Genomic DNA, 100,917 nt, shown 5'->3' with positions numbered 1-100,917 from the left:
TTATTAACAAAAAACTCTACTTTTGAGTGTGCCTAAGATGGGTGAGATTACAGATAAATATATTTAATTTAAGGAGTTATTTAAATTTATATCTTGGTTTATAAAAAATATTATACGATACTCTATTTTTGATTATAGATGATTTTCGATAGTTCTACAAGCTTATTCAAATCTTCTACAAAAGTGTTCGGAAAATGCACCGCTGAGGTCACAAATTGCCAAATGGCTCCAATTTAATACAAATTGAAGCCATTTTTTTGTTTTTTGATTCCAGAATAATCTGGATTAATCTTTTTTATTGTTTTAGTAAATTTAGGTTCGAAATAAAAAAACTAATAATTTTTTAATTATACTAATACATCTTACAAATTACTGTGATTCTCTTGTTCAATAAAATATATAGTTGTCTTAATTCCTATTATATGAATCTAATCAAATAAATTTTCGAACTTTGGTAGAAACTTCCAGGAATGTGTCATTAGAACTGATTATTAATGCAGTTAGATTATGACTTAACTATCTATTGTGGATGTTTGAATCTCTAAAAATCAAAGGCTTCATTTTTCTAAAAATCCAGAAAAACAATAAACCATTTAGAAAACCAAGAAATATCGGAACTATAACATCGGTAGGATAGTGTACGCCAAGGTAAATTCTGCTGTAGGAAACAAAAAATGCCCAAGGAAATAGAACGTATGGCAACCATCGGAGATTTTTAGAAGTCGTTTTGCTCAGGTAAGTGGCAAGTGAAAAAACATTTAATGTATGAGCAGATACAAAACCATATTGTCCACCCGTATAACCATTGACGTAATGCAAAATATTTTGCAATCCTTCAGTGTGGCTGGGTCTCAATCTTTCAAAAATTGGACGAATAATAGATGCTGCTAATTGGTCGCTCACAGTTATCAATGGAAGAATGAGGATAATCATCCACCAGCTTTGTTTTTTGTATTTTAAAATTAAAACGATTAAAATTGCAAGGTAAAATGGAACCCAGCTTAATTTTCCGCTTGCAAACCACATCACTTGATCCAAAAAATCTGTGTGATGGCCATTGATCCATAAAAGGATTTCTTTATCTATTTTTAGTAAATATTCTTTCATTTTTATTTTGTAGTGGAATGATAATTAAATTTATGATTATTAAAGAGGATTAAATGGGTTGCCCTTAAAAATTCCTCATTTTCATTTAAAAATGATTTTAATTTGTTGGATTCGTCAATCAACTCTAAGCAAGCAGTATTTTTAGATGAAGGAATCTCAGAAATATTGTACTGGATGAGGTCATTACTTAAATATCCGCTTTTTGCAGTGAAAATATTGGCTTGATGAATACCGCTTTTTTTTGCCATTTTCAAAAGATATTCTCCCAGATTATTATTCCAAAGTTTTTTCCAGAAGTTCTGATTTTTAACCGATTGCCCGTATCGGAAATATATTTTCAGGATGGCTAAATTTTCTGTTTGCATTGTCTTAATTTTAAAGTTCATTTAATCTTTTTCCAGTGTAACTGCCAAATCGGTTGTGTTTTGGTTCGCCAATCATCTGTCTTCCATAGATACTGCTATGTCCTGAGAATAAATAAGCTACAACACACGCAATAGCGACATAAACCCCACAATCGTTCCCAAAAAGTTCTATTGCCATAATACTACAAGCCAGAGGTGTATTGGTGGCTCCGGCAAAAACCGCTACAAAGCCCATTCCTGCCAAAAGTCCCATCGGTAAAGGAATAAAATAACCCAGTGCATTTCCTAGTGCGGCACCAATAAAAAATAAAGGAGTCACTTCACCACCTTTAAATCCTGCGGCTAATGTAACGATGGTAAAAATCATTTTTAATGCAAAATCGTAGGCAGGTAATTGCTGTTCAAAAGACGAAACGATGGTAGGAATGCCTAAGCCTATATATTTTGTCGTTCCTAAAGCCCAAACTGCGGTTGCAACTAAAATACCTCCAACCAAAGGACGTAAAGGTGGATAAGAAATTTTTGCTTTAAAAATTTTGCTTACCTGATGAATGGTTTTGCTGAAGATTGCAGCACAAAGTCCGAAGGCTATTCCTGCAAGGATGGCGTATAAACCATTTAAAAATGAAAAATCGGGAATGGTAGGGATGTGGTAATGGGTATGTCCTGTTTTCCAAAGTTTGGTGACTAGGTCTGCGATGATTGCCGATGCAAATGCCGGAAAAATCGAATCATATTTAAGTCTGCCAATCAGAAAAACTTCTAACCCGAAAATGGCGCCAGCTAATGGTGTTCCGAATACAGAAGCAAAACCTGCGGCAATGGCAGAGATGATCAGAACTTTTCTTTCATTTGGATCGAGTTTTAGTGGTTTTGTAAATTGGTCGGCAATAGATCCTGCCATTTGTATTGCAGTTCCTTCTCTTCCAGCAGATCCTCCAAAAAGATGTGTCGCGAGTGTACCGAGATAAACAAATGGTGCCATACGAAATGGTATAATCTCTTTAGGGTCGTGAATGGTATCGATCAATAGGTTATTGCCGGCTTCTACTTCTTTGCCGAATTGATGATAGATGTATCCAATCACGAAACCGGCTATGGGAAGAAGGGCAATTAACAAAAGGTGATTTTCCCGAAAATCAGTAACCCAGCCTAATGTTTCTAAAAATAATGCGGACGCAGTTCCGATACAAGATCCAAGAATAAGGCTAATCAATAACCATTTGATGACATAGGGAAGGGTTGGGTAAGCTCTAAAAAATACTTTTGTTCTAATAAGCGATCTCTGCCCTTTAGATTTTTGATAATGACGCATAATATATCCTGATTAAATGTTGAACATTCAATTTTAATCAGGCGCCATCAGCTTTTTAGGGCGGTTGGGTAAGGGAGACACCATTCCCTTTTTTTGAATAATCAAAGATAATAAAAATCAATGACCTAAGACATAGTCTTTAAGAATTTCTGCTATTCCAAGCTCACAATTGATTCTGTTTCTTTCACTCATTGCAGGGAATGGAACACTTTTGATAAATAAGACTTCTGATAATTTTGCTCTTTCTATAGCCATTAAAACAAATTTTTCAATATCTTTCATTATAATGATAATACATTTGGGACGGTGTGTTCTTAATCTTTTCGAAAGCGAGTCAACATTTTCAGAACGTTGTTTATTTCTGATTGTCATATCCTTTCTGTCAATTTCTTCAGTCACCAAATATTCAATTTTGCATTTTATTTCCTCAAAAAATGCTAAAAAATCAATATCAGTTTCAAAGTTACCAAATTGCATTTCAAAGGCTGACTTTACGCACCTGTACAAAGGTGTATTGCATTTGTAAAAAGATTTTGTATCAGAAGATTTTGCTTCAGTGATCAGTAAGATTTCTGTTGCCATTTCAAACATTAATATTTATTATCACCTGATCATTTCATTGACTGAACGATCTTATAGTTAGCCATACTGACCTTATCCACGCTTAGATCGTTGTTCAATACATAAAAGAACTTCCCGTTTTTTGAAAAAACTATGGCTTGTCTTGGTTCTTTAAAACCTTTGATAGTTTGGACATTCTTATTGGTTTTAACATCGACCACTGAAATAGTATTATCGATCTTGTTACCACTCAGCACAAGTTTTCCGTCCGGTGACAGACTTGCTCCATAATTGTCCTTACCAACCTGAATACGATGAATAATGTTTTTGCCGGCTATGTCCACCATAAGCAGCTCATTTGTTCCACTGTTCGCTGCATATAAGGTTTTACCGTCTTTACTGATCGAGATTGCCCGGATCTTTTTGAAGCCTTCCATTTCTCCATCTATTTTTAGCGTTTTAACATCAACAATCGTTATATGGTCGTTTCCAAAATTGGTCACATAGAGCTTTGTGTTATCAGGATTAAATTTTACTCCCTGTCTGGGCTGATGGAAGCCCGTAATGATATTCTTGACCTCAGATGTTCCTGGATTGACCAATGTTACCGTATTGGCTGCTTCATTGTTGATAAACAGCTGTTTTCCATCGTTTGAGATAGCAGTTCCAAAGGCACCATAGCCAACCGGGTATTTTTTAATCAGCTGATAATTGTCAGAATCATAAACCATCAGATATCCAAGACTACTATCGGTAATGTAAATTAGCTTTCCATCCGGAGAGAAAAGAATATTTCTGGGATTAACAAAGCCTTTGATGGTGGTTTTTAACTCGGCTTTGGATAGGTCATAAATTTTAATTTCTGTAGAATCGCTGTAAGATGCCACCGCTATTTTTTCATCAGGGCTAACTGCAAGTGAATTATTTTTAATATCCCCATCGAATGGAACTTGTGCGAATGCTTTTATCGTAAAGCTCAGAACTATCAGTGAGATTTTAAATCGTAATGATTTCATATTATTTGTTGTTTAGTAAAGTATAATATTAATTTGTTCAAATACATTAAGCAATAAATCTTTAACTGGCAAAAGAAGTGACCGCCCATAATGCAGCAGCAGAAATGATGCCCCAAAGTACGACGCCCTGAATTAAAGGTCTAAAACCAACGCTCATCAGTAATTTTCTGTTGAGACCGCAGCCAATTAAAAATAAAGTTAAGGTCAGCCCTGCTTTGGCAATCCCTGTAAGATAATGACTGAAATTCTGCACAAAGGGAATATAGGTGTTGGCGATCATAGCCAAAATAAATAAACCTATGAAGTAAGGGATCTTTACTTTACTGCCTTTGTTTTTGAAAAGAAATGTAGACAGAAATGCCACAGGAATGATCCATAAAGCGCGGGCTAACTTCACCGTAGTTGCCACTTCCAAAGCCTGAGCTCCATATTTGCTTGCCGCTCCCACTACTGAACTTGTGTCGTGAATGGCAATGGCACTCCATAAACCAAATTGGGTCTGAGACAAATTCAATGCGTGACCGATCATTGGGAAAATAAAGAGTGCAACTGAGTTAAGGATGAAAACCGTACCCAATGCTACTGAGATCTGCTTTTCTTCGGCTTTGATGACAGGAGAAATGGCTGCAATGGCGCTGCCTCCGCAAATAGCTGTTCCTGCAGAGATGAGATAGGAACTCTTTTTGTCGATCTTAAGAAATTTTCCCATCAAATATCCGATCACCAGTGTTCCTATGATGGAAACTATGGTAAATACTATCCCTTCCTTGCCCGCTTTCATTGCGCTGGTTACATTCATTCCAAAACCTAATCCTACGACTGAGACCTGCAACAGGATATGTGTTGCCTTGTGGTTAAGGTGCAGATAAGGATGACCAATGAACTGTGCAACGATGAGTCCCAAAAGCAAAGCAACAGGAGGGGATACAAAAGGAGAGAGGCATAATACAACGAGTACGAAAAAAATAACTTCTCTGGCTGTAATGCTTTTTTCTAAGAATCTTCGTAAAGACTTTTTTTCTGTGTTATTTTGATGATCTTGCATAATATGATTCTTTAATTTTATAGTACAAAATTCATCATATCATCAGTGAAAAAGAAATCAAAATAAATAATCTGTCATTACTTAAAGTTATAGCTAAGTGCGAATTTTATAAATAAATCGGAAAGACTTTCACCTTCACCCTGCGTTCGAATGAAATTGAATTCCCTCTCGACAGTAAGCCCTTTCACATCCACCACGGTACATTCGTTATTTTTAAGTTCTTTGAAAATGGAATATATGGAAAGAAAAGCCAAAGCTTCAGAATTGAGTAAATACATTTTGATGCTCTCCGAACTGTCCAACTGCATCTCCAAGTTGAGATCACTTATTTTTATACCAGCTTGTTTAAGGGCGTGTGCAATGACTTCCAAGGTTCCGGAACCCGGTTCACGTAAAAGAAAACTATACTTTATTATATCTTCTATTTTTACAGATAATTTTTTTGATAGAGGATGTCCTGATTTTCCAACAAGTACCAATTCATCTTTAACGAAAGGAGTATATTTAAATATTGTATTTCTTGATCTACCTTCAATAATTCCAAGGTCGATATTTTTATTTTGCAAAGCTTGCTCAATCTGTTCTGTGTTTCCGGTAACCAACTGCACTTTTATACTGCCGAACTTGTGATGAAATGCAGCCAATATAAGAGGCAGCAGATATTGTGCAACGGTAGTACTTGCACCAATACGTATCGCTCCTGCTTTATTTTGAGTAAAAGCATTCAGTTCAAATTCCATATTTTGGTAGATGGCAAACACTTGTTCCGCATACTGAAGCAAAGTTTCTCCGGCTGGCGTTAGTTTTATCTTTGTTCCGTTTCTGTCAAAAAGTTTAACCTTGAAATAGTTTTCAATCTCTTTGATATGCTTCGTAACGGCAGGCTGTGTAATGTAAAGTTCTTCCGAGGCCTTGGTGAAGTTGAGCCTTTTTGCTACGGCAAGAAATACTTTCAATCTGAAATCGAACATCTGCTATTTTATTTTCTTTGAAATGTACAAAATAAAAAATTCTGAACTGTATTAAAAGGAGTGGAATGGTCGATATATTGAAAACTAAATTGCTTAAAAGAATCCTTAAAAGCATCTTTCAGTGATTTGTCTGTATATTGCTTTATTTCAAATCCGCTACATTTGGTCGGACCTTTATCAGAGAATGTTCCCATTATCAAAAATCCATTCTGACTAATTGCTCTTTCAGCAATTGAAGTGTATTTTATTATATTCTCTTTGGCAGTTAAAAAATGAAAAACTGCTCTGTCGTGCCACAGGTCATATTTTTCAGTTGGGTTAAATTCAGTAATATCGGTTATAATCCATTTCACTAATTTGCTTTTTTCTCCCAATCTATTTTTGGACTTTTCGAGTGCCTTTTCAGAAATATCCAAAACCGTAATGTTAGTATATCCCAAATCCAGAAGAACATCTACCAAACGACTTTCTCCACCACCAATATCAATGATATGAGCTGAAAGAGGTAATTTTAATTCCTTTATTAACTCAATGGAAGCTTCTGGATAATCCTTATACCAGCTTACTTCATTCTCGTTTTTACTTTGGTAAATAGTATTCCAATGTTCTACCTTTTGATTTTCTGTTTTCATTTGATTATTGGTCATTCTTCAAAGATACTAAGCCTTTCAAAACTCTGAAAGGCTTAGATTTAAATATTATTAATAAACAATCGAAATTCCCGCTCCCCAACCCATATCACTATCGTAATGAGCTCGGATGCCGATGTTTTTGTTAATGATATATTTGAGTTCTCCCATATATTCTTTATCGGTATTCACCATAAATCCTCCTCTCAATCTTTTAGAAATCGGAATATCTTCACGCATCAAGGTTAATCTTACAATACCATCGTGATAAACTTCCGCTTGAAAGTTTACCAGCATCGGCAAAGTGTACATAACACCCAAACTAAATGCTTTTCGGGAATCTTTTTCGTTGGTTTGTCCAAACAGGTTTTTTTCCTGCTGGTCAATTCCCATTTTACGGTATCGCCAGTCGAAACCGATAAAAGGCATCAGCCACTGCATTTTTCCGATGTATCTGCCGAAATGAGTTTCCACTTCATAACCGTGCATACTGTTATAACCCAATCGCCATTCTGTACCTAAGCTCCATCTTGCATTTTGCAACATTGCCTGCCCGTCGTTTCCATTGGTGGCAAAATCATTTTCTGCCATAAAATGGGGCATATTGCTTTCTTTCTGCAGCATATTGTAGGCTTGTTTCTTGTCCGGCAAATTTGGATTTTGATAATCACCGACGGCAAAAACGCGGTTCATTCCCGACATCATATGATAAAGAATATGACAGTGGAAAAACCAGTCTCCTTCCTCATTTGCAAGGAATTCAATGGTATCGGTTTCCATTGGCATAATATCCAAAACGTTTTTTAGCGGGGATTTTTCTCCTTTTCCATTAATTACCCTGAAGTCAAATCCGTGAAGGTGCATCGGATGACGCATCATCGAATTGTTGTAAATGGTAATACGCAAGATTTCGCCTTTCTTTACAGGGATTTTATCCGTTTCAGAAAGAATCTTATTATCCATACTCCAAACATAGCGGTTCATATTTCCGGTTAGGGTAAATTTCAATTCTTTTACAGGCGCATCTTTAGGCAATGTCGTATTGTATGGTGACTGCAACATTGAATAATTAAGCGTAGTAATGTCACCCAAAGCATTGGCGTTGTATCGATTCTGGTCGTCGTCCATCTTCATTCCGGATTTCATATCCATATTATGTTGGCTATGATTCTCTTTATTTCCTGTCTTTCCAGTAATCTCGGGATACATTACGACGTTCATATCCATTTTGTTCAGACTCATTTTCATTCCCATATCATCAAGGTCGCCGTTCATTTTCATCATACCGTTCATCATTTTCATTCCTTCAAAATATTTAAGACGGGGAAGTGGAGAAATCAACTGTTTAACACCATTTCCAACAAAATAACTTGCAGACTGTGTTCTGTCTTCGGTTGTTGCTAAAAATTCATAAGCCACACCATCAGCAGGAATGGTAACCACTACATCATAGGTTTCTGAAACACCAATAATCAATCGGTCAACTTCTACGGGTTCTACATCATTGCCGTCATTGGCGACTACCGTAATTTTTCCTCCAGCGTAACGCAACCAGAAATAAGAAGAAGCTCCACCGTTGGATATTCTTAACCTGACTTTATCGCCTGCTTTCAAAGATTTGCCATCGATGTTTTTTAAATCAGTCGAATTACTGCCATTCATTAATACTTTGTCATAATAAACATCACTGACATCCATCGCCAACATACGTTTCCATTCGTTTTTAAGTTTGGTTTTAAAATAACCTTCACGAATCGCTTCTGCATAAGATTGTGTCGCATTTTTCTTAATCGGAGCCCAATCATTCGCATTATGAAGCATTCTGTCAACATTTTTTGGATTGAGATTGGTCCATTCGCTTAAAACAATGGGAACTTCGGGTAAATCATCTATTCCTTTTCTAAATGTTTTGTCATCCTTTCTTTTCTTCATTACAAAGTTTCCGTACATCCCAATCTGTTCCTGCAATCCCGAATGGGAATGATACCAGTGTGTTCCGCTCTGTATGATTGGAAAACGATAAGTATAAGTTGCACCCGGTGCTATTGGTTTTTGGGTAAGCCAGGGAACGCCGTCTTCTTTGTTTGGGAGAAAGACGCCGTGCCAATGAAGAGAAGTACTTTCTTTCAATTGATTATGAACAACAATTTCTGCTGTATCTCCTTCGGTAAAAGTCAATGTTGGCATCGGAATTTGTCCGTTCACGGCAATAGCTCTTTTTTCTTTACCTGCATAATTGACCAATGTATCTTTCACAAACAGCTCATAGCGTACGACTTTCTGCGCGAAAAGTGATTGTGTAAAAAGCAGAAGGAAAATTGGTAATAATAACCGTGAAATATTATTTTTGAATTTAATCATATTTCTGTTATTTGATGGTTTCAACCGTACTTCCACAAGTCAACATCTGTGAGCCGTAGTAAGGGTTTTTAACAGCTTCCTCTTTGCTTAACCAATTGGCGCCTTTACCATTGTTAAACATCGGACAATGTTGATAATAAACAGGAGTCTCTTGTTTTGTAACTTTCATTAATTTATACATATTCCCAGAAAGCGATGTAAAATGGTCTCTTTGATGAGAAGCATCTTTTGTATCTGAAATATGTTCTGAATCAAAAGAAAGGTCTTTCATTACGTTCATCCAAACGGTATGTTCTTCAGTCGATAACTTTGCCATATCAACACTTTGTATAGCTTTTGTCAAAGCTAAAGCTTTAGTAGATGCACTCGCTCCATCGGATTTTATCAACGCATCTTTCAGAGAGAAATAGTTTTCAAATACAGATTTTAATGTGGACTGATTTTGTTGTGTTGAATTAGTCATCTTCATTTCATTATGGTTATGATTAGCGTGTTCAGATTTCATATCCATACCAGCGTTATTAGCCATTGAAACAGGTTTGAGTTCACGTTTGTACTGGCAACATTCAGGAAGTTTGGCATATACATCATCAGGAGCCAGAAATTTTTCGCTATCATAACCGGCTAAGGCGATACGCTTCAAAATTTCATCCTGATTGGTTTTCTTTTCATCATAACTCAACGTTGCCATTTTTGTGTCTTTGTTCCAATTTACTTGGGCTACATTTTTTAGATTTCCTGCTTTCTCTATGTTAGATTTACACATATCACAGTTGCCATAGATTTTGATGGTTTCTGTTTTTGAGTTTTTAATTTGAGCGAATATGTTGATTGATGACAGCAATACAGTAACTGCTACCAATATTTTTGATATTGATTTCATAAGAATTACATTTTGAGAAATAGACAATTGTACATCCATTTCTGATTAAATTTAAAGTTATTTTTAAAGTCGATAAACCAAAAGCAGATTTACTTTTGATAAGACATAATTATGGCTGTTAGCCAATGTTTTTAACCTATTTTTGGCGGTTGCCAAATAGAGCAGTGACCTAAAGAATAATAGGATTGTGAGAATTCAAATTGATGCTTTTCAATGACATCAAAAGAAGTATTTACTTTCAAATCAATCGGTAGAAAAAGGCTGAATGATGAGTTGCCACATCTACAAGAGCTGTCTTTGCATTTGCCATTACAATCATTTTCATTGTGATGATCTTCGCAAGATTTGGTTTTGCAACAATCTTTTTTTTCTGCTTTCTCGTGATGACTTCTAGAAACTTTCTGAAGCTCCGTTTTAATTGGAGTTTTTGAACAGGCATAACTTAAGTTGGGAGTCAACAGAAATCCCAAGAATAACAGCAGAACTAAAGTGATATGTCTGTTCCAATTTTTCACTTCTACAAATTTATGAATTTATTTTTTTGTGATTATTAAATATAAACTGTAAAGTTTATACAAAGTTAAAATTGAATTTAGAAGAATTTCTTAATTTTTTCAGATGCTTATTTTAGAAAAAACATAGAACATTTCAGAAGCTATCTGCAAACTTCTGTCTCCATATACTTGAGACTGCTGTGGTGTGTTATCAGAAATTTTAGGGTCTTCATATGTGATAGGGATTCTTTTCTCTGCTCCAGCAATGAAAGGACAGCCTCCGTCAGCTTGAGAGCAGGTCATAATTGCAGCAAAACCGAATGTTGGATTGAATGCACTATCATATCTTTTTGAAAATCCAATTACAGGTAACGAATCATCATCGTATTTGATAGAATATACAGGGTTATTTCCATCCGCAATTTTGAAGATATTAAAGCCTTGATTAATTAGTGTCTCAGCCACTTTTGGAAATAATGCGGTTTCTTCCGTACCACCCGAATAACATCGTACATTTGGAATATTGAAATAGGAAGCTCCTGCTTGCGCCCAGATTTGTGATAGATGGCTTCTGCGTGAATTGTGGGTACAAATAAAATTGATATTAATATCTTTTCCTTCATCCATTTTTTGCTGTACAAAATCAATTAATGGCTGCAATATTATTTTTCTTTCCTCACTAATGCTTTGATGTTGCAATTGTTCTATAGTATTTGTTAATTCTGAATACATAGTGGTTGTTTAAGTTTATTGTTTATTAATTTATTCCGATATTTTTGCTTCTACGTTCAATAAGGACCTTATCTTTCCAAACCCCATTTTTCTTACTATCTTTTCTCGGTAGCCAACTAATCGGAATCCGCATTTCTCGTGTAACTTAATACTGCTTTCATTTTCGGCGAATATACCAGACTGCAATGTCCATATGCCGTTTTCTTCGCTCTGTTGAATTAATTCTGTCAAAAGGGTAACTCGCTCGTCTTGTGCAATATAAATGCTCACCTCTGCAACACCAGCATAAACGCATCTGCTTGAAACTGGTGTCAAGGACGCCCAGCCAATCATCTTGTCATTATAATAAATGCTGATTCTACAAAAATCGAGATGTCTTTATCCCATTCTTCCTATTGTGGCAAATCATTCTGAAAAGTGGCTACGTTGGTTGCCAATCCTTGCTTGTAAATTTCTATTACTTCCGAAAAGTTGTCTTTGATGATAGGTTTGATTTCCATAATGTAGTCTTTTTTTAGCAACAACCTGAGTTGGGAGTGCAGCAAGTATTATTCGAGTCAGATGATTTTCTGTTTTGATTTTCTTCTGGAATTCCGCAAGCCTCATTGGCCAGACAAGCAGTTTGTTTATTTTTCAGAACAAAATTATTTCCGTTAAAATCCAAATCATATTTACCAATGGTTTCGCTTTGATATTCAACTTCTATCTCTGAATCTTCAATTCCCAATTCTAAAGAGAAACGGTTTTGAGAATGTGAAAAATTATTCGGGTGGAGTGAAAGAGTGGTTGGAGAAAGGTAATCCTGTAAATAAATTATTTTAATATGAGAGTGTATAGGATTTATTTAAGGTAAATAAGTTTTAGAACTTACAAAATTGCTTTATAAAGATTATTATTTGCAATACTATTTGTTTTACGAATCTTTGGATAGATTGAAAAAGAATAATCTAGACTTGGATGTACTAATTTAGAGTCCAGTTATTACACTATTTCTTTGTTGGTGATGGGTTTGTTCTATTTTGTAATTTTTAGAGAACCTAAAACTTTGAATTTTGTATAGTGCATACACAATAATCTTTTTTATCCTAGAGTCTCATCTAGCTCGAAATCTTTTTTATTCCAGAATAACAATAATTAGATTTCCAGTTATCTATACAACCCTTTTTTTAACAATTATTTCCGATTTTTATTGAATGTTAAATCGGAAATTTTTTAAGTCGGTACATTCTTTTTAGGTGACAAAAAAAGATAATTCTCCTTCTAATTAATCTTTTCTATAGTGCCTACAAGTAAAAAAAAGAAAAATTCTAATATTGACAGTTCGTACCAATTTGAGCCAGGGTCGATGATGAATTTTCAAGAAATGAAACTAGATGTAGCAATAAAAATACTCAAAGATTCAGGTTTAAATGTTTCAGATGAAGAGGCTTCTGAAATTTTAGCACTAGCACATACGCTCGCTAAAATTACTATCAAAGAGTTTATTTTAAATCAAGATTAATTCATATCTTATTGCTTCAAATGTATTATATAAATTTATAAAATTGCTAATTAAAGTATTTGCCACCAAGTCTTATAATGAACTAAAACTTTCATCTAAATTCTCTATATTTCAATCTGAGATAATGAATGATGAGAGTTTAGCAAGTTTATCTAAATCTTCTATAAAAGTGTTCGGAAAATGCACCGCTGAGGTCACACTAAGGGAAAAATCATTGATAAGAATGATTTTTCCTTTTTTTATTTTGTATTATTTTTTTAATTAATAATATAAAAGCCATCTTACATTTGATCTGGAGTATTTTAAAAATATCCAATTTATCCACTAAACTTTATATCATTATCTTTTTTAAAACGACTGATTAAATATTGATCGTTATTTTTTTTGTATATTTGAAATGGATCAATTTTTTTGTGATAATCGCAACGCGATATCTATATAACCAATAAATTTAATTACTATGAAAAAACATTTTTTACAATTCGTCACCTTCTTTAATCTAAATAATCTCAAAGGAGCCGGCCTTGCCACATGTATTGCGCTATCTGCAGTAGCAGTAACATCGTGTAACTCTGTAAAGCCGGGCGATTCAACACTTAACGAAAATGTTCCTTACAAGGTGGCAAAAAATTACTTCGTTAAGAATACCGTAGCGGCCGCTTTTGGAAATACTAAAATTGAAACTCAGGCTGATTTTGACAAAGTTTTTGGAGCAGCAGCCAGTATGGGACAAAATGGAAAACCAACTCCAATTGATTTTTCAAAAGAATTTGTTGTAACGCAGATCGAGGACACTTCGGCACAGTTGGTAGATCTTAAGCCAGAGTCTGTAAAGAAAAATGCAAATATTTTGGAAGTTAAATACAAAAAATCTGTCGGTGAAAATAGATCATTCACTTCCAGGTCAGCATTAATTCTAATTATTGATAAAAAATACGATGGTGATGTTAATTTTGTAGAAGTACAATAATAATGTTAACATTGTTAGATGGAAAATTCCTGAAGTTCTACTTCAGGAATTTTTGTTTAGCCAGCTCAAAAACCCTGTTGTCCACAGGTAAAGGAAATCTATTTTCACCTTCTAGGGGAATCCATTCAGTTTTCTCTATACAAGGATCCAATATCAGAAGATCTTCTTCATTGAGTATTTCAACTAAATAATAAACTGTTAAAAGTTGTTCATTATCTCTAAATCTGGAAACCAAAAAATCATCCTGGGTGTAAAAATGATCTATAACACGGATTTCGACGTTCAGCTCCTCCTGAAATTCTCTTTTTAGGCAATCTATAGTACTTTCTCCAAATTCCAATCCACCACCGGGTAGTTTTAACAGGAAATCACCTGCATATTCCTCATGCAGAGCCAATATCTTGTTGTCTTTGATACAAAGTGCATAGACGCGGACGTTGATCTTGTCAATCATATTAATATGTGATTTGTTGAGCTAAATTTAGGAAATTTATTTTTTCCAGGCATTGATCATTTCTCTTTTTCCGGGAGGTCCTTGCACTTTTTCTACTTCGAAACCCAATTCCTTCAACGCACGCCTCACACTTCCTTTTGATGAATAAGTGGTTAATAATCCTCCGGATTTCATTGTAGAAGTTACAATTTCTAAAAGCTCCTTCTCCCAAAGGTCAGGCTGTACGCGTGCTCCAAAACAATCAAAATAGACAAGGTCAATAGGAGGTAGCTCAATATTTTTTATGTTGAAAAAATCGTCTTTAATTTTTGTTAATGAAAAACTAGGTGCTAATTGATATGGTTTTTCCCATTCTGATTGATGAATTTTAAACGAAGAATCCTTAACTTTTTGGTCGTCAAATAATTCAGAATAAGCCAATTCTAACGATTCTTCCTCCGAAACTGGATATTTTTCTATGCCAAAATAATTGACGATATGATTTTTATCATTTCTCAAATATTCATCAAATGTTACCAAAACGTTAAGACCTGTACCAAATCCTAACTCCAAAATATTGATGTCGCAATCATATTTTAAATTGAGTCCATTTTTGATAAATACATGTTGAGCCTCTTGTAAAGCACCATGCCTCGAATGGTATGTTTCGTCTAAATCCTTTATTAATAAGGATTTGCTGCCGTCACTGGTGGTAATTAACTCTCTTTTCAAATTTAATTTTTGACAAAATTAATCTAAATTTTTATTCTTAGAAAATTATTATATATTTGTAATACCTCAATAAAAATTTAAAAGATGATAATTCAAAAATCTTCAAACCCAAGAATTTCTTCATTTGATCCATCAAACTTCTCATTCGGGAACACATTTATAGATCATATGATCATTTGTGAATATGATAACGGAAAATGGGGGGAGCTTCAATTAGTTCCTTATGGCCCGATCGGTTTCACCCCTGCTATGATGGGGGTTAATTATGGTCAGGCATGTTTCGAGGGTATGAAGGCTTATAAGGACAAAGACGGTAAAGTCTTCCTTTTTCGCCCGGAAAAGAACGCAGAACGTATTAACAAATCCGCAAAAAGATTGGCAATTCCTGAGATTCCGAAAGAAATTTTTATGCAAGGACTCAAAACGCTTGTTGATATAGACAGAGCATGGATTCCTCAGGGAGAGGGAACTTCTCTGTATCTGAGACCATTATTGTTTGCAACAGAAGAAGGGTTGAAAGCTAGAATATCAGAAAAATATCTTTTTGCTATTGTAGCTACGCCGGCCAGAAGCTATTATACCGCTCCGGTTTCTGTGAAGATTTCTGATCATTATTCAAGATCTGCCAATGGTGGTGTTGGTTTTGCAAAGGCTGCCGGTAACTATGCCGCATCTTTTTATCCTACTCAATTGGCAATAGAAGAGGGCTATGACCAGATTATCTGGACAGATGACAGCACCCATGAGTACTTTGAAGAAAGTGGAACTATGAATGTCTTTGTTCGAATTAATGACACCATTTATACACCAAAAACTTCTGAAAAAATCTTGGATGGTGTTACCAGGGATAGTTTTCTTCAGTTAGCGAAAAGAAGAGGATTGGAAGTAGTTGTGGGAGATGTAAAAGTTTCGGATGTTATAGAAGCTCAAAAAAACGGTACACTTAAAGAAGTTTGGGGTGTAGGAACAGCTGTTGTAACAAGTATCTTTGAAGCTTTGGGTTATAATGGTGAGCGTTTGCCTTTACCAAAATTGGCTGAAGAAGAAAGTTTTGCAGCAATGCTCAAAAAAGACCTTACCAATATCCAGACCAATCAGGCAGAAGACCCGTTTGGATGGAGAGTACTTGTGGAAGAGCAGGTGTACGACCTTTAAAAAATTATATTAGTATATAGTATTATGAAACCGGAGATTTTTTCCGGTTTTTATTTTGATGATAATTAAGTCTGACAAAATCCTTATTTTCGCAAAAGATTTTTATAATCCTGCTCAATAATTTCTATTAAAAATGAAATACCTGCTATTCTCCATAACATTCATCACACTGGCATCCTGCTCCAAACAAACCCCTGTTTATCCTCAGAAAGATCAATTCTTGTCACAAGATGAGATGAATATCTCCAAAAACAGGTCGAAAGAACTTAATAATCTCGAGAGGACTCAGATAGAAGACTGGATCAAATCACAAAATGTGAAATATTACCCGATGGGTATGAACTATTGGGTAAACATTGAAAACCTGGAGAATAACCACAGGAAAAATAACGGGGAAAGGGTCTCTTATCAATATTATATTTATGATTTTGACAGAATCAAATTATATGATACCCCGGTGGAGAATATCAATGCAGAGCTAGGACATTTTCATGAGATGGATGCCGTGGAAGATGCTGTACGTTATCTGAAAAAAGGGCAGGAGGCCGAACTTTTGATACCATCTGTCTTAGCTTATGGCACGTATGGTGACAACAAAAAAATATCGAATGATATGCCACTTATTATCAAATTAAAAGCATTATAAAAAGGAGTTAACAATTTCTATGAAAAAAATCATTGCACTATCGGTAACATTATTAACATTATTAAATTGTAAAACATTGGAAATAGACAAAGAAATCTACAAAAGCTTGCCAGACGGGCTTTATAGTAATTTAGCAACCAGCAAAGGTGACATCCTTGTAAAATTGGAAGAAAAAAAGTCACCGGTTACAGTAGCCAATTTTGTTGGGCTTGCAGAAGGAAAAATAGAAAATAAGGCTAAGAAAAAAGGCGAACCATTCTATGATGGGACTATTTTTCACCGTGTGATCAAAGATTTCATGATTCAGGGTGGTGATCCTAAGGGTACCGGTATGGGGGATCCTGGTTATAAGTTTGATGACGAAAAAAACGATCTTCAGCATACAGGAAAAGGGATTTTATCCATGGCTAATTCTGGTCCTAACAGCAACGGTTCCCAGTTTTTCATCACCGAAGTGGCAACACCCTGGTTAGATGGCAGGCATACGATTTTTGGAAAAGTGGTAAAAGGTGAAGCGGTTATAGATTCTATCGCAAATGTAGAAAAGGGTCCTCAGGACAAACCAAAAACGGATGTTGTGCTAACTAAAGTAACAATCTTTAGCAAAGGTGACCAGTACAAGCATTATGATGCTGCAAAAATCTTTAACGAAGGCAAAACAAAAATCCAAGAGATTAATAAAGCTTACCTTGCCAAAGCCGAAGAAGAGAAACAAAGAAAACTAAAAGAATTCGCAGAAAATCAGGAGAAATTGGTTAATGATTTGAAAGCCGGTATGCAATCCACGCCATCAGGGCTTTTCTATAAAATTACCAAAACGACTGCTGGTGCTTCGCCTGTAGCTGGTGATCAGGTTTCTGTACATTATGCAGGTAAATTGGTTAGCGGAGAAGAGTTTGACAGTTCTTTCAAAAGAAACGAGCCTATTGATATCCCAATTGGTGTTGGCCAAGTAATTAAAGGTTGGGACGAAGGTATTATGCTACTGAAGGAAGGTGAAACTGCAACTTTGCTAATCCCGCCAAGTTTAGGTTACGGAGAAAGAGGCGCCGGTGGCGTAATTCCACCAAATGCATGGCTAATTTTTGACGTAGAGCTGGTTAAAATCAATAAATAACGAATCTTTTATCCATAAAAAAGGAGCGAAATTATTTTTCGTTCCTTTTTTTATTAAATATCAAAAAACCACTTAATATTTATCTGATAAAGCTTTAACAATCCTTTCTGCTGCTGTATCACAAAAATCAAGGCCCGAGTAATCAGGATTAAGACCTCCGATAAACGGAACAGCCATAATATATAAGTTGCTGATAATCTCTCCGTAATTATTGAGGGACTGGAAATAATCGTTAATCTCCAGCCCATGCACACGCAGCGCATAATGATCTGCGGATGTACGAAATATTTGATCATCAATTTCATCTTTTGATAAGGCCAAAGCAGCTTCATTTTGTTTAAAATTAAGGTAAGCCCTGCTGACAACTTTATCTTTTTTGAGGCCTTCAAACCGAAGATCTTCCAAATCTAATGGCTGTTGCCCAATAGCATCAATAAACAAGGGATAATAGGCTGATGTTCTTTTATTGTCAGTAGATATATAATGATAAACCACGCCGCTATCTTTGCCAGGTTCCACATAACTGTCTTTGTCCACTTGTATGAGATCGATAATGCCGGCATCATACAATGCCATCACTTCCCGATAAGAGGATTGTGGTAATGATGCGATTATAATAGAAATCAAAGGCAACAATGTTTTGCGAAGACGCAGCATGTCTTCGGCGGAGAAATGCTTGGCAGGATAGTTCATGGCATAGCTAAATGCTGCCAATGCTTCTTTCCAACTGACAGGTTTGTGCCTTGCAATTGATTTCTTCGCTTCTTTATACTCTGCTTCAAAAAGATCAAAACTGTCTACTTCTTTTCGGATTTCCATCATCATTTCTACGAATTCTTCGATGCTTAAATCCTTAATAAGATTATAGAAATCCCGATCTTTCTTTTTTAGAGATTGTTTAAAATTGATTTCAAAAACGTAATCCAAATCTACAAATCCATCGTGTTGACGCTTATAATCATAGATTTCTTGCAGTGTCATAATCCAATCATTACTGTATGCTTCACCTTCCGAATGGAATCTCAGTGCCGGTAAAAAACCTCCTGTAGAAAAAAGAGTGATTCGGAAATTTTTAGATTCTTCATTTAGATGGTATTTCAAATTGTCATCATCCAAAAATTCAAAATGCCCGTTCAGACGAGCTACTGTTTTTACAGCATCAATAGCTGTGAGCGATGTGCCCCGTATTGCTATTGGGAAATCAACAGATTCTTTGAATTTCGATGGCGGATAAGGTGAGTCGTACCAATTTTTTACTTTTCCTTCATGTTTTTTGGGCCAATAATGTCCTGTGCAGATGATAATATCTGTCGCAAAGAACGCCTTATTTTTTTCTGAAATGATACGATAAGACAGGCCATTTTTTTCCGGAATTATATCTTCAACAGTGCAATTTTTCTTACAAATAATGTCAACACCTTTTTCCCTCAGCTGTTGCATATACCAATTAAACTGAAACTCCAGATAATCACCTAAAAGCAATCTTGGGATCACCTGATAAGGATTAATCTCACCGTTAGAAAAAAAATTCGGATACTGATTGGTAGGGTGGTTTTTGATATATTCTTCAAATCCAATTGTGAAATGAGGGAGTTCATTGGCAGAAACATTGGCAACATGCTCTTTGCCCGATCCATATTTGCTGTAAGGCATTCCAACGCCAAGCCTGTTACTTTTTTCAAATACATAGATTTGATTAGGGAAAAAGCCCACATCCAGCATGTTTTTAAGTATCAAGAGCGCTGCCGGACCGGCGCCAATCAGCGCAATAGTGCGGATGTCGTTTTGTTGCATAAAGTTGTTGATTATTCTGTTTGTTGAAGTTCGAATACTGATTTTTTATTCAAAACATAAACCAAAATATACTTTGGTTTATGTTTTTCAAAAAATATTGGGAAAAATACCGGCAACAATGACTTATAAAATATGGTTAAAGCTGCAAATAGCAACCAGCAAAGTGTAAAAAATAATTATCTTTGAAGCCTTAAAATTAAGGCATGAAAAAATTCATCTATATATTTTCCATTATATTTTCGGTTACTGCAACGGCACAAAGTGCCAAAGAAATTATTGATAAAAATATAGAAAATTCTGGTGGCCTTACCAGCTGGAAACTCCTCAACACCGTTCAGATTCAGGGTCGCGTAACCTTGGGTGTTAATGACCAATACCCTATAAAAATTTATCAGCAACGTCCCAATCTTACAAAAACAGCAATCATAATGGCGGGTAAAGAGACGCCTGTAGAGGGTTACGATGGCAAAAATGGTTACGCGATGAACTATGCACAGAATAAGCTTCAGCAATATAATGATTATGTCCCCGAAAATTTTGATAATGATTTTATAGACTGGGATAACAAAGGGTTTGAAGCCAAATTCCTGGGTAAAGAAAAGATTGGTGAGCAGTATTTTTATAAAGTTGAGTTGACCAAAAATGTCAACAAAACCATTTATTTTTTTGATGTGAAAAATTACATGCTTTTTCGCGAAATCAAAAAAGATGAAGTCCTCACTTATTCCGATTATAAGCGTGTTGGCAACGTATTGATGCCTTACCGTATCGAATCATCATCGCCTAAAAAAGACAGCGATTATGTCATGATGATCAACAAAATCGAAATCAATAAAGAGTTGCCGAAGAATACCTTCAAATTCTAATCTACTCATCTATGGAAGTTGAAGAAATCAGGGATTATTGCCTCGCTAAAAATGGTGTCACAGAAAGTTTTCCTTTCAATTCTGAAACTCTCGTATTTAAGGTAGCAGGCAAAATATTTTTGTTAATTCGCCTTGAGAAACAACCTACCAGCTTTTCCGCAAAAGCTAACCCCGAGTGGAGCGAAACTTTACGCGAAGAATTTCCCCAGATTTCCGGCGCCTACCACATGAATAAAACCCATTGGAATTCGGTGGTTTGTGATGGACTAAAGAAAGATTTAATTATCCAGCTTATTGACCATTCTTATGATTTGGTTTTCCAATCATTGCCAAAAAAGCTCCAGTCAGAGATTGTTAGCTAACTATTTTTATTAACATTCAGTTTACTTTATAACGCAATGAATTCTGATAATTCATTGATGATCTTGTAAATTTTTATTTTCTCATTTTGAGATAATACAGGAATTTGTATATTTAGCATTCTTAAATTGTATAGAAAATTAAATATTATGATCAAAAAAATAGTGGTTTTGTCAATGCTTGGTTGCATCATGCAATTTGGCTTTGCTCAGAAGAAGTTACCTATTTATCAGGATGATTCCAAGCCTGTGGAGCAGCGTATAGAGGATGCGATGTCCAAGATGACATTGGAAGAAAAAATCAATCTTATCCATGCACAGTCCAAATTCAGTTCGCATGGCGTTCCCAGGCTGGGGATTCCCGAGCTTTGGACGGCTGATGGACCGCATGGCGTCCGCTCAGAGGTACTTTGGGACGAGTGGGACCAGGCAGGCTGGACCAATGATTCGATTATTGCTTATCCTGCATTGACAGCGTTAGCCGCAACGTGGAACCGTAATATGTCTTCCGTCTATGGAAAATCATTGGGCGAAGAAGCTCGTTACAGAAAAAAGGATGTCATTCTTGGGCCGGGTGTAAATATTTACCGTACACCGCTCAATGGGCGCAATTTCGAGTATATGGGGGAAGATCCTTTTTTAACTTCCCAGATGGTTATACCCTATATTAAAGGTGTTCAGGCAAATGGTGTGGCCACAAGTGTAAAGCATTTTGCACTAAACAATCAGGAGACTTTCCGCCATACAAGTAACGTGATTTTAGATGACAGGGCATTGTATGAGATCTATTTACCACCATTCAAAGCAGCAGTTCAGGAAGGTGATTCATGGACTATTATGGGAGCCTATGATTTGTATAAAGGTCAGCATGCCAGCCATAATCAATATTTACTCAATGATATCCTGAAAGGTGAATGGGGCTACAAAGGTGTAGTTATATCAGATTGGGGTGCTGTTTTAGATACCAATCAGGCTATCCATAATGGTTTAGATTTAGAATTCGGATCATGGACCAATGGTTTATCAAAGGGAACCAGTAATGCTTATGATAATTATTACATGGCAAAACCGTACCTCGATTTGATTAAAGCTGGGAAAGTCGGTACCAAGGAACTGGATGATAAAGTCCGCCGTGTTCTTGGTTTAGCTTATAAAACATCCATGAACAGGAATAAGCCATTAGGTTCAATTGCTTCGGAGGATCATATTGCTGCAGCTAAACAGATTGGGATGGAAGGCATTGTCCTACTTCAGAATCAAAGAGCGACTTTGCCAATCAATTTATCAAAAACTAAAAAAATTGCGGTCATAGGTGAGAATGCGATTAAAATGATGACAGTGGGGGGCGGAAGTTCTTCCCTAAAAGTTAAATACGAAACCCTGCCACTGGACGGAATTAAGGAGAGATTTGGCAAACAAGCAGAAGTGGTGTATGCCAGAGGTTATGTGGGAGATGTAGGTGGTGATTACAATGGCGTGAAATCGGGCCAGAATCTTAAAGAAACCCGTTCTTCATCAGAACTGATTGCAGAAGCTGTAAAAGTGGCGAAAGAATCAGACTTTGTTGTTTTTGTGGGAGGTCTTAACAAAAGTGATCATCAGGATGCAGAAGGCATGGACAGGGAAAGTTACGGCTTGCCTTATAATCAGGATGCAGTGATTTCCGCTTTGGCCAAAGCTAATAAAAACCTAGCTGTTGTGTTGATTTCCGGCAATGCCGTGGCAATGCCTTGGGTAAAAGACGTTCCGTCTATTCTCCAATCTTGGTATCTTGGTTCCGAAGCTGGACACGCCATTGCAGCAGTTTTGGCTGGAGATGCTAATCCTTCAGGGAAATTGCCTTTCACTTTCCCTGTTAAGTTAGAAGATAATTCTGCGCACGCTTTGGGAGAATATCCCGGAAACAAAGCAGAATTGGCTGCTGGAAAAGGCAAAGATTTAAAAGATCCTATTAATATTACTTATAATGAAGGCATCCTAGTTGGCTACCGCTGGCATGATACCAAACATATCAAACCACTATTCAGTTTTGGGCATGGCCTCAGTTATACAACTTTCGAATATGGAAAAGTGAAAGCCGATAAATCTGAACTAACTGCCGATGACAAAATTACGTTTACTGTAAATATTAAAAATACGGGTAAAGTAAACGGTGCAGAAGTGGTACAGCTCTACATCAGCGACCTAAAATCATCGTTACCAAGGCCTTTGAAAGAATTGAAAGGCTTTGACAAAGTTTATTTAAAAGCGGGAGAATCCAAGGATGTCTCCATCACAATTGATAAATCAGCATTGAGTTATTTTGATCCCGCAAAACATGATTGGGTAGCAGAACCAGGTGATTTCGAAGCACTTGTAGGAAGCTCCTCTGATGATATCAGAACGAAAATTAAGTTCACCTTGAAATAGAAATTGAGCTTATTTATAAAATTAAAGGATGGTTTTTGCCATCCTTTATTGCTTTTTAAAACCGAAACTCTTCCGTCAGTTTTTTATCAAGATCCAGTTTTTCAATCAGCTTTTCCATACCATCGAATTTGATTTCGTCATGAAGGAAATCCCTGAATTTGACTGTGATCTCTTTGCCATATAGGTCTTTATCAAAATCAAGAATATAGACTTCGGTGTGCAAAGAATGATTTTTATCGTCCACCGTAGGATTGGTTCCAATGCTCAGCATGCCTTTATAAAACTCCCCGTCAACATCAACTTCTACTATATAAGCACCGTTTTTAGGAAGCAATTTGTTGACAGGCACTTCAATATTGGCGGTAGGGTAGCCAATTGTTCTGCCCAGTTTTTTGCCATGGATCACTTTTCCAGTTAAAGGGTAATAGTAACCTAACATTTGGTTGGCTTCTATAATTTTTCCTTCGGAGAGGGCATGTCTTATTTTTGTAGAACTGATATTGAGGTCATTGTTCGTCACCGCCTGCAATTGATCTACCTTAAAACCCAATTCACCCGACAGTGAGTTCAAAAGATTAAAATCCCCGCTTTTGTTCTTGCCAAAAGTGTGGTCGTGACCTATTATAATATGTTTAACATTCAGTTTATCAACCAATATTTTTTCACAGAATTCTGTTCCGGTTAGATTTCGGAATTCTTCATCAAAGGTTTTGAGAAAAATATTTTGGATGCCGCTTTTTTCAAGAAGTTCAAGTTTTTCCTCAAGTGTATTCAGCATCTTGACATTATCGTTAGGATTTAAAAATTTTCTAGGATGAGGCCAAAAGCTGAGAATAGCAGACTCCAGATGCTCTCTTTCCGCAATCTGGTTTAGCTGGCGGATGATGGATAAATGCCCAAGGTGGACACCGTCAAACATACCTAAAGATAGTGCTAGCGGTGTTTGCAGCTGATAATCTGTAAAGTCTCTGATGATTTTCAAACTCTGAATTTTAGGGCAAATATATTTGAATTTTGCCGAGGGAAAAAATGCACTTAAAATTGGTGCTACATATTGTTCAACAAATATGATAAAAATCTTTTTTTCATACAATGCTGATTTGCGAAGTTTTATTATCTTTGCGCACAAGTAAAAATTTAGTAATGGCAAACCTAATTAAAGGAAAAATTTCACAAATTATTGGACCGGTTATCGACGTGGTTTTTAATGAAGTTGAAGAATTACCAAAAATATATGATGCTCTTGAAATCACCAAAAACAATGGACAAAAAGTTGTTTTGGAAGTAGAGCAACACATTGGAGAAGATGTTGTAAGATGTATCGCAATGGATGCTACAGACGGTCTTCAACGTGGCCAGGATGTTGTGGTAACCGGAAAACAGATTACAATGCCGGTAGGTGAAGGTATCAACGGACGTCTTTTTAACGTTGTGGGTGATGCAATCGACGGAATCCAGGATTTGTCTAAAGAAAACGGTTTGCCCATCCACAGAGAAGCACCAAAATTTGACCAGTTATCTACTTCCGCAGAAGTTCTTTTTACAGGGATCAAAGTAATTGACCTTGTAGAACCTTACGCAAAAGGAGGTAAAATCGGATTGTTTGGTGGTGCTGGTGTAGGAAAAACAGTATTGATCCAGGAATTGATCAACAATATCGCAAAAGGTCACGGTGGTCTTTCCGTATTCGCAGGGGTAGGAGAAAGAACCAGAGAAGGAAATGACCTTTTGAGAGAAATGTTGGAATCTGGTATTATCAAATATGGTGATGACTTTATGCATTCTATGGAAAACGGTGGATGGGATATTTCCAAAGTTGACCTAGAGGTAATGAAAGACTCAAAAGCAGCGTTTGTATTTGGACAGATGAACGAGCCGCCAGGAGCAAGAGCAAGGGTAGCATTATCTGGTTTGACTTTGGCAGAATATTACAGAGACGGTGGAGAATCAGGACAGGGTAGAGATGTATTGTTCTTTGTAGATAACATTTTCCGTTTTACACAGGCCGGTTCCGAGGTGTCCGCACTTTTGGGACGTATGCCTTCAGCGGTAGGTTACCAACCAACATTGGCATCTGAGATGGGTGCGATGCAGGAACGAATTACTTCAACTAAAAATGGTTCTATTACATCTGTTCAGGCAGTTTATGTACCTGCAGATGACTTAACAGACCCGGCGCCGGCAACAACTTTTGCCCACTTGGATGCCACTACAGTATTGGATAGAAAAATTGCTTCATTAGGTATTTACCCAGCTGTAGATCCATTGGCTTCTACGTCAAGAATCTTGGCTCCGGAAATCATTGGTGACGAGCATTATAACTGTGCACAGAGAGTAAAAGAAATTTTACAGAGATACAAAGCGTTGCAGGATATTATCGCCATCTTGGGTATGGAAGAATTGTCCGAAGAAGATAAATTGGTTGTTTACAGAGCTAGAAAAGTACAGAGATTCTTGTCTCAACCGTTCCACGTTGCTGAGCAGTTTACAGGTCTTAAAGGATCTTTAGTTGATATCAAAGATACCATCAAAGGATTTAATATGATTATTGACGGAGAGTTAGATCAATATCCGGAAGCCGCATTTAACCTGAAAGGTACCATTGAGGAAGCCATTGCTGCCGGACAGAAAATGTTAGCAGAAAACGTTTAATTTGCTGATTGCTTTTAGCTGATAGCGATTGCTATTTGCCAAAAGCCAAAAGCCAAAAGCCAATTAAAATGAATATAAAAATTTTAACTCCGGAGCATGTTGTTTTTGATGGTGAAGTAGATTCAGTTTTACTGCCTGGCAAAAGTGGCGAGTTCCAGATTTTCAAAAATCACGCAGCGATAGTTTCTGCTTTGGTCGGAGGAAAGGTAAAAGTGTATACAGATCATGTTAACGCACCTTACAATAAGTTTTTCACCAAGGAGCATGAAGCTAAATCAGCTTTCTCGTATGAAATCAAAAGCGGGGTTTTAGAATTTAATAATGATAAAGGCATTATTCTTTGCGAATAAACCTTTAATAAATAGAATGAAAAGGCGGATCAACAGCAGTTGCATCCGCTTTTTTGTGAATTAAATTTAGCTCATTTAGACCAAATTTGGTTATAATTTTACAATAGCGTTTTCTTAAATCATGCGTAACAGTCACATTATCTGAATGTAATATATTTTCCGGCGACGGAATTCAAAATTAATTTTAAGAATAGAGTATTTATCGGGAAAAGAATTATCTTTAGGTTCTTTTATTTTCAAAAAAGACTGATTATGACGAACGATGTACAATCGAAAAGGAATTACACTGTTCCTTTGATGACGATTACGCTTTTATTCTTTATGTGGGGTTTCATCACCTGTATGAATGACATCCTAATCCCTTACCTCAAACAACTTTTCAGCCTCACTTTCTTCGAATCAATGCTGGTTCAGTTTTGTTTCTTTGGTGCTTATTTTATAGGCTCGCTGATCTATTTTATCATTTCCACGACTAAGGGTGACCCTATTGACAAAGTTGGTTATAAAAAGGGAATTCTTTTCGGGATTTTCCTGGCCGCGTTTGGGTGTGTATTGTTTTATCCGGCAGCCAGTATGGCTTCGTATCCATTATTTTTAGGTGCGCTTTTTATCTTAGGATTAGGTTTCACCGTTTTACAAATTACAGCAAACGCTTATGTATCTTTGTTAGGTCCCGAGGATTCTGCCTCCAGCAGATTGAATATGACACAGGCTTTCAACGCTTTTGGAACAACCATTGCGCCGGTTTTAGGAGGTCATTTGATCTTCGAATTATTTTCTGAAGCAGACGGTTCTTTCTCTGCATCAGCGACAAAAATACCTTACCTCATTTTTGCAGCCATCTTACTTTTGGTAGCGGTTATGATTTCCCGTGTAAAGCTACCGGATTTTAAGGTAGAGGGTGATGAGATCGTAAAAGGTTTTGGCGCATTGCAGCACAATCACCTGAAATTTGGTGTTTTGGCCATGTTCTGTTACGTGGGTGGTGAAGTAGCGGTGGGAAGTTTTATTATCAGCTTTCTGGAGCAGCCTCAGGTGATGAATCTTACAGAAGTTGTTAGTAAAAACTACCTTTCCCTGTATTGGGGCGGCGCCATGATAGGGCGTTTCCTTGGTGCTATTTCATTGAACCATTCTATCAGCCAGGGTAAGAAGGCATTGTATATGCTGGGAGCTGCGGCTGCTGTTTTCCTTGTGATTTTCAGTATTGTTGATTTATCATTTTCGCAGATTAGTTTCTTCCTCGTGTTTATTGCATTGAACTTTGTTGCATTTTTTATCGGGAAATCTGCTCCGGCAAGAACTTTATCCATTTTTGCTGCTGTCAATGTTTTATTATTGATTTCAGCCATGTTAAACCAAGGCCCTTTGGCGATGTACAGCATCTTGGGTATCGGTATTTTTAACTCGATTATGTTCTCTAATATTTATACATTGGCGATCTCAGGTTTAGGAAAATACACCAGTCAGGGCTCTTCATTAGTGGTGATGGCCATTTTGGGCGGTGCTATTGTCCCAATTATCCAAGGATATCTGGCAGATCAGTTTGGGGTTCAGCATTCGTTTATTATTCCCGTATTTTGCTACATCGTTATATTGATTTTTGGCGCTTACTGTACCAAATATCTTGGCCACGTAAAACAGGATGCGGACGCGAAGTCTGGGCATTAATGGTTTCATTTTGTTAATAATAGAATTTTAAAAACAATATTATGGGAGTTGCAGATTTATTATTAAAAAAGAAAAAAGCTTTGGCCGAGAAAAACCTAAACGATGGCAAAGCCTATATGGAAACCAATGCCGCTAAAGATGGCGTAGTGACTTTGCCAAGTGGCCTGCAATATGAGATTATTACAGAAGGCGACGGCGCCAAGCCGAAAGCTAAAGATACCGTGAAATGCCATTATCATGGGACAACCATCACTGGCGAAGTGTTTGACAGTTCTGTTAAACGCGGCAAACCGGCGTCTTTCCCACTCAATAGGGTTATCTCTGGCTGGACAGAAGCTTTGCAATTAATGACTGTGGGAAGCAAATGGCGGTTAACTTTGCCACCCAATCTGGCGTATGGCGAGGAGCAAATCAGTAAAGAGATAGGCCCGAACAGTACCCTTATTTTTGAAGTGGAATTGTTGGGGATCCAATAATAATACAGACAAAAATCCCGAACCTGAGTCCGGGATTTTTTTTTTGTTTTAAAGGCTGAGTATCACGCCGTTTTCTTTAAGCTGCTGTATTGGTTTTGAAAACCAAAAAATTTCGAAATCATCAAAATGATTTTCAAAATCGTTTTTAAGTTGCTGAAGAGTGATTTTTTTAGTATTTCCGATAGAAAATTCTTTTAATATTCTCAGCAGCCAGTTGCCTTGGTCTCTTTCCAGTTCCAGTTTTAGAACATTAGTCTTAAGATGGAAGGTCATTTGTTTTAGATCACGTGATATTCCTTTTTTTGTTTTGGTAATATCCATCGCAATGGCATTTTGATCTGTAAAGATAATTTTGGCATTGGTTTTAAAAGAAAACTGGTCATCTTCCAACAGGCAATCGTGGATATAATCTGGATGAATCGTTGTTTTTGGAATCTTAAAATCAAACCAATCCTGCAAAGGCATTTCAAAATTGATCCCGTGCATATAATTGAACAGCGATTTTTTGAGTCCAAAACTGAACCTGCTGTGATCTATGCCCGTTTTATCGCTAAAATCAATATCATTATTGGCAAATGTAATCTCGTGAATAGTTGGGATCACTCCATATTCTTCCGGGTTGATACCGACCGGGGAATGAGCCGTCATAGCAAACTGGTGCCAAAAACCGCTTTGTAAAATCCCCATTTCAAACAGTTGGCGAACCATTTCCAAAGCATCTACCGTCTCCTGAACGGTTTGCGTAGGGTAGCCATACATCAGATACGCATGCACCATAATGCCAGCTTCGGTAAAATTGCGGGTTACCCTGGCTACCTGATCTACGGAAACGCCTTTGTCGATCAGCTTTAGTAATCGATCGCTTGCCACTTCTAATCCGCCAGAAACTGCAATACAGCCAGACAATTTCAGAAGAAAACACAAATCTTGCGTAAAGCTTTTCTCAAAACGGATATTCGTCCACCAAGTTACTACCAGGTTTCGCTTCAGGATTTCCAAGGCTACTTCCCGCATCAGTGCTGGTGGCGCAGCCTCATCCACAAAATGGAATCCCGTTTCACCTGTTGAAGCAATCAATTCTTCCATCCTATCCACTAAAATTTTGGCAGAAATCGGTTCATAAATCTTGATATAATCCAGCGAAATATCGCAAAAAGTACACTTGCCCCAGTAGCAACCGTGCGCCATGGTTAGCTTGTTCCACCGCCCGTCACTCCAAAGGCTGTGCATAGGATTGGCTACTTCTATCACAGAAATATAACGGCTGAGTTGTAAGTCAGAATAATCTGGAGAGCCAATTTGGGACTGTGTATAGTCATGTTGATACGAATTATTTTTATAAACAACGTGACCATCTTCCAACAAAAAAGTCCTTTTATATATGCCTTGACTTAAATCAGGTAGGGAAATATTTTCAAAAAGGAGTTCCAAAGGCAGTTCGCCATCGTCTAAAGTAATGAAATCAAAAAACTCAAAAACCCTTTGATCTTTGACTTCCCTCAGTTCTGTATTAGGAAAACCACCGCCCATAGCTGTCTTTATGTTGGGGTAGTTTTCTTTAATCATTTGGGCACAACGAAATGCGGAATATAAATTCCCGGGAAACGGCACCGAAAAACAAACCAATTTTGGCTGCACAAGCTCCATATTTTCCTGAAGTATTTTGAGCGTGATGGTATCAATATAACTCTCAGAACCAGTTATTTTATCGTAAAGTTCATCAAAAGAGTTGGCACTTTTCCCAAGGCGTTCTGCGTATCGGCTGAATCCAAAATCGGGATCAATGTTTTCGACGATATAATCGGAAAGATCCTCTAGGTAGAGCGTTGCCAAATGTTTGGCTTTATCCTGCAATCCCATATTACCAAAAGCAAACTCCATATCATCCAACTGGTTGAAACGTGATGCTTCGGGCAAGAAGTTCATGGTGCAAATTTGCCTTGCCAAAGTTGGGTTTTGATTTTGGAGAAAGAGTATGACCTGATCTATTGTTTTGATATAGTCTTCACGAAGTGCGAAAATGCGTTGTGAATTAGCTGACACACTGGCAACATCAATCTCGGTATCAAAAATATCTCTCAAGCCTTGTTTTGAAAAAAGTTGCAAAATGACCTCGATACCAAGATCAATCTGATAGCTGGAAATATGTTTTGTATTAAGAAAACCCTTGATGTAAGCAGTAGCCGGGTATGGCGTGTTTAGTTGCGTAAAAGGTGGTGTGATAAGAAGCAGATCTTTCAAAAATAACTTTTTGCAAAGATAAGTAATTACTACTGTTTTTGTAGCCTCACCAGGAATCGAACCTGGATCTAAAGTTTAGGAAACTTCTATTCTATCCGTTGAACTATGAGGCCCTGAAATTGGAGTGACAAAATTAGTTAATTTTCGTAAGTCTCGAAAGTCCCATCGTGATAAAAAAACACAATTCTTTTAATTTCTTTTCGTTGAGGCATTGTTATATCATCAATCTTGTCTAATCGCTGAGAATCGGATATTTTTTTTATTCCTTCATGTTCATCAGTTCTATTTGATTCTCGTGAATCGGATTGTGGCGATAAATCTTTTCCAAAATTGTCATCATCGATTAAAGAGAATAGATCCGGTATTGATTTCTTTTCCTTTACTTTTGGTTCATCGATTATTTGGATAGGTTCGGGAGTTTCTTCTTTTTCACTAACCAACATTTCTCCCTCACCAGTAATTAACCAATTCCATTCAAGGTCAGGGAATTTGTTCTTAATCTTGGTGATGAAGTCTAGGGAAGGTTTGTTTCTCCCGGATACAATGTGCGAAATACTGGATCGCTGCACGCCAATCTCTTCGGCAAATTCTGCAGGGCTAAGCTTAGAGTATTCGATTACTTTTGTGATTCTGTCATTGAATTCCATTTCACAAATGTAAAAAATAAAAATGAATTTAAAATTACAAATGTAATAAGAGGTTAATTACATTTGTAATCTGTTTTTACTGCTTGAATATCTAATGGTTGATAACTATGTAAACTACTATTAATAAAGGTTTTATAATTAGTTTTGTTATTAAGTATCAATCTTTAGCATATAGGTTTTACATACCTTTTGTGGAAAAGTTATATCAAGTAATAAACTTTGTGGAAAACCATAAATACAAAAAAAATCCACCTACATCTAATATCTGGAGGTGGATTGCTGTTGTAAATAAAACAAAAAATTACGTTTTAGAAGTCATTTGATGACTTAAAAATCTAGTAAAATTTACATTCTATTATCATTAAATATTAACAATTGAAACCTTGAACTACACATGGTGCTGCTCCTTTTTGATGGGGAAGAGTAGGGAAGCACCTATGCTTATGACAAGGATGGAGATAATAACTATAAGAGAATGAGAAGTGCTGAAACCTATATCATCCAGGTAATGATGGAAGATCATTTTCAGACCAATAAATGCAAGCAATGCTGCCAGACCAACTTTGAGAAAACGGAATTTATTAACAATACCCGCCAATAAAAAGAACATTGATCTGAGTCCGATAATTGCAAAAATATTAGAGAAAAAGACAATATAAGGATCCTTGGTTACTGAGAAAATCGCAGGGATGCTGTCAACTGCGAAGATAAGATCTGTTAATTCTATGATAATTAAAACCAGGAAAAGCGGTGTCATTTTCTTAACGCCATCTATCACAGTGAAGAAATGGTTACCTACAAACTGGTTATGAACCTTGAAATGCTTCTGGGCAAACTTTACCACAGGATGGTGTTGGGGATCAATCTTCTCATGTTTATTGCGCTCTATGAACATCTTGATACCGGTGTAAACCAAAAATGCCCCAAAGATATACATGATCCAGTCAAACTTCTGAATGAGTGCTGCTCCTATAAATATGAAGAGGAACCTCATTACAATAGCACCAAAAATCCCCCAAAACAACACGCGGTGATAATTGGATGGCGCAACACCAAATCCACTAAATATTAAAAGAATCACGAATATATTATCCACAGATAATGCATATTCTACCACATAACCTGTAAGGAACTCCAGACCTAAATTTTTATCATAAAGCATAATGCTATATTCTAAATTATCTGGAACAATTCTGACAGGGTGGTGGTGTTTGTGAACCACCTCCTGAAGCCGTTCCATACTATCTATCCCATGTATCAAATGACCGTAATAGGTAAGTAGTATATAGAAGCCTAATGCCATAAGTACCATAAAAACGCTCATTAATCCAGCTTGCTTAAGAGAGACAGATGCTTTCTTTTTGGTAAAAAGTCCCAAATCCAAAAACAAGATTAGAGCGATAAAGGTTAAAAACCCAATCAGGAATAGAAGTTCGTTGCTCATAACTATTATTTATTCCCACAAAAATAGGGAATTAATTAGAATTTAACCAGTTACACATTTGTAAAAATCAGCATTTAAAGGCTATTTACGCGTTTAGTGATTTGATGAACAGTTCAGCAAACACCTTTATTAATCAACTTAAAGTAGATTTTAAAATTAACTTTATTTAAAATTTATAAAAAACTGATTTTTAGTTGTTTATGTAACTTAAATATTAATTGTTCAATTAACAAAATAATCAACAGACAAACTGTCATTTTGTACTGTTTAATACATTTACAAATGTAATTTGGCTAAAGTCTGCATTATTACTAATTTTGTCATGTCAAAACAAAACAGCAATGAACCCAGATTTTCCTTATGTTAGAAATGTAAACTTCCCAGAACGTTATATTTCCCCGGAAAAATTATCTGAATACCTACAGCAGAATTACAGCGATTCTATAAAATTGATAGGACAGTCTAGTTTGGGTAAACCTATTTGTATGATGACCTTGGGAAAAGGTTCTTTGAAAGTGGCCGCGTGGTCACAGATGCACGGTAATGAATCTACCGCAACATTGGCGATGCTGGATCTGTTAACTATTTTTGAAAAACATCCTGAGCTACAGGATAAACTTTTTGAAAAGATACAACTCGATTTTATTTTTATGCTAAATCCGGACGGGTCTGAATTGTGGACAAGACGCAATGCTTTTGATATTGATATTAATCGGGATTTCCTGCGAACTTCCAGCACTGAGATGAAAATCCTTAAAAAGCAGATCCTAGAAAATAATTACGATTATCTGCTGAACCTGCATGACCAAAGAACTATTTTTACAACAGATGGTGTACATCCAGCAACACTGTCATTCTTGTCGCCATCTGAAAACAAGGAAAGGGACATTACAGAAAATCGTAAAAAAAGCATGGCGGTTATTGCCTCGGTCTTTTTACAGATGAAACAAGATTTGCCCAACCGAATTGCAAAATATACGGATGAGTTTTATCCAACTTCCAGTGGTGACAACTTTATGAAAGCCGGAATCCCAACTATTTTATTCGAAGGTGGTTATTTTGAAAATGACTTGGGCAGATCCAAAACCCGTGAATATTACACAGAAGCTATTTATTATTCACTAAAAGCAATGTCGGTTCTTAAGGGTGCTACATTGGGCTATGAAACATATTTTGATATTCCGCAAAACAAAGAGTCTCATTTTGATGTTATTTACAGAAATGTAAAATTGAATACAGAATTTGATTGTGTATTGGATATTGCCGTACAATATCGTGAAGTTTTGGATGAAAAAAATAATCTAACGTACAAACCATTTGTAGTTGAAGTCGGAGATTTGAGTTTAAAAAAAGCTTGGCAAGAATTAGACTGTGCCAACAAAAAATTTGTCTCTCTCAAAAAATTTCCAAAGTTGGATGCAGAAGTTGATTTTAAAATTGAAGACAAGTAGTTGCATTGTTGATCTCTTGTGTTAGAACTAACAAAATCATAGAGAACGCTGAATGTTTATAATCCTTAATAAACCCGAATTTAAATAGTACAATTTAACATAATATAAATTATAGGATATTTTGTTCATTGCTTTAAAGACTTTGTTTACAGTTTTTTTATAATCCCGACTTTGTACTTTCCTCCTTTAATTTGATTACGATTTATTCTTATCCTTACCATTCTAATTTCCTGTAATGGGTTGAAATATTTCTTTGGCTTAATTTTTATTATCCTATATTGTGGTTTTAATTAATAAACCCTTATACAGTGGAATGAAAATTACATACTTTCTCTTGTTCTTTAGTTTTTTTATGGCAAATCATATATCGGCGCAACAGACTATTATTGTGGGCACCTATACCAATAGTGAAAAATGCAGCAGTGACGGCATTTATATCTTTGATTTTGATCAAAACAGCTTCAAATCCAAGTTAAAAGCTAGCACACAAAGTATTATAAATCCCAGTTTTGTAAGCCTAAACCCCACTAAGAATCTATTATTCTCTGTAAACGAAAATGGCATTAACAGCACCATCAGCTCTTTTATCCTTGATGAGAGCAACGGGAAAATCACAAAAAAAGATGAGAAAAAAACATTGGGCGAAGATCCTTGTTTTTTGATTTCCGATGATCAACATATCATTGTAGCCAATTATTCGGGCGGCAGCATTAATGTTTTCAATTATTTGCAGGACGGACAACTGTCTGAAGTGGTACAAAATATCGCTTTTGAAGGAGCCGGCTACAATCCCAAAAGGCAGGAAAAATCACATATCCATCAGGTACAGTTTTCGCCAGACCATCAATATGTGATTGCTACAGACCTTGGTTTGGACAAACTATATGTTTACAGGTATCACAAGAATGGCAGCCCCATACTTGAAAAAATATCAGAACTCGATATCAAACCTGGATCTGGGCCGCGTCACCTTGCCTTCTCAAAAGATGGAAAAATGGTTTATCTGGTGCAGGAACTGAGTGGCGACCTTTCGGTTTTGAGTTTTGAACAGGGACAGTTAAAGTTGTTACAGGAAGAAACATTGCTCTCGAGGAAAGTCCGTTTTAATTTCCGTGCAGCAGATATTCATCTTTCTAATAATGAGAAGTTCCTCTATGTGACCAACCGCGATGCGGCGGATGATATCACAGCTTTTAAAATCCTGAAAGATGGTACTGTCAAGAAGGTGCAGCAAATCAAAACAACGGGCAGGAATCCACGGAATTTTGCCATCAGTCCTAATAACAAACTGTTGCTGATTGCTAATCAAGATACTAATAGAATCAATATATTCACCAGAGATACAAAAAGTGGCGTACTTACTGCTACAAGGCACTCTATCCCTGTTTGTAGTCCCGTTAATGTTGTTTTTTTTGAAAACGGAAAGTAAAATGATTAAGGTACGTAATATAATGTCAAAAATTAAGTTTAATAAGTTGTAATGTCTGTAGAATCAATGTGTGGTAAAAAAATTACGTTATCTTTTTTTTTGATTTTGTTGTCGGAACTTGCCTTTTCACAGGCCGTCCAGGAAAATGAAATTGAAAATGTGACTATCAAAGCAGTTAAGAAATACAAAAATAAAAGAGACAACCCTGCCTATGCTATTATGCAGCAGGTATGGAAAAAAAAGAAATCCAACGGACTTCTCCTGCACAAAGATTATCAATATAAAACTTATGAAAAAATCGATTTTCGATTATATAATATAGACAGTAGTTTTACGAAAAAGAGAATTTTTAAAGGTCTTGATTCCATCATTTTCAAATACAATGACTCTTCCCAAATCGCCGGAAGATCTGTTTTACCTCTTTTTATAACCGAAAGCATCTCCCAAACGTATGGAAAAAATGATCCCAAAAAAGAACGTAAAGACCTATTGGCGATACGCAATTCAGGACTTAAAAATAATCAGATCGTAGCGAAGACCCTCCAAAACATTTATAAGGACATCAACATCTACGACAATACCATCAATTACCTGAACATAGGTTTTACAAGTCCAGTGTCTACCGATGGTTTTGCAGTTTTTGATTATAACATTACCGATACGATTAAGATTAATACGATCCCTTGCTATCAAATCCGTTTTACGCCAAAAAATCCTGATGCACTGGCACTTAAAGGACAACTCTACATCTCCAAAGATCAATACAATGTGATGAAAGTGGAGATGCAGACCAATAAGAATATCAACATCAATTTTGTTAAGAACATCTCAACAGATTTGGAATTTGATAATCCTGATGATTCCACGTTTATCCCCATGCGCAATGAGACTACCCTCATGCTGACATTGAATGATAAAGAAGGCTCCAAGAATATCCAAGCCAAACGTATTGCCGATTATTCTGATTATAAATTTGATGTCGGAATCGATGACAGTTTCCTCAACAAAATTGTAATACCAGAAGATCAGGACATCAATAAAGATGAAACATTCTGGCAAACCAACAGAACTGAAGCTCTTACCCAAAGTGAACAAAATATCTACAAAATGTATGATGAACTGGAAGATAACCCCAAATATAAACGCATAGTAAAAGTTATTGAGATATTCAATTCGGGATATATCCCGGCTGGTAACAGTGGTATTGATATTGGTAATATTTTTCAGTCTATGGGCTACAATGATATAGAAGGTTTTAGATTGCGTGCCGGTGCCAGGACTTACTTTGACAAGAATGATATGTGGCGCATCCAAGTTTATACCGCCTATGGTTTTAAAGATCAACAGTGGAAATATGGTGCAGAGGCCAAATATATGTTTAATAAAACCAACCGTTTTACCATTGGCGCAGGAACACGAAAAGATGTGTTACAACTTGGCGTCCAGCTAACTACAGATGAAGGTATTATGACCAGGTCGTTTGCCTCTTCATCAGTTCTCAACAGCGGTGAGACGACTTCTATGAGCCATGTTAACCAGTTCAATCTCTTTACAAGTATAGAACCGTGGCAGAATTTCCAAATCAAGTTGGATGCGACACAGCAAAACATTAAGTCTGCAGATTTCACCCATTTTAACATCAATTATTACAGAAATGGCGTCTTGCGTACTGACCTAAACGATACCCGTATTACGGCGACCATCATAGCGAGACCAGGCGCCCGGTTTTCTACTTATGGGGTTGACCGTTACGAGATGACACAGCTGGCCAACAACCCTACTCTTATCCTCAAATATACCAAAGGGGTTGGCGGAGTTTTTAATTCTGATTTTAATTATAACAAACTGCAATTTTATTATTATCAACCCGTTATCCTTGGAAATTGGGGAAGATTATATGCTAATGTAGAAGCAGGTAAAAACTTTGATGCTCTCCCACTCGCTTTACAAAATGTTTTGCCTGCCAACCAGTCTTACGGCTTGCAGCGTGGCGTATTTTCTTTGATGAATTATTATGAATTTACGGCAGATTCTTATGCAGTTATGTTTCTAGAACACCACTTCAACGGTAAAATACTATCCCAAATCCCATTAATCAAAAAACTAAAACTGCGCGAGGTAGCTTTTCTCCGTTCCGGGATAGGAAGCCTAAAACAAGAGACTATTGATATGAATGCAGGCAATATCCCGTTAAGCGCACCAAATAAACCTTACTATGAATATGGTTTTGGGATAGAAAATATCGGCTGGGGGAACTTCCGTCTTTTGCGCATCGATTTTAACTGGCGTGGTAATTACCTTAATCATAAAACTACCGATACAAATGTTAGAAAATTTGGGGTTCAGTTTGGTTTTCAGATGAATTTTTAAAGTATCTAAATGAAAATAGAAAAAGCCGGAAGAATCAATCTTCCGGCTTTATAACTAAATTGACAAATGCTCTTAGTTCATTAGACTTTTGCTAAGTGTCAAAGCATCCTGATTAGAGCCATCATATTGCAACGATTTAGCAACATATTGTTTAGCCTTTTCTGGGTTTGAATCTTTATCCATAAAGGCAATAAAGAAGTAGGCGTAAGCTAAATTCTGCTTGTTAGCTTCTTCCTCGCCCGGTTTCACTTTTAATATATACTGCTCATAAGCACTTTTTGCTGCATCTGAATTTTTGGCCGATTGGTTAGCATAACCAATACTATAATAAGCAGGTGCCCAATCTGGGATTAATGTTGTAATCTTATTCCACGTAGTAATAGCTGATGACCAATCGCCCGCATTTTGATAAGCTGTTGCTAGTCCTACCAACGCCTGTGTATCATCAGGCTTTGCAGCTACTTGTTTTTTGAGTGCTTCTATTTCCGGAGATGCAGCCTGTTGTGTTTGTACTTGTTGGTTTGCAGCCTCAGTTGTGTTTTGTTGAGTTTGTGCACTTACGTATCCTACAGTAAGAAATGTTGCACCTAATAATAAACTTTTAATTCTTAAATCCGTTTTCATAACCTTTCTATTTTAGTTGTTAAGTTGACAACCATAAAACAAGTACAGTTCCAATAAATCATAAAATTATCAATATTTAGTTCTTTTAATATTTTTTTAAGACCTGTTGAGTGAATTTTAAGAAAATTTAAAACATTTGTTTAAAATTCGATTGGTCTCATATTTGATATGTTTATTTATATACTAATTAGTTATATTAATAGTATATTTATAAATTAAATATAATGAATTCTAATGTCATCAAAGATACAATTGACCTAGTGCAACAATTTGAGTATGACAATTCAGATGGTTTATACAGCAAAGATATCGAAGGTTTCAAAAACTGGATCTACAATCAGGAGCAGGTTAAGCGACAATTGGAAAACACAGAACCCTATTGGGAAGGCAAAGAAAACGGGCGGTCTGCAGAAAGTGTCATCAGTACCCTTCTTGTCCATATGAATCGTTATGCGAAAAATTATTCCAAATCTGCTATTGCCAATTCAGGATTCAGTACTCAGGAGGACTTTATTTATCTTATAAATCTGAAAGCCTTCGGCAAAATGACCAAAATGCAACTTATTAAAAAGAATGTTCAGGATAAGCCTGCAGGAATTCTTATTATTAACCGACTTATTAAAAATGGTTGGATTAGGCAGATCGATTCCAATGATGATAAACGTTCCAAAATCCTTGAAATAACTAATGAAGGCATTTCCGCACTTGACCAGCAAATGGATAAAATTCGTACTGCAACGCGAATTGTAACCGGGAACCTTAGTTACAGCGAAAAATTGACCTTAATCAGAATACTCGATAAACTCGATCATTTCCATCGCCCTATATTTTCAAAAAACATCAATTCCTCCGAACTTCTGGACACTGTAGTAAAGGATTTTCCCATTATCAATAATTAATTATGAAGAAAAAGATTGCCATTATTGGTTCAGGATTTTCAGGATTGTCAGCAGCAGCATATTGTGCCAAAGCAGGTCATGAGGTTCATATTTTTGAAAAAAACAGCAGCATTGGCGGCCGTGCAAGAAGTTTTCATGCCAGTGGTTATACCTTTGATATGGGGCCAAGCTGGTATTGGATGCCGGATATTATTGAAGATTTTTTCTCAGATTTTGGGCACAAAGCCTCAGATTATTATCAATTGGTTCCACTGAATCCACAATTTGAGATGGTTTTTTCCGACGGCAACCTTTCTGTTCCGGAAAATTATGATGATATGAAACAGCTCTTCGAAAGCCTGGAGCAAGGTGCCGGCGAAAAGCTGGATCATTTTATGAAAGATGCCCAATACAAGTATGAAGTTGGGATGAAAGAATTTGTCAACAAACCATGTCATTCTTGGCTGGAATTTGTGTCTCCTAAAATTGCCAAAAGCGCACTAAAGCTAGATCTGTTGTCGAATTTTCATCAGTTTGTAAGAAAGTATTTTTCCCACCCAAAACTGATTATGCTGATGGAGTTTCCGGTTATTTTCTTGGGTGCCGCGCCTAAAGATATCCCTGCCCTCTATAGTCTTATGAATTACGGTGGATATAAGTTGGGAACCTGGTATCCGATGGGCGGTTTTAGCAAAGTGATTGATGCAATGGCTGATATTGGAAAAACTTTAGGAACTAAAATTCACCTCAACTCTCCAGTAGAACAGATTATCACAGAAGGTAAAACGGTTAAAGGCATTATGGTAAATGGTCAAAAGTTGGCGTTTGATTACGTCATTGCTTCATCAGATTATCATCATACAGAGCAGGATCTGCTTCAAAAAAATGAAAGAAATTATAATGAGGACTATTGGAAAAAGAAAACCTTTGCTCCATCCTGCCTCATATTTTATCTTGGGATCAAGAGGAAAATCGATGGACTGAATCATCATACCCTGTTTTTCGAAAATGATTTGGATGTCCACACTTCAGAAATCTATGAAGATAAAAAATGGCCAACAAAACCATTGTTCTATGTTTGCTGCCCGTCTAAGACAGATGCTTCTACCGCGCCAGAAGGTTGCGAAAATCTTTTCTTGTTGATGCCTATCGCCACTGGAATACAAGATTCCGAAGAAATGCGCGAAAAATACTTTTTAGAAATGATTTCGCGGATAGAAAAACATACAAAAATACCCAATCTGCAAGATCAGATCGAGTATAAAAGGAGTTATTGCATTGATGATTTTATCAAAGATTATCATGCCTATGCAGGTAACGCTTACGGCTTGGCTAATACATTGTCCCAAACTGCGGTTTTAAAACCTTCGTTAAGAAATAAAAAGTTAAAAAACCTTTTTTACACAGGCCAACTGACCGTTCCCGGACCGGGCGTGCCGCCTTCTATCATATCGGGAAAAATTGCGGCAGCCGAAGTTGATAAAATATAAAACCAAATTATAAATGCCAATTAAAGGTCTCTTGTACCTCAAAAAAATATTAGGATATGAAACAATTATTTGATGAACTCTCATATAAAGTGAGCAAAGCCACCACCAAACAGTACAGCACCAGTTTCTCTTTGGGGATCTTGGCATTATCTCCCAAAATCAGAAATCCCATCTACTCCATCTATGGTTATGTAAGGCTTGCGGACGAGATTGTGGACAGCTTCCATGGTTTTGACAAACAAAAATTGCTGTCACGCTTTCGGGATGAGACTTTGGCCGCGCTGGAAGAGAAAATTTCACTTAACCCTATTTTGCAGTCCTTTCAGGAGACGGTTCACCGTTACAAAATCGATTACAGCCTCATCAACCAATTTCTCAAAAGTATGGAAATGGATTTGCATAAGGTGGATTACAATTCGGAGTTGTATAAAGAATACATTTTGGGCTCTGCGGAAGTGGTTGGATTAATGTGCCTTCAGGTTTTTGTAGATGGCAACAAAACCGAGTTTGAAAAACTGAAACCTTATGCCATGACATTGGGTTCTGCTTTTCAGAAAGTGAACTTCCTGCGGGATATGAAGGATGATTATTATACTTTGGGGCGCACGTATTTTCCCAATGTTGACATCAGCGACTTTGACCAAAAAGTAAAATGCGAGATCGAGCAGGAAATCCATTCTGAATTTCAAACAGCCTTGGAAGGTATAAAAATGCTACCCGGTACTTCACGTTTTGGTGTTTACCTGGCTTACAGATATTATGTTTCTTTGTTCAATAAAATCAGGAAAACATCGGCCTGTAAAATTGTTAACCAAAGGATCAGAATATCCAACGGCCGTAAAATTTCCCTCATGATGGGTTGCTATGTAGAATATAAAATGTCGATTATATGAAGTTTTGGGGTTTCCTCATATTTTTGTCCAATTTTTTAACTGCTCAACAAATGGATGTTAATCATCTAAGACAAAATTATAAATCCGCAACCGAGAATAAAGCTGTTTGTAATGAGCTGTTGCGGAAATTAGACTCACAATCAAACAGCGGTATAAATTTGGCTTACTATGGTGCATTGCAGTCGGTTTGGGCCAAGCATGTCAATAATCCTATCGAAAAATTAAGAACTTTTCGCAAAGGCAAAAAAAATATTGAAATGGCCATAAAACAGAAACCAGATAATTTGGAAATCAGGTTTTTAAGATATTCTGTACAGAAAGGCAGCCCAGGATTCTTAGGCTACAAAAGCAATATGGATGATGACCGGAATTTCTTACAAAAAAACCTTCATACAATCGATAACTTGGCACTAAAACAAATGATACAACAAGTCCTAAAAGCAGAATCATGATACATCAATTAAAAAGGGAACTGCAGCTGGACTGCAGCATTGCAGAGGCTTGGAAATTTTTCTCATCTGCCAACAATTTATCCAAAATAACACCCAAAGATATGAAGTTTGAGGTGTTGACTAAACTGGAAGATTACGAGATCTATAAAGGGATGTTGATTGATTATAACGTGTCGCCGATCTTTAATATTAAAATGAAATGGCAGACAGAAATAATAGACGTTGATTTTCAAAAAAGTTTTATTGACTTTCAGAAAAAAGGACCTTACAAACTGTGGCACCACCGTCATGAGTTTTTCCCAAACAAAGATGGCGTCTTGATGAAAGATACGGTGGATTACGAACTGCCAATGGGATTTTTAGGTGAAATAGCGCACCAGTTATTTGTTAAGCAAAAATTGAAACACATCTTTGATTACAGAACAGAAATTCTGGATGGGATGTTTAACCAAAAAAAGTAAGTTAGATGAATTTCCTAATCATACTCGTAACATTTTTTGTAATGGAAGGCCTTACCTGGCTCATTCACAAATATATTATGCATGGCCTATTGTGGTCTTTGCATAGGGACCATCACGATCACAGCAGCGATCCACCGCTGGAAAAAAACGATTATTTCTTTATCATTTTTGCCATTCCTGCCATTCTTCTCATGTATTTTGGGAGTACTAATGGCTTCGATATTTATTTCTATATTGGTGTAGGGATTACCATTTATGGGATGGCTTATTTTTTTGTGCATGACATCTTTATCCACCAACGCATAAAAATTCTTAAAAATACGCAAAATCCTTACCTATTGGCCATCAGAAGAGCTCACAAGCAACACCACAAACATACAGGGAAAGAAGAAGGTGAATGTTTTGGATTCCTTTGGGTTCCTGTGAAATATTTCAAGATGTATTTTAAAAAGTGAATGAATTGTTGAATCCATTACCGATTAAGAACTTACAATTTTTTTAATAAAAAAAGTCATCCTTAAGCTAAGGATGACTTTTTAAAAAAAATATTTTTTTTCGTCATCTTGTTTATTTTAATCACTGAACAGTGTTTGAATAATATCTTATTTTCTCAACGATCTCACCAAGATCAAATGGTTTTGGGATAAAGTCAACTGCCCCACTTTCTAAGGCAGAATCTCCCAGACCACGACTTGCAGACATTATAACTACCGGAATATTCTTAAAATCCTGATGTGATTTGATCATTTTGCAAATATCCCTACCATCCTCGCCTGAAAGCCACATATCCATCAAAATAACATCGGGCTTAGCGGTAAGTGTTAAGGAGTTAAACATTTCGGATCCTCTCTCATAATTAGTTACATCAAAACCCTCCATATCCAACATTAATTTTACGGAATCCAATATAGCGGGGCTGTCATCTACGACAATAACTTTCTTTGAATTTGACATTGTATTCTATTAATTAGTAGTAATATCGGTAATAGGAATTTCGAAACTAAATACAGAACCCTTACCTTCAACTGAGTTTACAAAAATCTTGCCACCGCTTCTCTTGATAATCTCAGATGAAATATAAAGTCCCAAACCTAAACCAGGAAATGTGTGTTCTTTACTTCCACTTACCCTGTAATACTGCTCAAAAACCTTATCTTTTTTATCATCTGGAATTCCAATTCCAAAATCTTTAACCGAAAATAAAATCTTATTATCACTGGTTTTATTGGTGGTGATCTGAATACGATCGCCTAAAGGTGAGTACTTGATTGCATTGCTAATTAAATTACTCATTACCTGAGAAATCCGGTGCCTATCCGCCTGAACCATACCAATCTGGTTAGCTTCTAACTCAATCTTATGATTGGTACTCATTTGCTGCTCATCAATAATTTCTTTCACCAATTCATCAAAATCAAAATCTGCTTTGCTGAGCAGGATTTGCCCATTTTGAATTTTGGTTACATCTAATAAATCATTAACGAGGCTGGTTAACTTATTGATTTGGTCATCCATCTTTCTAGCAACTTCGGCATTTTTGTAATCTTCTTGCTTCCGAAGGTTTTTTTCCAGAAACTGAGAGTACAACTTAAGGCTTGTAAGTGGTGTTTTCAGCTCGTGGCTTGCAATGCCAAGAAAGTTATCTTTCTGCTGCTGAAACTGCTTAAAATCATCTATATCTGTACAAGTGCCAATCCACTGCACTACATCACCTTGTTGATCCTTAATGGGAAGAGCCCGCCCAAGAAACCACTTGTAACTATTCTCTTTTGTACGATCCCGAAACTGATATTCGATCTCATAAGGCACTTTATTTTGGTTGCTGGCTCTCCACACCTCCAATGCCCTTTCATAATCGTTGGGGTGTAATAATTTTTTGGTTACATCCTCCCTAGATTCTACGCCTTCAAACCCTGTATAATCGTACCATTTTTGATTGTAGTAATCTGTTTTACCATCCTTATCCGCGGTCCAAACAATGATTGGTAGGCTATCTGCCAGGTTTCGGTATCTTTCTTCATTTTGCTTCAGTTGTTTTTTGGTTTCAACCATTTCTGTGACATCTGTCGCTACATTCAAGATCGCATAAATATCGCCCTTTTGATTAAATAGTGGTTTATAGGAAAAATTATAGTAAAGCTTTTTCAGCTGGCCATCCCTTTCCAGAAAAACTTCTCCTTCTTTGGAGGTGTAAGTTTGTCGGGTATCATAAATATTTCTGAGAATCTCCACAAATGGTTGACCTTGTAATTCGGGTAGCGCCTCCTCCAGAGTTTTGCCGATAACCGAACTATCTTTATTCCAACTCTTTAGCATGGCATTATTCGCCATGTCAATAAAAAGGTCTTTTCCCTTATACAGCGCAATTGAAAAATCGGACTGCTTGATTAAATTTTCAAATTTATATTCGGTTTCTTCGAGTTTTTTTTGTGCCAGCACTTGATCTGTCACCTCGGTCGCTACAACACTGATTCCAATGACTTCGGTCTCTTCGTCATTATAAATTGGTGCGTAAATAAAATCAAAATAACACTCTTCGTTCTTGCCATTCCTTATAAGATATGCGATCTGCTGATAACCTTTGTAGGGTTCTCCTGTGGCCATAACATTTCTCAAAAATCCCATAAAAGGTTGATCTTGTAGTTCTGGCAATGCCTGTAAAAGATCCAGCCCAATGATATCTTTTGTTTTGCCCCACAATTGTAGCATTTGAGGGTTAGCCACTTTGATAACAAAATCATTACCCATCAGCATGGCCAAAGCGACAGGAGACTGCACAAGCATTATAGCCAGTGAGTCTAACGAAATATTAGATTTTATAAAATTTTTCATGGGGGATAATCAAACTTAAAATTTCTGCTTTCCTATTAGTAATTCAAAAAATAAACGGAAATCTGAAAAGAGAGACCATAGCGGATACCTGAATGTTGAGGGATGATTACCTTCAAAAACCGCATGGCTAAACCAGGCAAAGCCATAACCAAAAATCGGACAATACCAGAGAAACCGCTCTTTACCACTTGTAATGACATAAAAAATCACCACAAATACCAGCAAGACACCTAGAAAATGAAATATTTTTGTCCATCGTTTGCTATGTTCAGACAGATAATATGGGTAAAATTCCTGGTAATTTTTAATTTTTTTCGGCGTTTCCATGACTTTGGTTATTGAGTTTACTGTGTCGGAATCCATATAAAAAGTAGATTACGAGACCAATAGCAAACCATAGTCCAAACCAAAACCAGTTCTCATGGCTCATCCCTGTTAAAAGATAAAGACAGGAGCTAAGCCCAATTAATGGGATCAGGGATAAATTTTTGACAAATGCCAATGCACATAATATAAAATTAGCAATGATGTAAATGATGATTGCCAAACGGAATTCGCCTTCCTTAGGATCATTAATATCAGAAAGCTGATGAAAAAAATCGGGTTGAAAGACATAAAAACCTAGCAATCCAACGATGAAGATTAATGGAAAAATGAATTTGCCATTAACATAGGGCAGGTGAAAACGTCCTTTGATCTTCTCCTTCGGAGGTAGCATCAAAACGCCACCACATACCAAGACGAATGCGAAAATGGTCCCGATACTCGTAAAATCTAGGATAAAGGTCTTATCTGTAAATAAAATCGGGATACCTACCACAATACCTGTAACCACCGTAGCAAATGAAGGAACTTTATTTTTGCTGTGTACCTGCTGGAATTTTTTGGGTAAAAGGCCATCTCTTGACATGGCCATCCAAATCCTCGGCTGCCCCATCTGGAAAACCAATAGCACTGTGGTAATGGCTACAATTGCAATAAGTGAAACTATAAATTCCATCCAGGGAAGGTTAAGATTCGATTTTTGAAATATAAATGCCAAGGGATCACCAATCCCATCAAACTTCCTGTAATCTACAACCCCTGTCAACGTGAGTGTTAAAATAATATAGATCACAGTACAAAGCCCAAGGGAAATCAGCATGCCTTTTGGTAAATCTTTTTGAGGATTTTTAGTTTCTTCCGACAAAACAGAAATAGCATCAAACCCAATATATGCGAAGAATACACCAGAAACTGCAGACATAACACCGGCAAAGCCATTAGGCATAAATGATGATGCTGTACCTTCCGCATTGGCAGGAAACCAATTCCCAGTATTGACGTAAGCCACGCCCACAGCAATCACCAGGAGGATAACAAACAACTTAAGCAGAACAAAAAAGTTGTTGAAATTTTTACTCTCCCTGATGCCCTGATAACACAACCAGGTAATTAAACCATTAATAACCAACGCTGGAATATCCAAAATGATTTTGAGATTCCCTATTACGGGTGCCGATTGCCACGCGTTGATAAGTTCGGTATTATTAGAATGGTTAAAAAAAGCTTTCTTGGCTTCTGTATAACTGCAGGTAAGGTAATCTGGAATGTGGACGCCAATGCGCTCCATAAAACTCGTAAAATAATCTGACCAAGAAAATGCGACATAGATATTCCCAAAAGAATATTCCATAATCAAAGCCCAGCCAATAATCCAGGCAATCAGCTCACCAAAACTTGCGTAGGCATAAGTGTAAGCACTGCCGGCGGTGGGAATCCGGCTGGCAAACTCTGCATAACAAAGTGCTGTAAAAGCACAGGCAAATCCACAGATCAGATAAAGGACAATAACGCCGGGACCGCCACGGAAAATGGCCTCGCCCAAACTGCTAAAACTCCCGGCTCCTATGATGGCAGCAATACCAAAAAATACAATATCCCATGTTCCCAACACGCGGTTGAGCTGCCCACTATCTGTATTCTCCGAGTAGTGTTTTCTTCTGAAAAGTGAATTCATATCAGATCAAAAATTTATAAAAGAAACAAATGTAGTAAAAAACGACGGGTAATGTTAAAAATTTGTTAAACAAAATTACAGTTTAAAGTAAATTATAATCATTTATCGTTAATATAATTATGACTAACTTGATAAAAGATTGCTAGCCACTTTTATCCCCTAAAAAATAAGTACCATGGCCAAAAAAAACCGTAAAAGAGAAGAACTCTACAATGTCATCACCCATGGTTTTGGTACTGTTCTGTCAATTGTAGCTCTTGCGGTGATGACGACATATTCTGTTTTAAATGGTAGTGCCATGGCATTGGCGGTTTCTCTGGTTTTTGGCATCAGTCTCGTTGTGCTGTATAGTGCTTCTACGGCTTATCATGCCGCCTATCGGCTCAAGTGGAAAAAAATTGGTCAGAAAATCGACCATCTCAGCATCTATCTTTTAATTGCAGGAACCTATACGCCTATTGCACTGCTTGGTTTGAAAGGCGTTTGGGGATGGACAATGTTTGGTGTGATTTGGGGATTGGTGTTGGTGGGGTTTATTTTCAAATTCTCGCCGCTGAGGAAAAATGAAAAAATATCGCTCACCCTTTATGCATTGATGGGCTGGCTCTGCATTATTGCCATCAAACCAATGATGGAGAATTTATCAACAGGTGCCCTAACTTTTATAATTTTGGGAGGTTTGTTCTACACTTTTGGGATTTATTTTTATGCCAAAGATAGAAAGCCATACTACCACCCTATTTGGCATCTATTCGTATTGGGTGGCAGCATTATGCATTTTTGTGCTATATTTTTCTTTATACTGCCGTAGAACCTATTCCTTATCCTTACGGAATGATTCTATGATGGCTTCTAACTCGGTAATTTTATCTTTTAGATTTTTGATGTCATTTTTATTATTGCTGACTTTACTTTTCAGCATTACCGTTCTGGCACGTTCGCTGTGGTCATCATCTTCTTCGTCTTCATTTATTTCCTCTATATCTTCCTGAATTTCATCAATATCCTCGCTGATATCTTCTATATCCTCCTGGATTTCATCAATATCTTCCTGAATTTCGTTAACATCATCTTTCAAATCCTCAATATGTTCAGAACTTTTGTTGACGGACATCTGGATGAAAATAGCAAGGTAAATAGCCTCCAGAGAAACAACGGTGGTAAGGACGAGCAACATTTTATCAAAATCTACCAAACCAAAAATTGGTAACGCAAAACTGACGATAAAAAATATGGTATGAAGAATCAGCGATGGAATCGACCCTACCCACCAAATGATCCCGTTTGCAATATTTTCTAATAAAGAGAGTCTTTGTTCACTTTTTCCTGTCACTTTCATAGGATTTTAAAATCTGATTGATATTATGCAAAATTATAAAACATCTGCTAAAGCAGCATCCAAAGTATTAAAGGAAAATTTAAATCCAGCTTTCTCTATTTTATCGCATGACAACCTACTGCCTTCCAATGCTAAAACTGACATTTCGCCCAAAACAGCCTTTATAATCCACTTTGGGATATTGGGAAGTAAAATTTTGTGATCAAGCTGTGCAGCCAGTTTTTGGGTAAAAACTTTGTTAGTGACATGTTCCGGTGCAGAGGCATTGTATGAACCTTCCATACTTGCATCTTCCACTGCTTTTAGATAAATATTGACTAAATCATCCTCGTGAATCCAAGGGAAATATTGTTTGCCTGTTCCTAAAGCAGCACCAAAACCATAATCAATAGGTTTTCGCAATGTCTCCAATGCGCCGCCTTTGCTGCTAAGAACTGTGGCAGTCCGTACGCAAACTACCCTGCTACCCAAATTTTTGAATTGGTAGGCTCTATTTTCCCAATCTTTGCAAACCTTCGCCAAAAAATCACTACCAGAGGGATCAGATTCCTTGAAAATATGTTCCGAAGTCACCTGACCATAATAGCCATTGGCAGACGCTGATATAAACGCTTCTGGGTGAATGTTACGTTTTTTCATCTCCTCGTAAATAAACTGAGCAGAATCTATCCTGCTATGGTAGATCTCCTCTTTATAAGAATCTGTCCAACGTTTGCTGATGGTGGCACCTGCAAGATGAATGAAAATATACGTATTGTCGAACGCGCCATCTTCTATAATATGATTTTTATAATCCCACAGGTACGAGTTGAAATTTGTTTTTTCTTTTTTGTTTCGAACCAGAATTTCTACCTGATAGCCTCGTTCGTACAACTTGCGGGAAAGCTTTTTGCCAACCAGTCCGGTTGCACCGCTTAATAAAATTTTTTTCATCATTTATTTTCTTCCTGATGAACAAAAACAGTTCCAAGCAAGCGTTAAGAATGTAGTATTTTCCAGAAAAAATAGCTTACGGCAAAGAAATTACAGGAGTTTGATCTTATCGTCCAGCAGATCAATGATTTTGTCTTTGTAAAGCCCGCCAATCGCTTTCTTAAAATTCTTTTTACTCATCTGCAACTCATCCCTGATCTCATCCGGAGTTGATTGGTCGGACAGGTAGAGCAAGCCGTAATTGTCGTTAAGTTTATCAATAATTTTCTGCTTAAATTCATCGATATTCTCATAACCTTCTGGTTGTAGGGTAATATCAATCTTACCGTCTTCGCGGATGGCTTTTATATAGCCTGTTTCCTCGGACAAAGGATACAGTTTTTTGTAAACATCTGAGGCGTATATCAGCCCAATGTACTTTTTATTAATAACCACGTTCCATCCTAATTCTGATTCATTCATCAGGATAAGATCTACCTTATCACCTTTTGCAAAAGGAAGATTCTCATATTGTGGATTACGCTTAAACTTGGTAGTTCCGGTGATTAATCCTGTAGCTTCATCAATGTAAACATAAATCAGGTATCGCTTCCCTTCAATAATTTTGGATTTTTGCTGCTTGTATGGCACAAAAAGATCTTTGATAATTCCCCAATCCATAAATGCGCCACTTGGCAAACTTTGTACGCTGGTCATCACCGCAAACTCATCTGCAATTGCGTTTGGGTGTTCCGTTGTCGCCTTTAGTCCGCCATCTTCCTGATAAACAAAAACCTCCACATCATTGCCCAATTCCCAGCTGTCATCTGCAAAAACTTTCTGAATAAATGCTTTTTCCCCATTTTCATCTTGCAATATATAGCCAGAGGATATTTTTTCAGAAATTTTAAGCGTATTGAATTTTCCGGGATTCATAATAATGGAATTTGTGGCAAAAGTAGCCAAAGTTTTTTAATATTGAGTTTGTTTTGTAGGATGAAGATAAGCTTGTAAAAAAAAATAAACAAGCAATATCTATCTTTTATACTAGATGTTAGTTATCCTAAAAAAATCTTCAATCTTTAGTGTTTTCTGTTCGCCAGATTGTAAATCCTTCACTGTGATCGTCTGATTATTAATCTCTTCTTGTCCCAGGAAAACGATATTTTCTATCCCTTTTTTTTCTGCGTAAGTAAATTGTTTTTTCAGTTTGGCGGCTTCTGGATAGAGTTCTGAGGAGATATTGTTATCCCTAAGTGTCGCAATCAGTTTCAGTGCTTGTACGGCTTCGGTTTCGCCATAGTTGGCAAACAGGTATTGTACTGTAGCTTCGGATTCTTCCGGGAAAATAGACAATTCCTCCATCACGAGATAAATCCTGTCTAGCCCAAAAGAAATACCAATCCCGGGAACATCTTTCACCCCAAAAACCTCCGTCAGGTTATCATAACGACCACCACCGCCAATGGATCCCATGGCCACCTCATCGGCCTTTACCTCAAAAATAGCACCTGTATAGTAATCCAATCCTCTAGCAAGGGTGATGTCGAAAACCAAACTTTGAGCGTCAATGCCCAGATTAAGTGCATTCGTAATCACAAACTCTAGTTCTTCAACACCTCTTAAACCAACTTCATTGGACACAAATTTTTCTTTCAGGTTAAGAAGGTTTTCCAAAGGATCATTGGTCTGACTGAAGAGGAAATCCAGTTTGGAGACCGCATCTTCCGATATTCCCTTTTCCAACATCTCTTTTACCACGCCGTCTTTACCAATCTTATCCAGCTTGTCCAAAGCCACTGTAAAATCAATCAATTGTTCTGCAATACCTGCATAATCTGCCAGCCCGGAAAGGATTTTCCTGTTATTAATATGAACAGAAACGGACAAACCAAGATCCCGGAATGACTTGAAATACAATTGCAAAAGCTCCACTTCCTGCCAAAGGCTCGTACTGCCAACTACATCTGCATCGCACTGGTAAAACTCACGGAAACGCCCTTTTTGAGGACGGTCTGCACGCCAAACCGGCTGAATTTGATACCGTTTGTATGGAAAAGCCAGCTGCCCCTGATTCATGGCGACAAAGCGCGCAAAGGGAACAGTAAGATCATAGCGCAATGCTTTTTCGGAGATTTGGGCAATCAGTCTCTGAGAATTTTTCCCCTGCCAATCTGCATCATTGGTTTTAGCCGCATAATCACCGGAGTTAAGGATTTTGAAAATCAAACGGTCTCCCTCTTCTCCATATTTACCGGTTAAAGTAGATAGGTTTTCGAAACTTGGTGTCTCCAATGGTTGAAAACCAAATAATTCAAAATTCTTTTGTAATGTATTGATGATATATTTTCTTCGGGAAACTTCTTTCGCGGTAAAATCCCTGGTTCCTTTGGCTAAACTTGGCTTCATCTTCTTAGACTGATTTTTTGCAAAAATAAGAATAATTAGACGGTTACATAAACGAACACAACATAAAATTGAATATGGCTTTAACTACAACAATTATTTGATATTTTTGAAACATGAATCTTTTTGGGAATACATCGTTAATTATCGATAACATTTTGCCTTACGATGGCATTACAACTTATTACGGCAAAGTATTTTCTCAGGGACAAGCCAATGCTTATTTCGAAAAATTGCTGGAAGAAGTAGAATGGAAAAGCGACGAGGCCGTTATCTTTGGTAAACTGATAGAAACTAAGCGGAAAGTAGCATGGTATGGCGATGAGGCTTTCCCATATACCTATTCCGGCAGGACAAAAACCGCACTTCCCTGGACCAAAGCCTTATTGGAAATAAAGACTGCGATTGAAAAAAGCTCTGGAGAAACTTTCAATTCCTGCCTGCTTAACCTCTACCATGATGGCTCCGAAGGTATGGCCTATCACAGCGATGGCGAAAAAGATCTTAAGGAAAATGGTGCCATCAGTTCGGTTAGTTTTGGGGCTGAGCGCAAATTCAGTTTTAAACATAAGACAAGCAAGGAACTTGTGTCAATCAACCTCGAACACGGCAGCTTACTCATTATGAAAGGCACAACACAAAAACACTGGCTGCACAGGCTGCCAACCACCAAAAAAGTGACTGCGCCAAGGATCAGCCTGACATTCCGTACAATAGAGCCTAAAAAATAGAAAGACCTTAATTACTTAACCGGATTATATTTTTTGATAAATGTAAGGCACATCACAAAACCCAAACCTGCCATTATTGCTCCCACAATGGACGGGTAATTATATGAAAAACCAAACTCCAAAGGCAGGCCACCGAAAAAAGCGCCTAACGAATTCCCAATATTGAAAGCCGCCTGCATAAAAGCCGCCGCCATCATTTCGGAATTTTTTGCAGAGCGCAACATCATAATATTGACTGGCGTTCCCACAGCCATAGAAAGCGCACCACAAAGGAAGGTCAGGATGAGAGAAACCGTTTTATATTCTGAGAAGAAAAAAACCAAGACAAGTGCTACCACCATTGCAAACAACAAAATAGCACCAGCCAGTGCAGGTCTCATTTTGTCTGCCATAATTCCTCCAATAAAATTACCTACCACCATACCGGCACCGGCCAGGATCATGATGTAGGCAATGGAACTGGTATCAAACCTGCTGACTTCGGTCATGAGTGGCGTGATATAACTGAACCACGCAAACAAACCTCCAAAACCGATTGCTGTAATAGCGATGATATGCCAGGCTTTAGCCGTTTTGAAAAATTCCAGTTCTTTTTTAAGTGTTGTGGTCCGCAGGCTGCCCATCTCCGGGAGAAAAAGCTGAATAAATACCATCGTAAGAATACCTATAAGTGACACCACACCAAAAGCGTAACGCCAAGACAACAAATGCCCCAGCCAGGTTACGAAAGGCACCATGGCGAGGTTAGCCAGGGTAAGCCCCGTGAACATCAACGCTATACTTTGTGCCTGCTTGCCGGGTCTTGCCATGCGGGTGGCCACCACTGTACCAACACCAAAAAATGCCCCGTGTGGCAGTCCAGAGAAGAACCTTGCCGCCATCATCGCATAATAATTATTAACCAATGCCGACAGTCCATTGAAAATGGTAAAAGCCAACATCAAAAAAAGAAGAATTTTTTTGGGTGGAAACTTAGCGGCGTAACCTACCAAAATTGGGGCACCTACCACAACACCCAAAGCATAGGAGGAAATCAAATGCCCTGCTTCAGGGATGGTGATTTCCAAAGATTTTGCAACATCAGGCAACAAGCCCATAATTACAAATTCTGTTGTACCGATGCCTAATCCACCCAAAGCCAGAGGAAATATTCTTTTATCCATTTTGCAAAAATCAAGATTTATAGTTGAAATGTCAAATCATAACAGGTATTTTTTACAATATGAGGTATTAATTTAAAATATAATTAAAACAAGGTAGATGAATATCATTAAGATGGCTTGCAAAATGTTATTGTTGGTTAATTTTAGCTTGTGTTGTAATTTTTCTTTTATTTTTGTAGCACTTAAATGATAATGCTGAATAAAGTCCTCATATTTCCTTTTGTAGTAATGATCCGTTTTTATCAGTACTGCATATCGCCTTGGCTGGGAAAAAACTGCAGGTACACACCCACGTGTTCTCATTATACGCTTCAGGCGCTTAAAACCCATGGCCTGATAAAAGGCGGCTGGCTCTCGCTGAAAAGAATACTCAGCTGTCATCCTTGGGGCGGACACGGCTATGATCCCGTGCCCCCAAAACATCATTAAACCCATTTATCTAATGAATCATATTTTTCTGAGATTTTATCTACTTATTTTTGCCGGGCTTTTTCAGCTTGTGTCATCACAAACAACAGTAAGTGATCTGTCCGACGGTACTTTGAAAATCAATGGCAAGGACAGTTTGCCTGTCAAAATATTTGCTACCCAAAACAGCAATGACCTCTACCGACAGGCTTTTGCCAATATCCCTAATGAACTCATCATCCTGAATGAGGATAATATAAAAGCAGAATCTGCAGAGCACCTTAGCAGTATCCAAAATATTTTGCTATCCTTTAAAAACAATAAGTTCCAGATTCTTGACAAAGACTTTAAACCGGTGGAGGGAAATTTGGATCAAAAGAATATCGAGAATTTCAAATATCTTTTGAAATGTGATAAAGTTTTAACTGCTGCGGACAACACCCAACTGGAAACCCCTTTTAAGATTTGGGATCCGGTAAAAGGTATACAACTGGGGCCTGTGATGTTGCATTTCTATAGTCTGATGTTTGTTTTGGCATTTGGGCTAGGCTATTTTCTGATGCTGAAAATATTCCGTATAGATGGCGTGGAGGAAAAATATCTGGAACCCCTTTTCACCTGGACTCTTGTAGGTACCATATTAGGAGCAAGGTTGGGGCATGTTATTTTTTACCAGCCAGAACTTTTTAAAGAAGATTTCCTCAGCGTTTTTCTGCCTATCAGTACCAAGGGCGGTTTGCATTTCACAGGCTTCTCCGGATTGGCGAGCCACGGTGCTACCATCGCACTAATTTGTACTACGCTGTATTACAGTTTTAAAATTATCAAAAAGAATCCTTTTTGGGTCTATGACCGTTTGGGTATCGTAGTATCGTTGGGTGGTGCATTTGTAAGGATGGGGAATTTTTTCAATTCAGAGATTATTGGAAAACCTGTAGATCCTTCATCCCCGTTTGCTGTTTTGTTTCCGCAGCAGAGTTCGGAATATGGCGTTACCATCCCACGCTATCCAAGCCAGTTGTTTGAAGCTGTTGGCTACGTTTGCCTCTTTGTCCTGCTTTGGGTATTGTACCGCAAAACCGACAAGAAGTACCAGCAAGGTTGGCTATTTGGGCTATTTTTTATTATCCTGTGGGCCATCCGTTTCTTTGTTGAGTTTTTAAAAGAACCGCAGGGCGACGAGTTTATTACCTTAGGTGGACTCAATACAGGACAGGTTCTCAGCATTCCATTTATGCTTGCCGGATTACTGATTATGCTCTACTCCAAAAAATTTAAACTTCCTAAACAAGCATAACGAAAAAAACGCCCTGACAAAGGGCGTTTTTTATATTTATTATTTTACGTTATCACATAATATTGGTACCATCCGGTATGACGGCGTTTTTCTTAACCACTACAATACCATCTTTGATAGAGTGTGTCTCGTAATCGCCATCGGGGTGATGTTTGCCACCAATAATCCTCACATTGTTGCCGATATAACAGTTTTTGTCTAAGATAGCTTTGTCTATATAGCAATATTTGCCAATTCCCATGCTGGTGACGCCATGTTCCTCATTGTCTGATACCTGCTGGGCAGTCTGGTAATAGTCAGCACCCATCACATAAGAATTAACAATTGTGGTTCCACGATCTATACGCGTCCTGTTCCCAATGATGCAATTCTCAATCTTATCTGCCAGGATAATGCATCCGTCACCAAAGATTGTTTTGCTTACGTATGAACCATTAATTTTGGTTGGCGGCAGCATCCTCGCCCTGGTATATATAGGATTGGAACTGAACAAATTGAATTGAGGAAGATCCTGTGCAAGATCCAAGTTGGCCTCGTAAAAAGACTCTATGGTACCAATGTCTGTCCAGTAGCCATCGTACTGATAGCTCAACACTTTATACTCACCAATGGAAGCCGGAATAAAGTCTTTCCCAAAGTCATCGCCTTCATATTCTTTGAAAAGCCTTCTCAAGACGTTCTTTGTAAATACATAGATACCCATTGATGCCAGGTATTCTTTACCTTTGGCTTTGCTGGCTTCGCTGGTTTCAGATTTCCAATCCTGCAGGACATCCATAGCTGGTTTTTCTGTAAAAGCGGTAATGTTGCCTGCCTCATCCGCCTTCATAATCCCAAAACCTGTGGCGTCCTTAGCATTTACCGGAATAGTAGCAATGGTAATATCGCCGCCATTTTTTTTGTGGAAGTCAATCATCTTCTTGAAATCCATCTGATAAAGCTGATCGCCAGAGAGAATCAGGATATATTCGTATTCATACTTATCCAAGTGTTTCATCGTCTGTCGCACTGCATCTGCAGTACCTTGATACCAGTTTTCATTCTCTACATTTTGCTCTGCCGCCAGGATATCTACAAACCCTTTGCTGAAAATATCAAAGTGGTAAGAGTTCTTGATGTGGGAATTAAGAGAGGCCGAATTAAACTGTGTTAAAACCAAAATCCTGTTGAGCCCCGAATTGAGACAGTTGGAAATAGGGATATCCACAAGGCGGTATTTACCGGCAATTGGCACGGCAGGTTTTGACCGTGTGTAGGTTAAGGGAAACAATCTGGTTCCCCGACCGCCTCCCAGTACAATGGAGATTACGCTTGCATTCATATAATTTGTTGAGTTGTTTTCATAGAGTTTTATCAGTTTCAATTATTAAGCCAAATAGCCTGCCGATTAATATTGATACAAGTCCAAATAACGCTGTGCAGACCTCTCCCAAGAGAAGTCATAGGACATGTTACTGTCAATTAGGCCATTCATCAGATCCTTTTGACTGTAAATATGCAATGCCCTTTTGATGGCATGTACGGCATCATCTGCACCGGCATGCGTAAAGTTGAGGCCACTGCCGCCTGTAGAAATATCTTCTACGGTATCCCTCAAACCACCAATGTACCGCACAATAGGTACTGTGCCATAGCGCATGGCATACATCTGGTTCAGGCCACATGGTTCTACCCTGCTTGGCATCAGTAGGAAATCTGACGATGCATAAATCTGATGAGACAAATATTCTTTGTAGCCCAAATCTAGGGCAAAATTGATATTAAACTCATATTGCAATGCTTTTAGCTGGTTTTCTATATCCTGATTGCCAGATCCAAGAATCATAATGTTCAGTTTGCCATTGGTCTCCTGTATACTTTTGCGGACAATCTCAGGAAGCAAGTCGGCACCTTTCTCGCCGGCAAAGCGGCCAATAAAACTGAATAGCGGCAGATTAGGATTAAGGCCATACTCTGCGCAGATCATCTTTTTGTTTTCCCATTTCCCTTCTGCAGCGTAATCCTGATTGTAGTTAAACTTCAGCATGTCATCTGTCTGCGGATCCCATACTTCGGTATCGATACCATTGATAATCCCGAAAGCTTTCTGGCGTTCCTGATTCATGAGTGGTTCCAAGCCTTGGAAGCTGTAGAACAGTTCCTGAAGATAGCCTTCGGATACGGCATTGAAGGCGTTGCAGCATTTGATCATAGCCGCCATCGGGTTGATGCGCCCATTCCAGTCCAGCAGCCCCCATTTCCAACCCTCGAAGTGAGGCATGTAATTGGACATTTGCCAATCCATACTGCCTTGGTACTCACCATTATGAATGGTACCGATGGTTTTAACACCTTTCAGGAAACTGAATTCATAACAGTATTCTATCATAAAAGGTACCAGCCCGGTATGGTAATCATGGCAGTGCAGAATGTCTGGCCGTATCTGCATAGCGCTCAGCCAGTGCAATACCCCATGCTGGAACGCCAAAAACTGCTGGCTCTCATCCCAATATCCATAAACATTTTCCCTATCCAAAAGCCCCGGAATCTTAACCAAATAAAGATCAAAACCTAAAGTCTGATGCTTCTCACGGAAAACCTGAACCCGGAACATGTTAAATGACTGATGGATAAAACCGTCAAATACCAATTCGAAATCATGGTTAAAGAAAAACGGCTTGTTATACCAGGGCATAATGACGCTGGCATCCTGCCCCATCCTATTTTGGTATTTGGGCAAAGCGCCAACCACATCCGCCAATCCACCGACTTTTGCCACAGGATAACACTCCATAGAGAGGTGAAATATTTTCATGAGTTTTTTTAATTTTTATTTACATTAAGCCCTTTAATGACCTGTTTAACTTTCAGTCTAAATCTTTAACTTACTTTTGAGAAACAGGCTATATGTTTTGACTTATTATTTTTTTCTTTTGAGATAATCTGCAATCTTTGATTTTTTAACCGGTTGTATTTGTTTCAGTACCAGACCTGCTAGCGGCGGAAGCCTAATAATGATAGAATTACTGCGGTTGTTCCAGCCTTCGTCCAGTTTTTGGGAAATCACGGCTTCTACCCCGCTCCCACTGTATTTACCATCATCAGAATTGAGGATAACTTGCCACTCCGTCCCTTTATCAATACCTATTCTATAATCAAAACTGCGGGGTGTTAGGTTAAGTACTGTCATCAGGACTTCTTTATAATTTTTGCTTTTCCTTAGATAGGTAAAAACAGAATTATCTCGGTCATCTCCATCTATCCATTCAAAACCCTGTGGATCAAACTGTAGCTCATACAAAGCAGGATGCGCCCGATACATATAGTTAAGATCCCTTACCATTTCTTGCATATTTTTATGCACAGGATACTGCAGAAGATGCCAGTCCAGCGAGCGGGTAAAATTCCATTCTGTTGTTTGGGCAAATTCATCCCCCATAAAGAGCAATTTGGCTCCTGGATTGGTAAACATATACACATACAAAGCACGGAGGTTGGCATACTTCTGCCACTCATCACCAGGCATCTTATAGATTAGGCAGCTCTTGCCATGCACCACCTCGTCATGAGACAATGGCATCATGTAGTTTTCATTAAACATGTAGGTGCTGGTGAAAGTAATCTTGTTCTGATAATCCCGCCGAACAATGGGGTCCTGCTTAAAGTAATCCAATGTATCGTGCATCCAGCCCATCATCCACTTCATCCCAAAACCTACACCATCATCATGCACAGGTTTTGTAAGCCTTGGGAAATCAGAGCTTTCTTCTGCAATGGTCTGCACATCCGGGAATTCTTTATAGACTGCCGTATTAAAATCCTGTAGAAACTGCTTGGCTTCTAGGTTGACATTGCCACCATAGATATTAGGTTCCCACTCGCCATCTTTACGGGAATAATCCAGGTGAAGCATAGAGGTGACAGCATCTACGCGCAAACCATCTGCATGGTAACGGTCCAGCCAAAAAATAGCATTGGAAATTAAAAAGGACTTGACCTCGGGCCTACCATAATTGAAGATATAGGATTTCCAATCCGGGTGAAAACCCTTCCGGGGATCCTCGTGCTCATAAAGGAATGAACCATCAAAACGGTGCAAGCCATTGGCATCCCCCGGGAAGTGGGACGGCACCCAATCCAGGAAAACACCGATATTATTTTTATGAAGTTCTGAAATGAGGTACATTAACCCCTGTGGCCCTCCAAAGCGCGACGTCGCCGCATAGAAACCTGTAATCTGGTAGCCCCAGCTGGGATCATATGGGTACTCCATCACAGGCATCAACTCTACATGGGTAAAATGCATAGCCTGTAGATAAGGCACCAGCTTATCGGCCACCTCGCCATAGCTTAGGAAACGATCTGGGTTAGCAGGATCGCGCATCCATGAGCCCAAATGCATTTCATAAACCGAAATGGGAGCTTGTAGACTATTATGTCTCCACCGCTTTTTCATCCAATCTTGGTCTTCCCATTCATAAAAAGTGGTACATACTGCAGAGCCTGCCTGCAGGGCATTCTCGAAACAAAGCCCATAAGGGTCTGCTTTTTCCAGCAGAATTCCTTCAGTGGTTCGGATACCATATTTGTAAACCTCGCCCAGATCAAGATCAGGAATAAAGCCTTCCCAAATCCCAGATTGGTCCCAACGGCCTGCCAATGTATGAGATGCAGGATCCCAATGATTGAAATTACCGATAACTGATACTTCTGTTGCATTGGGTGCCCAAACTGCAAAATATACGCCCGATACACCTTCTACCACTACCTTTTGCGAGCCAAACTTATCATAAAGCCTGGTATGTTTCCCTGAACGAAAAAGGTAAATGTCAAAATCTGAAAAGAGTGAATAAGGTTGAACCTGCATATTATAAAAATTGATCTTTGGCGGTGACAGATGACATTAGTTAGTACCTATTACACTTTACCAAGATAACGAATAAAATCATTACGCCTAACATAAGATTTTGTTAATTATTATTAATGTTTTTTGGGATTGTAAAACAGGCAAATTTCCATTTTTTATTAACAAAGTCTTATTTTTTTAAGTATTAATTTTCTTAAAATGTGAAAATCTGTAATCCTATATTAGTTTACATAATCATTAAATTCTTATCACCTCATGTATGGTAAGAACGAAAAACTCTACCTTTTGGCAGAGTTTTATTTTTTTAAATTTCGTTGATACTACAATGATTAGATTAGCATGTTCAGTACATCAGGATTGTCATTAAGATAAGATTCAAAATAACCGAGCTGCTGCATCCTGTTTCTCAAACCTTCAAAATCATTTGGATTGGAAAGCTCAATTCCGACAATTGCCAAAGCCGTTTCCCGCGAATTTTTCTTGGTATATTCAAAATGGGTAATATCGTCATTTTCGCCTAAAACATGCAGCACAAAATCTTTCAAAGCACCGGGACGTTGCGGAAATTTCACCATAAAATAATGCTTCAAACCATTATAGAGCAAAGCCCTCTCTTTAATCTCCTCCATCCTGGTAATATCATTATTACTTCCGCTAACAATGCAAACCACATTTTTACCTTTGATCTGGTTTCGATATTGCTCCAAAGCCGAAATGGACAAAGCCCCGGCAGGTTCAAGGACAATGGCTTCCCTATTGTAGAGTTGAAGAATGGTATCACAAACTTTGCCTTCGTCTACAGAAATGCAGTCCGAAAGCGCATTTTTACATATCTCAAACGTCAAATCACCGACTTTTTTTACCGCAGCACCGTCCACAAAACCATCAATTTCAGACAATTCCGTATTAATATTATTACCAATGGAAGTTTTCATCGAAGGTGCACCTTTGGGTTCAACACCAATTAATTGAGTCTCCTTAGACACCGATTTGAAAACCGTCGAAATGCCGGAAGCCAAACCACCGCCGCCAATGGGAATGAAAACAAAATCAATAGGATCGGTATTTTGCTCCAAAATTTCCAGTGCCAAAGTCGCCTGACCTTCGATAATCTGAGCATCATCGAAAGGATGGATAAAAGCCGCACCTGAAGTTTTTGCAAAATCAAAAGCCGCATTTTTTGATGCATCAAAAGTATCGCCTACCAGTTTGATTTCCACGAATTTACCACCAAACATTTCCACCTGCTCCAGTTTTTGCTTCGGCGTAGTCACAGGCATAAAAATGGTTCCTTTTATTTGGAGTTGTTTACAAGAAAAAGCTACGCCCTGAGCATGATTCCCGGCACTTGCACAGACAATCCCGTCTGATGTTTTGCCTTCGTTATAAAGGTTTTTGATCTTATTGTAAGCACCCCGCAATTTGTACGACCTCACCGGTTGCAAATCTTCCCTTTTAAGAAAAATATTGGCTCCAAATTTTTCTGACAACCTTGCGTTGTATTGCAAAGGCGTGTGATTCACGACATTTTCTATGCTTTTCCGGGCTGCTTTTACAGCTTCTAAAGTTGGAAATATCATCGTCTCATTCATCTTCATTTATATTACAGGTTCTTTGATTTTTGTTTTAATTATCATCATTCCGTTTTCCAGAACAAGTTTGTGGCTGAGTTTTTTGGGCAATTGGGATTCAAAATGGCCGACGTAAATCAACGACTGTCCCTGGCTTGCCAAATCATCAATCACCTGATTGAAATATTGTGTTTGCTCGTTGTCCATTCCCTGGCAAGGTTCATCCAAAATCAGAAGTTTTGGTTTTTTAATCAATGTTCTGGCGAGTAAAGCCAAACGTTGTTTTCCCAAAGCAAGCGTACTCAATTTTTTGTTTTTATCTTCTTTTAAATCGAAGAAATAAATCAATTGTTCCAACTGTTGCTGCTGGTCAAAACTCAGTTTCTGATACAAACTCATCGAGTCAAAAAAACCGGAAGCAATGGTTTGCCCAACATTCGCATTCATATCAAAATACCAATGTAATTCGGGCGAAATCATTCCGATTTTTTCTTTGATGTCCCAAATACTTTCGCCACTTCCCCGCTTTTGCCCAAACAAATAAATTTGATTGGCGTAAGCCTGCGGATGGTCACCATTCAGTAAACTTAACAAGGTAGATTTTCCCGAACCGTTGTGTCCTTGCAACAACCATTGTTCACCGGAACCGACTTGCCAATCGATGTTTTTCAGGACTTGCTTTTCACCGTAAGAAATATTGATATTTTCTAATTTGATGAGGCTTTCCTGTTCATTTTCCTGATTATTCTTAAGGAAAAAAGGAAGCGGTTTTGGAATCCTTTTTTCACCTTTAGAAAAGTCTTTCGGGGAATTTCGATGAACTAATTTTCCGTTTTCTATCTCTACAAAATATTGAACACTTTCAGGAAATTCGTCATCATTATTGATTAAAATCAACGTTACATTTTCTTTAATTAAATCATCAAAAGCCTGGTTCAAAAACTGTCTTGATTTTACATCCAGACCTGTGTAAGGCTGGTCTATAACCAAAACCTGAGGTTTTAGCCAAAGTGCTTTTAGTAATTGTAACTTCTTGTGTTCGCCACTTGATAATTCTATTAATTGCTGATTTTTAAAATTTTCAAATCCAAAAGGTTCCAAATACGATGCTAAAATTTCAAAATCGAGATGGTTTTCTTTCCCGAAATGATTCAGTTCTGTAAAAACAGTGGCCGTATCGTTTTTGGCCAATTGGTTGTACCGCTGTTGGTAATAAAAATTTTTGTCACCTTCCAGATTACTGAACTGAAACCAGTTGGAAACATACAAAACCTTCTTTGGCAATTCTGAATTTTCATCAAAATTAACATCAACCTGCCCTTCAAAATTTTTAATTTCTCCTGAAATGATTTTTGCTAAAGTTGTTTTTCCGCTTCCACTCAATCCACCTAACATCCAGCATTCCGCAGAGGATATTTCCCAGTTGAAATCTTTCAATATAACTTGGTTGCCATATTGAAAGTTGAGATTTGAAATTTGGATGATTGGAGTTGACATTTTTATATTTTAGAAAGCTTCAAGATTTTTAAAACCTTGAAGCTTTATTTTTAAACAGTTTTGATAGACTTCATCGCGGTCATAGCCTGACGCAGTTTTTTGCCGACAATCTCTACAGGATGATTTCTCAAAACATCGTTAACATAGACCAATTGGGCGTTGTCCACCGAAGCATTTATGCCTTCGTTAAAGTCGTTCCCCACCAAATCAGTATCAACAGACTTCATAAAACCCGCCAACAAAGGTTTGCAAGCTTGGTCGAAAAGATAACAGCCGTATTCTGCGGTGTCGGAAATCACACGATTCATCTCGAACAGTTTTTTTCTGGCGATAGTATTAGCAATCAAAGGTGTTTCGTGCAGTGACTCGTAATAAGCAGATTCCGGTTTGATCCCGGCTTCAACCATCGTTTCGAAAGCCAATTCAACACCAGCTCTGATGAACGCCGACATCAAAAGGTAATTGTCAAAATATTCCTGTTCATCGATTTTCACATCGCCCGCCGGTGTTTTCTCGAAAGCGGTTTCACCTGTTTCTGCTCGCCATTTCAATAAATTGGCGTCGCCGTTTGCCCAATCTTCCATCATTGTTTTTGAGAATTCACCAGAGATAATATCATCCTGATGTTTTTGGAAAAGCGGACGCATAATGTCTTTTAATTCTTCTGACAATTCGAAAGCTTTAAGTTTTGCAGGATTCGAAAGTCTGTCCAACATTCCGCTCACACCGCCATGTTTCAAAGCTTCAGTAATCACCTCAACACCATACTGAACCAATTTGGAAGCGTACCCAGGATCAATGCCTTTCTCTACCATTTTGTCAAAGGAAAGGATAGAACCCGTCTGCAACAATCCGCACAAAATGGTCTGCTCGCCCATCAAATCAGACTTAACTTCTGCCACGAATGAGGATTTTAAAACACCAGCTTTGTGACCGCCGGTACCTGCACAATAGGCCTTGGCTTCTGCCCAGCCTTTGCCCTGGGGATCATTTTCGGGATGAACGGCAATCAAAGTCGGAACACCGAAACCACGCAGATATTCGGCACGAACTTCGGAGCCAGGACATTTTGGAGCAACCATAATTACAGTAATATCAGGACGAATCTGCATCCCTTCTTCCACAATATTGAAACCATGAGAATAAGACAACGTCGCACCTTGTTTCATCAAAGGCTGAACCGCATTAATCACAGAAGTATGCTGCTTATCGGGCGTTAAATTGATAACCAAATCCGCTGTTGGAATTAGTTCTTCATAAGTTCCGACTTTGAAATTATTTTCGGTTGCGTTTTTCCACGAATCTCTCTTTTGGTCGATTGCTTCCTGACGCAATGCGTAAGAAACATCCAATCCGCTGTCGCGAAGATTAAGACCTTGATTAAGGCCCTGGGCGCCACAACCTACGATTACAATTTTCTTTCCCTTCAACGCAGAAACGCCATCAGAAAACTCTGAGCTGTCCATAAATTCTGCTTGTCCAAGCTGATGCAACTGGTCTCTGAGCGATAAGGTATTGAAATAATTTGCCATAATTTTTTGTAAAAAGTAAAAAGTATTGCGTATCAAGTAATGAGAATTACTGGAACTACTTTTTTTGATTAATATTTTTGATTTTTAAATTTTGATTTATAGGAAAATTACATGGTGAAAACGTCGTCGCGTTTGTCGAGATATTCGTTTTCTATAAGTTCTGGTGAAGGTTCCCTTTTTTCAAATTCGAGGACTTTGTCGTGGATGCCTCGGCTGTTTTTGATAATGGCTATTCTTGCACCTCTCACAAATTCGATAAGTCCATATTTTGTTAACTCTTCGGTCAGCCTGTCGATTTCTTCACGATGCCCTGCTGTTTCGAAAACGATATAATCTTCCCGAATAACAACCGTAGATGCACCATATTGACGAAGCAACCTTTCTACATAAACTTTTTCTGTCACTACTTTTGTCGGCACTTTGTAAAGCGCTTGTTCCTGCCATACAATCTCGTTATCTGTATTGAAGTAGGCTTTCATGATGTCGATTTGCTTTTCCAATTGGCGGCAAAGTTTTTTGACCACTTCTTCGATCTCGTTAATAACAATCGTGAATCTATGAATACCTTCAACCTCTGACGGCGATGTATTCATACTCTCGATATTGATTTTTCTCCGCGAAAAAATCCCTGAAATCCTGCCGATTAACCCAACCGAGTTTTCTGTATATAATGTGATGGTAAATTCTTGTTTTTCCATTGTTATGATTTTATTTAAGTCTGATCTCTGAAACCGATGTACCCTGTGCAACCATTGGAAAAACATTATTTTCTTTCCCAACCATTACTTCCAGAAGATAAGCACCATCGTGACTGATCATTGTTTCCAAGGCTGTTTTAAGATCTTTTCTTTCTGATATTTTTTGTCCATCGATATAATAAGCCTTTGCTAACGCCACAAAATCCGGACTTGTGATGTTTACAAAAGAATAACGTCTGTCGTGGAACAACTGTTGCCATTGTCTTACCATTCCAAGGAATTCATTATTGAGAATCAGAATTTTAACTTTAGCGCCGAACTGCATGATCGTTCCCAATTCCTGCAACGTCATTTGAAATCCGCCATCGCCGATAATGGCAACAACAGTTTTTTCAGGTGCGCCATACCAAGCTCCTATCGCCGCTGGCAAACCAAACCCCATTGTTCCTAAACCACCCGATGTGACGCTGGATTTAGAATGATTGAATTGGGCATATCTACAAGCCACCATCTGGTGCTGACCAACATCGGTTGTGATAATCGCATCACCATTGGTCAGTTCATTTAGGACTTTAATCACTTCCCCCATCGTCATAATGTCGGTTGTGGGATTCAGTTCATTATGGATGACTTCTTTAACTTCTTCTTTTTCCAACTCACGGAATTTCTCCAGCCAAGCTGAATGGTCATTCTCTTTCAATAAAGCGGTTAAAAGTGGAAGTGTTTTTTTGCAATTGCCCCAAACCGGAACGGTGGTTTTCACATTTTTATCAATTTCAGCCGGGTCAATATCAAGGTGGATAACTTTTGCCTGTTTCGCATATTTGTCCAAACGGCCAGTCACGCGGTCATCGAAACGCATTCCCACTGCAATCAAAACATCGCATTCATTAGTCATTACGTTCGGTGCATAATTGCCGTGCATTCCCAACATCCCGACGTGCAATTTGTGACTGGTAGGCAAAGCACTCAATCCCATCACAGTAGCTCCTGCAGGAAGGCTAGCTTTCTCAATAAAAGCTTTGAATTCTTCTTCCGCTTTGCCCAAAATTACGCCTTGCCCAAAAAGCACAAACGGTTTTTTGGCCTGATTAATGAGTTCTGCAGCCTGCTGGATATATTCATTTCTGATTTCCGGTTCGGGTCGGTAACTTCTGATATGATTACATTTTTTATAACCTGAATATTCAAATAATTGTAACTGCGCATTTTTTGTAATATCAATCAAAACCGGACCAGGACGACCAGTGCTTGCAATATGAAACGCCTTGGCAATTGCTTCCGGGATTTCTGTGGCGTCGGTTACCTGATAATTCCATTTGGTGACAGGTGTTGTAATATTAATCACATCCGTTTCCTGAAAAGCATCCGTTCCCAAAAGTGAGGCAAACACTTGACCTGTAATGCAGACAATCGGATTACTGTCTATCATCGCATCTGCCAAACCTGTCACCAAATTGGTGGCACCGGGACCGCTGGTTGCAAACACAACGCCTGTCTTCCCCGAAGTTCTTGCAAATCCCTGTGCAGCGTGAATAGCACCCTGCTCGTGACGAACCAAGATATGTTTCAACTTGTCCGAATAATCGTACAAAGCATCATAAATTGGCATAATCGCTCCTCCTGGATAGCCAAAAACCGTATGAACATCTTCCTGCAACAAAGCTTCTAAAACCGCTTTTGAACCCGAGATTTCAACAGCCTTCTGCTGTTCAGAATCTTTATTTTCTTTTATTTCAAGCGTACTCATAATATTCAAATTTGCTTTTTTCATTATAAATCGGTTACACACCCTTGTGATGCATCTGCCACACATTTGGCATATTTGTATAAAACACCGCTTTTCACTTTATATTCTGGTTGTTGGAACTCGGCTTTTCTTTTGGTAATTTCTTCGTCTGACAACAATGCATTGATGGTGTTTTTTTCAGCATCCAACTCTATCACATCGCCATCTTTTATTAAGCCAATTAATCCTCCTGCAAAAGCCTCCGGCGTGATATGACCAACGACAAAACCGTGCGTTCCTCCTGAAAATCTTCCGTCCGTAATCAATGCTACATTTTTTCCTAGACCAGAACCCATCAAAGCGGAAGTAGGCTTCAACATTTCCGGCATTCCGGGAGCGCCTTTTGGCCCTTCATTTTTGATGACAACCACATTTCCTTCCTTAATTTTTTTATCTTCAATGCCTTTGATGAATTCTTTTTCTCCATCAAAAACAATCGCCGTTCCTTTGAAATAACTGCCTTCTTTCCCCGTGATCTTAGCCACAGAACCTTTCTCCGCAAGGTTTCCGTACATAATTCTGATGTGACCCGTTTCTTTGATAGGGTTTTTGATATCGTGAATGATATTTTGTTGTCTGTCAATAATTGAGGTGACGTGTTCTAGATTTTCAGCAATCGTTTTTCCTGTAACTGTTAAACAATCGCCGTGGAGCAAGCCTAAATCCAACAAATACTTCATCACCGCCGGAACGCCGCCTACTTTGTGAAGGTCTTCCATCAGGTATTTTCCACTCGGTTTAAGGTCGGCTAAAAATGGAGTTTCATCACTAATTCGCTGGAAATCGTCCAATGTCAAATCGTATCCGATAGATTTTGCGATCGCAATAAAATGGAGAACTGCATTGGTACTTCCGCCTAAAATCATAATCAACCTTAAAGCATTTTCGAAAGCTTTTGGCGTCAATATATCGGATGGTTTGATGTCTTTCTCGAGAAGAATTTTCACATAATGACCTGCAAAACGGCATTCTTCTTTTTTCTCTTTGCTTAATGCCGGATAAGAAGAGGAATAAGGCAAACTCATTCCCAAAGCTTCGATTGCTGAAGCCATTGTATTGGCCGTGTACATTCCGCCACACGCCCCTGCGCTTGGACAAGAATTTTGAATTACGCCTTGGAAATCTTCCTCAGAAATTTTGCCTGCCAATTTATTTCCCAAAGCTTCGAATGCCGAAACGATGTTCAAATCTTCGCCTTTGTAATGTCCCGGTGCAATACTGCCACCATAAACCATTATCGAAGGGCGATCAAGACGAGCCATCGCAATCAAAGAACCCGGCATATTTTTGTCACAACCCGGCACGGTAATCAACCCGTCATAATATTGTCCTGCGCAAACGGCTTCGATAGAATCTGCAATAATATCACGACTTACAAGAGAATAACGCATCCCATCGGTGCCGTTGGTCATCCCATCGCTGATTCCGATAGTATGGAACATTAATCCAACCAAATTCTGTTCTTTTACTCCTTTTTTGACAATTTCAGCCAAACCGTTCAGGTGCATATTACAGGTATTTCCGTCGTAGCCCATACTTGCGATTCCAATCTGAGCTTTGTCAAAATCTTCCTTTTGAAAACCAATCCCGTAAAACATCGCCTGGGTCGCAGGCTGAGTCGGGTCTTTTGTAAGTGTCTTGGAATATTTGTTCAGTTCTACGTTACACATATTGCAGTTTGGATTTCAGGTATGAATAATCTTCTTCTAACACGAGATGGCGATAAGCAGTTTGAATTTTGGCTGATAAACTGTCTTCCCAATTCAATTTAAAAGGAATGTTATCAAGGGAATCCAAGGCTACAATTTCGGCCGCCGTTCCACAGAAAAATCCGGCATCTGTACCTTGCATATCTTCAGGTTTGAAGAATTTTTCTTGGTAAGGGATTCCAAGATTATCGCAAATTTCAAAAACGGTTGCTCTAGTAATCCCAGGCAGGATACTGCCTTTTGCCGGAGTAAACAGTTTGCCGTCTTTTTCATAAAAAATATTGGCACCGGAACTTTCTGCCACATTTCCTTCTGCATCTAAGACCAAAGCTTCATCAAAACCTTTGTCTTTCGCTTCCTGACAGGCTAAAATTGAGTTAACATAATGACCGCTCACTTTAGCTTCGACTTTGAAAGCTTTTGGATTTGGGCGCTCAAATGACGATGTCATAATCCTCATTTTATTGGCGAGGTAACCATTATCCCAATTCCAAACCTCGATGGCCAAATAACTTTTTTGCCCTTTTGACAGAGCCATATTAGGAGAACAAATGACAATCGGACGAATGTAAGCATTGGTTAAATTATTAATTTCCAACAATTTGTAAGTGGCATCAATCATCTCATCAGTGGAATAATCGAAAGGTATCATCATGGTTTCAGCTGATTTCCTTAATCTGTCATAATGCTCTTTTGCCTTGAAGATCTTTGTCCCCTTATCTGTCTGATAAGATTTTATGCCCTCAAACACAGCATAACCGTAGTGCAGAGACTGGCCGTATAAATCGGTTTTCGCATCTTTTGCTTTCACATATTCCCCTTCAAAAAAGAGAAAACTGTCGTCATTGTAATACATTTTGTATTGATTTTTTATTTGTTTCTGATATTTTTAAAATAAAAAAACCATTCTCGAGATGAGAATGGTCTGTATTATTTTGAATCAAATATTATCACAAGCCATTACTCACCACCGGAATCCGATAATGACAAGAATGACAAGAATAATAATTGATTGATTCATTTGCTTGATTGAATGGTACAAATGTAAAAACTTTATTATTATAAACAAGCCATTTTGTTATTTTTTTGACAAAAATACCTTTATTAATGTATGAAAAACACAGATAATACAGCTTACAATACGATATTCATCAAAACCAAAAACAATCATAAAGAACTGATTGTCAAAGTTTGAACGGTGTTATAATTACGATGTCTAAATTATATATGCTAGATGAGATTTTGTACCTTTAAATATGCAAATAAAAAATTCCATCAAATATTTGATGGAATTATCCTTTAATCCAATGAATTTTTAGTAAAAATTTCTTACGCTTAAAAATGAACCTGTTGGATTTCTTCCTCAATTTCCATAGGAGTTTCATCCTCTGATTTGATGAAAACCATTGTGACGACTGCGCCAATCAACATACAAATACCACCAACCACAACATAGTCAATCGCCATTTTTCCAAAAATATGAGATACAATTGGTCCACCAAAAATGCCATTGATAATTTGAGGAATTACAATGAAGAAATTGAAAATCCCCATATAAACACCCATTTTCCTCTGCGGAATGACTTCAATCAGCATCGCATAAGGCATTGCCAAGATACTTGCCCAGGCAAATCCCAATCCTATCATCGAAATCCACAGTAATGATGTATCTCTGATAAAATACATCGAAATCAGTCCTAAACCGCCAGCTAATAAAGCCAGTGCGTGCGTTTGTTTCTTGCCTAAAAATTTGGCAATGGGTGTTAATAAAAATGCAAACGGAATCGCCCAAAGATTATACATTCCAAATAATTTTCCCGTCAAATCCCCAGCGTTATTGAACGCTGCTGAATGGGTATCTTCTGGAGACAATCCAAAATGATGTGTCGCCAAGGCACTTGTGGTGAAAACCCACATCGTAAACAAAGCAAACCAGGAAAAGAACTGAACAATACCCAATCTTTTCATCTGAGTTGGGATGTTTTTGAAATCTTTAAAAATATCTGAGAATTTGGAAGGTTCTGCTATTTCTTTTCCATCTTCAAAAGCGGCAAATTCCTCTGGTGAATATTCTTTGGTGGTGAAAATCGTATAAAGAATGGTCAGAATCAAAAATCCTGCGCCCACATAAAAAGAAAAGATCACATTATCTGCTACAAAACCTTCCGGTGCAACATTTGAAATTCCTAATTTGGTTAACCAGTCTGGAAGGTAGGAACCTATAACGGCGCCGACTCCAATTAAAATCGTTTGTACAGAAAAACCAATTGTCCCCTGATGTTTCGGCAACATATCCCCCACCAAAGCGCGGAACGGTTCCATTGCAACGTTGATAGAAGCATCCATCATCGCTAGGAAAATCACCGCCAATAATAATACATTAGCAGCAATAAGATGAGTAACAGAAGCGGCATTTGGCAATAAAACTAATCCGATCGCACACAAAACAGCACCAATCAAAAAGTAGGGTTTCCTCCTTCCCAAGGGACTCCAGGTGTTGTCTCCCATATGCCCGATAATGGGCTGAACGATTAAGCCTGTAATTGGCGCCACGAGCCAAAACCAGGATAATTCGTGAACATCTGCACCCAGATTTGCCAAAATTCTGCTGGCATTACCGTTTTGTAAACCAAATGCCATCTGGATTCCCAAAAAGCCCATACTCATATTGATTATCTGAGCCATGGAAAGATTGGGTTTTATTTTTTTTGTCATAAAACTCTTACAATTAATTAATTACAAATATCTATTTTCAGTTTGAAAAGTTGTTTAAGATAGTAAACAAATTCAAAGAAAATCACAAAATAGCATCAATTAACCTAAAGACTATTTATTATTGACAAATTAATTGAATGATGTCGTTTTTTAAGTATAATTAATATTAATTGTAATGACAAAAATTATAGCCCCGATTGCAGTGAAAATCCTTTTTGCGAGAGGCCATGCCGAGCAAAAAGATTGCAACGGAAAGCGGGAATTAGCTCCTAAATAAACTATTCTACTATAATCTTTTTCTCCAAAAAGGTATCTTCCCCGGCGGAACCTTTGCCTGTAAAAAATTTGAAAGTAAAAGTTCCTTTCCGGGTTGGGGCAAAGTTGACACGGCTGCCATCCACATAAGTTCCACTGCCACAAGCGGCATTGCTTTTATAAGCAATATTGGCTAAAATACGCACGGAATCATTAGTTTGACGGTAGTCTTGTGAGTACAGCCCCTCGCAACCTTTGGTAAATGTAGAGTACATTTTGATTTCTTGAGTACTGCCCAAAACCATTTTGCCTTGACCAATTTCAACACTATCAATTTTGGTGGCAAAAACATTTTTAATCTCCTCATAATCATCATGATTATTACAAGAGATAGATAATAACGAGAATACTATCGCTGGTAAAATAATGACTGCTTTTTTCATCTTGATTTTATTTTTTTAATTACTAAAGTTACCTTTTGATAAATACACTACTTTTTTGGTATCAAAAAACTCACCATCAAAGTAGCTTTTCAGATTAAAAATTTCACATTTGAGTCCGGCAAGTTCCTCAGCCAAATCGCCGCCTTTGAGATAAAGCACTCCATTATGCTTCGGGTTGAATTGCTCTTTTTCAAATTTGCCCCTCAACCACGTGAGGAAAACCGGCATCTGGGTAACGGCGCGGCTGACCACAAAATGGAATTTCTCTTTCAGCTGCTCTGCCCGCATGTGATGCGCGGTAACATTTTTCAGGCCAAGGCTTTCTGCAACGCCTTTTACCACAGTGATTTTCTTACCGATACTGTCTACCAAGGTAAACTGAACATTGGGGAAAAGAATTGCCAGCGGAATACCGGGGAAACCACCACCTGTACCGATGTCCAGCACTTTTGTCCCATCTGCGAAATCCATCACTTTTGCAATTCCTAAAGAATGGAGAATATGTTTCTCATAAAGGCTGTCTGTATCTTTTCTCGAGATGACATTGATCTTCTCATTCCATTCTTTGTAAAGTGGTTCCAAAGCTGCAAACTGTTTTTGCTGCGTATCGGTAATATCAGGGAAATATTTTAAAATTAAATCTGATGCCATTTGGCGTAGTATACAAAGGTTTTTATAATTATTTGATGATGATTTTGACTAATCTAAATCTAAATCAATCTAAAACTGATCCAACACATTTTTAATTCTGGTCATGGCTTCCGTCAGTTCCTGCTCAGATGCTGCGTATGAAAAACGGATACACTCCGGACTCCCGAAACTTACGCCGCCTACGCAACCTACATGGGCATTTTCTAGCAAGAACATGGCAAAATCATCGGCATCTTTGATCTCGGTGCCATTAAGTGTTTTACCTATATAGTAAGAAATATCAGGGAAAATGTAGAACGCGCTTTTTGGCAAATTACATTTGAATCCTTTGATGTCTTTCATCAGCCCGTAAACCAGATCCCTTCTTTTATGGAATTCGGAAATCATGTACTGGAGTTCCTGCGGATCCATCTTCAGTGCCGTGATAGAAGCTCTCTGAGCCACCGTATTAGCGCCACTTGTCATCTGTCCCTGAACCTTGTCACAAGCTTTTGCCAGCCATTCGGGGCAAGCCGAGTAGCCAATCCTCCACCCTGTCATTGCAAAGGCTTTACTCATCCCGTTGATTACCGCAGTCTGCTCATATACCTGTGGGAAACTCGCTATTGAAACATGCTCGCCGCCATAGTTGATAAATTCATAGATTTCATCAGAAATGATGGTGATGTCTGGATATTTTGCAATCACATTAGCGATGGCCTCCAACTCTTCCCCTGTGTAATAACTGCCCGAAGGATTACATGGCGAACTGTAAAGCAACGCCTTGGTTTTAGGTGTAATAGCTTTTTCCAGTTGTTCTGCCGTAATCTTAAAATCATTGTCGATGGAAGTTTCTATAAACACCGAAGTCCCGCCTACCAACTTTACCATCTCATCATAGCTTACCCAATATGGCGCAGGAAGAATCACCTCGTCTCCATGATTAACAATGGCCGCCAATACATTGATGATAGATTGTTTTGCACCATTGGAAACGCAAATTTGAGTCGGTTTGTAATCCAGGTTATTATCTCTTTTGAGCTTGTCTGCGACGGCTTGTCTAAGTTCTAAAAAACCTGGAACCGGAGAGTAATGACTGTAATTTTCGTTGATTGCATCGAAGGCTGCCTGCTTTATTTTTTGCGGCACATCAAAGTCGGGCTCACCTAGAGTAAGGCTGATGACATCGATACCGGATGCTTTCATGTCACGAACTTTATTGCTCATTACGAAGGTTTGGGAATAACTCAGTCTGTTCAGTCGGTCAGAAATTTTGCTCATATTTTCTACAATTGGATTTAATTCACAAATATAGCCGTTTAAATTGTAAATGAAAAAATTAACGGCCATTCAGACGCGATTGTTGCACGTTTTTTTCTCAAATATGTAAATTATGGGTAATTACGATAGAACGTCTTGGACTCGCAGCATGACGGAGTAGATTTCATTTATTTTGAAGTTCAATCAAAAACAGCTACAAAAATTGCAGCTGTTCTAATCCATTATCTTTTTATTAAAAAGTCATCTCAGGCACTTCCCTATCAATGATGAGTTGAGCCTCTGTCGCTCTAATAATATCTTCAACTGTAACTCCTGGAGCTCTCTCTAGAAGCCTGATCCCGGAAGGTGTAACTTCCATAACGGCGAGCTCTGTCACGATTTTTTTGACACAATTAACACCAGTTAACGGCAATGTACAGTTCTTCAGGATTTTTGATTCACCAGCTTTGTTAACATGCATCATGGCGACAATAATGTTTTCAGCAGAGGCTACCAGATCCATCGCGCCACCCATGCCTTTCACCATCTTACCCGGGATTTTCCAGTTGGCAATATCTCCTTTTTCGGATACTTCCATAGCGCCCAAAATGGTGAGATCTACTTTCTGACTCCTGATCATCCCAAAACTAAACGCAGAATCAAAGAACGAACCACCCGGAAGAATGGTGATGGTCTGTTTGCCGGCGTTGATAAGATCGGTATCTTCTTCGCCTTCAAAAGGGAAAGGCCCCATGCCCAACACGCCGTTCTCACTCTGAAATTCTACCGAAATATCATCCGGGACATAATTGGCTACCAAAGTGGGAATCCCGATGCCCAAGTTGACGTACATGCCGTCTTTAACTTCCCGTGATATACGTTTTGCAATTTGTTCTTTAGTCAGCATGGTTTTGGTGTTTTCTGGTGGTACGTTGTTCTATTCTTTTCTCATAGTGGTTGCCCTGGAAAATCCGCTGAACCATAATCCCCGGTATGTGAATCTGATTGGGATCCAGTTCACCTGGCGCTACCAGCTCTTCCACTTCGGCAATCGTTATTTTGCCGGCTCCGGCCATTGGATGATTGAAGTTGCGTGCCGACGCTTTGAAAATTAAATTGCCAGCATAATCACCTTTCCATGCTTTAACAATAGAAAAATCCGCGTTAAAAGCATGCTCCAAAATATGAGGTTTATCATTAAAATACTGGACTTCTTTGCCTTCTGCAACTTCGGTTCCGTAACCTGCAGGTGTAAAAAATGCCGGAATTCCTGCCTGCGCTGCCCTGCATTTTTCGGCTAAGGTTCCTTGTGGCGTTAGTTCCACTTCCAACTCTCCGGAAAGCATTTGACGTTCGAATTCAGCATTCTCGCCAACATAGGAAGAGATCATTTTTTTGATTTGCTTTTTATGAAGTAGTAGGCCAAGCCCAAAATCATCCACACCTGCGTTGTTGGAAATGCAGGTGAGTTGATTAATATTTTTATTCACCAATTCCGCAATGCAGTTTTCCGGAATACCGCAAAGACCAAAGCCTCCTATCATTAATGTCATACCACTTTCTATGTCTTTTGCTGCTTCTGCTGCGTTTTTCACACGTTTATCAATCATAAAAGTTATCCCTTTTGTTTGTTTATAAATATAAAAAAATAGATGTATATTAAAATTGAATTTATCTTAATTTGTGACAAAAGCTTGTTACATAATATTATGGTGTCAAAAATTTCATTAGATAAAACAATAATTATTAATCACTTTAAAATCTCTAAATTTTTTATTGAAAAGTAAAATTTCACCAATTAACATGTTTTTTAGTGAAAATTATGCATAATAACGTAGAGTATTAAATGGAAAAGATAATAAATATTTCAAATAATATTTCATTTTTTAAAATTACCACCAAATATTCTATTTGTAAAAACTAGGCATAATAGTTAAAAAATTATGTAGTAAAGTAATACATCCATCAATTTGTTATGCTAAACGGCGTCATTAGTTCCAAAAGTTAAAATTTTATTCTTTTGATGATGTTATGAAGATAAATAAAAAAGGGTTTTCTATTTTTTGATGAAAAAGATTTGTATATCAAGTTTACATTAACTTAATTTGTAATCAATACACATATGAAAATGAAAAAAATATTTATTCTTACCGGGTTAGTCTCTGCACCCTTTCTTTTTTCGCAGGGTTACTCCGCTATTAATGATCTTCTAGAGCAGATTGAGGCCAAGCACAAAAAGATGGTTGACGCTTCATCTTATACGATTAATAATAAGAAATTTGTATTGATAGAAGATTTCCATGATCATAGTGAGCGGCATATTTTAGAATTTAACGCCGACAATACATTGACCATGATTGAACTGATTGATGATAAAGAGACCGGCAAATCTTATTCAAATATATTTACAGGAGACTTTGTACGTAAAAAAAATGCAGTATCCATAAGGGCTGACCTGCTCGAAGGTAAAAAAATTGTTCGCCCTATCGTCTATAATCTATATATTATGAAAGCCAAGGACATCTGGTACCTCATTGATATCAACAGTAAAAAGCGATGGATAGAAAACAATAATATCATTAAAAGAAAACCTTAAAAAAGGCTGCCCACAAAGGCAGCCTTTCTATTTTGTAAATCAAATGTAGGATGATTATTTCAAATGAGATCTTAGCATCCATGCTGTTTTCTCATGTTTTTCCATTAATGAGGTAAGAAAATCGCTGGTGCCGAAATCGTAATCTTCCTCGATTTTATCGATGTTTTCCCTCAAGAAAATAATAATCGCCTCGTGATCAGATAAAAGATCCTTGATAAAACTAATACTATCATTTTTATCCACACGTTCTTCTGTAAGATGTGTTAATTCCAGATAATCTTTAAGAGTTGCGGGCGCAAAATGACCAATTTGTCTGATTCTTTCTGCCACGTCATCAATGTAAGTTTCTAACTCGTGATATAGAGTTTCAAAATACAAGTGTACGGTGTGGAAATCCGGTCCCTGAACGTTCCAGTGCGCGTTTCTTGTTTTGGCATACAATACAAATTCATCTGCTAAAAGAGATGATAAAACTTCTGCTATAGATTCTGCTTTTTTAGGTTCTAACCCGATTTGTGCTTTCATAATTTATAATATTTGTTGAGTTGTTAATCACAAAAATTAAACCAAACCACCAATCAAATATTACTATATCTTAACACATTCATTTAATAAAACTATCAGGAATTTTTGTTTAAGAAATTTATCATTTTTTCTACGGCAGTTGTAAGGCAGAAGGGTAAAGAATGATCTTTCCAAGGTTCTTTTGCGCCAAATGTGTGATTGGCATTCTTGATAATTTGAATCTCAGAACCATGCGTCCAATGGTTAAGATTTTCAGAATGTTGTATTGGAACAGATTCGTCCGCATCGCCATGGATAAACAATGCAGGAATTGTAAGTTTACGGCAGGCTTGCTTTACATCAAACCTATTTTTATGGTTTTCAAAATCTTTGTAAAACTGAAAATAATGAGGCATTTGTTGTTTCGTTCGGGCATTTTCTACATAGTAAACGCCATTGTTTTTCCAGTTCTCAAAAGTTTCACCTTTTGGAAACCTATCCAATGTAGAAACACTAGCAAGCGTAATTAATTTTGAAATTGATTTATTTTCCGAAGCTTTGATAATAGAAATGCCACCACCTCTACTATGACCAAGCAGAATAATTTGGCTAGAATCCACTTCTTTTTGATTTTTGAAATGATTAATAACCACTTCCAAATCATCCAGTTCTTTGGAATAATTATTTTCTCCAAACGCTTCTAAATCTGCAAAATAATCTGGATTTTCCAAAGTAGTTCCGTTATGCGAAAAATTGAATTTAACAAAGTAAAAATCGGCTTTTGCCAACTTCTCGCCCATCATTTCCCAAGCGCCCCAATCTTTATAACCTTTGTAGCCATGAACAAAAATAATCAGCGGTAATTTCATGCCAGATTTAGGGAAAATAGCATCTGCTAAAAATTCTTTGGAACTTTTCAGAATGATATTGTTATGTTTAATCAAAGCCATAAATCCAGTTCATTATTAGTAATATTTACCTAAGTCTTCAAAAACTAAATTGTCATCGAGAAAATCCTTGTTTCCGGTTTGTTTCTCATCATTCTAAGATCAAAAACCATTGCCACATTTCTTGTAAAAGCCCTCCCTTTTTCAGTAATTTTTATTTGATTGTCTGATATTTCCACCAGACCATCAGATTCCATTTCCTTAAGTTTTTCAAGCGCATCTTCAATTCCTGGGAAAGAGTTTTGCAGGTCACAACTTGTTTCTAACTGGCACATCAGATTCAGTATATGCTTTCTTATGATGAGATCTTCTTCGTCCAAAATATGGCCTCGGAAAACAGGGATTTTGCCTTCTTCCACTATTTTCTGATACTCTTCCACTGTTTTTACATTTTGTGCAAAAGCATACCAACTGTCAGAAATAGCTGACATTCCCAAACCGACCATCAGCTGCGTTTTGCTGGATGTATAACCCATAAAATTACGGTGTAGTTTCTTCTGAATCAGCGATTGGTAGAGGTCATCATGCTCCAACGCAAAATGGTCCATCCCGATTTCTATATAACCAAGATGTTCCAGCAGTTTTTTACCGTCTTCATAAAGCCGTCTTTTTTCATCGCCACTTGGCAAATCATTTTCGTCAAAACCACGTTGGCCAACGCCTTTTACCCAAGGCACGTGCGCGTAAGAATAAAACGCCAAACGATCCGGTTTCAGTTCCAGAGTTTTGCGGATGGTAAACTCCATCGCGTCCCAGGTCTGGTGTGGCAATCCGAAAACCAAATCGTGGCTTACACCTTTATAACCAATTTCCCGCGCCCATTCCGTCACATTTTTGACATTTTCAAAAGGCTGAATCCTGTTAATAGCTTTCTGAACTTTTGGATCATAATCCTGAACACCAAAACTCACCCTTCTGAAACCCAAATCGTACAAAGTTTGCAAATGTTCCCGCGTTGTATTATTGGGATGACCTTCAAAACTAAACTCTTGATTCTCTGCAATTTCCACAGTATCAAAAATTCCTTTTAAGAGTGTTTTCAGATTTTCGGGAGAGAAAAAAGTCGGGGTTCCACCACCTAAGTGAAGTTCTTTTAATTTTGGTTTTTCATCAAATAAATCCAAATATAATTTCCATTCTTTCAAAACACTTTCAAGATAAGGGATTTCTACAGAATGTTGTTTTGTAATCCTTTTGTGGCAGGCACAAAACGTACACAGTGCCTCGCAAAATGGCAAGTGGATGTAGATGGAAATCCCTTCCTTGGCATTGCTTTCGGAAAAAGATTTTATAACCGATTTTTCCCAGTCGTGCGGCGTAAAATCGGCTTCATTCCAATAAGGAACGGTTGGATAAGACGTATAGCGCGGACCCGGAATATTGTATTTTGTAACTAATGAATTCATTGGGGCAAATTTACAAAAACTATGTTTGGAATTAATTTGAATTAGAAATGATTTAATCTATAATTTCTATAAAATAATATCCCTTTCAGATTACAAAGCTCTGAAAGGGATATTATTATGATTTCTGAAAAAAAATTACCTCAGCTCTGCTTTGAATTCTTTCTCAAAGGACTTGATCAACGAATTCATAACTTCTGAAATATCTTTGTCTTCCAAAGTTTTTTCCTCGTTTAAAAGTTCGAAACTCAAGGCATAGGATTTTTTACCTTCCGGAAGGTTTTTTCCTTCGTAAACGTCAAACAGGTTGATATTTTTCAGGAACGGTGATTTGTTGGATTTTGCCAGTTCATACAATTCTGCATAAGTAATGGTTTTGTCCACCAATAAAGCCAAATCCCTTCTAATCTTATTAAATTTCGGAATATCCACAAATTTAAGATTGCCTTTTGCTCTCAGCGTTTGGCAATTTTCCAGCTCTATTTCTGCGTAGAAAACATCCTGACTAATATCAAAATCTTTCAGCAATTGTGGAGCAACTTTGCCTAATCTCGCCAAAGTTTTACCGTCCGATTTGATTTCCAAAGCATCGGAAAAACGCTCATCTTCCAGCGCAGACTCGTGAAGTTCTACATTAAGTTTTTCAAGAAGGATTTTGACATACGCCTTCAGATGGTAGAAATCTGTTGCACTTTTTGGCTGAAGCCAGTTTTCTGCCACTTCCCTACCAGACGTTAGGATCGCCAGCTGTTTTCTCTCCTCGTATTGTTCTTTTTTATGATAGATTTTTCCTAATTCAAAAAACTTAATATCCGGTGATTTCCGGTTGATATTGTAAATCGTATTTTCCAAAAGCCCTTCCATAAGTGATTTTCTCATAAAAGCCAGATCATTACTCAATGGATTGAGCAGTTTTACAGCATTGGTTTCATCTTTTTCGGAACGAAGGGAGTTGTTCATCACCTCGTGAAAACCGTTGGACTGCAACGTTCTTGCCCAGGAATTTTCCAGAGCATCCTGATCGTCAAAACTTAATTTAACGGGTGTAAACGATATTTTTTTCGGGGCATCAATTTTATTGTAACCATAGATTCTCAACACTTCTTCTATGACATCAATCTCTCTGGTTACATCCGCTCTGTAAACAGGAACAGACAATTCCAAACCGTTTTGTATTTCATTAAGAATCTGAATATCAAGTGATTTAAGGATTTCTTTTACTTTTTCCCTGTGGATTTTAGTTCCCAAAATCTGGTCTAACTGAGAATACCTGAAAACAATATAATGATCCTTGATTTTTTCTGGGTAATATTCCAAAATTTCGCCTACCAATTTCCCACCTGCTAATTCCTGAATCATATGGATGGCATGCGTCAAAGCCGTTCTGGCATTGTTAGGATCTACACCCCGCTCAAAACGGAAAGATGCATCGGTATTAAGCCCGTGGAATTTTGAGGCTTTTCTAATAGCAACAGGATTAAAATAAGCACTCTCCAGAAAAATAGTTTTAGTTCCTGTAGAAACGCCACTTTCACTTCCACCAAAAACACCGGCAATACACAAAGGCTGGTTATCGGCATCTTTGATGATAATTTCCGAACCATTCAGGGTTCTTTCTACACCATCTAAGGTTTTGAATTTTGTACCTTCTTTTACAGTTCCAACTCTCACAGTTTTGCCTGCAATTTTGTCTGCATCAAAAGCGTGAAGCGGCTGCCCAAGACCGTGAAGGATATAATTGGTAATATCTACCACATTGTTGATGGGCGACAATCCAATTGCTTTCAGTCTGTTTTTTAGCCAATCCGGAGAATCTTTGACCTCAATATTTTCTATAACCGCACCCAAATATCTTGGTGTCAATTCAGAATCTTCCACTTCTAGTTTGAAATCGTGAGACCCTTCGATGTTCAACACCTTGGATTCTATTTTAGAAAATTCTGATTTTAAGTTATTGGAAGACACGAAAGCCTGCAAATCCCTTGCAACACCATAATGTGACATTGCATCGGTCCTATTTGGTGTTAAACCAATCTCGTAAACTTCATCGTTTGTCAATTCAAAATAATCAGCAAAAGGTTTTCCAACTTCATATTTTGTTTCGTCCAAAACCATAATCCCGGCGTGATCGTTGCTCAGTCCCAATTCATCTTCGGCACAAATCATCCCTTCGGAAACTTCGCCACGGATTTTAGCTTTTTTGATTTCGAAAGAACTGCCATCTTTGGCGTAGATTTTTGTACCCACAACCGCTACAGGAACTGTTTGCCCGGCAGCCACATTAGGAGCACCGCAAACAATGTCGAGAATTTTTCCGTTTCCAACATCCACTGTTGTTTTGCTGAGTTTATCGGCATTTGGGTGTTTTTCGCAAGTCAAAACTTTGCCTACAATAATCCCTTCCAGACTTCCTTTTACGCTCTCGAACTGGTCAATACCTTCCACTTCCAGGCCTATATCTGTAAGATAAGCACTGATTTTTTCTGAATTAAGGTCGGTTTTGATGTAATCTTTAAGCCAATTATTAGAAATTTTCATTTGATTGATTTGAAATTTTAGGTTTAAATCTGAAACCCAATTAAGTTTGCAAATATCGTGATTTTTTGAGAAACGAGAAAGTTGAAATATTTAAATTTAAATCAAAACATAATTGATTTTCATAATATTGATATAAATTCATACAAAATAAAAAATGAGATTTGAATTTTCAAATCTCATTTTTATATTTTAAAATTGATAATCAGCAAGTCTTATAACCCAATCACCGGCATAGACAACATCAGGATACTTTCGTTATCTTCCAGTCCGTCAACTGGTTCAACAATTCCTGGTCTGTTAGGTTGAGACATTTTCATGGTGATATCGTCTGACGCTAACACGGATAACATCTCGGTCAAAAACTTGGAACTGAAACCAATATTAATATCATCACCGTTATAATCGCAAGGGATCTGCATATCTGCTTTGTTAGCGTATTCTGTATCTTCTGCGTGCAGATGAAGCACATTACCAGACAATTTGAATCTCACCTGATTAGTCGATTTGTTGGACATAATAGAAGCCCTTCTGATAGAACTCAAAAGCAAACCTCTGTTAATTGTCAACACATTCGGGTTTTCTTTTGGGATTACAGCGTTGTAATTGGGGTATTTTCCATCAATCAAACGGCAGATCCATATATTATTACCAAACGTGAATTTCGCCATATTATCACTAAATTCAATCACAACATCATCGCTGGAATTGTTCAGGATATTTTTGAAAATTGACAATGGTTTCTTTGGCATAATGAATTCCAGCGTTTCCGGGTTCACGATGTCCGTTCTTTTGTAAACCACCAACCTGTGAGAATCTGTGGATACAAAATTAGTCTCATCTTCTTTGAACTGAAATAAAACACCCGTCATCACAGGTCGCAGAGAATCATTACTTGTAGCAAACAGCGTGTTAGTCAAGGCTTCTGCCAAAACGCCACCAGGAATGCTCACCTTTTGAGACGCATCAAACTCCGGCAATTCCGGATAATCATCAGCATTATCCAATGCTACTGCAAAATTGTCTTTCTCGTCCAAAATCTCCAAAACGCTTCCATTGCCATCTTCGGAATCTTTAACAGCCAAAGTCAAAGGCTGCTCACCGTAAGTTTTCAGGAAATCCTGAAAAATCTTCCCGGGAACGGCAATTTTTCCCTTGTCGTCAGACTTTACTTCCAGAGAAGTAATCAGCGTAGTTTCTCCGTCAGAAGCCGTCACTGTCAACAAGTTCTGGTCTAATTCGAAAAGAAAATTCTCCAAAATTGGTCTGGACTGTGAACCGGAAATAACGCCACTCACCGTCTGTAAAGCTTTTTGCAAATCGCCACTGGCAACAATAAATCTCATAAACTGTATTTATTTCAATTCTACAAATATAATGATTTCGATTCGATTGCAAAAGTTGATTTTACTTAGTTATTAACAATTATTGAAATGGAGTAAAATAGTTTGGATAACTTTGCAAAGTTCAAACCTACATTGACAATACAAGAGAATGAAAAAACCGCCATTTCACAAAAGTGTACAATACACTATTAACGGGCTGATGTGGATCCTGCGCAACGAACGTAACTTTCAATTGGAAATTTTGGGATTAATCATCAATCTTTTTCTGATTGTTTTTTTAGGTTTAGATCCATTTGAAACTGCCTTGATTTTGCTTTGCAGTTTTGGCGTCCTTATTACAGAAACGTTAAATACCTGCGTCGAAAAAATCTGCGATTACATTCAGCCGGATTTTGACCAACGAATTGGAATTATCAAGGATTTAGCCGGAGGAGCCGTTTTGCTTGCGGTGATTGCTTCGGTTTGTGTCGGCGTTTTGATTTACTGGCCTTATTTGAGGTTATATTTTTATTAATCATAATAATTCAACATAAGGGCACGATGAAAATCACATATTTTTTTAATATTTAGTAGTATAAAACTTTGTGCCTTAAATAATAATATTTGTTGTAATTATTCTGTGCTTTTGTGTTTTTTAGTTCTATATTCAAAAATTCGCCAGATTTAATCTTTATTTTTTCATAAAATATTTACATTTGTTTCCAAGAAAATTTATAATGAGCAAAAAAAATGTAGCCGTAGTAATGGGCGGTTATTCTGATGAATACAAAGTTTCTCTCAAAAGCGGACAACTCATTTTTGATTCGTTGGATCGGGAACTTTACAATGTTTATAAAGTAGTGATTCTAAAGGATGAATGGTATTTCTTAGACGAAAACAATCATAAAAAACCCATCAACAAAGCTGATTTTTCTGCAGATTTAGGAAACGGAGAAAGTTTGAGATTTGACGCTTGTTTCAATACAATACACGGCACACCAGGCGAAAATGGTATCATGCAGGCTTACTGGGACGCGGTGGGGCAAAAATACACTGGCTGCGATTTCTATCAGAGCGCATTGACGTTTAACAAAAAAGATACGTTAGCAGTTCTTTCAAAATACGGAATCCCATCTGCAAAAAGCATTTATTTAAGAAATGGCGAAGATATTTCTGATAACGAAATTGTAGATAAATTAGGACTTCCGCTTTTTGTGAAACCAAACCAAAGTGGTTCTTCTTTGGGAATTTCTAAAGTGAAAGATAAAAGCGAACTAAAAAACGCCATCGAATTTGCTTATAAAGAAGACGATGAAATCTTAATCGAAAGTGCTTTGGTCGGAATGGAGGTTTCCGTTGGAGTTTTGGATTATCAAGGCGAAGTGATTGTTTTAGGAATTACGGAAATTGTTCCCGATAAAGAATTTTTCGATTACGAAGCTAAATATGAAGGTGCTTCCCAGGAAATCACGCCTGCAAGAATTGATGAAGAAACCAGAAAAAAAGTAGAAGAAATTTCTATCAAAGCTTACAAATCGTTGGGAATGAGTGGCTTTTCGCGTTCGGAATTCATTATTGTTGACGGAATTCCACATCTTTTGGAAATGAATACCAATCCCGGTTTTTCACCTGCAAGCATTCTTCCGCAACAAGCCAAAATTTACGGCATCGCAATCAAAGACCTTTGCGGAAACGAAGTAGAAAAAGCACTTAACAAATAATTATAAATGATAAATTTTAGATTTTAAATTATTTGAGAAATCTAAAATTCATAATCTAAAATTTAAAATTTCTATGAAAATTGCTGTTTTCCCAGGGTCGTTTGACCCAATCACACTTGGCCATTACGATATTGTGGAGCGTGCGGTTCCGTTATTTGATAAGATCATCATCGCCATCGGAAAGAATTCTCAGAAAAAATATATGTTCTCCTTGGAGCAACGCAAAGATTTTATCAGAAAAACCTTTGAAAAATTCCCCAATGTAGAAGTGGATGATTTTGAAGGTTTGACGATTGATTACTGCAAAAGCAAAAATGTCAACTTCATTTTGAGAGGCCTCAGAAATCCTGCCGATTTTGAATTTGAAAAGTCAATTGCACAGACTAACCGCGCATTGACAAGGCAAAATACCATAGAAACCATTTTCTTACTCACCTCATCTGGCAAATCGTACATCAGCAGCAGCATCGTTCGGGAAATCATTTCATTTGGAGGTAATTATGAAATTATGGTACCTGATGCGGTGAGAGTTTAGCATTTATTTCTGATAAATCTGATGTAATGATGTTTGAAAAAATTCTCAGAAACCTGCAAAAAAGCCAAAGTGGAGAATCAGATTATCCTGAAACATTCCACAAGATAGAAATTGCTGCCAAAACAACGCTTTTGGAAGAAGGTCAAATTGCCAATAAGCTATATATTGTAGAAAAAGGCTGCATTCGTGCCTGGTACAACAACAACGGGAAAGATATCACGCTTCAGTTTTTCTTTGAAAACCATGCTGTTGCCTCTATAGAAAGTCTTAAAAACCACACTCCAAGTCTGTATTCTATAGAAGCTATTGAGGCCACAACACTTTGGTATATTGATAAAATGGACTTTTTGAAATTGCTGGAATCAATTAAAAATTCGCCTCAAGAAAGAGACATTTTTATCGATTCTATTTTTGAGCGTACGTTTGATTATATGAAATATTTTTTCTCTTTTATCAAAGATTCCCCAGAGCAGCGTTACCTCAATATACTAGAAAATACACCACAACTTGTACAGAGAATCCCCCAACATTACATCGCATCTTATCTTGGCATTTCATCGGTACATCTTAGCCGGATCAAGAGCAAAATCCTGAAAGGCCGATAAATACATTCGGTAACAAATGTTATCGCACAACCAAATTTCACACTCTAACTTTGTCCCATCAAAATAAATAAAAAATGAAACAAAGTTGGATCTATTGGCTTTCTACGGGATTCTTTTCTCTTTGGATGCTAAAAAATGCTTATGATTACTTGTTTTCCGAACAAGCGGCACAATATTGCCATCATTTTGGATTCCCCGATTACTTTCGTATTGAACTCGCAGTTGCTAAAATATTGGGTGTCATCATTCTTTTATCTTACAAAAAATTAACATTAATCAAGGAGTGGGCTTACGCCGGATTCGCCATCGTGCTTATATCAGGTTTCATCGCCCATTTGGCTAGCAATGACGGTGTAAAATCAGTTTTAAGTATTCCCATTGCATCGTTATTTTTAGGTTTATCCTACTTCACTTATCATCGACAAATTATAAAATCCAAATAAAAATTCAAATATTATGAAAGCATTAGTTTTATTTCAACGAGACGGACTTCCTCAGGTAGTTGATAATTATCCTGAGCCACAACCAAGCAACGATCAGCAAATGGTGATCAACATTACCGCTGCCGCCATCAAACATCTGGACAAATCACAGGCATCAGGAACACATTATTCTACCGAAAATGATTTATCAAAGGCAAAAATTCCTGGTGGCGATGGTGTAGGAACACTGGAAAATGGAGACCGTGTTTACGCATTAGGAAGCAGCATGATGGCCGAAAAAGCAGTTGTAGACAAGAACAAAATCATCAAGATCCCTCAACTGTTGGATGATGCCACTGCAGCAGCGTTGCCCAATGCAGTTGCTGGTTCTGCCATGGCAATGCTTTTCCGCGGAGGATTACAAAAAGGCGATACTGTTTTGATTAACGGTGCTACAAGTTTTACCGGAAAAATTGCGATACAGCTCGCAAAACATTATGGCGCCGGAACAATTATAGCAACAGGTAGAAACCCTGAATCTCTCAAAGCATTAGAGGAACTAGGAGCAAATATCGTGATATCTACCAATCAGGATGACAAAAGCTTTTGTGGGCAATTGAAGGAAATCCATCAACAGAAAAACATCAACATTGTTATAGATTATCTTTGGGGCCATACTGCAGAATTAATTTTATCATCTGTAAAAGGAGACGGAAATTTTTCTAACCCATTAAAATTTGTTTCTGTGGGATCAATAACCGGAGAAAACATTCAGTTGTCATCACAAATATTAAGAAGTACCGACGTCCAAATCTGCGGTTCAGGTCTTGGAAGCTGGACAAAGGATGAAATGAAACAACTGATTACCAAAATTATCCCCGAAGTGTTTGAACTGGCAGCGGCAAAAAAAATAATAGCGGATACAGAAATCATTCATTTCAATGAAGTTGAAAAACTCTGGAATAACAATTTCCCCAATGGTAAAAGACTGGTTTTAGCATTTTGATCTCATAATCAAATACAACTTAATTTGATCTGACAATCATAAAAAAGTCTGTATTTTTGCGCTTCAACATCGCTCATGACAAAGACAGATTACATTCATCAATCCTTAAATATTTCGTCAAAAAATATTGACATCACTATCCAACTTTTAGCCGAAGACTGCACCATTCCCTTTATTGCGCGTTATAGAAAAGATAGAACCGGAAACCTGCATGAAGTGCAGATTGAGCAAATCCAAAAACTGAGTAAACAGTTTGATGACATCCAAAAACGTAAGGAAAGCATCATCAAATCCATTGAGGAACAACAGGCTCTTTCTGATGAATTTCGGCAAAAAATAATGCAATCTTTTGATTTGCAGGAACTAGAAGATTTTTACCTCCCTTTCAAAAAACGCCGCAAGACAAAAGCCGACGCCGCCAGGGAGAAAGGTCTGGAACCGCTTGCTAAAATAATCATGAGCCAGCGAGGCGACGATATCGATTTTATTGCTGGCAAATACGTGAATAAAGATGTGGCTGATAAAACCGAAGCACTGCAGGGCGCACGTGACATTATTGCAGAATGGATAAATGAAAACCTTTTTGTAAGGAAAAACCTACGGCGGTTATTCCAGAAAACAGCAATGATTGTTTCCAAAGTAGTGAAAGCAAAAAAAGAAGATGAATCCGCTCAAAAATTTTCCCAATATTTTGACTGGGAAGAATCTTTAAGCCGAATACCTTCACACAGGCTCCTCGCCATGTTGCGTGCCGAGCAAGAAGGCTTCGTGAAAGTGGCTGTCATAACAGATAAAAATGAAGCGCTGGACATTATAGAAAGGGCTGTCATCAGAAATCGAAATTCTTCTTCAGAACAAATACAGCTGGCCGTGGCAGATGCTTACAAACGATTGCTGGAGCCCGCTATTTCCAATGAAGTCCTGCAGGAGGCAAAACAAAGGGCAGATTCCAAAGCTATTGAGGTTTTTTCGGATAACCTGCAACAGCTTTTGCTGGCTCCTCCTTTGGGCGCAAAACGAATATTGGCGATAGATCCCGGCTACAGGACAGGTTGCAAAATCGTTTGTCTGGATGAGAAAGGCGATCTATTGCATAACGAAACCATCTATCCGCATGCGCCACAACATGAAACAGCGATGGCAATGAAAAAAATCCGGTCTATGGTTAATGCCTACCACATAGAGGCCATCTCAATTGGTAATGGCACAGCCAGCCGCGAAACTGAATTTTTCATTAAAAAAATTGCTTTTGACAAACCAATTCAGGTCTTTGTAGTTTCGGAAGCGGGTGCCTCTGTTTATTCTGCGAGTAAAATTGCTAGGGATGAATTCCCCAATTTTGATGTGACGGTGCGCGGAGCCGTTTCCATTGGCAGGAGACTGGCAGATCCTTTGGCTGAACTGGTAAAAATAGATCCAAAATCCATTGGAGTAGGTCAATATCAGCATGATGTAGATCAAACAAAACTGAAAGAAGAATTGGATTTGACCGTTGTGCGCTCTGTTAATTCGGTAGGTATCAACCTCAACACTGCCAGCAAATCCATCCTGAGTTACGTTTCGGGGATTGGTGAAAAAATGGCAGAAAACATTGTTGCTTTTCGATCCGAGAATGGTGCGTTTTTACAAAGGAAAGATCTTAAAAAAGTACCTCGACTTGGTGAGAAAGCTTACCAGCAGGCAGCCGCATTTGTGAGAATCAAGAATGGTGAAAATCCGCTGGATAATTCTGCCGTTCATCCCGAAGCGTACAAAACCGTTGAGAAAATGGCTGCAGACCTCGGAATTAAAACAGATGAACTGATTGCCAACAAGGATAAAATCAACCAGATTAATCCTGAACTATATGTTTCTGATCACATCGGTATTATCGGTATCAAAGATATTCTAAAAGAGCTGGAAAAACCGGGTCTTGACCCGAGGAAAGCCGCCAAGGTTTTTGAATTTGATGCGAATGTAAAATCAATAAGAGATGTAAAACCAGGGATGATTTTACCTGGAATCATTAATAACATCACCGCTTTTGGATGTTTTGTAGATCTTGGAATCAAAGAAAGTGGATTGATTCACATCTCGCAACTCAAGGATGGTTTTGTATCCGATGTTAACGAGGTTGTCAAGCTGCACCAGCACATTATGGTGAAGGTGACCGAAGTGGACGAAGCACGTAAGAGAATCCAGTTAACAATGGTTTTTTAAACTTAATTTTAAACAAATATTTTTTTCAGGATTTCGGAGACCTGTTTGGCTTTGGTAGCCGGGAAAAGATGGGTCGCATTTTTTATGACATAATCTGGATGAGAATTTTTGATTGGAAACACAATATCCCGATCACCCATAATCTGGATAACATCATCGAGAGCATCAAAACGCCAAGCCGAAATTTTTTCCACAGACCATTTAAGATAGTAGGGATCGCGAACACGAAAATACTGCATCAAAGCTGGGTTTTTAGGATCAAACAACTTTCTAAACAAAGTATAAAAACTCGCATTTTTCTCATTGAAAAAACGCACAGGAATATAACTCGGCAGCTTGCTTATTTCGCCTATCTTTATCAGCCGCGATTTTTCTTTATCCGAACGGATACTTCCCAAAATCACCACTTTTTTAGCGGGTTTTATTTTATGAATTTCCTGCACAATAATTCCTCCGAAAGAATACCCCAGAAGATAAAAATCATCCGAACTATCAATCAAATCCGCCATTCTTGTAATGTAATGATGAAAATCTTCATTGTTTTCAGGGATTAGCCATGGGATATGAACAGGTTCTACCCCTGGATTGAAAGTCAGTTTCTCCAACACTTTTTGATCGGCACCCAAACCGCTTACGATGTATAATTTCAATGTGATTTTATGTTTTGTAATCCAAAGTTACAAACAAAAAAAGAGCAGAAAAAATCTGCTCTTAAAAATTGATATTCCGTTAAGAAATTATTTTGCTGACACTTTGATTTTCATATCAACATCATCTTTTACCATCACATCCTGCATTGTAGATTTGTAAGCCACATCAAATTTTTGTCTGTCAAAAGAAAACTTATCAGACTCCAAAGTGATCACACCTTTGTTAGACGTAATCTTCGCAGGGAAAGAAACCGCATTGGTTTTACCTTTTACAGTAAGATTACCATTCACTACAAAATTGTAGTTTTTATTGCTATTTTTCTTTACAGAAGTAATCTTATAAGTCGCAGTTGGATATTTTTCTACTTCGAAAAAGTCACCGTTTTTAAGGTGTCCGTTTAATTTTGTTTGATATTCTCCGGAAAGATCTGTAGCATTGATAGAAGTCATATCCAAAACAAAAGTTCCGCCAACAACTGCTCCATTTTTCAAAACAATATCACCGGATTTAACATTCACTTTACCGTCATGCGAAGAAGCTTCTGTCTTGGCAATTTTGTAACCCCACTAGTGAACATCAGAACTTGTTACTTTTTTTGTTTGTCCAAATGCCAATCCGCCCGTTAAAACGGCAAGTAATAATAATTTTTTCATTATTTTATTTATTTAATGTCGCAAATTTAATTAGAATCATTCAAAACTAAATTGATCTATGGTAAGTTTTTAAAAAAATTAACGCCTTCATTTAAAATGAGGGCGTTAATGTTATCATAGTTTAATTATTTGTTGTAGAAACAACGTCTTATTTTCCTAGTGGAATGTTGTAACCAAATCCTACACCGATAGCTCCGGCATTATATTTTTGGTCGGCAATCTGTCCTTTGTCTCCAGTAAACGTTTTGTTATACTGTACAAAGAAATTCCAATCACGGTTGTGGTAACCAATTTCTGGTTTGATGTAAAAACCTCCGTCTGGTCTGTCCACATTCACATTTTCGGCAACTTTATCATTACCTACGATAAAACCGTATCCCAAGTCAGCTCCAAAATAGAAGCCCATTTGTTTAGGATAAATTCTGAACAATGCAGCAACCGGAATTACTCCGAAATCGTTATTTTTTACATTAACACCGTTAATTGTTCTGTCTTTGGCAAAGTAATGATTATATCCTGTAGCGATACCTAGACCAAATCCCGGCGTAATCAAATTTTGGTAAGATAAATCAGCTCCTAAGTTAGCGGCTGTATTTCCTCCTGTAGAAACACCACCGTTAAGACCTACTTTTAACATATTAGTCATATCAGCACTTTGAGCCGATGCCAGTCCACCTGCCAATATTCCTAATCCTAATACCAACTGCTTTAAAGTTTTCATATTTTTAAATTTTAAATTTTACAATGGTCTTACTTGTAAATACCGTGCCAAACGTTAATTGACTAAGCTGGATAAAGTCATCAATAAAAATAACCACTTCATTTTCAAAATTTTATAACATGTACAAATATTAATTTTAGTTAACACAATCATAAATTTGAAATGACATATTTAACTATGATGTGACAAAATGCTCCAACTAAAACAATTACCGAACTATGGATAATTTGACAAAAAACAGACACTTGATTTCCCGGGCTGGATTTGGAATCCATCATAATGATATAGAGATATACAGAAATTCTAAGACCAAACTTCTTTACAAAAGTATCAGCAACCGCGAGCAATATCAACCGCTACAGCCTGATTTTCCAGGAATTACAATGGAAGAATATCAGCAAATGTCGCAACTGACAGACAAAAAGCAAGTGAATGTTTTTAACCAGAATTATAATAATGCTGTAAAAAAAGCATGGCATGAGGAGATGGTGAAGACCCCGAATCAACTTCAGGAAAAAATGGCACTCTTCTGGCACGGCCATTTTGCCACCAGGATTCAGCAGGCACTTTTTAATAAAGAAATTATAGAAATTTTTCGCCAACATGGGCTGGGCAACTTTCGGGAATTGCTATTTCAGGTCTCAAAATCGGCTGCCATGCTCAATTTTCTTAATAATCAACAGAACAAGAAAGCCAAGCCTAATGAAAATTTTGCCCGTGAACTGATGGAACTTTTCACATTGGGAAGGGGAAATTATACCGAAAAAGATATCCGCGAGTCTGCAAGAGCTTTTACAGGTTGGAGCTATAACAATCTGGGAATCTTTACAGATAATAAAAAACAGCATGACACAGGTCATAAAGAATTCTTGGGAAAAAGCGGCGATTTTGATGGAACCGATATCATCAATATCATACTGGAAAAACCGGCTTGCGCAGAATTTATCGCTAGAAAGATCTATATTTTTTTTGTGAATGAAAATCCTGATGACAACATCATCCGAGCCCTAAGTCAAAAGTTCTACAAATCCAACTATGATATCATGTCATTACTGGATGAGATTTTCCTATCGGACTGGTTTTACTCAGGAAATAATATAGGTGCCAAAATAAAATCTCCGGTAGAACTCATCGTGGGCATTCGCAGAATTTTACCAATGGATCTACAGAACCGCGACACAGTGTACAATTTTGAAAAACTGCTGGGTCAAGAATTATTACAGCCGCCCAATGTTGCCGGCTGGCCAAGCGGCGTTTCTTGGATTGATGCCTCTACCCTTTTACTCAGGATGAAAATTCCTGCCGTGATGGCCGGATACAAAACGCTGGATATAGAACCAAAGTCCAATGATGATGTCAATATGGGAAAATCTGAAAAGAATATTGTAGTCAATAATAAACAAAATACCATTACCATTCATTGGGAAAGTATTGCCAACATACTCAATCAGGACCTTTACAACCTGCTACTATCCAACCCTACCAATCAGTTGGAAACCCTGATTACGACCTTCAATACTGAAAAAAGTAAAAAACATCTTATGATCAGTATTATGTCCACTCCCGAATACCAACTTTGCTAAAAACAACCAGATGATTATCAACAGAAAAACCTTTCTCACCACCAGTGGCCTTGCCGCAGCCTCCTTCCTGTTCCCTAATTTTTTGAAAGCCCTAACGCTGCCAGAAGCCATCAAAATGAACGGAAAGACCCTTATCATCCTGCAGCTGTCTGGTGGCAATGACGGCCTTAATACCATCATCCCTGTAAAAAATGACATCTATTATAAAGTCCGGAACCAAATTTCTATTAAGGAAAACGATGCACTACTTTTAACCGACGAAGCCGGCATCAATCCCAATCTGAAATTCTTTAAAGAACTGTATGACAACGGAGAGCTGGCCGTGATGAACAACGTAGGCTATCCAGATCCCAACAAGTCCCACTTCCGTAGTATGGATATCTGGCAATCTGCCAGTGACAGCAATCAGTTCATCAATACAGGATGGCTTGGCCGCTATTTGGATGAAGCCTGCCATAACTGCCAAAAACCAACACAGGCCATAGAAGTGGATGATCTGCTGAGCCTTGCAATGAAGGGCGAAAACAACAAAGCCATCGCCTTCAAAGATCCTAAAAAACTTTTTGACAACAGTCAGGAATCTCTATACAAAAAATTGGCAGCAGAAAACCATGACCACGAGCACGATTTGGCATCCTACCTCTATAATACATTGGGTAATGCCATCAGCAACTCAGGTTATATTTTTGAAGAAAGCAAGGCCAAACCGACCGATAAAACTTATCCTAACACTCAAATCGGGAAGGATTTTAAAACCATCGCTTCGCTGATCAAATCGGATATTAACACGCAGGTCTATTACCTCTCAACTGGAAGTTTTGATACGCACACCAACCAAAATACGCGTCAAAACCAATTATTCAAAAATATTAATGACGCGGTAGAGGTTTTTACAAAAGATATGAAAGAAAGTGGAAAATTTGGGGATGTGATCATTATGACTTTCTCCGAATTTGGCCGCCGCGTAGCTCAAAATGCAAGCAACGGAACCGACCACGGAACCGCGAATCAAATGTTTTTCATCAGCGGTGGGCTAAAGAAAAAAGGATTATTGAATCCTCTACCGGATTTGGAAAACCTCAATTATGGAGATTTGATCTACACAGAGGATTTCAGGAAAATTTACGCAACAGTCCTTAAAAAATGGCTGAATTCTGACGACCAGAAAATCCTTGGAAAATCTAATGGCTATTATGATTTTATTTGATTAATTTCTGACAATGATAAAATAAAACCCGAAGCTAATCCTCGGGTTTTCTATGATTGATTTACAACATTAATACTCGAAAAGGACACTTCCCCAGGTGAATCCACTTCCAAAAGCAGACATACAAACGAGATCGCCACGCTTCATCCGCCCTTCCTGAATGGCTTCGCTCAAAGCAATTGGGATAGAAGCCGCTGTTGTATTCCCATATTTCTGAATGTTGATAAAGACTTTCTCATCTGGCAGATGCAACAATTGCTGCACATATTGCGCAATCCTGATATTGGCCTGATGCGGGATCAGCAAATCAAGATCATCTACTGTTTTACCTGCTTTGTTCAAAGCTTCCATAATGGTTTCTGGGAAACGGGTAACTGCGTGTTTAAAGACGAAATTACCATTCATCACCGGATAAATATCCTCTGGTTTTATAGAATCGGGGTTTGTAAGAAGTGTATCGCTCCAGCCTAACTTGGTCCCAGGGAATTTCACAGCCAGTTCCTCAGCATATTTCCCTTCCGAGTGCATATTGACGGATAAAATACCCTGCTTGGTGTCATCCTCCGTTGCGGACAAAACCACAGCACCGGCACCATCACCAAAAATAACCGAAACACCACGCCCACGATCCGAAAAATCCAAACCAAAAGAATGAATTTCTGCGCCTACAACCAACACATTTTTATACAAACCTGATTTTATGAATGCATCGGCAACACTCATGGCATACACAAAACCCGAACATTGGTTTCTCACATCCAGCGCTCCTATGGTATTGCAACCCAGCATATCCTGCAAAAGAACTCCCGATCCCGGGAAAAAGTAATCCGGGGACAATGTTGCAAAGACAATATAATCAATATCTTTAGCGGTAAGGTTAGCATTTTTCAGTGCTATTTCAGACGCTTTTAACGCATAGAATGAGGTGGTTTCCTCTGCATCTGTACGGTTTTTGCGGTGCCGCCTTTCTTTGATGCCGGTTCGCTCGGTAATCCACTCGTCATTGGTGGTCATCAGTTTAGAAAGATCGTCGTTGGTCACTATATTTTCTGGCACATAATGTCCTACACCAGCTATTACACTTTTAAACATTGTTCTGATTTAAAATTATCGGCAAAAATAATTATTTTATTTAATACATAAGTTTTTATACGGAATAAGATTAGCCTAAAAAAAACTTAAAAACTTAACTTATGTTGGATTAATGGCCAAACTGTGTTTACATTTGGCTGACAATTACTTATTTTTCTCTGAAAAAAAATAGGATTTAATTGGAAAATTTTAAGTGAAAAAAGTTGTCCAACTTCAATATTTGTCGGGATTTTAATTAGATTTGTTGTATGCCTATAGAACTGAAATACAAACATGCCGATTGGGAATGGCTAGACGTGGTAGCGCCTACGGATGAAGATCTGCGTTTTATGCACGAGCGCTATCATATCAATGAACTTTTGCTGGAAGATACCGTAGATCCCAATCACCTGCCTAAATATGAAGAAGTGGATCAGGTCAAATTTTTCCTGACCAGAGAATCTACCGATATGGAACGCAGAACACTCAATAATATGAGTGACATCAGTACCAAACTTGGTATTTTTTTGGTTCCTGGACTTATTATTACGACGCACAGATCAAAAAGTCAAAGCATTAATGAGGTTTTTGAAGAATTGGAACGTGATAATCCAGTTGATCTTTCCCGCGATGGATTGGCGTTGCGACTGGCGCTAAAGATTATCAAAACCTTTGATGATGAGAGCAGAACATTGCTGGAAGTGATGGACACTATAGAAAACGAAATATTTCTGAAAAACACCAACCAAACCTATCAGATTCGCAGGCTTTATAAATTAAAGAGAAAATCCGGTCTCAATACGAGAATCCTGAATATCTCTGCGGATTGGATTACCAAGTTCAAGACACTTGATTTGCAGGAAGTGGAAGTGATGGACCTCCTGGACAAACAAAAAGATGTGATTGCCGATTTTGACCATGTAAATGCACAAACGGTCAACCTCATCTCTATGTTTTTGGCGCTCTCTGATCAAAAAGCCAATCAGGTAATGAAACTGCTGGCCATCTATTCTGTTTATTTTTTGCCAATCACCTTTATTGCAGGGATCTACGGGATGAACTTTGACAATATGCCGGAGCTGCACCACAAAAACGGTTATTTCTTCACATTGGGGCTCATGGCACTTATTGTCATCATCACATTTATCTATATGAGGCGTAAAAGATGGTAGAAAAAAGAGGGTCAGAAATCTTCATGTTTTATAACACTGAAAATTTTTATCCACCGGACAATGACACTTTTGGAAGATCTTCCTTGCGCAACTGGGATCAATACAAATACCAGTTGAAACTTCGAAAAATAGCCCAAGTGTTCGATCTTATCAGTCAATATTATGGCTGTAAACCCAGCGTAATTGGACTTGCCGAGATTGGGGACATCTCTGTTTTGGAAGACTTGGTACGCCAGGATTCTGTTGTAAAAGGATATGGTATTATCTATGAAAAATCTGCCGATCCTAGAAACCTAAGTGTTGCAATGCTCTACGATCAATCTGTTTTTTCATTGGACAATTATCAGGTGTTACGTTTACAACATGCAGATTATCAAAATTTGGAAACCCGCGATATTCTTCATGTCAAGATGATGTACATGGGAAAACCACTTCATATTTTTATACTTCATTTGCCATCAAAACGGGAACGCGACATCAAACAAGGCCTTCGGCACCAAATTCTTGGACAATTGAAAGAAATAGTTCAGGCAATTATGGAAAAGCAAGAAGCTGTAATGGTCATGGGTGATTTTAATGAAGATCCCAACAGCGATATTCTTGAGAAATTTTTATCTTTTGAAGATGAGGAAAAAGCATTGTTTAATCCTTTTTTAAAACTATTTGAGCAGAGCAAGTATTCTACATTCCATGGGAAAAAAGGACTTGGATTCGATCAACTAATGATCAGCAATGACTTTTCCAATTTATTGGGATTTCAAAGTATAGAAGCAACAATCTACAGCCCTGAAAAACTCAGAAATAAGGACCGAAAAAACAAACAGTTTCCGCTAAGAACTTATTCGGGGTCACGCTATATGGGTGGATATAGTGACCATTTTCCTGTCATTCTACAACTATTATAAAACTTCCAAACGCTACAGGATTTAGATCATAACAAATTAAAAGGCACAGATTATGCTTAAAGCAATATAATCACACCAAAAAATTTATTATTATGAGAAATCTATTATGGCTTGTAGCCGTTATTTGCATTGTTGTATGGCTCTTAGGAATGCTCGGTATTGTACCCGGGATGAGTACAGGATATCTAGTTCACGTACTTCTGGTAATTGCTGTCATTGTTGTATTGTTTAACATTATTTCCGGAAGGAAACCTTTGGATTAGAAATTTATATAATTCAATTTAACAAGAGAAAAGACAGCCTATGAAACAAGCTGTCTTTTTTGATTTAAAATAGGGTGATTATTGTTCATCCAGTAATTCCCTTGCCTGATACTCCTGCACTATTTCTATAGCATTGTTGATGACATCGCTAAGTGCTGTTATAAATGTACCTTCCTCGGCAAGGCTCATGGCATGTTTCAGTGCATCAATTTCTTTAGGAATGATCTCATAGCTCACATCATTTCCAGAGCTGTTTATCCCCTCAATGATTAATCCATTGATCTCATCTTCTGTACGACCACGCAGATGTTTCTCATTTCGGATAATAATATGATCAAACATCCTTGCCGCGATTTTACCACACTCTCGGATGTCATTATCACGGCGGTCTCCCACCCCAGAAATAATTCCGATTTTTTTGTTCGACTCCACATTCTTAAGATAATCTTCGATAGCCTCATACCCGGCAGGATTATGCGCGAAGTCAATCATCACCTTAAAGTTCTTAAAATTGAAAACATTAAGTCTTCCCGGGGTCAGTTGCGCACTTGGGATAAAGGTGGTAAGTGCCAGTGCAATATTAGGAATCTCAAATCCATAAACGTAGGCCGCCAACGAAGCCGCCAACACATTAGCAATCATAAATTTGGCTTTACCTTCCATCGTAATCGGAATATTTTTAACACGCTCTATGCGTATTTTCCATTCGCCTTTTTTAATGGTCACAAAACCTTCTTCGCATACACAGGTTATTCTACCCTCTTTTGCAAATTTTTTGATATGTGGATTATTTTCATCCAGACTGAATAAAGCAATTTTGGACTGAAGATCACCAGCCAGCCTCATAGAATATTCGTCATCTGCATTCAGGATACACCAACCGTCCTTCTTTACACTGTCCAGCACCACACGTTTTACCCGGGTGAGATCTTTGAGATTATGGATATCACTAATCCCTAAATGATCTTCTTTGATATTGGTTAAAACTCCGATATCACAAGTTCCAAAACCCAATCCTGAACGCAAAATTCCACCGCGTGCCGTTTCCAACACAGCAAATTCCACCGTAGGATCTTTCAGAATAAATTCGGCAGACATTGGCCCTGTCGTATCTCCTTTCTCTAGCAATGTATTGTGGATGTATATCCCGTCTGAAGTGGTAAAACCTACTCTCTTACCATTGTTTTTAACAATATGTGCCAGAATTCTTGTCGTTGTCGTTTTCCCATTGGTTCCCGTTAAAGCAATAATTGGTATCCTGAATTCTTTCCCCGGTGGATAAAGCATATCCACCACCGGAGCCGCCACATTTCTTGGAAGACCTTCACTCGGCGCCAGATGCATCCTGAAACCTGGTGCAGCATTCACTTCCAGTATGGCACCACCACTTTCTTTGAGGGGTTGCGTGAGGTTTTCTGCCATAATGTCGATGCCGCAAACATCCAGACCTATAATCCTGGAAATCCTTTCAGCCATCTGAATATTCTCAGGGTGAATCATATCCGTCACATCAATAGAAGTACCACCTGTGGAGAGGTTGGCTGTAGATTTCAGATAAACAATTTCGCCTTTTTGCGGTACAGTTTCCAGCGTATAATCCAGCTTTTCCAACAGTTCATTGGTATCTTTGTCCACTTCTATTTCGGTGAGCACATTTTCATGGCCATAACCCCTTCTGGGATCTGTGTTTTCTTTATCAATAAGCTGTTGCAGGTTCAGCTCGCCGTCGCCAACCACATGGGCGGGAACCCTTCTTGCAGCAGCCACCATTTTATGATTGATTACCAATACCCTGAAGTCATACCCGGTAATATACTTCGCCGGTTCAGAAATCTAGTGCAACAAATGTTAAAGATTTTAACTTTACAAAA

The 100,917-nt window shown here is 37.8% G+C and carries 92 protein-coding genes, 1 tRNA gene, 3 pseudogenes and 1 riboswitch; of the genes and pseudogenes, 38 read left to right on the top strand and 58 right to left on the bottom strand.

Annotated features, from left to right (window positions below):
- Nucleotides 1-516: 516 nt before the first annotated feature.
- The 14 genes and pseudogenes from AC00Y6_RS10630 to AC00Y6_RS10565 all read right to left on the bottom strand — a co-directional run.
- Complete coding sequence (locus AC00Y6_RS10630) at nt 517-1,107, bottom strand: phosphatase PAP2 family protein (RefSeq protein WP_394660258.1); 591 nt, start codon at nt 1,105-1,107, stop codon at nt 517-519.
- Between the two features lie 2 nt (nt 1,108-1,109).
- Nucleotides 1,110-1,472: a DUF190 domain-containing protein gene (locus AC00Y6_RS10625; protein ID WP_474490590.1), complete on the bottom strand. Its 363-nt coding sequence runs from the start codon at nt 1,470-1,472 to the stop codon at nt 1,110-1,112.
- A 10-nt stretch (nt 1,473-1,482) separates the two neighbouring features.
- Nucleotides 1,483-2,787, bottom strand: coding sequence for a voltage-gated chloride channel family protein (locus tag AC00Y6_RS10620; RefSeq protein ID WP_394660256.1), 1,305 nt, complete (start codon nt 2,785-2,787; stop codon nt 1,483-1,485).
- Between the two features lie 31 nt (nt 2,788-2,818).
- A riboswitch (Fluoride riboswitch) is annotated at nt 2,819-2,884 on the bottom strand.
- Between the two features lie 20 nt (nt 2,885-2,904).
- Nucleotides 2,905-3,369: a hypothetical protein gene (locus AC00Y6_RS10615; protein WP_072997514.1), complete on the bottom strand. Its 465-nt coding sequence runs from the start codon at nt 3,367-3,369 to the stop codon at nt 2,905-2,907.
- A 29-nt stretch (nt 3,370-3,398) separates the two neighbouring features.
- Entirely contained in the window at nt 3,399-4,364 is a 966-nt protein-coding gene (locus AC00Y6_RS10610; protein WP_072997513.1) for a WD40 repeat domain-containing protein, read from the bottom strand.
- Nucleotides 4,365-4,425: 61 nt separating this feature from the next.
- Nucleotides 4,426-5,409: a YeiH family protein gene (locus tag AC00Y6_RS10605; RefSeq protein ID WP_072997512.1), complete on the bottom strand. Its 984-nt coding sequence runs from the start codon at nt 5,407-5,409 to the stop codon at nt 4,426-4,428.
- Nucleotides 5,410-5,486: 77 nt separating this feature from the next.
- Nucleotides 5,487-6,380: a LysR family transcriptional regulator gene (locus tag AC00Y6_RS10600; protein WP_072997511.1), complete on the bottom strand. Its 894-nt coding sequence runs from the start codon at nt 6,378-6,380 to the stop codon at nt 5,487-5,489.
- Nucleotides 6,381-6,388: 8 nt separating this feature from the next.
- Complete coding sequence (locus AC00Y6_RS10595; RefSeq protein ID WP_394660255.1) at nt 6,389-7,012, bottom strand: class I SAM-dependent methyltransferase; 624 nt, start codon at nt 7,010-7,012, stop codon at nt 6,389-6,391.
- Nucleotides 7,013-7,081: 69 nt separating this feature from the next.
- Nucleotides 7,082-9,370 (bottom strand): multicopper oxidase domain-containing protein, encoded by a 2,289-nt coding sequence (locus AC00Y6_RS10590; protein WP_474490589.1) that lies wholly within the window; start codon nt 9,368-9,370, stop codon nt 7,082-7,084.
- 7 nt (nt 9,371-9,377) lie between these two features.
- The gene (locus AC00Y6_RS10585) at nt 9,378-10,253 is read right to left on the bottom strand and encodes a DUF3347 domain-containing protein (protein ID WP_394660253.1); all 876 of its coding nucleotides are present in this window, start codon (nt 10,251-10,253) and stop codon (nt 9,378-9,380) included.
- A gap of 131 nt (nt 10,254-10,384) precedes the next feature.
- A complete protein-coding gene (locus tag AC00Y6_RS10580; protein ID WP_394660252.1) occupies nt 10,385-10,768 on the bottom strand; it encodes a hypothetical protein in 384 nt (127 codons plus the stop codon).
- Nucleotides 10,769-10,867: 99 nt separating this feature from the next.
- A complete protein-coding gene (locus AC00Y6_RS10575; RefSeq protein ID WP_394660251.1) occupies nt 10,868-11,479 on the bottom strand; it encodes an arsenate-mycothiol transferase ArsC in 612 nt (203 codons plus the stop codon).
- 30 nt (nt 11,480-11,509) lie between these two features.
- Entirely contained in the window at nt 11,510-11,812 is a 303-nt protein-coding gene (locus AC00Y6_RS10570) for an N-acetyltransferase family protein (protein ID WP_474490588.1), read from the bottom strand.
- 181 nt (nt 11,813-11,993) lie between these two features.
- A pseudogene (locus tag AC00Y6_RS10565) lies at nt 11,994-12,209 on the bottom strand (DUF6428 family protein); the annotation flags it as partial.
- A gap of 633 nt (nt 12,210-12,842) precedes the next feature.
- Here AC00Y6_RS10565 and AC00Y6_RS10560 point away from each other — a divergent pair.
- Entirely contained in the window at nt 12,843-12,980 is a 138-nt protein-coding gene (locus tag AC00Y6_RS10560) for a hypothetical protein (protein WP_394660249.1), read from the top strand.
- 460 nt (nt 12,981-13,440) lie between these two features.
- The gene (locus AC00Y6_RS10555; RefSeq protein ID WP_474490587.1) at nt 13,441-13,950 is read left to right on the top strand and encodes a hypothetical protein; all 510 of its coding nucleotides are present in this window, start codon (nt 13,441-13,443) and stop codon (nt 13,948-13,950) included.
- A 37-nt stretch (nt 13,951-13,987) separates the two neighbouring features.
- Here the strand turns inward: AC00Y6_RS10555 and AC00Y6_RS10550 are convergent, their stop codons facing one another.
- The gene (locus tag AC00Y6_RS10550) at nt 13,988-14,404 is read right to left on the bottom strand and encodes an NUDIX domain-containing protein (RefSeq protein WP_474490586.1); all 417 of its coding nucleotides are present in this window, start codon (nt 14,402-14,404) and stop codon (nt 13,988-13,990) included.
- A gap of 36 nt (nt 14,405-14,440) precedes the next feature.
- On the bottom strand, nt 14,441-15,115 hold the full coding sequence (gene mnmC2 / locus AC00Y6_RS10545) for a tRNA (5-methylaminomethyl-2-thiouridine)(34)-methyltransferase MnmC2 (protein ID WP_474490585.1): 675 nt from the start codon (nt 15,113-15,115) through the stop codon (nt 14,441-14,443).
- A gap of 84 nt (nt 15,116-15,199) precedes the next feature.
- Between mnmC2 and AC00Y6_RS10540 the strand changes: the two genes are divergently transcribed.
- The 3 genes from AC00Y6_RS10540 (at nt 15,200) to AC00Y6_RS10530 (ending at nt 18,033) form a co-directional block, all read left to right on the top strand.
- Nucleotides 15,200-16,270: a branched-chain amino acid aminotransferase gene (locus AC00Y6_RS10540; protein WP_474490584.1), complete on the top strand. Its 1,071-nt coding sequence runs from the start codon at nt 15,200-15,202 to the stop codon at nt 16,268-16,270.
- A gap of 133 nt (nt 16,271-16,403) precedes the next feature.
- Nucleotides 16,404-16,916 carry an FKBP-type peptidyl-prolyl cis-trans isomerase gene (locus tag AC00Y6_RS10535; RefSeq protein ID WP_474490583.1) on the top strand — a complete coding sequence of 171 codons (513 nt, stop codon included), beginning with the start codon at nt 16,404-16,406 and terminating at the stop codon, nt 16,914-16,916.
- A 19-nt stretch (nt 16,917-16,935) separates the two neighbouring features.
- Nucleotides 16,936-18,033, top strand: coding sequence for a peptidylprolyl isomerase (locus AC00Y6_RS10530; RefSeq protein WP_474490582.1), 1,098 nt, complete (start codon nt 16,936-16,938; stop codon nt 18,031-18,033).
- 72 nt (nt 18,034-18,105) lie between these two features.
- Here AC00Y6_RS10530 and AC00Y6_RS10525 read toward each other — a convergent pair whose 3' ends face one another.
- Nucleotides 18,106-19,827 (bottom strand): FAD/NAD(P)-binding protein, encoded by a 1,722-nt coding sequence (locus tag AC00Y6_RS10525; RefSeq protein ID WP_474490581.1) that lies wholly within the window; start codon nt 19,825-19,827, stop codon nt 18,106-18,108.
- 203 nt (nt 19,828-20,030) lie between these two features.
- Here AC00Y6_RS10525 and AC00Y6_RS10520 point away from each other — a divergent pair, with 203 nt between their 5' ends.
- From AC00Y6_RS10520 to AC00Y6_RS10510, 3 genes are all read left to right on the top strand, one after another.
- On the top strand, nt 20,031-20,693 hold the full coding sequence (locus AC00Y6_RS10520) for a histidine kinase (RefSeq protein ID WP_474490580.1): 663 nt from the start codon (nt 20,031-20,033) through the stop codon (nt 20,691-20,693).
- Between the two features lie 11 nt (nt 20,694-20,704).
- A complete protein-coding gene (locus AC00Y6_RS10515; protein ID WP_474490579.1) occupies nt 20,705-21,055 on the top strand; it encodes an MmcQ/YjbR family DNA-binding protein in 351 nt (116 codons plus the stop codon).
- A 147-nt stretch (nt 21,056-21,202) separates the two neighbouring features.
- Nucleotides 21,203-23,461: a glycoside hydrolase family 3 C-terminal domain-containing protein gene (locus tag AC00Y6_RS10510; RefSeq protein WP_474490578.1), complete on the top strand. Its 2,259-nt coding sequence runs from the start codon at nt 21,203-21,205 to the stop codon at nt 23,459-23,461.
- 55 nt (nt 23,462-23,516) lie between these two features.
- Here AC00Y6_RS10510 and AC00Y6_RS10505 read toward each other — a convergent pair whose 3' ends face one another.
- Complete coding sequence (locus AC00Y6_RS10505; RefSeq protein WP_474490577.1) at nt 23,517-24,443, bottom strand: bifunctional riboflavin kinase/FAD synthetase; 927 nt, start codon at nt 24,441-24,443, stop codon at nt 23,517-23,519.
- Nucleotides 24,444-24,604: 161 nt separating this feature from the next.
- Between AC00Y6_RS10505 and atpD the strand changes: the two genes are divergently transcribed.
- The 4 genes from atpD (at nt 24,605) to AC00Y6_RS10485 (ending at nt 28,610) form a co-directional block, all read left to right on the top strand.
- Nucleotides 24,605-26,113 carry a F0F1 ATP synthase subunit beta gene (atpD, locus tag AC00Y6_RS10500; protein ID WP_474490576.1) on the top strand — a complete coding sequence of 503 codons (1,509 nt, stop codon included), beginning with the start codon at nt 24,605-24,607 and terminating at the stop codon, nt 26,111-26,113.
- A 68-nt stretch (nt 26,114-26,181) separates the two neighbouring features.
- Complete coding sequence (locus AC00Y6_RS10495; protein WP_474490575.1) at nt 26,182-26,463, top strand: FoF1 ATP synthase subunit delta/epsilon; 282 nt, start codon at nt 26,182-26,184, stop codon at nt 26,461-26,463.
- A gap of 252 nt (nt 26,464-26,715) precedes the next feature.
- Nucleotides 26,716-28,134 carry a sugar MFS transporter gene (locus tag AC00Y6_RS10490; protein WP_474490574.1) on the top strand — a complete coding sequence of 473 codons (1,419 nt, stop codon included), beginning with the start codon at nt 26,716-26,718 and terminating at the stop codon, nt 28,132-28,134.
- 41 nt (nt 28,135-28,175) lie between these two features.
- On the top strand, nt 28,176-28,610 hold the full coding sequence (locus AC00Y6_RS10485; RefSeq protein ID WP_474490573.1) for an FKBP-type peptidyl-prolyl cis-trans isomerase: 435 nt from the start codon (nt 28,176-28,178) through the stop codon (nt 28,608-28,610).
- A gap of 48 nt (nt 28,611-28,658) precedes the next feature.
- On the opposite strand, the gene AC00Y6_RS10480 is transcribed toward AC00Y6_RS10485, so the two are convergent.
- The 4 genes from AC00Y6_RS10480 to AC00Y6_RS10465 all read right to left on the bottom strand — a co-directional run bounded on the left by AC00Y6_RS10480 (nt 28,659) and on the right by AC00Y6_RS10465 (nt 32,942).
- Nucleotides 28,659-30,851, bottom strand: a complete 2,193-nt coding sequence (locus tag AC00Y6_RS10480) for a B12-binding domain-containing radical SAM protein (RefSeq protein WP_474490572.1) — start codon at nt 30,849-30,851, stop codon at nt 28,659-28,661.
- A gap of 41 nt (nt 30,852-30,892) precedes the next feature.
- A tRNA-Arg gene (locus AC00Y6_RS10475) sits at nt 30,893-30,964 on the bottom strand.
- A gap of 24 nt (nt 30,965-30,988) precedes the next feature.
- On the bottom strand, nt 30,989-31,498 hold the full coding sequence (locus AC00Y6_RS10470; protein WP_474490571.1) for a helix-turn-helix domain-containing protein: 510 nt from the start codon (nt 31,496-31,498) through the stop codon (nt 30,989-30,991).
- Nucleotides 31,499-31,886: 388 nt separating this feature from the next.
- Nucleotides 31,887-32,942 carry a TerC/Alx family metal homeostasis membrane protein gene (locus tag AC00Y6_RS10465; RefSeq protein ID WP_474490570.1) on the bottom strand — a complete coding sequence of 352 codons (1,056 nt, stop codon included), beginning with the start codon at nt 32,940-32,942 and terminating at the stop codon, nt 31,887-31,889.
- Between the two features lie 341 nt (nt 32,943-33,283).
- Here AC00Y6_RS10465 and AC00Y6_RS10460 point away from each other — a divergent pair, with 341 nt between their 5' ends.
- The 3 genes from AC00Y6_RS10460 to AC00Y6_RS10450 all read left to right on the top strand — a co-directional run bounded on the left by AC00Y6_RS10460 (nt 33,284) and on the right by AC00Y6_RS10450 (nt 38,192).
- Nucleotides 33,284-34,393, top strand: a complete 1,110-nt coding sequence (locus AC00Y6_RS10460; protein ID WP_474490569.1) for a M14 family zinc carboxypeptidase — start codon at nt 33,284-33,286, stop codon at nt 34,391-34,393.
- 352 nt (nt 34,394-34,745) lie between these two features.
- Nucleotides 34,746-35,822, top strand: coding sequence for a lactonase family protein (locus tag AC00Y6_RS10455; RefSeq protein ID WP_474490568.1), 1,077 nt, complete (start codon nt 34,746-34,748; stop codon nt 35,820-35,822).
- 51 nt (nt 35,823-35,873) lie between these two features.
- Complete coding sequence (locus AC00Y6_RS10450; RefSeq protein WP_474490567.1) at nt 35,874-38,192, top strand: DUF5686 family protein; 2,319 nt, start codon at nt 35,874-35,876, stop codon at nt 38,190-38,192.
- A gap of 72 nt (nt 38,193-38,264) precedes the next feature.
- On the opposite strand, the gene AC00Y6_RS10445 is transcribed toward AC00Y6_RS10450, so the two are convergent.
- Complete coding sequence (locus AC00Y6_RS10445; RefSeq protein WP_474490566.1) at nt 38,265-38,816, bottom strand: tetratricopeptide repeat protein; 552 nt, start codon at nt 38,814-38,816, stop codon at nt 38,265-38,267.
- 224 nt (nt 38,817-39,040) lie between these two features.
- Here AC00Y6_RS10445 and AC00Y6_RS10440 point away from each other — a divergent pair, with 224 nt between their 5' ends.
- Genes AC00Y6_RS10440 through AC00Y6_RS10415 form a run of 6 tightly spaced genes read left to right on the top strand, consistent with a single transcriptional unit; the run spans nt 39,041 to nt 43,445 of the window.
- A complete protein-coding gene (locus AC00Y6_RS10440; protein ID WP_474490565.1) occupies nt 39,041-39,715 on the top strand; it encodes a MarR family winged helix-turn-helix transcriptional regulator in 675 nt (224 codons plus the stop codon).
- A 2-nt stretch (nt 39,716-39,717) separates the two neighbouring features.
- On the top strand, nt 39,718-41,184 hold the full coding sequence (locus AC00Y6_RS10435) for a phytoene desaturase family protein (RefSeq protein WP_474490564.1): 1,467 nt from the start codon (nt 39,718-39,720) through the stop codon (nt 41,182-41,184).
- Nucleotides 41,185-41,240: 56 nt separating this feature from the next.
- Nucleotides 41,241-42,077 carry a phytoene/squalene synthase family protein gene (locus tag AC00Y6_RS10430; RefSeq protein ID WP_474490563.1) on the top strand — a complete coding sequence of 279 codons (837 nt, stop codon included), beginning with the start codon at nt 41,241-41,243 and terminating at the stop codon, nt 42,075-42,077.
- Between the two features lie 50 nt (nt 42,078-42,127).
- A complete protein-coding gene (locus AC00Y6_RS10425; RefSeq protein WP_474490562.1) occupies nt 42,128-42,529 on the top strand; it encodes a hypothetical protein in 402 nt (133 codons plus the stop codon).
- The gene (locus tag AC00Y6_RS10420; RefSeq protein WP_474490561.1) at nt 42,526-42,990 is read left to right on the top strand and encodes an SRPBCC family protein; all 465 of its coding nucleotides are present in this window, start codon (nt 42,526-42,528) and stop codon (nt 42,988-42,990) included. The genes AC00Y6_RS10425 and AC00Y6_RS10420 overlap by 4 nt, the downstream gene beginning before the upstream one ends.
- A 5-nt stretch (nt 42,991-42,995) precedes the next feature.
- Entirely contained in the window at nt 42,996-43,445 is a 450-nt protein-coding gene (locus AC00Y6_RS10415; protein WP_474490560.1) for a sterol desaturase family protein, read from the top strand.
- A gap of 121 nt (nt 43,446-43,566) precedes the next feature.
- Here the strand turns inward: AC00Y6_RS10415 and AC00Y6_RS10410 are convergent, their stop codons facing one another.
- From AC00Y6_RS10410 to AC00Y6_RS10395, 4 genes are read right to left on the bottom strand one after another with little or no spacing between them, the layout of a single operon-like run.
- On the bottom strand, nt 43,567-43,944 hold the full coding sequence (locus AC00Y6_RS10410) for a response regulator transcription factor (RefSeq protein WP_474490559.1): 378 nt from the start codon (nt 43,942-43,944) through the stop codon (nt 43,567-43,569).
- 9 nt (nt 43,945-43,953) lie between these two features.
- Entirely contained in the window at nt 43,954-45,822 is a 1,869-nt protein-coding gene (locus tag AC00Y6_RS10405; protein ID WP_474490558.1) for a PAS domain-containing sensor histidine kinase, read from the bottom strand.
- A gap of 15 nt (nt 45,823-45,837) precedes the next feature.
- On the bottom strand, nt 45,838-46,149 hold the full coding sequence (locus AC00Y6_RS10400; RefSeq protein WP_474490557.1) for an Mpo1-like protein: 312 nt from the start codon (nt 46,147-46,149) through the stop codon (nt 45,838-45,840).
- On the bottom strand, nt 46,127-47,821 hold the full coding sequence (locus AC00Y6_RS10395; RefSeq protein WP_474490556.1) for an APC family permease: 1,695 nt from the start codon (nt 47,819-47,821) through the stop codon (nt 46,127-46,129). The genes AC00Y6_RS10400 and AC00Y6_RS10395 overlap by 23 nt, the downstream gene beginning before the upstream one ends.
- Before the next feature lie 175 nt (nt 47,822-47,996).
- Between AC00Y6_RS10395 and trhA the strand changes: the two genes are divergently transcribed.
- The gene (trhA, locus tag AC00Y6_RS10390) at nt 47,997-48,632 is read left to right on the top strand and encodes a PAQR family membrane homeostasis protein TrhA (RefSeq protein ID WP_474490555.1); all 636 of its coding nucleotides are present in this window, start codon (nt 47,997-47,999) and stop codon (nt 48,630-48,632) included.
- 3 nt (nt 48,633-48,635) lie between these two features.
- Here the strand turns inward: trhA and AC00Y6_RS10385 are convergent, their stop codons facing one another.
- The 4 genes from AC00Y6_RS10385 to hisS form a co-directional block, all read right to left on the bottom strand.
- Nucleotides 48,636-49,154, bottom strand: a complete 519-nt coding sequence (locus AC00Y6_RS10385) for a DUF1003 domain-containing protein (RefSeq protein ID WP_474490554.1) — start codon at nt 49,152-49,154, stop codon at nt 48,636-48,638.
- Nucleotides 49,155-49,193: 39 nt separating this feature from the next.
- Complete coding sequence (locus AC00Y6_RS10380) at nt 49,194-50,096, bottom strand: TIGR01777 family oxidoreductase (RefSeq protein WP_474490553.1); 903 nt, start codon at nt 50,094-50,096, stop codon at nt 49,194-49,196.
- An 87-nt stretch (nt 50,097-50,183) separates the two neighbouring features.
- Entirely contained in the window at nt 50,184-51,008 is an 825-nt protein-coding gene (locus AC00Y6_RS10375; protein ID WP_474490552.1) for a CvfB family protein, read from the bottom strand.
- Between the two features lie 111 nt (nt 51,009-51,119).
- Nucleotides 51,120-52,481: a histidine--tRNA ligase gene (hisS, locus tag AC00Y6_RS10370; protein ID WP_474490551.1), complete on the bottom strand. Its 1,362-nt coding sequence runs from the start codon at nt 52,479-52,481 to the stop codon at nt 51,120-51,122.
- Between the two features lie 113 nt (nt 52,482-52,594).
- On the opposite strand from hisS, the gene AC00Y6_RS10365 reads away from it, so the two are divergent.
- Nucleotides 52,595-53,209 (top strand): alpha-ketoglutarate-dependent dioxygenase AlkB family protein, encoded by a 615-nt coding sequence (locus tag AC00Y6_RS10365; RefSeq protein WP_474490550.1) that lies wholly within the window; start codon nt 52,595-52,597, stop codon nt 53,207-53,209.
- 11 nt (nt 53,210-53,220) lie between these two features.
- Here AC00Y6_RS10365 and AC00Y6_RS10360 read toward each other — a convergent pair whose 3' ends face one another.
- Entirely contained in the window at nt 53,221-54,372 is a 1,152-nt protein-coding gene (locus AC00Y6_RS10360) for an MFS transporter (RefSeq protein WP_474490549.1), read from the bottom strand.
- A gap of 192 nt (nt 54,373-54,564) precedes the next feature.
- Between AC00Y6_RS10360 and yidD the strand changes: the two genes are divergently transcribed.
- The gene (gene yidD, locus AC00Y6_RS10355) at nt 54,565-54,801 is read left to right on the top strand and encodes a membrane protein insertion efficiency factor YidD (RefSeq protein WP_474490548.1); all 237 of its coding nucleotides are present in this window, start codon (nt 54,565-54,567) and stop codon (nt 54,799-54,801) included.
- A gap of 424 nt (nt 54,802-55,225) precedes the next feature.
- Nucleotides 55,226-56,077: a prolipoprotein diacylglyceryl transferase gene (lgt, locus tag AC00Y6_RS10350; protein ID WP_474490591.1), complete on the top strand. Its 852-nt coding sequence runs from the start codon at nt 55,226-55,228 to the stop codon at nt 56,075-56,077.
- 52 nt (nt 56,078-56,129) lie between these two features.
- On the opposite strand, the gene AC00Y6_RS10345 is transcribed toward lgt, so the two are convergent.
- The 16 genes from AC00Y6_RS10345 to AC00Y6_RS10270 form a co-directional block, all read right to left on the bottom strand.
- Nucleotides 56,130-57,398: a glucose-1-phosphate adenylyltransferase gene (locus tag AC00Y6_RS10345; protein WP_474490547.1), complete on the bottom strand. Its 1,269-nt coding sequence runs from the start codon at nt 57,396-57,398 to the stop codon at nt 56,130-56,132.
- 66 nt (nt 57,399-57,464) lie between these two features.
- Complete coding sequence (locus AC00Y6_RS10340; protein WP_474490546.1) at nt 57,465-58,871, bottom strand: glycogen synthase; 1,407 nt, start codon at nt 58,869-58,871, stop codon at nt 57,465-57,467.
- A 105-nt stretch (nt 58,872-58,976) separates the two neighbouring features.
- The gene (glgB, locus tag AC00Y6_RS10335; RefSeq protein ID WP_474490545.1) at nt 58,977-60,923 is read right to left on the bottom strand and encodes a 1,4-alpha-glucan branching protein GlgB; all 1,947 of its coding nucleotides are present in this window, start codon (nt 60,921-60,923) and stop codon (nt 58,977-58,979) included.
- 329 nt (nt 60,924-61,252) lie between these two features.
- Nucleotides 61,253-62,521 carry a threonine ammonia-lyase IlvA gene (ilvA, locus tag AC00Y6_RS10330; RefSeq protein ID WP_474490544.1) on the bottom strand — a complete coding sequence of 423 codons (1,269 nt, stop codon included), beginning with the start codon at nt 62,519-62,521 and terminating at the stop codon, nt 61,253-61,255.
- Nucleotides 62,522-63,991, bottom strand: a complete 1,470-nt coding sequence (locus AC00Y6_RS10325) for an ATP-binding cassette domain-containing protein (RefSeq protein WP_474490543.1) — start codon at nt 63,989-63,991, stop codon at nt 62,522-62,524.
- Nucleotides 63,992-64,041: 50 nt separating this feature from the next.
- The gene (gene ilvC / locus AC00Y6_RS10320; RefSeq protein WP_474490542.1) at nt 64,042-65,523 is read right to left on the bottom strand and encodes a ketol-acid reductoisomerase; all 1,482 of its coding nucleotides are present in this window, start codon (nt 65,521-65,523) and stop codon (nt 64,042-64,044) included.
- Between the two features lie 107 nt (nt 65,524-65,630).
- Nucleotides 65,631-66,221, bottom strand: coding sequence for an acetolactate synthase small subunit (gene ilvN, locus AC00Y6_RS10315; RefSeq protein ID WP_474490541.1), 591 nt, complete (start codon nt 66,219-66,221; stop codon nt 65,631-65,633).
- A gap of 10 nt (nt 66,222-66,231) precedes the next feature.
- Nucleotides 66,232-67,971 (bottom strand): biosynthetic-type acetolactate synthase large subunit, encoded by a 1,740-nt coding sequence (ilvB, locus tag AC00Y6_RS10310; protein ID WP_474490540.1) that lies wholly within the window; start codon nt 67,969-67,971, stop codon nt 66,232-66,234.
- Between the two features lie 23 nt (nt 67,972-67,994).
- The gene (gene ilvD, locus AC00Y6_RS10305; RefSeq protein WP_474490539.1) at nt 67,995-69,680 is read right to left on the bottom strand and encodes a dihydroxy-acid dehydratase; all 1,686 of its coding nucleotides are present in this window, start codon (nt 69,678-69,680) and stop codon (nt 67,995-67,997) included.
- Complete coding sequence (gene ilvE / locus AC00Y6_RS10300) at nt 69,673-70,575, bottom strand: branched-chain-amino-acid transaminase (RefSeq protein ID WP_474490538.1); 903 nt, start codon at nt 70,573-70,575, stop codon at nt 69,673-69,675. The genes ilvD and ilvE overlap by 8 nt, the downstream gene beginning before the upstream one ends.
- A 479-nt stretch (nt 70,576-71,054) precedes the next feature.
- Nucleotides 71,055-72,434, bottom strand: coding sequence for an MFS transporter (locus AC00Y6_RS10295; protein ID WP_474490537.1), 1,380 nt, complete (start codon nt 72,432-72,434; stop codon nt 71,055-71,057).
- A gap of 278 nt (nt 72,435-72,712) precedes the next feature.
- Nucleotides 72,713-73,132 (bottom strand): hypothetical protein, encoded by a 420-nt coding sequence (locus AC00Y6_RS10290; protein WP_474490536.1) that lies wholly within the window; start codon nt 73,130-73,132, stop codon nt 72,713-72,715.
- Between the two features lie 15 nt (nt 73,133-73,147).
- Nucleotides 73,148-73,783 (bottom strand): 16S rRNA (guanine(527)-N(7))-methyltransferase RsmG, encoded by a 636-nt coding sequence (gene rsmG / locus AC00Y6_RS10285; protein ID WP_474490535.1) that lies wholly within the window; start codon nt 73,781-73,783, stop codon nt 73,148-73,150.
- A gap of 69 nt (nt 73,784-73,852) precedes the next feature.
- A complete protein-coding gene (locus AC00Y6_RS10280) occupies nt 73,853-75,043 on the bottom strand; it encodes a pyridoxal phosphate-dependent aminotransferase (RefSeq protein WP_474490534.1) in 1,191 nt (396 codons plus the stop codon).
- Between the two features lie 232 nt (nt 75,044-75,275).
- Nucleotides 75,276-75,929 carry a CoA transferase subunit B gene (locus tag AC00Y6_RS10275; protein WP_474490533.1) on the bottom strand — a complete coding sequence of 218 codons (654 nt, stop codon included), beginning with the start codon at nt 75,927-75,929 and terminating at the stop codon, nt 75,276-75,278.
- Complete coding sequence (locus tag AC00Y6_RS10270) at nt 75,919-76,632, bottom strand: CoA transferase subunit A (RefSeq protein WP_474490532.1); 714 nt, start codon at nt 76,630-76,632, stop codon at nt 75,919-75,921. The genes AC00Y6_RS10275 and AC00Y6_RS10270 overlap by 11 nt, the downstream gene beginning before the upstream one ends.
- Before the next feature lie 518 nt (nt 76,633-77,150).
- Between AC00Y6_RS10270 and AC00Y6_RS10265 the strand changes: the two genes are divergently transcribed.
- Nucleotides 77,151-77,618: a hypothetical protein gene (locus tag AC00Y6_RS10265; RefSeq protein ID WP_474490531.1), complete on the top strand. Its 468-nt coding sequence runs from the start codon at nt 77,151-77,153 to the stop codon at nt 77,616-77,618.
- Nucleotides 77,619-77,672: 54 nt separating this feature from the next.
- Here AC00Y6_RS10265 and AC00Y6_RS10260 read toward each other — a convergent pair whose 3' ends face one another.
- From AC00Y6_RS10260 to dnaN, 5 genes are all read right to left on the bottom strand, one after another.
- Nucleotides 77,673-78,143, bottom strand: a complete 471-nt coding sequence (locus AC00Y6_RS10260) for a Dps family protein (RefSeq protein ID WP_474490530.1) — start codon at nt 78,141-78,143, stop codon at nt 77,673-77,675.
- 95 nt (nt 78,144-78,238) lie between these two features.
- Entirely contained in the window at nt 78,239-79,072 is an 834-nt protein-coding gene (locus tag AC00Y6_RS10255) for an alpha/beta hydrolase family protein (protein ID WP_474490529.1), read from the bottom strand.
- A 44-nt stretch (nt 79,073-79,116) separates the two neighbouring features.
- Nucleotides 79,117-80,475 (bottom strand): oxygen-independent coproporphyrinogen III oxidase, encoded by a 1,359-nt coding sequence (hemN, locus tag AC00Y6_RS10250; RefSeq protein WP_474490528.1) that lies wholly within the window; start codon nt 80,473-80,475, stop codon nt 79,117-79,119.
- A 135-nt stretch (nt 80,476-80,610) separates the two neighbouring features.
- Nucleotides 80,611-83,010 (bottom strand): phenylalanine--tRNA ligase subunit beta, encoded by a 2,400-nt coding sequence (gene pheT, locus AC00Y6_RS10245; RefSeq protein WP_474490527.1) that lies wholly within the window; start codon nt 83,008-83,010, stop codon nt 80,611-80,613.
- Nucleotides 83,011-83,222: 212 nt separating this feature from the next.
- Nucleotides 83,223-84,353, bottom strand: coding sequence for a DNA polymerase III subunit beta (gene dnaN, locus AC00Y6_RS10240; RefSeq protein WP_474490526.1), 1,131 nt, complete (start codon nt 84,351-84,353; stop codon nt 83,223-83,225).
- A gap of 148 nt (nt 84,354-84,501) precedes the next feature.
- Between dnaN and AC00Y6_RS10235 the strand changes: the two genes are divergently transcribed.
- The 7 genes from AC00Y6_RS10235 to AC00Y6_RS10205 all read left to right on the top strand — a co-directional run bounded on the left by AC00Y6_RS10235 (nt 84,502) and on the right by AC00Y6_RS10205 (nt 90,820).
- On the top strand, nt 84,502-84,867 hold the full coding sequence (locus AC00Y6_RS10235; protein WP_474490525.1) for a diacylglycerol kinase: 366 nt from the start codon (nt 84,502-84,504) through the stop codon (nt 84,865-84,867).
- Nucleotides 84,868-85,069: 202 nt separating this feature from the next.
- The gene (locus AC00Y6_RS10230; RefSeq protein WP_474490524.1) at nt 85,070-86,053 is read left to right on the top strand and encodes a D-alanine--D-alanine ligase; all 984 of its coding nucleotides are present in this window, start codon (nt 85,070-85,072) and stop codon (nt 86,051-86,053) included.
- Nucleotides 86,054-86,126: 73 nt separating this feature from the next.
- Nucleotides 86,127-86,588 carry a pantetheine-phosphate adenylyltransferase gene (gene coaD / locus AC00Y6_RS10225; protein WP_474490523.1) on the top strand — a complete coding sequence of 154 codons (462 nt, stop codon included), beginning with the start codon at nt 86,127-86,129 and terminating at the stop codon, nt 86,586-86,588.
- A 26-nt stretch (nt 86,589-86,614) separates the two neighbouring features.
- The gene (locus AC00Y6_RS10220; RefSeq protein ID WP_474490522.1) at nt 86,615-87,193 is read left to right on the top strand and encodes a Crp/Fnr family transcriptional regulator; all 579 of its coding nucleotides are present in this window, start codon (nt 86,615-86,617) and stop codon (nt 87,191-87,193) included.
- Between the two features lie 74 nt (nt 87,194-87,267).
- Nucleotides 87,268-87,636: a DoxX family protein gene (locus AC00Y6_RS10215; protein WP_474490521.1), complete on the top strand. Its 369-nt coding sequence runs from the start codon at nt 87,268-87,270 to the stop codon at nt 87,634-87,636.
- 13 nt (nt 87,637-87,649) lie between these two features.
- On the top strand, nt 87,650-88,621 hold the full coding sequence (locus AC00Y6_RS10210) for a quinone oxidoreductase family protein (RefSeq protein ID WP_474490520.1): 972 nt from the start codon (nt 87,650-87,652) through the stop codon (nt 88,619-88,621).
- 75 nt (nt 88,622-88,696) lie between these two features.
- Nucleotides 88,697-90,820, top strand: coding sequence for a Tex family protein (locus AC00Y6_RS10205; protein ID WP_474490519.1), 2,124 nt, complete (start codon nt 88,697-88,699; stop codon nt 90,818-90,820).
- Nucleotides 90,821-90,828: 8 nt separating this feature from the next.
- Here the strand turns inward: AC00Y6_RS10205 and AC00Y6_RS10200 are convergent, their stop codons facing one another.
- From AC00Y6_RS10200 to AC00Y6_RS10190, 3 genes and pseudogenes are all read right to left on the bottom strand, one after another.
- Complete coding sequence (locus AC00Y6_RS10200; protein ID WP_474490518.1) at nt 90,829-91,470, bottom strand: alpha/beta hydrolase; 642 nt, start codon at nt 91,468-91,470, stop codon at nt 90,829-90,831.
- A gap of 87 nt (nt 91,471-91,557) precedes the next feature.
- A pseudogene (locus tag AC00Y6_RS10195) lies at nt 91,558-92,124 on the bottom strand (YceI family protein).
- Nucleotides 92,125-92,272: 148 nt separating this feature from the next.
- On the bottom strand, nt 92,273-92,845 hold the full coding sequence (locus AC00Y6_RS10190; protein ID WP_474490517.1) for a hypothetical protein: 573 nt from the start codon (nt 92,843-92,845) through the stop codon (nt 92,273-92,275).
- Nucleotides 92,846-93,063: 218 nt separating this feature from the next.
- Between AC00Y6_RS10190 and AC00Y6_RS10185 the strand changes: the two genes are divergently transcribed.
- Nucleotides 93,064-94,428 (top strand): DUF1800 domain-containing protein, encoded by a 1,365-nt coding sequence (locus tag AC00Y6_RS10185; RefSeq protein ID WP_474490516.1) that lies wholly within the window; start codon nt 93,064-93,066, stop codon nt 94,426-94,428.
- Between the two features lie 10 nt (nt 94,429-94,438).
- On the top strand, nt 94,439-95,635 hold the full coding sequence (locus AC00Y6_RS10180; protein WP_474490515.1) for a DUF1501 domain-containing protein: 1,197 nt from the start codon (nt 94,439-94,441) through the stop codon (nt 95,633-95,635).
- 69 nt (nt 95,636-95,704) lie between these two features.
- Here the strand turns inward: AC00Y6_RS10180 and AC00Y6_RS10175 are convergent, their stop codons facing one another.
- Entirely contained in the window at nt 95,705-96,727 is a 1,023-nt protein-coding gene (locus tag AC00Y6_RS10175; RefSeq protein WP_474490514.1) for a 3-oxoacyl-ACP synthase III family protein, read from the bottom strand.
- A 248-nt stretch (nt 96,728-96,975) separates the two neighbouring features.
- Here AC00Y6_RS10175 and AC00Y6_RS10170 point away from each other — a divergent pair, with 248 nt between their 5' ends.
- The 3 genes from AC00Y6_RS10170 (at nt 96,976) to AC00Y6_RS10160 (ending at nt 99,046) form a co-directional block, all read left to right on the top strand.
- Nucleotides 96,976-97,878, top strand: a complete 903-nt coding sequence (locus AC00Y6_RS10170) for a magnesium transporter CorA family protein (protein WP_474490513.1) — start codon at nt 96,976-96,978, stop codon at nt 97,876-97,878.
- Nucleotides 97,872-98,783 (top strand): endonuclease/exonuclease/phosphatase family protein, encoded by a 912-nt coding sequence (locus tag AC00Y6_RS10165; RefSeq protein ID WP_474490512.1) that lies wholly within the window; start codon nt 97,872-97,874, stop codon nt 98,781-98,783. Before AC00Y6_RS10170 ends, AC00Y6_RS10165 begins: the two co-directional genes overlap by 7 nt.
- Nucleotides 98,784-98,875: 92 nt before the next feature.
- On the top strand, nt 98,876-99,046 hold the full coding sequence (locus tag AC00Y6_RS10160; protein ID WP_027383282.1) for a lmo0937 family membrane protein: 171 nt from the start codon (nt 98,876-98,878) through the stop codon (nt 99,044-99,046).
- 78 nt (nt 99,047-99,124) lie between these two features.
- Here the strand turns inward: AC00Y6_RS10160 and AC00Y6_RS10155 are convergent.
- Nucleotides 99,125-100,864 (bottom strand): annotated as a pseudogene (locus AC00Y6_RS10155) (Mur ligase family protein); the annotation flags it as partial.
- Nucleotides 100,865-100,917: the final 53 nt, after the last annotated feature.

This window comes from Epilithonimonas sp. (assembly GCF_056329745.1).
The sequence above is the reverse complement of the archived record's forward strand: the minus strand, read 5'-3'. Positions and strand labels throughout refer to the sequence as shown.

Excerpts from the sequence above, each read along its gene's own strand:
- ilvB (WP_474490540.1), bottom strand. The coding sequence starts at position 67,971 with ATGAGTACGCTTGAAATAAAAGAAAATAAAGATTCTGAACAGCAGAAG.
- AC00Y6_RS10270 (WP_474490532.1), bottom strand. The coding sequence starts at position 76,632 with ATGATTGATAAACGTGTGAAAAACGCAGCAGAAGCAGCAAAAGACATA.
- AC00Y6_RS10510 (WP_474490578.1), top strand. The coding sequence starts at position 21,203 with ATGATCAAAAAAATAGTGGTTTTGTCAATGCTTGGTTGCATCATGCAA.
- AC00Y6_RS10425 (WP_474490562.1), top strand. The coding sequence starts at position 42,128 with ATGGATGTTAATCATCTAAGACAAAATTATAAATCCGCAACCGAGAAT.
- AC00Y6_RS10485 (WP_474490573.1), top strand. The coding sequence starts at position 28,176 with ATGGGAGTTGCAGATTTATTATTAAAAAAGAAAAAAGCTTTGGCCGAG.
- AC00Y6_RS10170 (WP_474490513.1), top strand. The coding sequence starts at position 96,976 with ATGCCTATAGAACTGAAATACAAACATGCCGATTGGGAATGGCTAGAC.
- AC00Y6_RS10585 (WP_394660253.1), bottom strand. The coding sequence starts at position 10,253 with ATGAAATCAATATCAAAAATATTGGTAGCAGTTACTGTATTGCTGTCA.
- AC00Y6_RS10280 (WP_474490534.1), bottom strand. The coding sequence starts at position 75,043 with ATGAGCAAAATTTCTGACCGACTGAACAGACTGAGTTATTCCCAAACC.
- AC00Y6_RS10375 (WP_474490552.1), bottom strand. The coding sequence starts at position 51,008 with ATGAATCCCGGAAAATTCAATACGCTTAAAATTTCTGAAAAAATATCC.
- ilvC (WP_474490542.1), bottom strand. The coding sequence starts at position 65,523 with ATGGCAAATTATTTCAATACCTTATCGCTCAGAGACCAGTTGCATCAG.
- hisS (WP_474490551.1), bottom strand. The coding sequence starts at position 52,481 with ATGAAGCCAAGTTTAGCCAAAGGAACCAGGGATTTTACCGCGAAAGAA.
- AC00Y6_RS10410 (WP_474490559.1), bottom strand. The coding sequence starts at position 43,944 with ATGTCAAATTCAAAGAAAGTTATTGTCGTAGATGACAGCCCCGCTATA.
- AC00Y6_RS10600 (WP_072997511.1), bottom strand. The coding sequence starts at position 6,380 with ATGTTCGATTTCAGATTGAAAGTATTTCTTGCCGTAGCAAAAAGGCTC.
- AC00Y6_RS10185 (WP_474490516.1), top strand. The coding sequence starts at position 93,064 with ATGGATAATTTGACAAAAAACAGACACTTGATTTCCCGGGCTGGATTT.
- AC00Y6_RS10295 (WP_474490537.1), bottom strand. The coding sequence starts at position 72,434 with ATGACAAAAAAAATAAAACCCAATCTTTCCATGGCTCAGATAATCAAT.
- AC00Y6_RS10460 (WP_474490569.1), top strand. The coding sequence starts at position 33,284 with ATGAACCCAGATTTTCCTTATGTTAGAAATGTAAACTTCCCAGAACGT.
- coaD (WP_474490523.1), top strand. The coding sequence starts at position 86,127 with ATGAAAATTGCTGTTTTCCCAGGGTCGTTTGACCCAATCACACTTGGC.
- AC00Y6_RS10445 (WP_474490566.1), bottom strand. The coding sequence starts at position 38,816 with ATGAAAACGGATTTAAGAATTAAAAGTTTATTATTAGGTGCAACATTT.
- AC00Y6_RS10220 (WP_474490522.1), top strand. The coding sequence starts at position 86,615 with ATGATGTTTGAAAAAATTCTCAGAAACCTGCAAAAAAGCCAAAGTGGA.
- AC00Y6_RS10205 (WP_474490519.1), top strand. The coding sequence starts at position 88,697 with ATGACAAAGACAGATTACATTCATCAATCCTTAAATATTTCGTCAAAA.
- AC00Y6_RS10325 (WP_474490543.1), bottom strand. The coding sequence starts at position 63,991 with ATGTCAACTCCAATCATCCAAATTTCAAATCTCAACTTTCAATATGGC.
- AC00Y6_RS10260 (WP_474490530.1), bottom strand. The coding sequence starts at position 78,143 with ATGAAAGCACAAATCGGGTTAGAACCTAAAAAAGCAGAATCTATAGCA.
- AC00Y6_RS10630 (WP_394660258.1), bottom strand. The coding sequence starts at position 1,107 with ATGAAAGAATATTTACTAAAAATAGATAAAGAAATCCTTTTATGGATC.
- AC00Y6_RS10345 (WP_474490547.1), bottom strand. The coding sequence starts at position 57,398 with ATGAATGCAAGCGTAATCTCCATTGTACTGGGAGGCGGTCGGGGAACC.
- AC00Y6_RS10230 (WP_474490524.1), top strand. The coding sequence starts at position 85,070 with ATGAGCAAAAAAAATGTAGCCGTAGTAATGGGCGGTTATTCTGATGAA.
- AC00Y6_RS10595 (WP_394660255.1), bottom strand. The coding sequence starts at position 7,012 with ATGAAAACAGAAAATCAAAAGGTAGAACATTGGAATACTATTTACCAA.
- AC00Y6_RS10275 (WP_474490533.1), bottom strand. The coding sequence starts at position 75,929 with ATGCTGACTAAAGAACAAATTGCAAAACGTATATCACGGGAAGTTAAA.
- AC00Y6_RS10430 (WP_474490563.1), top strand. The coding sequence starts at position 41,241 with ATGAAACAATTATTTGATGAACTCTCATATAAAGTGAGCAAAGCCACC.
- dnaN (WP_474490526.1), bottom strand. The coding sequence starts at position 84,353 with ATGAGATTTATTGTTGCCAGTGGCGATTTGCAAAAAGCTTTACAGACG.
- AC00Y6_RS10380 (WP_474490553.1), bottom strand. The coding sequence starts at position 50,096 with ATGATGAAAAAAATTTTATTAAGCGGTGCAACCGGACTGGTTGGCAAA.
- hemN (WP_474490528.1), bottom strand. The coding sequence starts at position 80,475 with ATGAATTCATTAGTTACAAAATACAATATTCCGGGTCCGCGCTATACG.
- AC00Y6_RS10470 (WP_474490571.1), bottom strand. The coding sequence starts at position 31,498 with ATGGAATTCAATGACAGAATCACAAAAGTAATCGAATACTCTAAGCTT.
- AC00Y6_RS10525 (WP_474490581.1), bottom strand. The coding sequence starts at position 19,827 with ATGCAACAAAACGACATCCGCACTATTGCGCTGATTGGCGCCGGTCCG.
- AC00Y6_RS10365 (WP_474490550.1), top strand. The coding sequence starts at position 52,595 with ATGAATCTTTTTGGGAATACATCGTTAATTATCGATAACATTTTGCCT.
- AC00Y6_RS10450 (WP_474490567.1), top strand. The coding sequence starts at position 35,874 with ATGTCTGTAGAATCAATGTGTGGTAAAAAAATTACGTTATCTTTTTTT.
- AC00Y6_RS10540 (WP_474490584.1), top strand. The coding sequence starts at position 15,200 with ATGATAATTCAAAAATCTTCAAACCCAAGAATTTCTTCATTTGATCCA.
- AC00Y6_RS10165 (WP_474490512.1), top strand. The coding sequence starts at position 97,872 with ATGGTAGAAAAAAGAGGGTCAGAAATCTTCATGTTTTATAACACTGAA.
- AC00Y6_RS10160 (WP_027383282.1), top strand. The coding sequence starts at position 98,876 with ATGAGAAATCTATTATGGCTTGTAGCCGTTATTTGCATTGTTGTATGG.
- AC00Y6_RS10575 (WP_394660251.1), bottom strand. The coding sequence starts at position 11,479 with ATGTATTCAGAATTAACAAATACTATAGAACAATTGCAACATCAAAGC.
- AC00Y6_RS10190 (WP_474490517.1), bottom strand. The coding sequence starts at position 92,845 with ATGAAAACTTTAAAGCAGTTGGTATTAGGATTAGGAATATTGGCAGGT.
- AC00Y6_RS10590 (WP_474490589.1), bottom strand. The coding sequence starts at position 9,370 with ATGATTAAATTCAAAAATAATATTTCACGGTTATTATTACCAATTTTC.
- ilvN (WP_474490541.1), bottom strand. The coding sequence starts at position 66,221 with ATGGAAAAACAAGAATTTACCATCACATTATATACAGAAAACTCGGTT.
- AC00Y6_RS10550 (WP_474490586.1), bottom strand. The coding sequence starts at position 14,404 with ATGATTGACAAGATCAACGTCCGCGTCTATGCACTTTGTATCAAAGAC.
- AC00Y6_RS10620 (WP_394660256.1), bottom strand. The coding sequence starts at position 2,787 with ATGCGTCATTATCAAAAATCTAAAGGGCAGAGATCGCTTATTAGAACA.
- AC00Y6_RS10455 (WP_474490568.1), top strand. The coding sequence starts at position 34,746 with ATGGCAAATCATATATCGGCGCAACAGACTATTATTGTGGGCACCTAT.
- AC00Y6_RS10435 (WP_474490564.1), top strand. The coding sequence starts at position 39,718 with ATGAAGAAAAAGATTGCCATTATTGGTTCAGGATTTTCAGGATTGTCA.
- trhA (WP_474490555.1), top strand. The coding sequence starts at position 47,997 with ATGGCCAAAAAAAACCGTAAAAGAGAAGAACTCTACAATGTCATCACC.
- AC00Y6_RS10420 (WP_474490561.1), top strand. The coding sequence starts at position 42,526 with ATGATACATCAATTAAAAAGGGAACTGCAGCTGGACTGCAGCATTGCA.
- AC00Y6_RS10400 (WP_474490557.1), bottom strand. The coding sequence starts at position 46,149 with ATGGAAACGCCGAAAAAAATTAAAAATTACCAGGAATTTTACCCATAT.
- AC00Y6_RS10215 (WP_474490521.1), top strand. The coding sequence starts at position 87,268 with ATGAAACAAAGTTGGATCTATTGGCTTTCTACGGGATTCTTTTCTCTT.
- AC00Y6_RS10610 (WP_072997513.1), bottom strand. The coding sequence starts at position 4,364 with ATGAAATCATTACGATTTAAAATCTCACTGATAGTTCTGAGCTTTACG.
- AC00Y6_RS10235 (WP_474490525.1), top strand. The coding sequence starts at position 84,502 with ATGAAAAAACCGCCATTTCACAAAAGTGTACAATACACTATTAACGGG.
- AC00Y6_RS10490 (WP_474490574.1), top strand. The coding sequence starts at position 26,716 with ATGACGAACGATGTACAATCGAAAAGGAATTACACTGTTCCTTTGATG.
- AC00Y6_RS10255 (WP_474490529.1), bottom strand. The coding sequence starts at position 79,072 with ATGGCTTTGATTAAACATAACAATATCATTCTGAAAAGTTCCAAAGAA.
- AC00Y6_RS10495 (WP_474490575.1), top strand. The coding sequence starts at position 26,182 with ATGAATATAAAAATTTTAACTCCGGAGCATGTTGTTTTTGATGGTGAA.
- glgB (WP_474490545.1), bottom strand. The coding sequence starts at position 60,923 with ATGCAGGTTCAACCTTATTCACTCTTTTCAGATTTTGACATTTACCTT.
- ilvE (WP_474490538.1), bottom strand. The coding sequence starts at position 70,575 with ATGTATTACAATGACGACAGTTTTCTCTTTTTTGAAGGGGAATATGTG.
- ilvD (WP_474490539.1), bottom strand. The coding sequence starts at position 69,680 with ATGTGTAACGTAGAACTGAACAAATATTCCAAGACACTTACAAAAGAC.
- AC00Y6_RS10560 (WP_394660249.1), top strand. The coding sequence starts at position 12,843 with ATGAAACTAGATGTAGCAATAAAAATACTCAAAGATTCAGGTTTAAAT.
- AC00Y6_RS10515 (WP_474490579.1), top strand. The coding sequence starts at position 20,705 with ATGGAAGTTGAAGAAATCAGGGATTATTGCCTCGCTAAAAATGGTGTC.
- atpD (WP_474490576.1), top strand. The coding sequence starts at position 24,605 with ATGGCAAACCTAATTAAAGGAAAAATTTCACAAATTATTGGACCGGTT.
- AC00Y6_RS10395 (WP_474490556.1), bottom strand. The coding sequence starts at position 47,821 with ATGAATTCACTTTTCAGAAGAAAACACTACTCGGAGAATACAGATAGT.
- AC00Y6_RS10465 (WP_474490570.1), bottom strand. The coding sequence starts at position 32,942 with ATGAGCAACGAACTTCTATTCCTGATTGGGTTTTTAACCTTTATCGCT.
- rsmG (WP_474490535.1), bottom strand. The coding sequence starts at position 73,783 with ATGGCATCAGATTTAATTTTAAAATATTTCCCTGATATTACCGATACG.
- AC00Y6_RS10210 (WP_474490520.1), top strand. The coding sequence starts at position 87,650 with ATGAAAGCATTAGTTTTATTTCAACGAGACGGACTTCCTCAGGTAGTT.
- AC00Y6_RS10175 (WP_474490514.1), bottom strand. The coding sequence starts at position 96,727 with ATGTTTAAAAGTGTAATAGCTGGTGTAGGACATTATGTGCCAGAAAAT.
- AC00Y6_RS10555 (WP_474490587.1), top strand. The coding sequence starts at position 13,441 with ATGAAAAAACATTTTTTACAATTCGTCACCTTCTTTAATCTAAATAAT.
- pheT (WP_474490527.1), bottom strand. The coding sequence starts at position 83,010 with ATGAAAATTTCTAATAATTGGCTTAAAGATTACATCAAAACCGACCTT.
- AC00Y6_RS10290 (WP_474490536.1), bottom strand. The coding sequence starts at position 73,132 with ATGAAAAAAGCAGTCATTATTTTACCAGCGATAGTATTCTCGTTATTA.
- AC00Y6_RS10360 (WP_474490549.1), bottom strand. The coding sequence starts at position 54,372 with ATGGATAAAAGAATATTTCCTCTGGCTTTGGGTGGATTAGGCATCGGT.
- AC00Y6_RS10530 (WP_474490582.1), top strand. The coding sequence starts at position 16,936 with ATGAAAAAAATCATTGCACTATCGGTAACATTATTAACATTATTAAAT.
- AC00Y6_RS10415 (WP_474490560.1), top strand. The coding sequence starts at position 42,996 with ATGAATTTCCTAATCATACTCGTAACATTTTTTGTAATGGAAGGCCTT.
- ilvA (WP_474490544.1), bottom strand. The coding sequence starts at position 62,521 with ATGAAGATGAATGAGACGATGATATTTCCAACTTTAGAAGCTGTAAAA.
- AC00Y6_RS10440 (WP_474490565.1), top strand. The coding sequence starts at position 39,041 with ATGAATTCTAATGTCATCAAAGATACAATTGACCTAGTGCAACAATTT.
- AC00Y6_RS10405 (WP_474490558.1), bottom strand. The coding sequence starts at position 45,822 with ATGAAAAATTTTATAAAATCTAATATTTCGTTAGACTCACTGGCTATA.
- AC00Y6_RS10340 (WP_474490546.1), bottom strand. The coding sequence starts at position 58,871 with ATGAAAATATTTCACCTCTCTATGGAGTGTTATCCTGTGGCAAAAGTC.
- AC00Y6_RS10605 (WP_072997512.1), bottom strand. The coding sequence starts at position 5,409 with ATGCAAGATCATCAAAATAACACAGAAAAAAAGTCTTTACGAAGATTC.
- yidD (WP_474490548.1), top strand. The coding sequence starts at position 54,565 with ATGCTGAATAAAGTCCTCATATTTCCTTTTGTAGTAATGATCCGTTTT.
- AC00Y6_RS10520 (WP_474490580.1), top strand. The coding sequence starts at position 20,031 with ATGAAAAAATTCATCTATATATTTTCCATTATATTTTCGGTTACTGCA.
- AC00Y6_RS10180 (WP_474490515.1), top strand. The coding sequence starts at position 94,439 with ATGATTATCAACAGAAAAACCTTTCTCACCACCAGTGGCCTTGCCGCA.
- AC00Y6_RS10625 (WP_474490590.1), bottom strand. The coding sequence starts at position 1,472 with ATGCAAACAGAAAATTTAGCCATCCTGAAAATATATTTCCGATACGGG.
- AC00Y6_RS10570 (WP_474490588.1), bottom strand. The coding sequence starts at position 11,812 with ATGATTGGCTGGGCGTCCTTGACACCAGTTTCAAGCAGATGCGTTTAT.
- AC00Y6_RS10265 (WP_474490531.1), top strand. The coding sequence starts at position 77,151 with ATGAAAAAAATATTTATTCTTACCGGGTTAGTCTCTGCACCCTTTCTT.
- AC00Y6_RS10615 (WP_072997514.1), bottom strand. The coding sequence starts at position 3,369 with ATGGCAACAGAAATCTTACTGATCACTGAAGCAAAATCTTCTGATACA.
- AC00Y6_RS10535 (WP_474490583.1), top strand. The coding sequence starts at position 16,404 with ATGAAATACCTGCTATTCTCCATAACATTCATCACACTGGCATCCTGC.